At 49.7% G+C, this 115,343-nt stretch carries 116 protein-coding genes (1 of these 116 cut by a window edge); 59 read left to right on the top strand and 57 right to left on the bottom strand.

All coding sequences use genetic code 11. The features are described from left to right. From Undi14_RS04420 to Undi14_RS04385, 8 genes are all read right to left on the bottom strand, one after another. A protein-coding gene (locus Undi14_RS04420) for a 5-(carboxyamino)imidazole ribonucleotide synthase (protein WP_200178080.1) crosses the window boundary here: on the bottom strand, window positions 1-125 show its 5' portion. Its footprint begins 1,093 nt before the window's first position; only the first 125 of its 1,218 coding nucleotides appear in the window; it begins with the start codon at window positions 123-125; the stop codon falls past the left edge of the window. Window positions 126-488: 363 nt separating this feature from the next. Then, window positions 489-986, bottom strand: a complete 498-nt coding sequence (gene purE, locus Undi14_RS04415; protein WP_200178078.1) for a 5-(carboxyamino)imidazole ribonucleotide mutase — start codon at window positions 984-986, stop codon at window positions 489-491. 1 nt (window position 987) lies between these two features. Next, complete coding sequence (locus tag Undi14_RS04410; protein WP_200178077.1) at window positions 988-1,884, bottom strand: phosphoribosylaminoimidazolesuccinocarboxamide synthase; 897 nt, start codon at window positions 1,882-1,884, stop codon at window positions 988-990. An 88-nt stretch (window positions 1,885-1,972) separates the two neighbouring features. Continuing rightward, on the bottom strand, window positions 1,973-3,037 hold the full coding sequence (gene fba / locus Undi14_RS04405; RefSeq protein ID WP_186886169.1) for a class II fructose-bisphosphate aldolase: 1,065 nt from the start codon (window positions 3,035-3,037) through the stop codon (window positions 1,973-1,975). A 43-nt stretch (window positions 3,038-3,080) separates the two neighbouring features. Beyond that, the gene (gene pyk, locus Undi14_RS04400; protein WP_200178076.1) at window positions 3,081-4,514 is read right to left on the bottom strand and encodes a pyruvate kinase; all 1,434 of its coding nucleotides are present in this window, start codon (window positions 4,512-4,514) and stop codon (window positions 3,081-3,083) included. Window positions 4,515-4,581: 67 nt separating this feature from the next. After that, window positions 4,582-5,775: a phosphoglycerate kinase gene (locus Undi14_RS04395; RefSeq protein WP_186886167.1), complete on the bottom strand. Its 1,194-nt coding sequence runs from the start codon at window positions 5,773-5,775 to the stop codon at window positions 4,582-4,584. 191 nt (window positions 5,776-5,966) lie between these two features. Then, window positions 5,967-6,290, bottom strand: a complete 324-nt coding sequence (locus Undi14_RS04390; RefSeq protein WP_186896532.1) for an AzlD domain-containing protein — start codon at window positions 6,288-6,290, stop codon at window positions 5,967-5,969. After that, on the bottom strand, window positions 6,287-7,015 hold the full coding sequence (locus Undi14_RS04385) for an AzlC family ABC transporter permease (RefSeq protein WP_200178072.1): 729 nt from the start codon (window positions 7,013-7,015) through the stop codon (window positions 6,287-6,289). Before Undi14_RS04385 ends, Undi14_RS04390 begins: the two co-directional genes overlap by 4 nt. A gap of 126 nt (window positions 7,016-7,141) precedes the next feature. Between Undi14_RS04385 and Undi14_RS04380 the strand changes: the two genes are divergently transcribed. From Undi14_RS04380 to Undi14_RS04365, 4 genes are read left to right on the top strand one after another with little or no spacing between them, the layout of a single operon-like run. Next, window positions 7,142-7,342, top strand: coding sequence for a zinc-finger domain-containing protein (locus Undi14_RS04380; protein WP_186896530.1), 201 nt, complete (start codon window positions 7,142-7,144; stop codon window positions 7,340-7,342). Between the two features lie 15 nt (window positions 7,343-7,357). After that, a complete protein-coding gene (locus tag Undi14_RS04375; protein WP_186896529.1) occupies window positions 7,358-7,789 on the top strand; it encodes a nuclear transport factor 2 family protein in 432 nt (143 codons plus the stop codon). Between the two features lie 6 nt (window positions 7,790-7,795). Then, the gene (locus Undi14_RS04370) at window positions 7,796-8,758 is read left to right on the top strand and encodes a YheT family hydrolase (protein ID WP_186896616.1); all 963 of its coding nucleotides are present in this window, start codon (window positions 7,796-7,798) and stop codon (window positions 8,756-8,758) included. Beyond that, window positions 8,751-9,368, top strand: a complete 618-nt coding sequence (locus tag Undi14_RS04365; RefSeq protein WP_200178069.1) for a DUF2946 family protein — start codon at window positions 8,751-8,753, stop codon at window positions 9,366-9,368. The genes Undi14_RS04370 and Undi14_RS04365 overlap by 8 nt, the downstream gene beginning before the upstream one ends. 19 nt (window positions 9,369-9,387) lie before the next feature. Here the strand turns inward: Undi14_RS04365 and Undi14_RS04360 are convergent, their stop codons facing one another. Further along, complete coding sequence (locus Undi14_RS04360) at window positions 9,388-10,908, bottom strand: M48 family metalloprotease (RefSeq protein ID WP_200178067.1); 1,521 nt, start codon at window positions 10,906-10,908, stop codon at window positions 9,388-9,390. An 81-nt stretch (window positions 10,909-10,989) separates the two neighbouring features. Here Undi14_RS04360 and moaC point away from each other — a divergent pair, with 81 nt between their 5' ends. Beyond that, entirely contained in the window at window positions 10,990-11,499 is a 510-nt protein-coding gene (gene moaC, locus Undi14_RS04355; RefSeq protein WP_200178066.1) for a cyclic pyranopterin monophosphate synthase MoaC, read from the top strand. 12 nt (window positions 11,500-11,511) lie between these two features. Here moaC and Undi14_RS04350 read toward each other — a convergent pair whose 3' ends face one another. The 14 genes from Undi14_RS04350 to Undi14_RS04285 form a co-directional block, all read right to left on the bottom strand. Next, window positions 11,512-13,002 carry a PglL family O-oligosaccharyltransferase gene (locus tag Undi14_RS04350; protein ID WP_200178063.1) on the bottom strand — a complete coding sequence of 497 codons (1,491 nt, stop codon included), beginning with the start codon at window positions 13,000-13,002 and terminating at the stop codon, window positions 11,512-11,514. Between the two features lie 362 nt (window positions 13,003-13,364). Further along, on the bottom strand, window positions 13,365-14,153 hold the full coding sequence (gene tfpZ / locus Undi14_RS04345; protein WP_200178061.1) for a TfpX/TfpZ family type IV pilin accessory protein: 789 nt from the start codon (window positions 14,151-14,153) through the stop codon (window positions 13,365-13,367). Window positions 14,154-14,326: 173 nt separating this feature from the next. Beyond that, window positions 14,327-14,773 (bottom strand): prepilin-type N-terminal cleavage/methylation domain-containing protein, encoded by a 447-nt coding sequence (locus Undi14_RS04340; protein ID WP_200178059.1) that lies wholly within the window; start codon window positions 14,771-14,773, stop codon window positions 14,327-14,329. 77 nt (window positions 14,774-14,850) lie between these two features. After that, the gene (locus Undi14_RS04335; RefSeq protein ID WP_200178057.1) at window positions 14,851-15,312 is read right to left on the bottom strand and encodes a pilin; all 462 of its coding nucleotides are present in this window, start codon (window positions 15,310-15,312) and stop codon (window positions 14,851-14,853) included. A 68-nt stretch (window positions 15,313-15,380) separates the two neighbouring features. After that, window positions 15,381-15,842 carry a pilin gene (locus tag Undi14_RS18135; protein WP_200178056.1) on the bottom strand — a complete coding sequence of 154 codons (462 nt, stop codon included), beginning with the start codon at window positions 15,840-15,842 and terminating at the stop codon, window positions 15,381-15,383. 203 nt (window positions 15,843-16,045) lie between these two features. After that, window positions 16,046-16,645 carry an FHA domain-containing protein gene (locus Undi14_RS04325; RefSeq protein WP_200178055.1) on the bottom strand — a complete coding sequence of 200 codons (600 nt, stop codon included), beginning with the start codon at window positions 16,643-16,645 and terminating at the stop codon, window positions 16,046-16,048. Window positions 16,646-16,677: 32 nt separating this feature from the next. Then, complete coding sequence (locus tag Undi14_RS04320; protein ID WP_200178053.1) at window positions 16,678-17,484, bottom strand: Stp1/IreP family PP2C-type Ser/Thr phosphatase; 807 nt, start codon at window positions 17,482-17,484, stop codon at window positions 16,678-16,680. 189 nt (window positions 17,485-17,673) lie between these two features. Next, on the bottom strand, window positions 17,674-18,555 hold the full coding sequence (gene sucD / locus Undi14_RS04315; protein WP_110255493.1) for a succinate--CoA ligase subunit alpha: 882 nt from the start codon (window positions 18,553-18,555) through the stop codon (window positions 17,674-17,676). An 18-nt stretch (window positions 18,556-18,573) separates the two neighbouring features. Continuing rightward, window positions 18,574-19,755, bottom strand: a complete 1,182-nt coding sequence (gene sucC / locus Undi14_RS04310; RefSeq protein WP_255520362.1) for an ADP-forming succinate--CoA ligase subunit beta — start codon at window positions 19,753-19,755, stop codon at window positions 18,574-18,576. 30 nt (window positions 19,756-19,785) lie between these two features. Beyond that, a complete protein-coding gene (locus tag Undi14_RS04305) occupies window positions 19,786-20,367 on the bottom strand; it encodes a DUF2889 domain-containing protein (RefSeq protein WP_200178248.1) in 582 nt (193 codons plus the stop codon). A 178-nt stretch (window positions 20,368-20,545) separates the two neighbouring features. Beyond that, complete coding sequence (gene recX, locus Undi14_RS04300) at window positions 20,546-20,998, bottom strand: recombination regulator RecX (protein WP_234030391.1); 453 nt, start codon at window positions 20,996-20,998, stop codon at window positions 20,546-20,548. 83 nt (window positions 20,999-21,081) lie between these two features. After that, window positions 21,082-22,125: a recombinase RecA gene (gene recA / locus Undi14_RS04295; RefSeq protein WP_186886146.1), complete on the bottom strand. Its 1,044-nt coding sequence runs from the start codon at window positions 22,123-22,125 to the stop codon at window positions 21,082-21,084. A gap of 158 nt (window positions 22,126-22,283) precedes the next feature. Beyond that, a complete protein-coding gene (locus tag Undi14_RS04290) occupies window positions 22,284-23,924 on the bottom strand; it encodes a methyl-accepting chemotaxis protein (RefSeq protein ID WP_200178051.1) in 1,641 nt (546 codons plus the stop codon). Window positions 23,925-24,451: 527 nt separating this feature from the next. Continuing rightward, entirely contained in the window at window positions 24,452-24,922 is a 471-nt protein-coding gene (locus Undi14_RS04285) for a cache domain-containing protein (RefSeq protein WP_186884916.1), read from the bottom strand. A gap of 246 nt (window positions 24,923-25,168) precedes the next feature. On the opposite strand from Undi14_RS04285, the gene Undi14_RS04280 reads away from it, so the two are divergent. From Undi14_RS04280 to Undi14_RS04270, 3 genes are all read left to right on the top strand, one after another. Further along, window positions 25,169-25,804, top strand: a complete 636-nt coding sequence (locus Undi14_RS04280; RefSeq protein WP_200178050.1) for a nucleotidyltransferase family protein — start codon at window positions 25,169-25,171, stop codon at window positions 25,802-25,804. 171 nt (window positions 25,805-25,975) lie between these two features. Beyond that, window positions 25,976-26,551, top strand: a complete 576-nt coding sequence (locus Undi14_RS04275; protein WP_200178049.1) for a TMEM175 family protein — start codon at window positions 25,976-25,978, stop codon at window positions 26,549-26,551. Window positions 26,552-26,596: 45 nt separating this feature from the next. Beyond that, window positions 26,597-27,475, top strand: a complete 879-nt coding sequence (locus tag Undi14_RS04270; protein WP_200178047.1) for a pirin family protein — start codon at window positions 26,597-26,599, stop codon at window positions 27,473-27,475. A 52-nt stretch (window positions 27,476-27,527) separates the two neighbouring features. Here the strand turns inward: Undi14_RS04270 and Undi14_RS04265 are convergent, their stop codons facing one another. After that, on the bottom strand, window positions 27,528-28,103 hold the full coding sequence (locus Undi14_RS04265; protein WP_200178046.1) for a BON domain-containing protein: 576 nt from the start codon (window positions 28,101-28,103) through the stop codon (window positions 27,528-27,530). Between the two features lie 299 nt (window positions 28,104-28,402). On the opposite strand from Undi14_RS04265, the gene Undi14_RS04260 reads away from it, so the two are divergent. From Undi14_RS04260 to cls, 5 genes are all read left to right on the top strand, one after another. Continuing rightward, complete coding sequence (locus tag Undi14_RS04260) at window positions 28,403-28,894, top strand: glycine zipper 2TM domain-containing protein (protein ID WP_200178045.1); 492 nt, start codon at window positions 28,403-28,405, stop codon at window positions 28,892-28,894. 88 nt (window positions 28,895-28,982) lie between these two features. Beyond that, window positions 28,983-29,276, top strand: coding sequence for a hypothetical protein (locus Undi14_RS04255; RefSeq protein WP_200178042.1), 294 nt, complete (start codon window positions 28,983-28,985; stop codon window positions 29,274-29,276). A gap of 46 nt (window positions 29,277-29,322) precedes the next feature. Next, the gene (locus Undi14_RS04250) at window positions 29,323-29,475 is read left to right on the top strand and encodes a DUF3309 family protein (RefSeq protein ID WP_200178039.1); all 153 of its coding nucleotides are present in this window, start codon (window positions 29,323-29,325) and stop codon (window positions 29,473-29,475) included. A 211-nt stretch (window positions 29,476-29,686) separates the two neighbouring features. After that, the gene (locus Undi14_RS04245) at window positions 29,687-30,772 is read left to right on the top strand and encodes a glycine zipper 2TM domain-containing protein (RefSeq protein ID WP_200178037.1); all 1,086 of its coding nucleotides are present in this window, start codon (window positions 29,687-29,689) and stop codon (window positions 30,770-30,772) included. 82 nt (window positions 30,773-30,854) lie between these two features. After that, window positions 30,855-32,264, top strand: coding sequence for a cardiolipin synthase (gene cls / locus Undi14_RS04240; protein ID WP_234030390.1), 1,410 nt, complete (start codon window positions 30,855-30,857; stop codon window positions 32,262-32,264). 144 nt (window positions 32,265-32,408) lie between these two features. Here the strand turns inward: cls and Undi14_RS04235 are convergent, their stop codons facing one another. From Undi14_RS04235 to Undi14_RS04215, 5 genes are all read right to left on the bottom strand, one after another. Further along, the gene (locus Undi14_RS04235) at window positions 32,409-33,299 is read right to left on the bottom strand and encodes an OmpA family protein (protein ID WP_200178030.1); all 891 of its coding nucleotides are present in this window, start codon (window positions 33,297-33,299) and stop codon (window positions 32,409-32,411) included. A gap of 80 nt (window positions 33,300-33,379) precedes the next feature. Then, the gene (locus Undi14_RS04230) at window positions 33,380-33,763 is read right to left on the bottom strand and encodes a DUF4398 domain-containing protein (protein ID WP_200178242.1); all 384 of its coding nucleotides are present in this window, start codon (window positions 33,761-33,763) and stop codon (window positions 33,380-33,382) included. A 390-nt stretch (window positions 33,764-34,153) separates the two neighbouring features. Next, window positions 34,154-34,987 carry a response regulator gene (locus Undi14_RS04225; protein WP_200178028.1) on the bottom strand — a complete coding sequence of 278 codons (834 nt, stop codon included), beginning with the start codon at window positions 34,985-34,987 and terminating at the stop codon, window positions 34,154-34,156. A gap of 63 nt (window positions 34,988-35,050) precedes the next feature. Next, complete coding sequence (locus Undi14_RS04220) at window positions 35,051-37,771, bottom strand: PAS domain S-box protein (RefSeq protein WP_200178026.1); 2,721 nt, start codon at window positions 37,769-37,771, stop codon at window positions 35,051-35,053. A gap of 133 nt (window positions 37,772-37,904) precedes the next feature. Next, window positions 37,905-38,624: a Crp/Fnr family transcriptional regulator gene (locus tag Undi14_RS04215; RefSeq protein WP_200178024.1), complete on the bottom strand. Its 720-nt coding sequence runs from the start codon at window positions 38,622-38,624 to the stop codon at window positions 37,905-37,907. Window positions 38,625-38,977: 353 nt separating this feature from the next. On the opposite strand from Undi14_RS04215, the gene Undi14_RS04210 reads away from it, so the two are divergent. The 4 genes from Undi14_RS04210 to Undi14_RS04195 all read left to right on the top strand — a co-directional run bounded on the left by Undi14_RS04210 (window position 38,978) and on the right by Undi14_RS04195 (window position 40,686). Continuing rightward, complete coding sequence (locus tag Undi14_RS04210; protein ID WP_200178022.1) at window positions 38,978-39,289, top strand: BON domain-containing protein; 312 nt, start codon at window positions 38,978-38,980, stop codon at window positions 39,287-39,289. A 67-nt stretch (window positions 39,290-39,356) separates the two neighbouring features. Beyond that, a complete protein-coding gene (locus tag Undi14_RS04205) occupies window positions 39,357-39,587 on the top strand; it encodes a glycine zipper 2TM domain-containing protein (protein WP_200178020.1) in 231 nt (76 codons plus the stop codon). A gap of 262 nt (window positions 39,588-39,849) precedes the next feature. Further along, window positions 39,850-40,065 (top strand): CsbD family protein, encoded by a 216-nt coding sequence (locus Undi14_RS04200; protein ID WP_200178015.1) that lies wholly within the window; start codon window positions 39,850-39,852, stop codon window positions 40,063-40,065. A gap of 72 nt (window positions 40,066-40,137) precedes the next feature. Further along, window positions 40,138-40,686 carry a hypothetical protein gene (locus Undi14_RS04195; RefSeq protein WP_200178014.1) on the top strand — a complete coding sequence of 183 codons (549 nt, stop codon included), beginning with the start codon at window positions 40,138-40,140 and terminating at the stop codon, window positions 40,684-40,686. 396 nt (window positions 40,687-41,082) lie between these two features. On the opposite strand, the gene Undi14_RS04190 is transcribed toward Undi14_RS04195, so the two are convergent. The 4 genes from Undi14_RS04190 to Undi14_RS04175 all read right to left on the bottom strand — a co-directional run bounded on the left by Undi14_RS04190 (window position 41,083) and on the right by Undi14_RS04175 (window position 44,291). Continuing rightward, complete coding sequence (locus tag Undi14_RS04190; protein ID WP_200178013.1) at window positions 41,083-42,147, bottom strand: 5'-nucleotidase; 1,065 nt, start codon at window positions 42,145-42,147, stop codon at window positions 41,083-41,085. Window positions 42,148-42,215: 68 nt separating this feature from the next. Continuing rightward, the gene (locus Undi14_RS04185; RefSeq protein ID WP_200178012.1) at window positions 42,216-42,494 is read right to left on the bottom strand and encodes a hypothetical protein; all 279 of its coding nucleotides are present in this window, start codon (window positions 42,492-42,494) and stop codon (window positions 42,216-42,218) included. Window positions 42,495-42,785: 291 nt separating this feature from the next. Continuing rightward, window positions 42,786-43,226, bottom strand: coding sequence for a ProQ/FINO family protein (locus Undi14_RS04180; protein ID WP_200178011.1), 441 nt, complete (start codon window positions 43,224-43,226; stop codon window positions 42,786-42,788). A gap of 174 nt (window positions 43,227-43,400) precedes the next feature. Continuing rightward, entirely contained in the window at window positions 43,401-44,291 is an 891-nt protein-coding gene (locus Undi14_RS04175; RefSeq protein WP_200178010.1) for a LysR family transcriptional regulator, read from the bottom strand. A 91-nt stretch (window positions 44,292-44,382) separates the two neighbouring features. Between Undi14_RS04175 and Undi14_RS04170 the strand changes: the two genes are divergently transcribed. The 9 genes from Undi14_RS04170 (at window position 44,383) to Undi14_RS04130 (ending at window position 54,522) form a co-directional block, all read left to right on the top strand. Further along, window positions 44,383-45,348: a sodium-dependent bicarbonate transport family permease gene (locus Undi14_RS04170; protein WP_200178009.1), complete on the top strand. Its 966-nt coding sequence runs from the start codon at window positions 44,383-44,385 to the stop codon at window positions 45,346-45,348. A 351-nt stretch (window positions 45,349-45,699) separates the two neighbouring features. Further along, window positions 45,700-46,413, top strand: a complete 714-nt coding sequence (locus tag Undi14_RS04165) for a response regulator transcription factor (protein WP_186884909.1) — start codon at window positions 45,700-45,702, stop codon at window positions 46,411-46,413. Next, window positions 46,410-47,948 carry a sensor histidine kinase N-terminal domain-containing protein gene (locus tag Undi14_RS04160; protein WP_200178008.1) on the top strand — a complete coding sequence of 513 codons (1,539 nt, stop codon included), beginning with the start codon at window positions 46,410-46,412 and terminating at the stop codon, window positions 47,946-47,948. The genes Undi14_RS04165 and Undi14_RS04160 overlap by 4 nt, the downstream gene beginning before the upstream one ends. Before the next feature lies 1 nt (window position 47,949). Then, window positions 47,950-48,243 (top strand): DUF4212 domain-containing protein, encoded by a 294-nt coding sequence (locus Undi14_RS04155; RefSeq protein WP_200178007.1) that lies wholly within the window; start codon window positions 47,950-47,952, stop codon window positions 48,241-48,243. 4 nt (window positions 48,244-48,247) lie between these two features. Beyond that, window positions 48,248-50,287, top strand: coding sequence for a sodium:solute symporter family protein (locus Undi14_RS04150; RefSeq protein ID WP_200178006.1), 2,040 nt, complete (start codon window positions 48,248-48,250; stop codon window positions 50,285-50,287). A gap of 71 nt (window positions 50,288-50,358) precedes the next feature. Then, window positions 50,359-51,783: a circularly permuted type 2 ATP-grasp protein gene (locus tag Undi14_RS04145; RefSeq protein ID WP_200178005.1), complete on the top strand. Its 1,425-nt coding sequence runs from the start codon at window positions 50,359-50,361 to the stop codon at window positions 51,781-51,783. 1 nt (window position 51,784) lies between these two features. Continuing rightward, window positions 51,785-52,735, top strand: coding sequence for an alpha-E domain-containing protein (locus Undi14_RS04140; protein ID WP_200178004.1), 951 nt, complete (start codon window positions 51,785-51,787; stop codon window positions 52,733-52,735). Window positions 52,736-52,752: 17 nt separating this feature from the next. Next, window positions 52,753-53,559, top strand: coding sequence for a transglutaminase family protein (locus Undi14_RS04135; protein WP_200178003.1), 807 nt, complete (start codon window positions 52,753-52,755; stop codon window positions 53,557-53,559). Between the two features lie 72 nt (window positions 53,560-53,631). Further along, entirely contained in the window at window positions 53,632-54,522 is an 891-nt protein-coding gene (locus Undi14_RS04130; RefSeq protein ID WP_200178002.1) for a proteasome-type protease, read from the top strand. A gap of 34 nt (window positions 54,523-54,556) precedes the next feature. Here Undi14_RS04130 and Undi14_RS04125 read toward each other — a convergent pair whose 3' ends face one another. The 5 genes from Undi14_RS04125 to purM all read right to left on the bottom strand — a co-directional run bounded on the left by Undi14_RS04125 (window position 54,557) and on the right by purM (window position 60,377). Then, entirely contained in the window at window positions 54,557-55,129 is a 573-nt protein-coding gene (locus Undi14_RS04125) for a DNA-3-methyladenine glycosylase I (RefSeq protein WP_200178001.1), read from the bottom strand. A gap of 156 nt (window positions 55,130-55,285) precedes the next feature. Beyond that, the gene (locus Undi14_RS18445) at window positions 55,286-56,878 is read right to left on the bottom strand and encodes a methyl-accepting chemotaxis protein (RefSeq protein WP_200178000.1); all 1,593 of its coding nucleotides are present in this window, start codon (window positions 56,876-56,878) and stop codon (window positions 55,286-55,288) included. 373 nt (window positions 56,879-57,251) lie between these two features. Beyond that, window positions 57,252-57,623 carry a hypothetical protein gene (locus Undi14_RS04115; protein ID WP_200177999.1) on the bottom strand — a complete coding sequence of 124 codons (372 nt, stop codon included), beginning with the start codon at window positions 57,621-57,623 and terminating at the stop codon, window positions 57,252-57,254. Further along, a complete protein-coding gene (locus Undi14_RS04110) occupies window positions 57,623-59,053 on the bottom strand; it encodes a S41 family peptidase (protein WP_234030389.1) in 1,431 nt (476 codons plus the stop codon). The genes Undi14_RS04115 and Undi14_RS04110 overlap by 1 nt, the downstream gene beginning before the upstream one ends. A gap of 280 nt (window positions 59,054-59,333) precedes the next feature. Further along, on the bottom strand, window positions 59,334-60,377 hold the full coding sequence (gene purM / locus Undi14_RS04105) for a phosphoribosylformylglycinamidine cyclo-ligase (RefSeq protein ID WP_200177998.1): 1,044 nt from the start codon (window positions 60,375-60,377) through the stop codon (window positions 59,334-59,336). A 154-nt stretch (window positions 60,378-60,531) separates the two neighbouring features. Here purM and Undi14_RS04100 point away from each other — a divergent pair, with 154 nt between their 5' ends. The 9 genes from Undi14_RS04100 (at window position 60,532) to Undi14_RS04060 (ending at window position 67,505) form a co-directional block, all read left to right on the top strand. Further along, complete coding sequence (locus Undi14_RS04100; protein ID WP_200178238.1) at window positions 60,532-61,617, top strand: AI-2E family transporter; 1,086 nt, start codon at window positions 60,532-60,534, stop codon at window positions 61,615-61,617. Next, the gene (hda, locus tag Undi14_RS04095; protein ID WP_200177997.1) at window positions 61,614-62,288 is read left to right on the top strand and encodes a DnaA regulatory inactivator Hda; all 675 of its coding nucleotides are present in this window, start codon (window positions 61,614-61,616) and stop codon (window positions 62,286-62,288) included. Before Undi14_RS04100 ends, hda begins: the two co-directional genes overlap by 4 nt. A 17-nt stretch (window positions 62,289-62,305) precedes the next feature. After that, window positions 62,306-62,983: an HAD family phosphatase gene (locus tag Undi14_RS04090; RefSeq protein ID WP_200177996.1), complete on the top strand. Its 678-nt coding sequence runs from the start codon at window positions 62,306-62,308 to the stop codon at window positions 62,981-62,983. Then, window positions 62,980-64,347, top strand: coding sequence for a polynucleotide adenylyltransferase PcnB (pcnB, locus tag Undi14_RS04085; RefSeq protein WP_200177995.1), 1,368 nt, complete (start codon window positions 62,980-62,982; stop codon window positions 64,345-64,347). Before Undi14_RS04090 ends, pcnB begins: the two co-directional genes overlap by 4 nt. Then, entirely contained in the window at window positions 64,347-64,826 is a 480-nt protein-coding gene (folK, locus tag Undi14_RS04080; RefSeq protein WP_200178236.1) for a 2-amino-4-hydroxy-6-hydroxymethyldihydropteridine diphosphokinase, read from the top strand. Before pcnB ends, folK begins: the two co-directional genes overlap by 1 nt. Window positions 64,827-64,908: 82 nt before the next feature. Beyond that, on the top strand, window positions 64,909-65,256 hold the full coding sequence (locus tag Undi14_RS04075) for a DMT family protein (RefSeq protein ID WP_186884895.1): 348 nt from the start codon (window positions 64,909-64,911) through the stop codon (window positions 65,254-65,256). Between the two features lie 63 nt (window positions 65,257-65,319). Beyond that, window positions 65,320-66,132: a 3-methyl-2-oxobutanoate hydroxymethyltransferase gene (panB, locus tag Undi14_RS04070; protein WP_200177994.1), complete on the top strand. Its 813-nt coding sequence runs from the start codon at window positions 65,320-65,322 to the stop codon at window positions 66,130-66,132. A gap of 9 nt (window positions 66,133-66,141) precedes the next feature. Then, window positions 66,142-66,849, top strand: a complete 708-nt coding sequence (locus Undi14_RS04065) for an ABC transporter permease (protein ID WP_200177993.1) — start codon at window positions 66,142-66,144, stop codon at window positions 66,847-66,849. After that, window positions 66,846-67,505 (top strand): ATP-binding cassette domain-containing protein, encoded by a 660-nt coding sequence (locus tag Undi14_RS04060; RefSeq protein WP_200177992.1) that lies wholly within the window; start codon window positions 66,846-66,848, stop codon window positions 67,503-67,505. Before Undi14_RS04065 ends, Undi14_RS04060 begins: the two co-directional genes overlap by 4 nt. A 53-nt stretch (window positions 67,506-67,558) precedes the next feature. Here the strand turns inward: Undi14_RS04060 and Undi14_RS04055 are convergent, their stop codons facing one another. After that, a complete protein-coding gene (locus Undi14_RS04055) occupies window positions 67,559-68,290 on the bottom strand; it encodes an SDR family NAD(P)-dependent oxidoreductase (protein ID WP_200177991.1) in 732 nt (243 codons plus the stop codon). Then, window positions 68,287-68,529, bottom strand: coding sequence for a TIGR02450 family Trp-rich protein (locus tag Undi14_RS04050; protein WP_234030388.1), 243 nt, complete (start codon window positions 68,527-68,529; stop codon window positions 68,287-68,289). The genes Undi14_RS04055 and Undi14_RS04050 overlap by 4 nt, the downstream gene beginning before the upstream one ends. Before the next feature lie 238 nt (window positions 68,530-68,767). Between Undi14_RS04050 and Undi14_RS04045 the strand changes: the two genes are divergently transcribed. Beyond that, complete coding sequence (locus Undi14_RS04045; protein ID WP_255520360.1) at window positions 68,768-70,942, top strand: gluconolaconase; 2,175 nt, start codon at window positions 68,768-68,770, stop codon at window positions 70,940-70,942. A gap of 16 nt (window positions 70,943-70,958) precedes the next feature. Here the strand turns inward: Undi14_RS04045 and can are convergent, their stop codons facing one another. The 5 genes from can to grpE form a co-directional block, all read right to left on the bottom strand. Beyond that, window positions 70,959-71,627, bottom strand: coding sequence for a carbonate dehydratase (gene can / locus Undi14_RS04040; RefSeq protein WP_200177989.1), 669 nt, complete (start codon window positions 71,625-71,627; stop codon window positions 70,959-70,961). 117 nt (window positions 71,628-71,744) lie between these two features. Then, window positions 71,745-72,353, bottom strand: coding sequence for a chalcone isomerase family protein (locus Undi14_RS04035; RefSeq protein ID WP_186884889.1), 609 nt, complete (start codon window positions 72,351-72,353; stop codon window positions 71,745-71,747). A gap of 288 nt (window positions 72,354-72,641) precedes the next feature. Continuing rightward, window positions 72,642-73,763: a molecular chaperone DnaJ gene (gene dnaJ / locus Undi14_RS04030; RefSeq protein ID WP_200177988.1), complete on the bottom strand. Its 1,122-nt coding sequence runs from the start codon at window positions 73,761-73,763 to the stop codon at window positions 72,642-72,644. 97 nt (window positions 73,764-73,860) lie between these two features. Continuing rightward, entirely contained in the window at window positions 73,861-75,795 is a 1,935-nt protein-coding gene (dnaK, locus tag Undi14_RS04025) for a molecular chaperone DnaK (protein ID WP_200177987.1), read from the bottom strand. Between the two features lie 143 nt (window positions 75,796-75,938). Beyond that, window positions 75,939-76,502 (bottom strand): nucleotide exchange factor GrpE, encoded by a 564-nt coding sequence (gene grpE / locus Undi14_RS04020; RefSeq protein WP_200177986.1) that lies wholly within the window; start codon window positions 76,500-76,502, stop codon window positions 75,939-75,941. 359 nt (window positions 76,503-76,861) lie between these two features. On the opposite strand from grpE, the gene rfbB reads away from it, so the two are divergent. The 19 genes from rfbB (at window position 76,862) to Undi14_RS03925 (ending at window position 100,868) form a co-directional block, all read left to right on the top strand. Beyond that, a complete protein-coding gene (rfbB, locus tag Undi14_RS04015; RefSeq protein ID WP_200177985.1) occupies window positions 76,862-77,929 on the top strand; it encodes a dTDP-glucose 4,6-dehydratase in 1,068 nt (355 codons plus the stop codon). Further along, window positions 77,926-78,822, top strand: coding sequence for a glucose-1-phosphate thymidylyltransferase RfbA (rfbA, locus tag Undi14_RS04010; RefSeq protein ID WP_186884884.1), 897 nt, complete (start codon window positions 77,926-77,928; stop codon window positions 78,820-78,822). Before rfbB ends, rfbA begins: the two co-directional genes overlap by 4 nt. A gap of 3 nt (window positions 78,823-78,825) precedes the next feature. After that, on the top strand, window positions 78,826-79,371 hold the full coding sequence (gene rfbC / locus Undi14_RS04005; protein WP_200177984.1) for a dTDP-4-dehydrorhamnose 3,5-epimerase: 546 nt from the start codon (window positions 78,826-78,828) through the stop codon (window positions 79,369-79,371). Further along, on the top strand, window positions 79,368-80,273 hold the full coding sequence (rfbD, locus tag Undi14_RS04000; RefSeq protein WP_200177983.1) for a dTDP-4-dehydrorhamnose reductase: 906 nt from the start codon (window positions 79,368-79,370) through the stop codon (window positions 80,271-80,273). Before rfbC ends, rfbD begins: the two co-directional genes overlap by 4 nt. A 154-nt stretch (window positions 80,274-80,427) precedes the next feature. Beyond that, complete coding sequence (locus Undi14_RS03995) at window positions 80,428-81,213, top strand: glycosyltransferase (protein WP_200177982.1); 786 nt, start codon at window positions 80,428-80,430, stop codon at window positions 81,211-81,213. 1 nt (window position 81,214) lies between these two features. Beyond that, a complete protein-coding gene (locus Undi14_RS03990; protein WP_200177981.1) occupies window positions 81,215-82,165 on the top strand; it encodes an SDR family oxidoreductase in 951 nt (316 codons plus the stop codon). Window positions 82,166-82,172: 7 nt separating this feature from the next. Continuing rightward, on the top strand, window positions 82,173-82,733 hold the full coding sequence (locus tag Undi14_RS03985) for a sugar transferase (protein ID WP_186884972.1): 561 nt from the start codon (window positions 82,173-82,175) through the stop codon (window positions 82,731-82,733). 55 nt (window positions 82,734-82,788) lie between these two features. Beyond that, the gene (locus tag Undi14_RS03980) at window positions 82,789-84,675 is read left to right on the top strand and encodes a nucleoside-diphosphate sugar epimerase/dehydratase (RefSeq protein ID WP_304941611.1); all 1,887 of its coding nucleotides are present in this window, start codon (window positions 82,789-82,791) and stop codon (window positions 84,673-84,675) included. Window positions 84,676-84,726: 51 nt separating this feature from the next. Next, entirely contained in the window at window positions 84,727-86,103 is a 1,377-nt protein-coding gene (locus Undi14_RS03975) for a phosphomannomutase/phosphoglucomutase (RefSeq protein ID WP_200177979.1), read from the top strand. A 228-nt stretch (window positions 86,104-86,331) separates the two neighbouring features. Further along, window positions 86,332-87,303: a lipopolysaccharide heptosyltransferase I gene (waaC, locus tag Undi14_RS03970; RefSeq protein WP_200177978.1), complete on the top strand. Its 972-nt coding sequence runs from the start codon at window positions 86,332-86,334 to the stop codon at window positions 87,301-87,303. 55 nt (window positions 87,304-87,358) lie between these two features. Then, on the top strand, window positions 87,359-88,348 hold the full coding sequence (locus Undi14_RS03965; RefSeq protein WP_200177977.1) for a glycosyltransferase family 2 protein: 990 nt from the start codon (window positions 87,359-87,361) through the stop codon (window positions 88,346-88,348). A 49-nt stretch (window positions 88,349-88,397) separates the two neighbouring features. Further along, a complete protein-coding gene (locus Undi14_RS03960) occupies window positions 88,398-89,297 on the top strand; it encodes a DMT family transporter (protein ID WP_200177976.1) in 900 nt (299 codons plus the stop codon). A gap of 3 nt (window positions 89,298-89,300) precedes the next feature. Further along, entirely contained in the window at window positions 89,301-90,581 is a 1,281-nt protein-coding gene (waaA, locus tag Undi14_RS03955) for a lipid IV(A) 3-deoxy-D-manno-octulosonic acid transferase (RefSeq protein ID WP_200177975.1), read from the top strand. 234 nt (window positions 90,582-90,815) lie between these two features. Further along, window positions 90,816-93,320, top strand: coding sequence for an adenosylcobalamin-dependent ribonucleoside-diphosphate reductase (locus tag Undi14_RS03950; protein WP_200177974.1), 2,505 nt, complete (start codon window positions 90,816-90,818; stop codon window positions 93,318-93,320). A gap of 1,119 nt (window positions 93,321-94,439) precedes the next feature. Beyond that, window positions 94,440-97,559: an autotransporter domain-containing protein gene (locus tag Undi14_RS03945; RefSeq protein ID WP_200177973.1), complete on the top strand. Its 3,120-nt coding sequence runs from the start codon at window positions 94,440-94,442 to the stop codon at window positions 97,557-97,559. A 229-nt stretch (window positions 97,560-97,788) separates the two neighbouring features. After that, window positions 97,789-98,547: a molybdate ABC transporter substrate-binding protein gene (gene modA, locus Undi14_RS03940; RefSeq protein WP_370589880.1), complete on the top strand. Its 759-nt coding sequence runs from the start codon at window positions 97,789-97,791 to the stop codon at window positions 98,545-98,547. A 9-nt stretch (window positions 98,548-98,556) separates the two neighbouring features. Beyond that, window positions 98,557-99,234, top strand: coding sequence for a molybdate ABC transporter permease subunit (gene modB / locus Undi14_RS03935; RefSeq protein ID WP_186884871.1), 678 nt, complete (start codon window positions 98,557-98,559; stop codon window positions 99,232-99,234). An 11-nt stretch (window positions 99,235-99,245) separates the two neighbouring features. Continuing rightward, window positions 99,246-99,944 (top strand): sulfate/molybdate ABC transporter ATP-binding protein, encoded by a 699-nt coding sequence (locus Undi14_RS03930; RefSeq protein ID WP_200177972.1) that lies wholly within the window; start codon window positions 99,246-99,248, stop codon window positions 99,942-99,944. A 111-nt stretch (window positions 99,945-100,055) separates the two neighbouring features. Further along, window positions 100,056-100,868, top strand: a complete 813-nt coding sequence (locus tag Undi14_RS03925; RefSeq protein WP_200177971.1) for a TOBE domain-containing protein — start codon at window positions 100,056-100,058, stop codon at window positions 100,866-100,868. A gap of 17 nt (window positions 100,869-100,885) precedes the next feature. On the opposite strand, the gene Undi14_RS03920 is transcribed toward Undi14_RS03925, so the two are convergent. From Undi14_RS03920 to Undi14_RS03905, 4 genes are all read right to left on the bottom strand, one after another. Further along, window positions 100,886-101,326, bottom strand: coding sequence for a universal stress protein (locus Undi14_RS03920; protein ID WP_200177970.1), 441 nt, complete (start codon window positions 101,324-101,326; stop codon window positions 100,886-100,888). Window positions 101,327-101,416: 90 nt separating this feature from the next. Continuing rightward, complete coding sequence (locus tag Undi14_RS03915; protein ID WP_370589878.1) at window positions 101,417-102,991, bottom strand: DHA2 family efflux MFS transporter permease subunit; 1,575 nt, start codon at window positions 102,989-102,991, stop codon at window positions 101,417-101,419. A gap of 9 nt (window positions 102,992-103,000) precedes the next feature. Further along, complete coding sequence (locus tag Undi14_RS03910) at window positions 103,001-104,125, bottom strand: HlyD family secretion protein (protein WP_200177969.1); 1,125 nt, start codon at window positions 104,123-104,125, stop codon at window positions 103,001-103,003. Window positions 104,126-104,153: 28 nt separating this feature from the next. Then, window positions 104,154-105,617, bottom strand: a complete 1,464-nt coding sequence (locus Undi14_RS03905; protein ID WP_200177968.1) for an efflux transporter outer membrane subunit — start codon at window positions 105,615-105,617, stop codon at window positions 104,154-104,156. Between the two features lie 124 nt (window positions 105,618-105,741). On the opposite strand from Undi14_RS03905, the gene Undi14_RS03900 reads away from it, so the two are divergent. Continuing rightward, window positions 105,742-106,353: a TetR/AcrR family transcriptional regulator gene (locus Undi14_RS03900; protein ID WP_234030386.1), complete on the top strand. Its 612-nt coding sequence runs from the start codon at window positions 105,742-105,744 to the stop codon at window positions 106,351-106,353. 5 nt (window positions 106,354-106,358) lie between these two features. Further along, the gene (locus Undi14_RS03895) at window positions 106,359-106,730 is read left to right on the top strand and encodes a cytochrome c family protein (protein WP_200178227.1); all 372 of its coding nucleotides are present in this window, start codon (window positions 106,359-106,361) and stop codon (window positions 106,728-106,730) included. Between the two features lie 305 nt (window positions 106,731-107,035). Here the strand turns inward: Undi14_RS03895 and Undi14_RS03890 are convergent, their stop codons facing one another. Continuing rightward, window positions 107,036-107,542, bottom strand: coding sequence for a hypothetical protein (locus tag Undi14_RS03890; RefSeq protein WP_186896458.1), 507 nt, complete (start codon window positions 107,540-107,542; stop codon window positions 107,036-107,038). Window positions 107,543-107,758: 216 nt separating this feature from the next. Here Undi14_RS03890 and Undi14_RS03885 point away from each other — a divergent pair, with 216 nt between their 5' ends. After that, window positions 107,759-108,358, top strand: coding sequence for a hypothetical protein (locus tag Undi14_RS03885; RefSeq protein ID WP_200177966.1), 600 nt, complete (start codon window positions 107,759-107,761; stop codon window positions 108,356-108,358). A 76-nt stretch (window positions 108,359-108,434) separates the two neighbouring features. Next, window positions 108,435-108,746: a hypothetical protein gene (locus Undi14_RS03880; RefSeq protein ID WP_186884861.1), complete on the top strand. Its 312-nt coding sequence runs from the start codon at window positions 108,435-108,437 to the stop codon at window positions 108,744-108,746. Between the two features lie 51 nt (window positions 108,747-108,797). Here Undi14_RS03880 and Undi14_RS03875 read toward each other — a convergent pair whose 3' ends face one another. The 7 genes from Undi14_RS03875 to Undi14_RS03845 form a co-directional block, all read right to left on the bottom strand. Continuing rightward, a complete protein-coding gene (locus Undi14_RS03875) occupies window positions 108,798-109,499 on the bottom strand; it encodes an ABC transporter ATP-binding protein (protein ID WP_200177965.1) in 702 nt (233 codons plus the stop codon). Next, window positions 109,492-110,661 (bottom strand): FtsX-like permease family protein, encoded by a 1,170-nt coding sequence (locus Undi14_RS03870; RefSeq protein ID WP_222611392.1) that lies wholly within the window; start codon window positions 110,659-110,661, stop codon window positions 109,492-109,494. The genes Undi14_RS03875 and Undi14_RS03870 overlap by 8 nt, the downstream gene beginning before the upstream one ends. Window positions 110,662-110,717: 56 nt before the next feature. Next, window positions 110,718-111,938, bottom strand: a complete 1,221-nt coding sequence (locus Undi14_RS03865; protein WP_234030385.1) for an efflux RND transporter periplasmic adaptor subunit — start codon at window positions 111,936-111,938, stop codon at window positions 110,718-110,720. Between the two features lie 226 nt (window positions 111,939-112,164). After that, window positions 112,165-113,487, bottom strand: coding sequence for a TolC family outer membrane protein (locus tag Undi14_RS03860; RefSeq protein ID WP_186884857.1), 1,323 nt, complete (start codon window positions 113,485-113,487; stop codon window positions 112,165-112,167). A 23-nt stretch (window positions 113,488-113,510) separates the two neighbouring features. Next, window positions 113,511-113,834 (bottom strand): rhodanese-like domain-containing protein, encoded by a 324-nt coding sequence (locus Undi14_RS03855; RefSeq protein WP_186884856.1) that lies wholly within the window; start codon window positions 113,832-113,834, stop codon window positions 113,511-113,513. 24 nt (window positions 113,835-113,858) lie between these two features. Then, complete coding sequence (locus tag Undi14_RS03850; protein WP_200177963.1) at window positions 113,859-114,509, bottom strand: protein-L-isoaspartate O-methyltransferase; 651 nt, start codon at window positions 114,507-114,509, stop codon at window positions 113,859-113,861. Between the two features lie 192 nt (window positions 114,510-114,701). Continuing rightward, a complete protein-coding gene (locus Undi14_RS03845) occupies window positions 114,702-115,337 on the bottom strand; it encodes a TetR/AcrR family transcriptional regulator (protein ID WP_186884969.1) in 636 nt (211 codons plus the stop codon). Window positions 115,338-115,343: the final 6 nt, after the last annotated feature.

Genomic DNA, 115,343 nt, shown 5'->3' with positions numbered 1-115,343 from the left:
CCCATCGCCTGCGCGGCATGCGCGAACATGCGACCCAGCTGACCGCCGCCCATAATGCCGAGACAGCTTTTTTCTGTATTGGGTAACAGGGCTTGTCGAGGACGTACTTGTTTGTCGATATTCATGATGTCTGTCTGAAAGTGAAGCGATGACTGAGCATCGCCAACGATTACGAGAATAAGGCAGGAGAAATCATATACTCCCCCCTGAAAATGCAAAAAACCAGCTAATGTCGGCAAAAACAAAGGGGGTTTAAAAATACTCCCCCGGAGTATATAAAGCGACTAATACTGCTGACTAAGGTCAGTCTGATTAAATGGCCCGATTAGACTGAATAACCTGAGCGAAGCGACTTACTTCCATCAGCTATCCACAAATTAAGCAAAAAAAATAACTGGGTCAAAACGCTGCGCGAGAGAAATTATCTCTGACAAACTTTCCTTCGCCGCAGCTCTGATGATGAGCAATGGCTATGCTTGCCGCTATTTTCAGACGGGCAACACCATATCGCGTGCGACTTGCGTCTGTCTGACACGAAAATCGATCAGCTTTTGCGCTAATGCCTCGTCGGTTGTCGCCAGCATTGCGACTGCTGCCAGCGCCGCATTCGCCGCCCCGGCTTCACCGATCGCAAAGGTCGCCACCGGAATACCCTTAGGCATCTGCACGATCGACAGCAATGAATCTTCGCCACGCAGGTACTTGGATGGCACAGGCACGCCAAACACCGGCACGATGGTTTTTGCTGCGATCATGCCAGGCAAATGCGCCGCGCCGCCAGCGCCAGCGATAATGGCACGAATGCCGCGTTCGCGCGCTGTCTCGGCATAGCTGAACATTTCATCCGGCATGCGGTGTGCCGACACCACCTGCGCTTCAAATGGAATACCGAATTCCTTCAGAATCGCGACGGCGTTTTGCATCACGTCCCAATCGGAAGAAGATCCCATCACAACGCCAACCACTACTTTATTCGCTTGCGTCATGTTATGCCTTCAAAGTCTCGCCAGTCAGACGCTCCAGCGCTTCACGGTATTTTGCCGCGGTCTTCTGGATCACTTCTTCCGGTAATGCCGGTGCCGGCGCAGTTTTATTCCAGCTGGTGATTGTTTCCAGATAATCGCGTACAAATTGCTTATCAAACGATGGTGGCGAAATACCAGTCGCATACGAATCTGCAGGCCAGAAACGGGAGGAATCCGCTGTCAGCACTTCGTCCATCAGGTGCAGAACACCATTGTCATCCAGACCGAATTCAAACTTGGTATCGGCAATAATAATGCCACGCGTTGCTGCATAGTCTGCCGCTTCAGTGTAAAGCTGAATACTGATATCGCGGATTTTTGCCGCCAGTTCTTTACCGATCAGTTCTTCGGTTTTGGCAAAACTGATGTTCTCATCATGCTCGCCCATTTCCGCTTTCGCGGCTGGCGTGAAAATCGGTGCTGGCAGTTTTGCCGCCTGTGGTAAACCGGCAGGCAGGCTAATGCCGCAAATTGCGCCGGTTTCCTGATAATCCTTCCAGCCGGAACCAATGATATAACCACGTACCACGGCTTCCACCATGATTGGTTTCAGGCGTTTAGCGACGACCGAGCGACCGCGAACCTGTTCTACTTCATCGGCAGCCACCACACTCTCAGGTGCGATGCCGGTCAGATGATTCGGCACGATGTGACCGAGCTTTTCAAACCAGAAATTCGCCATCTGATTCAAGACGCGGCCTTTATCCGGAATCGGTTCGTTCATGATGACGTCGAATGCAGATAAGCGATCGCTGGTTACGATCAGTAATTTATCGTCACCAACAGCGTAGTTATCACGAACTTTGCCACGACCTAACAATGGCAGCGAATGAAGAGTGGAATTAATTTGGGTAGTCATGATTTTTTCAGCACCTCACGGCGCAACAATTTTGATTCAGCAAAAATGCGCAGGGCGCATACTCTGCGCCCTGAGATACGACATCAGCTTAGTTGACGATCTGCGACAACGCGCCTTTTTTGTATTGCTCGGCCACTTTTTCGAGCGCCATAGGTTTGATTTTCGCGGCCTGACCTTCGCAACCGAAAGACAGATAACGCGCCTTGCACACCAGTTTTGCAGCTTCGCGTGCAGGTTTCAGGTAATCACGTGGATCAAATTTGCCCGGATTTTCAAACATGTAGCGGCGAATCGCCCCTGTCATCGCCAGACGGATGTCGGTATCGATATTAATTTTACGCACGCCGTTCTGAATACCGATGACGATTTCTTCCACCGGCACGCCGTAAGTTTCTTTCATGTCGCCACCAAACTGACGAATTTCTTCGAGTAATTCTTGTGGTACGGAAGAAGAACCATGCATCACCAGATGGGTGTTAGGAATGCGTGCGTGGATTTCTTTGATGCGATCGATCGCCAGGATGTCGCCGGTTGGCTTACGGGAGAACTTATACGCACCGTGGGAAGTACCAATCGCAATCGCGAGCGCATCACATTGCGTTTGCTTGACGAAATCAGCGGCTTGCTGCACGTCAGTCAGCAATTGTTCGCGCGTCATTTTGCCGTCGGCACCGTGGCCATCTTCCTTGTCGCCCATCATGGTTTCGAGTGAACCGAGCACGCCGAGTTCGGCTTCGACTGTCACACCGATGGAATGAGAAAATTTAACCACTTCGCGCGACACTTCGACGTTGTATTCGTAGCTGGCAACCGATTTACCGTCTTCCATCAGCGAGCCATCCATCATCACGGAAGTGAAGCCAGATTTAATCGCAGCCATACAGACGGCAGGCGATTGTCCGTGATCCTGATGCATGACCACAGGAATATGCGGATACGCTTCAACCGCAGCTTCAATCAGATGGCGCAGAAATGCTTCACCGGCATACTTGCGGGCACCGGCAGAAGCTTGCATGATCACAGGAGCGCCAACTTCATTGGCGGCTTCCATAATCGCAGTAACTTGTTCCAGATTATTGACGTTGAACGCTGGCAGACCGTAGCCGTTTTCGGCGGCGTGGTCCAGCAATTGACGCATGGATACGAGAGGCATAATAAACTCCAGAAGTACTATTAAAAAATTTAACCTGGCAAACTCAGTTGTCGCCGACTTTCACTATTTTCATTGCGTTCGTGCCGCCGACCTGCCCCATAGGTTCGCCCCAGGTCACGACGATCTTATCGCCCTGACTGACAAATCCTTTCTTCAACAATACAGCTTCTGCCGCTTTCAACAAGGCATCGCGATCGGTCGAATACGGCGAATTGAAGGTACTGACATTACGGTACAGCGCGACTTTACGCTGGGTGACAATACTCGGTGTCAGCGCAAACAAAGGCACATTAATACTGTGGCGGCTCATCCATAAAGCCGTCGAGCCAGACTCTGTTAAAGCGACGATGGCTTTAACGCCCAGATGATGCGCGGTAAACAAAGCACCATACGCAATCGACTGATCAATACGGGTGAACGCCAGATTCATAAAATCGGAATCGAGCTTGGATTCCTGAAATTTCTCGGCATCAAGACAAATGGCCGACATGGCTTCCACTGTCTCGACCGGATATTTACCTGAAGCCGTTTCAGCCGATGCCATCACAGCATCAGTGCCATCCAGTACAGCATTGGCGACGTCGGATACTTCTGCACGCGTCGGCACCGCATTCACGATCATGGATTCCATCATCTGGGTCGCGGTAATCGCCAATTTATTTGACGCGCGCGCCATCTTGATCATACGTTTTTGCAACGCAGGCACAGCGGCGTTGCCGACTTCGACGGCCAAATCACCACGCGCCACCATGATGCCATCAGATGCATCGAGAATTTCCTGCAGCGCCGGGATCGCCTCTGAACGCTCAATCTTGGCAATCATCATCGGCTTGTGATTATAGGCTTCGCCAGCAATATTCGATAAATGCCGTGCCATTTCCATGTCCGTCGCATTTTTCGGAAAGGAAACGGCGACGTAATCAGCCTGAAAAGACATCGCTGTCTTGATGTCTTCCATGTCTTTGACCGTCAGCGCAGGTGCCGTCAGACCACCGCCCTGACGATTGATTCCCTTGTTGTTCGACAGCTCACCGCCAATCTTCACAACGGTATGAATCTCGTTGCCGATAATCCGTTCAACCTGCAACACGATCAAGCCGTCGTTGAGCAGCAAAATATCACCAGCACGTACATCGCGTGGCAAGGCTTTATAGTCCAGGCCGACACGCTCCTGGTTACCGACACTGCAATCGGCATCCAGAATGAATTTATCGCCGTCAGCAACCACAATGCGCGTATTTTCAAACTTGCCGATACGGATTTTAGGTCCCTGCAAGTCTGCCATGATGGCTACTTCACAACCACATTCAGCCGCGGCCTGACGCACCATCGCGGCACGGTCTATATGATCCTGCGCCTTACCATGAGAAAAATTCAGGCGCACAACATTCACGCCCGCCTTAATCATGCGTTTGAGGGTTGCCACATCGTTAGACGCGGGGCCTATGGTGGCGACGATCTTGGTTGCACGCAGCATCTGGTCTCCTGAATTATTTTTTATAAGATGAAGCTAAACGATGATCAAGCTTTGCAGCAAAGAACCCTTATTTTGCCGCGCGTTGCAACAGTATCTCAACCGCAGGCAAAGTCTTACCTTCCAAAAACTCGAGGAAAGCACCACCACCGGTGGAGATATAACCAACGCGATCAGCAATGTGGTACTTCGCAATCGCCGCCAGTGTATCGCCACCACCAGCAATCGAGAATCCCGCAGAATCTGCAATGGCCTGCGCCAATACCTTAGTACCGTTACCAAACTGATCGAATTCAAACACGCCGACCGGACCGTTCCAGACGATAGTGCCGGCTTTTTTGATTTGCTCTGCCAGCAGCGCTGCGGTCACCGGACCGATATCCAGAATCATGTCGTCATCAGCGACATCGGCAACGGCTTTTACCGTTGCCGCAGCTGTCGGGGAAAACTCTTTTGCACACACGACATCGGTAGGAATAGGCACGGAAGCACCACGTTTTGCCATCATGTCGATGATGGCTTTTGCTTCATCGACCAGATCAGCTTCTGCCAGCGATTTACCGATTTTCAGACCAGAAGCCAGCATAAAGGTATTCGCAATACCGCCGCCGACAATCAGGTTATCAACTTTATCTGCAAGCGATTTGAGGATAGTCAGCTTACTGGAGACTTTAGAGCCGGCGACGATTGCGACCAGCGGGCGCGCCGGATGGCCCAACGCCTTGCCCAATGCATCTAACTCTGCGGACAACAAAGGACCAGCACAGGCAATCGGCGCAAATTTTGCAATGCCGTGCGTTGTTGCTTCGGCACGATGTGCGGTACCAAACGCATCGTTCACATACACATCGCACAACGCTGCCATTTTCTGCGCCAGCGCATCGTCATTTTTCTTTTCGCCTTTGTTGACGCGGCAGTTTTCCAGTAATACCACCTGGCCAGGAGCGACATCAACGCCATCTACCCAGTTTTGCTTCAGCGTCACAGGCACACCCAGCAATTCGGACAAGCGCACAGCGACTGGCGCCAGCGTATCTTCAGGCTTGAATTCGCCTTCGGTCGGACGTCCGAGATGAGACGTCACCATCACTGCCGCCCCCGCTTGCAATGCTTGTGCGATCGCAGGCACAGAAGCGCGGATACGAGTATCTTCGGTGATATTACCGTTGTCATCTTGTGGCACATTGAGATCGGCACGGATAAAAACACGTTTGCCTTGAAGCTGATTAGCTGCGATCAGATCGCTGAGTCGGTTGAATTGCATCGTAGTCTATGGGGGCAAGGTTAAAAAGCAGTCTTCCGGCCAGCGCAGCCAACAGCAACCAGGTATTTCTTCACTGTTGCAGGTTTGAATCGATGCCGACGCGGATTAAACCGCTATTTTACCAAAGCCCCAGCGCCTGCCACAGCGTTTTCCGGTCTAATTGCATGCATACCAGTGACGCATGTTCAAATTCACAGATAAAGCCGTGCCAGCGTGAATACCAGCATGCCAAAAATGATGGTTTGCAGCATATCTTTGCGAATCAGAAAAAAGACGGTAGCGAGCACTCCGGCAATCAGCCGGGGATTATGCCAACTGACATCCAGTTGCGCGTTAGTCAGCAATAAATCCGGAACGATGATGGCAGCCAGCGCGCAGGCAGGCGCATAGCGCAGGGCTTCCTGTACGCGCTTGGGTAATTGAATCCGATTCCCCGCCAGCCAAAAACTGCTTCTGGCGATAAATGTTGCCAGAAACAGTAAAAAAATAACCATCCAAATATCAACGGCGCTCATCGTTTACCCTCTCTATCGTGTCGGTCGCGACGTGATTCGCGCCATTCATCGACCAACATCGCCGCCCCCATGCCAGCAATAACAGCAATTAACAACCCCAGCTTATATGGCATCGCAAATGCAAGTAGTGCCACAACACTGGCAACCGTTACCCCGACTATCGCGGCATGGTTCATCATCAACGGCAACATGATGCAGAGAATTGCCAGCGTGCCTGCGAATCCCAGCCCCCAACTCGCCGGCACCTGACTACCTAACAGAACACCAATCACGGAACCGAGTTGCCAGGATGCCCAGTTAGGGAAGATCAGGCCTTTCAGATAGGCAAGCTTCCCTTTTGCATCTGCGAACTCAGGAAAACGTTGAATAAACAAAGTGACAGAAAAATCGCCGGATAAATACCCGAGCCACGCGCGGGTGCGCCACGGCAGGTGGGAAAAATGCGGCGACAAGAGCGCTGAAAAAATCACAAACCGCAAATTCACCACCAAGGCAGTCACAAAAATCACCCATAACGGCGCATACGCCGCAATCAGTGGCAGCGACGATAATTGCGCCGATCCGGCGAAGACGATCAGCGTCATTCCCAAGGCTTGTGGCACACTCAGCCCCGCCTTAATCATGGCAACGCCGACCACCAGCCCCCATGCACCAACACCGAACCAGGTGGGTGCTCCCACTTTCAGCGCGGCTTTGGTAGCGGCTTGATCAGATTCAAATGACATGAGATTTTTTGCAATAGAAAAGTCCGCGATTTTACCGTCGAATCAAAAAGCACGCTGATCAGGCGACAGCAAGCGGCAGGAATCCGTTAAAATTCTCGTCTGGCGTTTTAACTTTATGGAATCATCATGACCACATCTAACTCCGCGAATAACGTTGTCGAGCTGCAAGCCAAAGATTTGCCTGCCTATTGCCCTAATCCTGCGATGCCGCTCTGGTCTTCACATCCACGCGTTTTCCTGGATCTGTCGCATGGCGGCTCAGCAACCTGCTCATACTGCGGTACGCAATATAAATTAGCGCCTGGTACTGTCCTCAAAGGGCATTGATCAGCACCACCAGCTATGTCAGCCAAAAAGCAATTTAACGGTAGTGCAGATGAAGCCGAGGCAGCATTTTATGCTGCCCTTGCCCGCGCCGATCTCGACGCACTGATGGCGCTATGGGCCGATGACGAAGAAATCGTCTGTATTCACCCCGGTGCTGCGCGCCTGATAGGGCATGCAGCAATACGCGCATCTTTTGAGGCTATCTTTGAAAGAGGCAGTGTACAGATTCATCCGACACAATTGCATGCTACGCATACGATGGCGACAGCTGTGCACAGCGTGATTGAACAAGTCGCGAAAACCAGCGACGCAATGCCGGAAGTTCACATATTGGCGACTAACGTTTATCTCAAAACACCGCATGGCTGGCGCATCACCATGCATCACGCCTCTGTTGCGGCGGGCAAAGCCCCCCTGGATTTATTTAAAGCCAGTGTTCTGCATTAAAACGTGATGAAATATCTGGCTCCTGCATGGCTACCCGGTGGTCATCTGCAAACAATTTATCCGGCCACATGCATCAGCAAGCCAGCGGTCAGCTTCCGCCGTGAACGGTGGGACACCCCCGACAATGATTTCATTGACGTTGATTTTATCGATGGCAACGCTGGGCAACCATTTGTTGTCCTGTTTCACGGTCTTGAAGGATCGAGTGACAGCCACTACGCACGTGCATTGATGGCGGCTGTTCAGGCGCGCGGCTGGTCTGGAGCGATTCCGCATTTCCGCGGATGCTCAGGAGAACTGAATCAGGCACCGCGTTTTTATCATTCTGGCGATGCCGAAGAAATTAACTGGATTATTCGTCGCCTGCATGCCCTGCATTCCAAAACCAACGCGGCTGCGCCCTTCTTTGCCGCTGGCGTCTCGCTCGGTGGAAATGCATTATTACGCTGGATCGGTGAATCGCAACAACAAGCGACTATTGTTCATGCTGCCTGCGCTGTTTCTGCACCGTTGGATCTGGCGCAAGGCGGTGCGTCCTTATCCAGCGGCATCAACATGCTTTACACCCGCATGTTTTTAAAAACCTTGAAGCCGAAATGTTTACGCAAGCTGGAGCAATTTCCGGGCTTATTCGACAGTAATCGCTTACTTGAAGCAAAAAATTTATACGAATTTGATAATGTCGTCACTGCGCCTTTACATGGCTATCTGGATACGGATGATTATTGGCACAGAGCCAGTGCAAAACACGTGCTGAACGACATCACTATTCCTACGTTGGTGCTGAACGCAAAAAATGATCCGTTTCTTCCTGGCCAGTATTTACCATTGAAGGCAGCGAAGTGCGTGCAACTCGACTACCCTGATCGTGGTGGGCATGTTGGTTTCGTCAGCGGAAAAATTCCAGGGCAACTGGATTGGTTACCACAAAAAATCCTTCACTTTTTTGACAAGGCGACACATGGATGACATCGTCAAAGCAGCAATGGCAAAGTGGCCCGATGTGCCTGATTGTTATGGCTGGCTGGCATTGGACGCGCGCGGCAACTGGCGTATGCGCGATGCACGATGCCAGGCGCTGAACCTGCCGGGCGACATCATCCGCCATCCAAGCTTGTTAAACTTTATCAATCGGAATTATCAGCACGACGACAAAGGCCAATGGTACTTTCAGAATGGCCCGCAGCGAGTGTATGTGGATCTGGAGGCGACACCGTATATCGCCCGCACTTCCGGTGCCGGATTTACTCTGCATACCGGGGAAATATTGCCACAGCCAGATGCAGTATTTTTTAACTCAGAAGGAAATCTGATACTGCAATCAAATAAGATATTGGCACAATTAGACGACCACGACCTCGCGGAGGTAAGCAGTCAGTTGTATGAAAACAATCAACTGCTGGATGACAACGATCTGATGGATTGGCTGAATCAGACAAATCAGGCTGATTGCAAACGACAACTGGTTTGGTGTTTTCACGGAAAAAGTGACTGTGCGATTCCCGTTGCAAAAAATGAACTCGCAGACTTAATGGCGACGCTGGGCTTTAAATCACATCCGGCGGCAGATCATCCATAATCAATATTGTCTTGCTTGCCTACTTACGTTTGCGCTCTTCGGCCAATTCTTCTTTGTGCAGCTCTTTCCATTCCCGCTCGCGCGCATCAATCACTGACTGCTCGTAGTATTGCGCATCCTTCTCATTCCTGGCGATGTCCAGCTGCTGTATGGCGGCTGGCCAGCTGCCCTGAATCGCGTAGGCTTCGGCTAAGGCAATGTGTTGCAGCGCTTGCTTACCCTGAGCGGCGTATACCTTTGCAAGTAAATTCTGCAGCCTTGCATCCTGCCGGTACATCACAAGCTGATCCCGCAGGTATGCACCGGCAACCTCATATTTCTTAGCAGATAACAAGGCCTCAACATATTGATATACCAGACCGCGCGACAATGGCAGTAGCTGCATTGCCTTTTCTGCACTCGCTGCAGCCAGTTCAAATTGCTTGCTTCCCAACTGAATATCGATTGCCAGACTGGCAAACATACTGCTGGTATTCAGTATGTTTTTATTTGCTTGCGATTTTTCGAGTCTAGTTTTCGCTTGTTCCAGCAAGACTCTGGCGTTAGCAAAGTCCAGCTGTTTAAAAGCAACAAATGCAAGACCATAAGTACCCGCAATTTTGTCCTCTTCTTTCTCTGATCTGATTTGCGTTTCGAAGAATACCTTCGCATCCATCAGACCTTGTATCGTCGAATCCTGCAACACCCGAATTCGTGCCTTGGCCAGGTAGAACTCCAGACTATCTGCCCGCTGCCGGTAGCGCTGATCCAACATTCTCGCCTGAATATCGGCAATACGTTCGCTGGTTAATGGATGGCTGCGCAAATAGGCAGGTGCGTTATCGGTGTAGTTACGCATAGATGCTTGTAAGCGACCAAAAAAGCTCACCATACCAGCAGTGTCAAAACCGCTGTCATTTAAAATCTGAAAACCAACCCGGTCAGCTTCACGTTCTGCTTCACGACTGAAATTGAGCTGGCGCTGTATTGCCAGTCCCTGCCCGCCCATCGCAACAGCCATTGCCGCGTCAGGGCTGGTACGGGCAGCAAGCACTGCCAGAGCTAACGCAGCTAAAGGAATAAAAGAATCAAATTTCTGGCTCGTCAGCATACGGGCAATATGACGTTGCGCGACATGTCCTATTTCATGCCCCATGACCGACGCAAGCTCGGACTCAGATTGTGCGGCCAGAATCAGACCGGAGTGAAATCCAATAAAACCACCAGGAAACGCAAACGCATTTAATACCGGGTCACGTACTGCGAAAAACTCGAAATCATAGGTCGTCTCGCCCCTCGCATCGGGGCGGGCTTCCAGCATTTTATTGCCCAGCCGGTTCAGATATTCAGAAATTGGCCCGTCATCCATGAAATCCGGATCACGCCGGACGCTGTTCATGATTTGCTCACCCAATTTACGTTCCATGAGTGGCGATAGCTCCTCACGGGAAGTGTCACCTAGGGTAGGTAAATTTTGCGCTTCCGCCGATGCAGACGAGAATGATGCAGGCAGTAAGGACGCGATGGCCAGCACGCCACAACAGAGCAGCTTTTTCTGCATGTGGTTATTTTTTGATTCCGCGGTGCTATCATGATCCGTTAACGGAAACACTCCGAATATCTTCAACTTTTCACCCTAAATATGACTACTGAAGCCCCGAATTCTGGCCTGACGCATTTTAACCAAACAGGTCAGGCACATATGGTCGATGTCGCAGAAAAAAAAGACACGCATCGTACTGCCATCGCAGCAGGAAATATACGAATGAAGCCAGAGACACTCGCCATTATTCAACAAGGTTCAGCAAAAAAAGGCGATGTCCTTGGCATTGCGCGCATTGCTGCAATTATGGCAGCAAAACGAACCAGCGACCTGATTCCTCTATGCCATCCACTGGCTCTTACCAGAGTCAATGTGGATTTTAACATTGCAGAAAAGACCTCTTCGGTTCAGTGCATTGTTCAGGTAGAAACCGTCGGGAAAACTGGCGTTGAAATGGAAGCACTCACCGCTACGCAGATAGGTTTACTCACCATTTATGATATGTGTAAAGCAGTTGATCGTGGTATGGTCATCAGTGATGTCCGGGTACTCGAAAAGCATGGCGGAAAATCCGGTGACTGGGTGAGTCTGGCAGATGAGGCTATTTAGCTATTTGTCAGATCAGGGCGCATCGCGCCTTGGCATATTCACAAAAACAGCGCGATAACGCGCGTCAATATTACCCTTTGCTTTCCAGTAGTCAAAATAATCTGAATAAAGATACGGATGCAGACGCTGCAACGTCTGCATCATGCGTTCTGCTTTTTCAGGGGCACCATTCAGAACATAAATCTCAGCCATCTTATTTAAGATATGCACAAAGCCAAAACGTGGAGTCCAATGTTCAACGTAGGCAATAGTCTCTTTAGACATACCTTCTGTCGGTTCTATTTTCATCAACTTAAAATACGCAAAAAATTGCGGAAAAAATGTGAATTCAGGCTGTTCAAGTAAACGCACATCGACTTTCGTGCCTGACTGTTCCCATCTCAGAACATTAAAACCTGTCACCACGCGCTGATAATCCCAGGTAATTGCTCCCATCAAAAAAAGTCCAAACACAACAACCGGAATAATCAGGGCTTTGCGAATCATGACGCCACCGCCTGACCAACGCATCTGATGTAACATTCCCATGAATATGACCGTCGGGAACAGCACATATCCATACCACAAAGGAAACTCAACCAGACTGTGAACAAATACTGCAATCAAACACAGAATGGCAAACTGTCTTGTGGAAGTTTTCACAGGCTGCATGCAAGCCCGATAAAACCAACAACCCAGACCTGTAAAAATCAACACCGTCAAAGGCCAGCCTAATTCAGCAGCGAAATTCAACACGATGTTATGTGCATGTTCGGCATAAGTGGACGATGGAAAATCAGCGGCAATTTGCACTTGCGCCGGGCCGAAAGCACCCCAGCCGGCACCAAACCATAGGTGATGAGCAGCAATTGACCAGGCTTGCGCCCATAAACCCATACGCTCAGATCTGCCACCAACGTGTTCGGCCACGGAGCCGCCGGAAAAACCGAAATGACCGATGATGTGAGACAAACCAAACACCATCAGAAAATAAGCCATCAGCAATAATATAAAAAATGCCGCGGGTGCACGTCGCTCATTTACATCAGTTTGGGTCTTCCAGATATAGAAACAAAACACGGGCAGAATAATCCAGCCGATTCTCGACTGAGTAAACACTAAACCGACGATCAACGTGACTGCGGCGACAATAGCAACAGTCTTGGTAATTTTTATTTTTCGATATAAGAACCAAGTTGACGCAAGAGCAAAACAGAGCATAAGCGCTAACTGATTTGGTTGCGCAACATTCGCGTATGGCCTGGGGAAAGAACCCACGTTAGGAATGAACATCACCAGTGAGCCCAAATGCAAACCGGAAATTTGCGCAATCTGCATAGCAACGGAGATCGCCCCTCCTAGAACGTAGGCATAAGCAAAAGCCAGACATAATTTTTCTTGCTGCTCGGGTTCGGTCGACAAGGATGCCCCAACAGAATAAGCAAAAGGAAGTAACAGCAAATACAGGCAAGGAATAAACAAATCTTCCAATGCTTGCGAATGTTCCAAAATGAATTGGAACAAAATACAACTCGCAAGCCCAATGCAAATCAAAGATAGTCCATTGAATCGTAGCTTCAATTGCCCATTCAAAGATAAGCTAAGGATAGCCAGCAACAAACCAAGAATAACAATTGCATCTTGATAAAACGTACGTAAAGGATGAACGTGAATTGGCAGCAGGTAAGAGAAAACGATACTCAGTCCGAGAATCGCAAAATTTATATTATTTTTATTTGACATTAGCTTACGTGGAAACAAGTTCCTATTCCATTCAGACATGACGCCATCACCACGCGGAGAACATCATCATTTAACAAAACCGACCTATGAAAAAAACGCTTCTGTTTAGAATGGCAAATTGACTACTTCTCAAACGTTGAGGATCAGAAAAATCCGTCCTTCTGGACAAAAAATAAAGGCTTAGCTGTGTTGGCATCAATAACTACAATCCAGTCGGAGCCTCGGCTTAATACTGGCAAAAACTTCACGTTGGCGACAGCGTAACCAACATTGTTCAGTTGATGCTCTATCTCAATTTTACTTTCCGGATATTTTTTAATCAGCACATCAGCCGGTCTGGCCACCTTCAGCACCTTCACCTGAGAATCGGCATAAGCTTGCCAAAAAGATGGTCTGGCACCAATGTCGTAACCAGAAAAAGCACGCAAAGCAGCATCGGATTTTTCGACAGCATCCTTATAATCGCGAACGCCCATTAAAATCGGCCCTGTCAGCGACAAGCTACGCATGTCTTCCCGTGCCAATGGCAGCTCATTTGTATCGACATCGTTAGCTGTCACGATACGAAACTGAGAACCCTCAAAAACCATCGCAACCGGTCGGGCGACATAGACTATGTGCGCCCCGTAGATCAAGCCAGAAATTTGTAAAATACCAATCACCGCGATATCACGCAACAACTCTGATTTTTTCTTCTTTTGGTTGAATGCGACAAATGTCAACAGCGGGCCAAGTACGATATCAACGGATATCACCAGCCATATCAACTGAATTCCTTTGCAAATGTCAGCATATTGGCCTGGATACCACAAAAATAAAATGGTACCCGCAACAATGCCGGCAATGATTGCAGATACTAGTAAATGTATCCCTGATGCACGCAAACGAAAAAAAAGTCCGGACATAATCAAGCTGCCAATAAAAAAAAGCATTCTTTAGGAATGCCTTAAGTTGAAACATGAAGAAAAATGATTGGTGACTATGATGTCACGGCAACAGCGTTTTCTTAGTCCTGAATTCTAAACTAATCCAACCATTTTATAGTGATACGCATCGACAAAAAATTCGTTCAGATGCAAAAAGACCAAGCACAATTTGCAAAGATTTATTTACATGCCTGAGGAAGCCACTTCAGTTCAATATCGGTGCCCGCATTCTTGCTGCAATCCCAGATTTTTCCACCATCAGGGGTTTTAAATACTAATTTCTTAGTTTCCGCCTGACCATAAGTCATCACCGAAGTGATGCTGCCTTCAGGATAAGTTCCTTGTACGGTACTATCAATTTTTGAATATTTACCCACCAGAGCGACATTAATTTGCGTTGCCGTGGGTGAAGTATCGACTAAACCCGGCCATTCCTTATTTTCATAACCATAAACGGCAAGTGGTCCCTTCACGCCCCCAAGCAACTCCACCGCTTCAGAAACTTGTGCACGAGTGGTGTAATCGAGGTATGAGGGTAATGCTATTGCGGCCAAAATACCAATAATCGCGACAACAATCATTAACTCTATCAGAGTAAATCCTCTTTGAAACAAGTGTTTATACATGGCAATCTCTCGGCAAGGAACAACTCAAAAAAAAAGGTGCCGAAAACAGCACCCTTTTTTACACAGCAAGGTATAAATTACTTACATGCTTGTGGCAACCACTTGATGTCAACTGTAGTAACGCCATTTGCTTTGGTGCAGTCCCAAGTTTGACCGCCATCAGCTGTTTTCAATCCTACGAGCAATGTTTTTGCCTGACCAGCACTCATCGTCGCCGCGATTGAACCAGTAGGAAAAGCTCCTGTAACTGCAGCATCAACGGTTGAATACTTACCTGTCAATGTTGCAACGATTTGTGTTGCCGTTGGATCTTTAGCGACCAAAGTCGGCCAAGCATTATTCTCGTAACCATAAGCAGCCAGAGGGCCTTTTAAACCGCCAAGCAATTCAACCGCTTCAGAAACCTGAGCGCGTGTTGTGTAATCGTTGTAAGCAGGCAGAGCCACTGCAGCCAAGATACCGATAATCGCAACAACGATCATCAATTCAATCAAAGTAAAACCTTGTTGTACTTTTTTAACCAATTTCATAGATTTCATATAATTCTCCGGATAATGATTCAAAAAAACGCTTCACGAGGAACATTGCCTCAGAAGCGCATATCAAATTACTTACATGCTTGTGGCAACCACTTGATGTCAACTGTAGTAACGCCATTTGCTTTGGTGCAGTCCCAAGTTTGACCGCCATCAGCTGTTTTCAATCCTACGAGCAATGTTTTTGCCTGACCAGCACTCATCGTCGCCGCGATTGAACCAGTAGGAAAAGCTCCTGTAACTGCGTTAGCAACAGTGGAATACTTACCCGTCAATGTTGCAACGATCTGTGTTGCCGTTGGATCTTTAGCAACCAAACCAGGCCAAGCATTATTCTCGTAACCATAAGCAGCCAGAGGACCTTTCAAACCACCAAGCAATTCAACCGCTTCAGAAACCTGAGCGCGTGTTGTGTAATCGTTATAAGCAGGCAATGCTACTGCAGCCAAAATACCGATAATCGCCACAACGATCATCAATTCGATCAAAGTAAAACCTTGTTGTACTTTTTTAACCAATTTCATAGATTTCATATAGTTCTCCGGATAACAATAAAAAGGATGACCCTGCTCACCTTACAGCAAACTGTGTGCCAGCTATTTAACGTTAAGCCACAAGATAAAAATAGCGTTAGTGTGGCTCATACACGTCAGAATGACATGACATTTCATGTCAGTAGTTGACATTGTTTGTCACACATTTGCATTCGAAGTCAAAATATTTATCTTGTCGATAGTTAAACACTAAATTGCATGTGAGTGCCACTGATATCAATCACATCACCATGCTGTAAGGTATGTGGCTGATCTGACAGCAGTTGCCCATTCACTTTCGGAAATTCTTTACCCTCTACATGGCGGACAATATATCTGTCCGTTTGCCTTGCAATCGCAATAACCTGCGTTCCGGGGCTACCCACTGTCGTCACCGCTTTTGTCAACACCAATTCCCTACCTGCATTAGCGCCATTGATCACTTTTATTTTTGCCGGAGCCTGAGTCGCCGCTACCCCTAAAGCAGAAGAGGAGACCGCCGTGACCTGCGCACTCTTCTCTACCTGAAAGCGTAATTTGTACTTGCCGATATCAATGACATCGTCGTGCTGGAGTAAATGCTTTTTGACTGGCTGATTGTTGACCAACGTGCCATTGGTACTACCTAAATCGAGAACGAAAGAACCGTTTGACGTAGTATCGATCGCCGCGTGTTGACCACTGACAGTCAGGTGGTCAATGACTATATCGTTCCCAATGCGCCGGCCTATCGTAATGCGGGACTTGTTAATACTAACCTCTTGCTGCACCAATCCATTAAAGGTGACGATTATTTTCGCCATAAATCATCTCTCACTCATTCAATTTTCAAAAATTACCGGAATAGCAATTTTTTCACCCACGACGGACCTGATACCGCCTTTAATTTAAACAAAACAACAGAAGTGTTATCAAAGCCCCCGGCCTCATTTGCGCAATCAATTAATGTCCTGCAACACGCCTGTAAATTACCTTCGTACTGCCGCAATATGTCCTGTATCTGATCGTCAGCAAGCAAGTCAGTCAATCCGTCAGAACAGAGCATATACACATCGGTCTCATCTGCCTGATGCACACTCAGGTCTACCTCAATATTCTCCTGGGTTCCTACCGCACGCGTAATCAAATTTTTGATCGTTGAAAACCGAGCCTGCGATTCTGAAATTAAGCCAGCGTTAATTTGTTCCTGGAGCACGGAATGATCTTCCGTCATTCTTACAAGCGCATGATTACGATAGCGATATGCCCTGGAATCGCCAACATGCGCAAATAAAATTTTATCTTGAGTACAACATGCTACAACCACTGTTGTTCCCATACCAAAACATTCCGGATTTTCCTGCGAAGTCTGCACGACCTGACGATTTGCTAAATGAATGGCATCTGAGATCCAGCGCGACAAATGAATCGATTGGAAACCCAATTTCGTATACCACGCTGAATCCAGTTTTGCGCAGAGATAATCAGCAACAATCTTTGCCGTCATCGCACTGGCAACTTCTCCTGCTTTATATCCTCCCATGCCATCCGCAAGCACAACACAGCCGTAATCAGCACAGACAACAATCGCATCTTCGTTATGATTCCTGACTCGTCCGATATCAGACAGTGCAGCAAATTCTAGTACATACTGATGTGACATCGATAAATAGCGCTCATTGATTACAGGCTCGGGCAGAAAACCAAGGAAGTTTAGTTTATTTAATATTGCCTATCGTTGCTAGCTTAACATTAAGGTATTGAGTTTGCACTTCATATACTCAAAAGCAAAGTGTGAGTACGAAAAAAAACCGCGAAAATCGCGGTTTTTTTATTTTGTATAAAAAGAAAATTACAGCATTGCTTTCAACAAACGCGCCATTTCAGATGGATTCTTCGTTGCTTTAATGCCGCACTCTTCCATAATGTCCAATTTTGCTTGCGCAGTATCAGCACCACCGGAAATCAACGCACCTGCATGCCCCATGCGTTTGCCTGGAGGCGCAGTCACACCAGCGATGAAACCAACGACTGGTTTCTTCATGTTGTCGCGTACCCAGTAAGATGCATTCGCTTCATCTGGACCACCGATTTCGCCAATCATAATCACAGCGTCAGTATCTGGATCATCATTGAACATCTTCATGATGTCGATATGTTTCAAACCGTTGATAGGATCGCCACCGATACCAACTGCAGAAGACTGACCCAGACCCAGTGCTGTCAATTGACCAACAGCTTCGTATGTCAACGTACCTGAACGGGAAACAACGCCGATACGACCTTTACGGTGAATATGACCTGGCATAATACCAATCTTGATTTCGTCTGGTGTGATCAGCCCTGGGCAGTTAGGGCCGAGCAATTTTGTTTTGCTGCCAGCTTTTGCCATGCGGTCTTTCAACATCATCATGTCGCGGACAGGGATACCTTCAGTGATACAGATCGCCAAATCGAGATCCGCTTCTACAGCTTCCCAGATCGCTGCTGCTGCACCTGCTGGTGGAACATAGATCACAGAAACAGTTGCGCCTGTTGCTGCCTTCGCTTCGGAAACATTCGCAAAAATTGGAATGCCTTCGAAATCTTCACCAGCTTTCTTAGGATTTACGCCCGCAACGAAACAGTTTTTACCGTTTGCGTAATCGCGGCACATACGTGTATGGAACTGGCCAGTTTTACCAGTAATACCTTGGGTAATAACTTTAGTGTCTTTATTAATCAGGATGGACATAGTGATTCCTTGCGATAATTAAGCTTGAGCAGCAGCGGCAACAACCTTCTGCGCTGCTTCTTCCATCGTGTCTGCAGAAATGATAGGCAGACCAGAGTCAGCCAACATCTTCTTACCGATATCTTCGTTTGTACCTTTCATGCGTACAACCAAAGGCACTTGCAATGACACTGCTTTAGACGCGGTAATCACGCCTTCTGCAATCACGTCACAACGCATAATGCCGCCGAAGATGTTGACCAGGATCGCTTTCAAACCTGGGTTTTTCAACATGATCTTGAAGGCTTCAGTGACTTTTTCTGCTGTCGCGCCACCACCTACGTCGAGGAAATTAGCTGGCTCACCGCCGAACAATTTGATGGTATCCATTGTTGCCATCGCCAGACCTGCACCGTTGACCAAGCAACCGATATTGCCGTCGAGTGAGATATAAGCCAAGTCAAATTTAGACGCTTCGATTTCCGCTGGATCTTCTTCATCCAGATCGCGGTAAGCAACGATTTCAGGTTGGCGGAACAAAGAGTTCGCGTCAAAGTTAAATTTCGCATCGAGAGCGATAACTTTGCCTGAGCCAGTCAGGATCAAAGGATTGATTTCAGCCAGGGAGCAATCAGTTTCCATGAAAGCTTTGTACAAGCCTTTTAACTGTACACGCGCGTCAGCGATAGAGCCTTCTGGCACGCCGATTTTGCGGGAGATGTCATCGGCTTCAGCATCTTGCAGACCGTTAGTTGGATCGATAGCGATAGAGTGAATCAACTCTGGATGTTTCTCTGCAACTTCTTCGATGTCCATACCGCCTTCAGACGATGCCATCAATACAACGCGTTGGCTGATACGGTCAGTCACCATACTGACGTACAGTTCTTTCGCGATATCGGCACCTTCTTCGATCAACAAGCGACGAACTTTTTGACCTTCAGGGCCAGTCTGATGTGTCACCAGTTGCATACCCATGATCGCATCAGCGTATTCACGCACTTGCTCCAGAGATTTTGCGACTTTCACGCCACCACCTTTACCGCGGCCACCCGCGTGGATTTGCGCCTTGACTACCCAGACTGGCCCGCCCAGAGTTTCAGCCGCTTTAACGGCTTCTTCAACAGACATGCATGGGATACCGCGTGGTACGGTCACTCCGAATTTACGGAGGATTTCTTTACCCTGATACTCATGAATTTTCATACGACTTCCCTTCAGACACTGAGGTATAAATAATTAAAAAACAAACTAGCTGGGTGATTTTGCGTTAGGCACAGATTTCGCCCAACGCGGGTAATACTGAACGACAGCCGGACCATCCAAACGCAAAGCGTGGCAACGGTCAAGCTGAAAAGGTTGTTGAGATTCGGTTGAGCTACTGGCGCCATCGCGAGTGTCAATAACATCGCCGGCAAAAGCCTGGATCGCAGCGGTTGGAAGTACTAAAGCAAGTTCCGTTAAATGAGAGCAGCCATTAACACCTGACAAGCGCTCTTTGACTCCCTGACGAAATTGCTGCATCAGATTGAGTCCAATAAGCTTTTTATAGTCAGCTTCTATCACTTCACAATAACCAGGATAAGGAACTGCCGCTGACAGCGCCTGCGCATTGACAATGGTCAATTGCAGGTCAATCGTTACACGTAATTGAAGATCGTGCAAAGCCATACCCTCCGGCCGGACGCCGGACGCAAGCGTAATATCACGGGTCTTATGATCAGTGATACGCGCGTCAAGATCCCATAATCCATCGTCCCGGGCGAACGCGGATATGCTGATCGCACGCGTATGCTTCAACGTGCGTTGTATATTGGGAGTAGATAAGGACATCATGCCTTTTAAGCGGCTTACTTTAAATTAGCCACAATTGCGTGTCGCTACCGCAGCTTCTACGGTAGCAGCCGCTCCTGCGGCGCTGCAAAAAACCTGCGGATTCTAGCACAGCTAATTAAGCAACTCGTATCTCGCATCATTTTTTTTTGCATGACGAAACCGTGATTTACTTTTGCTAATCATTGGCTGAACGTCCCGTCTTCAGGGCAAGTTGTATGGACTTACCGGAAAAACCTCTTTGTTGTAAAAACCTACTTTGCTTGAGGCGTTCATTTTGATTCAACGGCGGGTGGGGAAATTTGCGGAGCAATACCTCAACTGCTCTGGATGTCTCTGACTCTGCTAATTCGGATTTAATCCGATCCATTTCTATGGCATCTACGTTGTGACTTTGCAACTCCGCCAGAATACGATGATTCCCAAAACGCCCCGAACGTCTGTTGACCAACGAATCTGAAAATCTTTCTGTAGATAGAAAATTATTTTCTTCAAGCCAGTCAAGAATGGCATCGACATCATCCCCATCTTCTGCGTGTGAAGATAATTTTCTGAATAATTCGGCGCGACTGTGCTCACGCATAGATAAATACCTGAGTGCCCTGCCTTTAAGACTTAATTTTTGTTTCATCACGATTAAAAAAGCCGATAAACCCATTAAAAGAGGGCTTATCGGCTGTTGTTCTATCCTGAATCGATTACCGGTAAGTATCGTTAAACTGCGTCAGAGCTGATCGCAGGCAACAAAGGTACGCCAAGATGTTCACGTACCTTATTTTCGATCTCATGCGCAAGCTGCGGACGTTCTTTCAGGAAATTACGGGCATTATCTTTGCCTTGACCAATGCGCTCGCCATTGTAGCTGTACCACGCACCGGCTTTTTCAATGATTTTAGCATCCGCACCCAAATCAAGAATTTCTCCTTCACGAGACGTTCCTTCTCCATACAAAATATCAAAATGTGCTTCTTTGAATGGCGGCGCAACCTTATTTTTGACAACTTTGACTTTAGTTTCATTACCGATCACTTCATCGCCAGCCTTAATAGAACCGGTACGGCGGATATCCAGCCTTACGGAAGCGTAAAACTTCAAGGCATTGCCACCAGTCGTCGTTTCCGGGCTGCCAAACATAACGCCAATTTTCATACGAATCTGATTAATGAAAATCACCAGCGTATTCGTCCGTTTAATACTACCGGTAAGCTTACGTAAAGCTTGGGACATTAAACGAGCCTGCAAGCCTGGCAAAGAATCACCCATGTCGCCTTCGATTTCAGCACGTGGTGTCAATGCCGCAACTGAGTCAATTACGACCAGATCGACACTCCCAGAACGAACCAGCGCATCCGTGATTTCCAGCGCTTGCTCACCTGTGTCCGGCTGAGAAATCAGCAGATCATTTAAATTCACACCCAGTTTCTGAGCGTAACCTACGTCTAATGCATGCTCAGCATCAATAAATGCGCAAGTACCGCCAATCTTTTGCATCTCAGCGATCGCTTGCAGAGTCAAAGTGGTTTTACCTGAAGATTCCGGGCCATAAATTTCAACTACACGCCCGCGTGGCAGGCCACCAACACCTAAGGCGATATCCAGACCGAGCGAACCAGTGGAAACAACCTGCACTTCTTCCACCACAGCGCCATCAGCCATACGCATGACCGATCCCTTACCAAATTGCTTCTCGATTTGCGCCAATGCTGCGGCGAGCGCCTTGCTCTTTTCTGAGCTGTTTTCAGGTTTCTTATCGTCCATACATTCTTTCATTCAATAAGCAGCGGGTGGAAAGTCAAACCGCAATTAATATTAACTGCGCTTGACAGCACTGTATAAAAAAACAGTGATTTATGCAAGCGGGATTTTTATTTTATGTACATATCATTGACCAGCACCGATACCCGCTGTCCAATATGTCATTGCCCGCTCAGATATGTAGTATGCGGATGCGGATGCGGATGCGTGCCGGCAGCAGCATTTTTTGCAGCTCTTTTCATGGTTTGCTGATGATCTCCCTGATTTAGCCGGAAGACGCTGACTACGTTGGACAAATTCGCGGCCTGTTCTTGTAAGCTTTGCGCTGCAGCTGCGGCCTGCTCTACAAGTGCGGCATTTTGCTGCGTCGTGTTGTCCATTTGAATGATGGCTTGATTCACTTGCTGGATACCTGCCGATTGTTCTTTGCTGGCGTTGTTGATTTCACTCATGATGCCGGTAACATGCTTAACGCGGTCGACAATTTCTGTCATCATTGCTCCGGCCTGATCAACCAGTTTCGTTCCCTGATTCACTTTATCAACCGAGTCATCTATCAGTTGTTTGATTTCCTTCGCCGCGCTGGCGGAACGCTGCGCCAGATTACGGACTTCCGACGCTACTACAGCAAATCCTCGCCCTTGCTCACCCGCCCGCGCAGCCTCCACAGCCGCATTGAGTGCAAGGATATTCGTTTGAAAAGCAATGCCATCAATGACCGCAATAATATCGACAATTTTTTTCGATGATGTGCTGATATCGCCCATCGTGCCAACGACTTGCGAGACAACCGTACCCCCCTGAATCGCTGCATCTGCCGCTGCATGTACGAGTTGATTTGCGTCATGTGCGTTCTGCGAATTCTGCTGCATCGTGCTGGTCAGCTCCTCCATTGACGATGCGGTTTCCTCAAGTGATCCCGCCTGGGATTCTGTTCTGGAGGACAGATCCATATTCCCGCTGGCAATTTCGGTAGAAGCAGTGACGATGGTATCCGTGCTATCTCGAACCTCGGCCACAATTTTCCGCAAACCTTCGTTCATATCTTTTAATGCCATCACCAACTGACCTGTCTCATCGCTGGAATCAATACGAATATCACTCGTCAGATCACCATCTGCCACACGGCGTGCAAGCACTACTGCTGAATTTAATGGCCGGGTGATACCTATGGTCAGATACCATGCACAAAAACTACCTATCAGCAAAAACAAGACGATCAGAGTCGTAATAAGAATGCGGCTGCTAGCCGCAATGGCATCGACTTCCTTACTGAGATGATCCACCTCTTCCTTCTGAAAATTAAGATAATCGAGTAAGGCTTTTTGAAATGCGTCAGACATTGGTATGAATTTTTCAAACAGTTTATTCATCTCCTCTGTCTGGCCTTCTTTTTTGGCCTTTAAAATCTGGTCTCTGGTGATGACGTAGGACTTACGTACAACAACGATATTTTCCAGAAGTTGTTTTTCGTCAGGCGTATCGACGTTACTTTCCAGGTATTTTTGAATTTCATTATTTCGTGTGGTTGACGTCTTAACGTCCGCAGAAAAAAAATCGCCTAATGATTCATCAGAACTTTTAACAACCGCCAAAGTACGCTTTAAGCCCGCAACCGTCACCCTGTACCACTCCTCTGTTAAGCGCTCTTTTTTTAAAGGCTCCTGCATCATCGCCCTCGTACTACTCGCCACCTCGTTCAGTCGCCAAAGACCTATGCATGAAGATATGGTTGCCAATAAAAGTACTATCCCAAAACCAAAACCGAGTCGCGTACCGATAGGCAGATCTTTAATTTTCATCTTATCCTCACAAGTTAACTGAGCAGAGCGAAACTGGTTACAAAAGCTGATGACTGAGCAGATCACAACGGCAACAGGCATACTGTCATTGCTCATATTACGCCTTGATATCGCTATAAAAAACTAATACGTGCAAACATCAAACAAACGTCTGTTCTTCCTGTGTATTTTTACGACAAGCCATACGAAACAATGACACTTTTATTTCATACAACTAGCGTAACGGATAACGAGAAGTCAAAACTCACTCCATTGGGAAAAATCAAATTAACAATAAAGCTGTGTGAGGAAGTTCAGTTTCAGACTGAGAGTGAAATGCAAGGCTGCCAGTACCCGGCAACAGAAACAGCGCAGACTATTCAGAAGCGTTTCTGTTCCCAAAAGTAGCTAAACAATTTGGAAGTGTTGAAAAGAATTTGATGCATCAGACTGGCCGCGTTGATGCATCGCAAAATTGACGGCCAATCTGAAAAAAAAGAGGTACAAGCGCAGTATTACGAATTACAAAAAAAGAGAAAACCTCAGAATTATTTATAAATTCCACAGGCAAAGTACACGTCATCGACGCGCTCAACATAAGTACTTTTTTGTTCCAATGCTTTGGTCACAGGATTTGGCCATCTGTAATCAACCCAGCCCTTACCTTCTTTACTGGCGGCGACATCATTGATTTTTTTAACAAAGAAAACACCATCGCCATCACGCAATTCTCCCAGCGGCTTACCTAATAATTTAGGATTGCCGCCATGCGCCAAAGTCACGCCACCTGGTTTCACCGAGCCTGCAAAAACATAAAGATCTTTGTAGATGAACTGCCCCTTAGGATCGTTCACCGCAGCATAGGTTTTTTCAGGACCATTGGCTTTATAAAAAGCGATGACTTTTTTGATCATTTCTGTTGCTTCCTGTGCTGTCGCACGATCTGCGGCAACAGCCGCTCCGTGGGCAAGCAATGACAGGGAACAGGCGAAAAGAATACTTTTTAAAAATTGTCTCATGTTGACTCCGTTATATGTTTTTAAGTTTATGTGCTCAGACACGTCTGCTATGCAGCAATATGAATACTGCTGAAACGCCAGAAAATACCTCAGCGGATACCGGTCTGCTTTACAAAGTGCTCTGTCACGCAAAAAACAATAACAGATTTCTTTATGGCAATGTGAGTGAAATACTGATAGCACGATTAAAATTTATTTGTTCTCTTTCTCTTTGGACTTCGCGCAACAAAGAGCAAGGCAAGACAAATGAAACTCCGAGAAATTCCCGTTCACTTTTTGCCATTGGCATTACCGCCTGCTAATAGCATCAGCAATATGAATATCAATACAAAAATAAAAGACTGGATCAAGGACGATCCTATGCGTTGGCAAGCATTAGAAATTGCTGCTGCGCTAGAGCTGAAAGACTGGTGTCTGGCGGCGGGTTTTGTGCGCAACTTAGTCTGGGATAAACTGCATCATTATCCGCAACCAACACCTTTATCAGATATTGACCTGATTTACTTTGACCCATCGGATATCTCTCCCGAACGAGATGCATACTTTGAAACGTCATTACGCTCACGATCAGCACTGAACTGGTCAGTTAAAAATCAAGCCAGAATGCACTTACGGAATAATGATCATCCCTATCTGAATACTCTCGATGCAATGTCGTACTGGGTAGAAATTGAAACCGCAGTCGGTGTTCAGTTAAGCGTTACCGGTGAATTGCTGATACTTGCGCCATTCGGGCTGAACGGACTGAGTCAACTGACAATCACACTAAACGATACGCGTCCGAAGCCTGCAGATTTTCTCGCCAGAATCACCAAAAAAAGATGGCTGGAAACATGGCCGCAGTTAAAGCTTATCAACAACAGTTTGCTGACAGATATATAGATGCTCTCAGCGTGCCGATACAACAAGCTCCCGACAGTGAGTCACCGTAACTGAAACACAATGTCGCGTTTGCAGTAAGATAAGTCAGCATCGGCCTGATCAGGCGTGAAACGGTTCATCCGAACTGGCGTTTCATTCACAACAAATACTTGTTTTTTATCTGGAGAATCCGTGGGGAAAAATCGCCTGGAAGCATTCAGTGACGGCGTTATCGCCGTCATTATCACCATCATGGTATTGGAAATGAAAGCACCGCATGGCGAGAGCTTTGCTGCACTGATTCCCGTAATTCCTATATTCCTGAATTACGTATTGAGTTTTATTTACGTCGCGATATATTGGAATAATCACCATCATTTAATGCATGTGACACAGAAAGTGACTGGCGGCGTCCTTTGGGCAAATTTACACTTGCTATTCTGGTTGTCATTGTTCCCCTTCGCTACCGCATGGATGGGAGAAAATCATTTCGCCAGTGACCCCACCGCAATATATGGCGCGGTGTTATTTATGGCCGCGGTTGCCTATTTCATTCTTGAGCAAGTGATTATTGCCAACGAAGGTTCGGCATCACCTTTAAAAACAGTACTGGGTCGCGACCGCAAAGGAAAAGCCTCCGTGATTCTGTATGGAGCCGGTATTGCAGCGGCATTCTGGGTACACTGGATTGCGCAAGGACTCTACGTTTTGGTGGCATTGATGTGGCTCATTCCTGATCGCCGTATAGAACGCGCCAGCAATCACTGATCCTGTAAGCCATGAATTCCAAGAACAATATGGAGGAACAATACCATGAGTGATTTACTTCGCATTCCCGGCAGAGCCACGCATCTTGCCAATGAATTTCATGTTCGCCGTTTGTTGCCGGCAGCAGCCAGACGCTCGGTCGGCCCGTTTATTTTCTTCGATCACTTCGGCCCAGTCACACTGGCAGCAGAGAGCAATAGCGATCTTGGGGTTCATCCACATATCGGGATAGCGACTGTCACTTACTTATTTGAAGGTAGTCTGCTGCATCGCGATAGTCTGGGTACGGTGCAGACGATTACACCCGGTGCGATTAACTGGATGACGGCAGGCAGGGGAATTGCTCACAGTGAGCGCACAGTTGACACTGAACGTGGGAAAGAACGCCGTCAGCATGGTTTGCAACTATGGGTTGCGCTGCCACCGGATCAGGAAACTGTTGCCCCATCATTTCAGCACGTAGCCGCCGCCGATTTACCGCTGCTTGAGCTAGAAGGTGGCGTGCAGATCCGTGTTTTAGCCGGCAGCGCTTTCGATCGGGAAAGCCCGGTAAAGACGCTGTCTGCTACGCTTTATCTCGATGTTTATCTGCCACCCGGACATGAATTTACGCTACCGGTTCTGGCATCTGAAATGGCTCTATACAGTCCCGAACATGCCTTAGTGATTGACGGACAGGAGGTCGCAGGACAGCAACTGGTCGTGCTGCAACAAGCTCCGGTCATACTACGTGCGGGGCCATCTGGCGCGCGCCTGGTCATCATCGGCGGCGCCCCACTGGAAAAACCCGTCCGCATGTGGTGGAACTTTGTATCAACAGACCGCAGCCGGATTGCAGCAGCCGCGCGACGATGGAACAAAGGCCTGTTTGAGCAAATCAGAGACGATGCTGATGTGATAACAGCACCACAGTGGAAAGACTGAGTGACCGGCGTGAATTGTATTATTCACACAATTCAACGCTGTCACTACGTCACTACCTTTTCAAACTCATCTTATTAGTGACCTTTGTGACACCCTCTACCGAGCCGGCCAGTTCTGTCGCACGTGTGATTTGTGTTTCGCTATCGACAAACCCGCTCAACAACACGTCCCCTTTACTTGTGACTATGCTGATGTCGAGACTGTTAATAGTGGCATCATTGAGAATCGCCGATTTCAATTTTGCAGTAATGACTCCGTCATCCACTTTATTGCCTATCGTTCTCGAACCTGATTTGATCATCATTTCATTGGTCACATTCTGTACACCTTCTACTGCACGGGCAATGGCAATACTCTGATCTATCTGTGTCTGATCATCGACAAAGCCGCTCAGCATTACTTCTCCTTTACGAACTGACACTTTGATGTCGTAGGCTTTCACAGCGTTATTTCCGAGTAAAGCCGCGTTCACTTTCGTCGCAATGACTGCATCATCTATCGTTGCACCAACACTGATGGAGGGAGGATTTGCACCAGCTACATCCTGAGGCTTATTGCAGCCAGACAAATTGAGGAAAATCATTCCCGTGATACTGCAAAACAGCACTGTTTTTAAGGTAGACATCATTGTTCTTTCTGTAAATGAAGACATCAATTCATTGCAAGTAACGCGACGGTCCTCCGAATCAGCGAAAGCGCCTTCGTGAAACACATCGATCCGAAGTGACTTCCCTCTTCGAATACATGACATCTTCACTGTTTACTGTTTCTGACACTGTGCGCTGGCGAACAATCATTTGTGATCGATGACGTTGTTTCTGGCATGGAACAACATCATCAAACCTGAATTCCCGATGAGTGCGGTAACGCACAGATATTGCGACACAGTCACTCTATGCTGATTTTCTATTCAGTCAGGAGACGCACATGAAAACCAATACTTCGCGCAAAACAAGCCGTGTTACTTTCTGGCTTGCTTTGTTAAGCAGCACCACTTTGCTGGCCGCTTGTTCAACAAATGCTCCTTATGGCGCGCAGCAAAATCAGAATTCCTATCCTTCGTCATATCAAAACAATGCCAACAGTTATGGTTACATTGAAGCAATACAAATTATTCACGCCAATACCAATGCAAGCAGTGGTGGCGGCGCTATCGCTGGCGGCCTTGTCGGTGCACTGTTAGGAAATCAGATAGGTAGTGGCAGTGGCAGAACCGTTGCGACTGTCGCAGGTGCTGTCGGTGGTGCGATGGTCGGTAACAACGTCGAGAAGAACAGAAATACATCCGCGCCAGACCAGTACCAGATTCAGTTACGCATGGACAATGGCAGCGTCACCAGTGTGACTCAGAACAGCATAGGCGATCTCCGGGTAGGTAGCCGTATTCAACTGATCAATGGTCACGTTGATCGCTATTAATCCATTATCGCGATATCAGCGATAAGGTCAAAGCTAACGTTCTTGCCCGATCTCCGATACAGATTTACTCACCAAAAAAGGAAACATCATGTCTGACAAAAACACACGGGATTTATATATATCAAGAATGAAATTGCAACTGGACGAATTAAATCTGAACGTCAGAGAACTGGAATTAAAGGCGCAGGAAACAAGCAACAACATGCACGAGAAATATCTGGAAGAAATGACTAAGTTGCGACACCAGTCAGAATTGGCAAATGACAAGTTGACAGAGCTGAAAGAAGCCAGTGAAGACTCGTGGAAAAGTATCGTTGCCGGTGCAGAAAAAGTCCGCGATACGTTTATCAAAAATTTTCATGAGCTGAAAGCAAAAATCTGATCTGTATTTTGCTCAGATTCGCCAGTCACTTTTCAGGAGAAAAACCATGGGCACCATCTTACTCGTTGTCTTAATACTGATCTTAGTCGGCGCACTCCCCAACTGGCCGCATAGCCGTAACTGGGGATATGGCCCGAGTGGCGTCACAGGACTGATCGTCATCATACTGCTTGTGTTGTTACTCACCGGACGCTTATAGAAACGTCGGGACGACAGCATCTGAACTCCACCGCGGAACTGATCAGCGGTGGAGTTTTCAGCAGCAGTCAGGTTGAAGTCGAACGCTGAATTCGTACACTGATTTTTTTCTGAAAGATGAGTCATCCGGATAGCAATATGTCTTTGCACTGCAGCAGTACGTCATCTATTTTCATAACGTTTTTCAAAAAGTAAAACAAACAGGAAAAATCATGATCAATACAAAAATACTGGCCAGCAGTATCCTTCTGACGTTGTCACTACTGAGCTTCCAGATCCCATCTGCTATCGCCCAGACACAACACAATACAGCCCATTTGCAACCACAGATTGAAGGCTTCAATGTCGATGAAGTACGCCGTCTGGTGCCGGGTACAGAACTGAATTTCAGTCTGTACGGAACCCCTGGCGGTATTGCAAGTTTGCGTATTGCCGGTGCGACACGCACGCTGGCGCTGAGCGAGGTCGAAGGCGGCCAGTACGAAGGTAGTTACGTCATCAGCAGCCGCGATAAAATCGCCGCACGCAGTCTGGTCACAGCGAATCTGCGCATCGGTAATCAGGTCGCCAGTATGGTATTGAATGAGTCTTTACAGATCGGTGTCGGTATTCATGCGCCTAAATTTCAACCGGGAATCCAAATCAACATATCCCGCTTCGATCTTGTTCCCTTACCGGATCTGAGCCCGGGCACTGAAATGCTGTTCACTCTGATAGGAACACCGGGAGGAAGAGTCGATCTCACTATAACAGGTGTCAAAGCGAAAATATTATTACCGGAAATCAGAAATGGCGAATATAAAGGCTCCTACACAATTAAAAGCCGCGACCGTATTACACCGGACAGCAACATCATCGCCACGCTGCATCTGAATGAACGCGGCACCGAGCATGTCGCCAACATCCGCTATGACCGGCGCTTGCCTGTTTTGGCAATGCCTCACCCGGTCCAGACATCACCCGTTTGCTATACCTGTGGCACCGTAGAAGCGATTAATCTGGTGGAAGTCAAAGGTGAAGGAACTTATCTGGGTACGATCGGTGGTGGCGTCGTCGGCGCGCTACTGGGAAGCCAGATCGGCGGTGGTAGCGGTCGTACGGCAGCGGAAATAGCGGGTGCGCTCGGCGGCGCATATGTTGGCAGAAACATTGAGGGAAATTCCCGCAGAGTGAATCACTATGAAGTGATCGTCCGCTTTCAAAATGGTGCAACACAAACTGTTTCATACGAAAATGATCCGGGCTATCGTGTAGGCGACAAAGTTCAGGTTCGCAATGGTGTGATTATCCACAATTAAAATTGCGTTGAATGTTGAACATAGCTACATTTTTCGCCGCAAGCGGCGTGAACTGTGGCTATTTTTTAAGGCGATCCTGACAATGTCTGACTTATTTATGCACCCACCACCGAATAGCCGTCACGCGCTGATCAGCGTCATGATGCTGGGCTTATTCACCAGCGCCTGCACCAGCCTTCCTGAAGTCCGCTATTTAAACACCTCACTGACAGCCCCGGATTACCCCACCGTGACGAATGCTCAAGGCACGCTCAGCATCAGTAAAAATAAGACCTTGCTGAATAAGCGCTGGAATCACGCCTATGCAGATATGGCGACACTGGCAGCATTGGAAGAAGCTGCTACGGGACGTCCGCTGATCTCTGGCAATAAAGTGTCTTTGCTTTTTGACGGGCCGCAAACCATGGCGGCGATGATGGCGGCGATAACAACTGCCCAACACCATATTCACTTAGAGACCTACATTTTTGATCAGGATGCGATAGGCATTGCGTTCGCCGACTTGCTGATCGCAAGGCAGGCTGCCGGTGTACAAGTCAATATCATCTATGACAGCATTGGTACGATAGGGACGCCGCAGGCTTTTTTTGATCGTATGCGCGATGCCGGGATCAAGTTAGTCGCATTCAATCCCGTCAACCCATTGCAGACGACCGGTCAATGGGAACCGAATCATCGCGATCACAGGAAAATTCTGATCGTTGACGGCGTAGTTGCCTTTACAGGTGGTGTCAACATCAGTGCCTCGTATGCGAACAGTTCGCTGTTTCGTTCTAAAAATAAGCGACAGAAGCAAATAGGCTGGCGCGACACGCATATCAAAATTGAGGGTCCTGCAGTAGCGGCATTGCAGTGGGCATTTTTAGCGACCTGGGACACGCACACACCGACAGCATCCACAGCATTGACCGATACTGATTTTTTTCCTCCATTAAAAGAAGCTGGCAAGCAACTCGTTCGCGTCTTAGCCAGTGAACCAGGCGGCAGCGATGAAATTTACAAAGCCTATGTTCTGGCGATACAGCAGGCGGGAAAAACGATACATATCACCAGCGCTTATTTTGTGCCTGATGCCCAGATTTTACTCGCGCTCATTGAGGCACGTCAGCGTGGCGTGGATGTCAGAATCATCCTGCCAAGTGTCACAGACAGTGGCCTGGTGTTTCAGGCGGGACAATCGTTTTATGATGAAATGCTGGCCAATGGCATCAGAATTTACGAATTACAGATCGCTGTATTGCATGCAAAAACAGCGGTGATCGATGGTGTATGGTCAACGGTAGGATCAACGAATATTGATACGCGCAGCTTCCTGCATAACAACGAAATTAATATCGTCGTCTTTGATACTGAATTTGCGCAGACCATGGAAGCAACATTTGATGAAGACTTACGCTATTCAGTCGAAATGACCAAAGAAAAATGGGCTACCAGGCCGTTGAGCAAAAAGTTCAAAGAATGGGCAGCTCGCCGTTTCGAGTACTGGCTGTAAAGTCACTCAACATCCCTGGTCACCACACACACATAAAAAAACAGTCTGAATAATAAAGCTGCCATGCCGGTCACCTCAATATCAGGCGACGGGCATGGCAGAATATTCAAACCGCATTTCCAGGCAGCTTGGATCACAGATTAACTATCGCTGCGGTATTTTTCCGCTGGCATCAGACAGAATAATTTCTACGCGGCGGTTCAGTTGTCTATCCTGTGCTGTTGCATTGCCTGCGACCGGAAATGCTTCTCCATAGCCACGCATCGCAATCCGTTCAGCCGCTACATTCATTTGCAGCAGCGCCGTTTTCACTGCGGTGGCACGACGTTGTGACAACTGCTGATTGTGATCAGCACTACCCGTGCTGTCGGTAAAGCCTTCAATCAAGACCGTACGCTCCGGATTTTGCTGCAACACGTCCGCCAGCTTTCTCGCTGTCTGCATACCCATCGGGGTCAGTTGAGACATATCGGTACCAAACAACACGTCACCCAAAGTAATGACCATGCCGCGTTCCGTTTTCTTCGCGGCCAGTGCATTCAACTGCGCTTCAAGTTGCGCTGCATGCGCCTGGGCGTCTTGTGTCTGCTGTTGTGCTACCACCATATTACGTTGAGATCTTGCGGCATCATCCTGTGCTGACTGTGCTGCACGACTTGCCTGATTGGCTTCGTTGGTACGTTGATCAAGACGTACCTGATCACGTTCCTTCCCGGCGCTGGCAATATCGGCTTCAGCCGATTTCTGCTTTGCGACCTCCTGAGCCAACGCGATTTTCTGCCCGGCGATATACGCAAACTGGTCTATCTTCTGAGTATCATCGCGGTTTTGTGCCGCAGCGTTAGCGACACCCAGCGCCTCGGTCGCCTGTTTCATTTCCAGCGCAGCAAAGTTCGCAACCTTGGGATTGCTCTGTGCCACGGCATAATCATGACGGGTCTGTTCGAGCTGGCTCGTGGTTTTTGGCGTTGTACTGCATGCAGATACCATGACCATCATGGTCAACAGCGCTGGAGTAAAGTGGTTCTTTTTCATCTTAAGCCTTTTTATGTCTTATCGGAATCGGTGCGACTGGCAGCAGGTGGCAAGCAATCCAACCATCCTGTTACTGCGCTTTATTTATTGCTGTTACTACGCTGAAGCTCTTCACGCAAAACGCGAATATCGTCTTGTAATGCATCTGCTGCGGTTTGAGCCTTGGCGGAGTTAGCCTTACCTTGCGCGAGCTTGGCATCGGCTTGCGCTTGCGTTGCCAGTTCATTCGCCAGTTTGTAATCTTTGTCAGCCATCGCTTTATTCGCGCGCACCATTTTTTCCCGCGCCGCCGCCATTTCGACAGGGGCAAACTCGGCACCGCCCGCGCCCGAAGCATTCTCGACCGCTGCTTTGGTCACTGCGACATTGGCCGTCGCCGGGGTTTTCATACTGCTGCAAGCGGTTGCCAGCATCAGCAACGCACCACCTATGGCAAAGAAACTCAGGCCTGCTTTTTTATTCATCATTTTTCTCTCCGGTTAACTATTCATCGATCAGGGTTTACCATCGATACCGGAGTGTAGGGCGGGTGATCTGTGATAGTCGGTACGCTGACACACACAAGAAGCAGATAACTGGGGGAAATGCAAAAAACCAGCCACGAAATCAAGAAAGGAAAAGGATTAGTACGGAACGCAATACAATCGAAGAAATTAGGTCAAGAAGCTAGCAAAATACCAGGCGAAATAAGCATACTCCCCCTGACAAATCTTAAAAATGCTTCTGAACTCAATGATTAATAAGGAGAAATAAATATACTCCCCGGGAGTATATTTATATGGAATGTTGCATAAGAGGGTGCGTATGCAAATAGATGGCGCAGATGTGAAACGAAAATCAGGCGGATGTTGGGTTTATTTTTTGATTTTTTGCATGCGATGCGTCACATCCATACCGATGCCGCGATAGCCCGTAAAACGACTGAAGGAATCAAATATAGGCTCGCCGCTCACTTGCAGATACTGAACCTCGCCGTTATCACGGGTGCGAGTATAAACAAAATCCAGAAACGGCTTGCGCCCGGCAATATTGGCGTCTAATTCCGCCAGATCATTCATATTCCACCCACTCAGCGCAGTCGAATTGGTGCCTATCATATCGTTCGCATCTATCCCCAACATCTCAAACACGGGGCCAGAGATACTGGTGAAATTTCCCTGTGCATCCTGCTCCCAATACCAGTCAGACGACAGTTGCGTCAGACTTTTAAAGCGCGCTTCACTCTCACGTAACTGCGCAGTACGTTCCAGCACGGTCTGCTCCAGGCGTTTGTTATGCTCATCTAATTTACGGTACAACAGACGCACTTCGAGTAAATTATGTATCCGCGTCTGCACTTCAATCAGATCAAAAGGTTTGCTGACAAAATCTTTCGCTCCGGCTTGCAAAGCCCGTAGTTTATGGCCGGGCTGAGCGGTCACCACCAGAACCGGGAGATAGTCGTCGGGATCGACTTTTTTCAACTCTTCCAATACTTCAAAGCCATCCATACCGGGCATTTGCAGATCAAGCAAAATCAGGTCATAACGATGTTCTGCATGTTGTTGGCGCACAATACGCGGATCCATCGTAGAACTGATGTTGGTGTAACCGCAACCGATTAACATCTGCTCCAGCAACATGACATTCGCGTGCTGATCATCGACAATCAGTATGCGGGCGTTGAGGATATCGACAACATCTAACATGAAAATCTTCCAAAAAAATACGTCTCTTTTCTATTCAATTGATACCGGCCGGTATCACAAATATCACAAATCCCCTGCACCTTTATTGACGTGCTGATCAGCAGCATACGCTAGAGCGTCATGTAATGCTTGTGTGAATTCACTCACACTGATCGGTTTGGTCAGATAGAGAAAAAATCCTGCATCTAATCCCAATTTGATATCGCGCGGTAACGCGTTCGCAGATAGAGCCATTACAGGTATATCCTTCGTAATTCTGTCGCTGTGCAGAATTTTCAGTGCATCATAGCCGTTCAATCCCGGCAGATTAATATCCATCAGAATGACATCTGGTCGAAACGAGCGCGCCATCTGTATGCCGATATGCGCATCGGTTGCTGCTAATAATTTCAGATCATCGCGACGTGTAATTAATTGTCGTATCAGCTCCATATTGGTGGGATTATCTTCGACATAGAGCAGACTTTTTTGTGCGGTGGAAACGACCGGATCCGGCTCTTTCACCTTGATCACCGGATTTGTTTTTCCACTACCCATCTCACCGAATACAAGACTCGGCGCTTTCGATGCAATCAGTTCAAACCAGAAAGTGGAACCTACGTCTTCCATACTCTCAACACCGATGGTGCCGCCCATTAATTCGACCAGTTGCTTGGTGACGACCAGACCAATTCCCGTTCCCTCTTCCGGGCCAGATTCTTTTCCGAGTCGGTTAAACGGCTGAAACAATTTTCCCAACTGATTTTCAGCCAAGCCGGCACCAGTATCCCGGACACTGATGCGGATGCGGTTTTCACCATTCATCTGACATTGAACGATGACAGCGCCATCATCCCGGTTATATTTGATCGCGTTGGACAGCAGATTGATCAGCACCTGTTTGACCCGGGTACGATCGGCATACACATAAAATAAATTTTCTGTACCAGGAAACGTCATCTGTATTCTGCGTTTGCTGGCTTGTGGTTCCATCATGAGCTGACAATCCTGAAAGATATCGTTCAGACACATAGACTCCTGAGATATCGTGACTTTTCCCGATTCAATCATCGATAAATCAAGTATTTCATTGATCAATCGCAGCAAATACCAACCCGCCTGTAATATCTGTTCTATCGATAATTTCTGTGCTGGCGTCGGTGATGGTGTTTCAGACTCCATCAGTTGCGCAAACCCCAGTACGGCATTGAGCGGCGTACGCAATTCATGGCTCATACTGGATAAGAAATCTGATTTTGCTGAGTTTGCTTTTTCGGCATTCGCTTTGGCGGCAGCCAGTTCAATATTATTTTCTTGCAGCGCATGTTCAAACTTTTTCAATTCTGTCATATCACGTGCCGCTGCAACGACGCCCTGCAACTTGCGCTCTCTGTCGTAGAACGTCGTGGCGTTATAGGAAACGACCGTCTCTGTTCCATCTTTGGCGCGCGCCGTCAATTCGTAGTTTGTCACCTTACCTTCATGCAAGGCGCGGGTGATCGCGTCCTTTGCTCGCTCAGGATCAGTAAAACAATTTTTAAATAGCCTGCCTATCAGTTCTTCCCGCGTACAACCAGTCAGCGCCTCCGTCTGCTGATTGACATCACTGATGATGCCCTGCGGGTCGGTCGTCATGATGGCATCGATATTCGCTTCGATCAGAGAACGGGTATAAAACTGCTGGTCGCGCAAACGCTGATCCAGCAATGCCTGTTCAGCTTCCACCTGTTTTCGGATCGTGTTGTCTGTGCTGATCAGAAGATATCCGATCACCTTTGCCACTTCGTCACGTAGCGCAGTAACAGAAACAATCACGGGAAAACGGGTGCCGTCACTACGGATATAAGTCAACTCATAAATATCTTCGATGCCACGCGATGCCTTAAAGACTAAGGCATTAAAGCCGGGTGTGATCTTCGTATTTAATTCCAGACTCAGCGCATCGGCCCGGGCAATCAATTCATCTTCGTCAGAGATACCCGAAGGCATCATTTTATTGACGACATCAACTGCTTTATACCCCAGCATGTGTTCTGCACCTACGTTAAACACCTGGATGATGCCTTGCGCATCGGTGGCAATAAAAGAGAAATTCGGATTGTTAAATATGGCACTTTGCAACGCTTCTGCTTTCAACAAGGGTTGTCGCTGTTGCTCAACGTCATGTTCATGATTGACGAAGAAATGACGCATCAAATGCTGTATGTAGAGAGCCAGTAAAATCAATGTAGCAAGCAAAATAGCGATGCTACTCAGCAGTACTTTCTGACGAAATAATTCACGGCTGCGTTGCGCTGCCAGCATCTGATCTTCATCCTTGTTCGCCTCCCGCACGATCTGGCGTACCGCCAACGTAGCATCATGTCTGTGCTCAATCAGATAGAGCGGCAGAACAGCATCAGGTACATCGCGTACATTCAGGCGCGCTGCAAACAAGCGCTCATGTTGATCCAGAATTTCTTTTGCCTGCAACAAGCGCTGCTGCTGTATTGCATTGTCAGAGGTCAGCGTGATCAACTGCTGATAAAGGAGATTCAGTTGTTCTACTGCGGTGTCGTGATGCTGGAGACTCCTGTTTTCTTTGGTCAAAAAATATATCCATTGTGCATCCTCTGCCCGTTCAAGCTGATCTGTTAAGGAATCAAATCTGGTGGTGATTTCGCGATGGTGCTCGGAAACTGCTGAAGATGAAGGCGTTGTAGTAACGCGCCAGGCTAAGCCTGTCGTCAACAAAAGTGCGGCAAATGCGACGCCTGCACTCGCCAGCATCAGCGGCTTGATTGGTACCTTATTTATTGCGAACATAAATGCAACCTTGTTTTATTACGCGGAGCCGAAACCAGGCTCAAATAAGGTAACGGCGAAGCCGTAACGCGGATGAGGCGTTTAATCTTTATTACTGATTTTCTGATGCTTACTGATAGATATTCGCTGATATTCAGCGCTGACGCACATCAGATAACAACCGGGCAAACTCTTTCTTCACGACTTCATAACACTCACAGACCTTGCTTTCCAGACCTGTTCTGTCGAGCACCGTGATATGACCACGGCGGTAAGAAATATAGCCTGCCTGCTGCAACTTTCCAGCTGCCTCGGTAATGCCTTCTCTGCGCACACCCAGTGTGTTAGCGATCAATTCCTGTGTAATCGTCAATTCATTGGTCGGCATACGATCCAGTGTCAGCAACAGCCATCGGCATAATTGCTGCTCGACTGAGTGATGCCGGTTACATACCGCCGTTTGCGACATTTGTGTAATCAGTGCCTGTGTATACCGGAGCAACAAATGCAGCATAGCTCCACCACGATTAAATTCATCCGTCAGTATTTGCGCCTTCAAACGATAAGCATAGCCACCCGTCTGCACAACCGCACGGCTGGGCGTCGTATTTCCGCCCATGAAAAGAGCAATGCCGAGTAAGCCCTCGTTCCCCACACCAGCGATTTCTGACGAACCACCGCCTTCCAAAAGATAGTGTAAAGAAATGATCGACGTCGTCGGAAAATACGCATACTGCATTTTCTCTCCAGACTCATATAAGACATCACCTAGCCGCATCGGTACTAATTCCAGATGTGGCGATAAGCGATCGAATTCGGCATTCAGCAATGCCGCGAGCAAATGATTCTGACTGGGCGTGTGTACTATTGACATAGCAAAGTTCCGCCTTCCCAATGTGGTTGAGCCCGGTGGAAAAACATACCGGAGTTGCAATGTAACACACATAATTTTCTTTATATCAACAATATCCAGTTTCGTTTAAGCCGTCTGTCTCCTGGCGCACATACATCATTTCATTGCAGAGATTATTCAATTTTTCACATGCAAAATAATTGCAGGCAGCGTGTGTATCTGACTCAAAAAATATTTTTCATTATGTGTGTTGGCACACAGAACTTCGTTTATTTACAAAGTAGGCTGAACTGGTTACCTCACCTCACGACATCGCCTTCGCGTCGCAGTACAAGGTGCGCCAACTTGCACCAACTATCACTAAGGAACTCAAAATGAAAAATCTCACATTCACCTCAACCCTGGTCGCTGCGCTCTTTTTTACTACGCTAACTGGTTGTGCATCGACACAAAAACAAGAGAGCACAGGGCAATACGTTGACGACACTGTCATCACGACAGCAGTAAAAGCCGCCATTCTGAATGAGCCCAGTCTGAAGGTCAGTGAAATCAATGTGGAAACATTTAAAGGTACGGTTCAGCTGAGTGGCTTCGTACGTTCAGCAGACAACATTTCTACAGCGATTCGTTTAGCACGCGGAGTCAATGGCGTGACCGCAGTAAAAAACGACATGCGCCTGAAATAAGTCAGCGTTGACGCAGTCATCATCCGGCTATTTTCGGATGTAAATAACTAGAAAAGAAGGAATTACCATGAACAGAATACATTCATCCTCAATGGGTATCATGCGTCTCGCCGCTATTGCTGCCCTGTTGAGTCTGACGGCCTGCGCTGGCATGTCAACGCAAGATAAAAATACGGCAGTTGGTGCAGGCGCGGGTGCCGTGGTCGGTGCAGTGCTGACTGGTGGCAGTACTGCCGGTACGGTTGGTGGCGCTGCAGTTGGCGGTGTAATCGGTAATCAGGTCACACCCAAAAAATAGACACAGGTGGCAACATCAGTGTGGCAGGGCAATAATTGAAATACATCCTGATGGCTGACCAGATCCGCCCTAAGCAAAAAAAGACTCTCAAAAATGAGAGTCTTTTTTTTACTTCTCAGCTCGTTGTTTTCCGCTCCTACAATAAGCTGCTTAAAAGAAAGCCAGATAAAGGTACGCTAACGAACAGAAGCCGTCTGACTACCATCGTACAGTGAGTTCGTCGGATCAATGATTACCGTGAAAACACAACCAGGAGGTCAAGATGAATTGGGACGTAATAGAAGGAAACTGGCAGCAATATAAAGGCCGGGTCAAGGCTCAATGGGGCAAATTAACCGATGAACACATCACTGAAGTTGCCGGAAAGCGCGAGGAACTTCTGGGGAAAATTCAGGAGTCTTATGGCATCGGCCATGAAGAGGCAGAAAAACAAATGGCGGCATTTCAGAAGTTTCTGAAAGAAAGCCGCCCGACGTGATTTTTTGTTTTTTAAGCGAAATTCAGCGACATGAAGATTTAAAAACGATTTAAAAACTATCCGGAGGAATATATGAAAAAGATCATCATCACATTATTAATCAGCGCGGCAACACTGGGATTTGCCAGCGGTGTCATCGCCGCAACAAATGAAGCGAAAGCGACATATAAAGCGGCAAAAGAAAGTGCGGGTGCAGATTACAAAGTGGCACGTGAAGCTTGTAATGCGCTCGCAGGAAACCCGAAAGATGTCTGTGTCGCAGAAGCAGAATCTGTTGCTAAGCACACGAAAGCGGATGCCGAAGCAAAATACAAGAATACCGTCAGCGCCCGCACCAGCGCCCGTATTTCCATGGCAAATGCCGATTACGATGTAGCAAAAGCGAAATGCGGCAGTAAAAACGGTAATGAAAAAGACGTCTGTATCAAAGAAGCCAAAGCAGTTCTGGTGACAGCGAAAGCCGACGCCAATGCGCATGAAAAAGTCGTTGATGCACGTGTCGAAGCGCGCGACGAAAAAGTGGAAGCAGCGTATAAAGTCGCGATAGAAAAATGCGATGCACTGTCAGGTGCTACAAAAGACACCTGTGTCGCTTCTGCAAAAACACAGTTCAAAAAATAAACTGCCAGTACGATTCAGGGAAATGAATGCAATTGTCATGTAAGCGGAGTTTCCCTGAATAGATTCATATCCACGTAATAGACAAACCCGTAGTTATGATGTATCGCTTTTATCACAACAACTGATAACGTCTCTACAACTTTCCAAAAGACATCCAATCAACGTAAATCAATTGCAAAATATAGCTAGCGCCCCAGAATTGGCATTACGCTGGGATAGAAATAAAAGCGCTCACGCAAAAGACTTACCAAATCAGACTATGTCAATCTTCCATATTTTCATGGAACGCTATAAATTTCCGCCAGATGCAGGATAGACAATTACAGACATCTTATTAAACAAAGTCAGGAATGAGTTTCTTGAACTTTCAAGGGAATCTACACAAAGGAGTACGCATCAGCGCTTCCCACCTGAGGCAGACTTCTTAGCGGAAATTTTCTTTGCTGATAACTTTTTTGACATCCGTATTTTTGCAGGAATAGTGCTTGATGGCACAACTGCGAGCGCCAAATCGTTCAGCGGAGAATCTGATCTGTATGGCACTTTTCCAGACGGAATGTACTTAGCAGCAGGGTCGAGATGGAGATCCTGATCGTCAAAGAAAATGTGCGCTTTAAATGCCTTCACAACTTTCGTCTTTTCGACACCGCCGAGGAAGAAAATCTCATTAACATACACGCCCCAGTGTCGTAACGTTTTTATCACTCGCATTTCTGCAGGAGAGTTGCGTGCTGTGACAATTGAAATCCGAACAGGTGAAAACTCGACACCAAACGGTAGTCTTTGCTGAAGTCGCGACAGCTTTCGCAACAACTGAGCATATGGTCCGTCGGGCATCGGCTCATCTTGATTCTGATCTTCTTTACGGTGAAATGACTTCAGTCCCTCGGACTTATAGACCAGTTCACTACTATCATCAAACAGGACAGCATCACCATCGAAGGCAATACGAACCTGGTCTTCAGGCAATGGTGGTCGATCCTCAGGTGGCTTCTTAACAATGGCGGCGGCGCAGACCTTTTCGTCAATTACTTTTTGTGCATCCGTAACATTAGTGGTCAAAAACAAATCAACGTCAAACGCATCAAGGTAATCAACAACAGATTCACCTCCAGTGAACGCATGCCGACTTATTGATAGGGACCGCTGACGAATGTTGTTAAAGACCTGAATACCCGTTTCAGGGCTATTTCTGGACATTACAACTACTTCGACCAGAGGGCGTTTGTCGCCTTCGTTTTGAAATCGATTTAATCCTAGAAGTGACCGAACCAATGGCATCCCAGTACCATCCTTTAAAGGTTCATTCTCATGCTGGAGCATGTACTGCCGATATTCAGCTACTGCTGTTTCTCTATCTTCGGCATATTTTGCGCTAAAGACTGCATCCGAGTCAGTTAGGTCGAATAAGGCCGTAGCGGAGATGCCTACAACCAAGGTATCTGAGAGGTCAAGAGCCATGATTATTATGGTATCTAACTTTGAATTAAGCCGCGCAGTAAAGCGTGGCGTACGAATATTGCGTTTGACTATTTTGAGGATATGACACGAGGGTCTCCTTTGTATTGCATGACAGTGACAACACTAACAGGGTTTATGGATACGAAAGGAATAAGAGACTTGTCCCACTCTGCCCATTCTTTATATTCGCCGCGCTCCATATAAAGTAAGTCATCCAAACGGATATACTCACCACGCTGCAAGCTAGAAATAAGCTGTTCGTAATTAAGCAGAGATGAGCCATAGTAGTGGTAAGTACTCTCTTTTTCCTTACTTACTTCCACTTTATACCAAGTCTTTTCTGACACTGAAACCTCCTTGTGGACTAACGCAATTTAATTTTCATTAAACAAATATAACCTCCCATTTCAAAAAAAACAATTTCCAACTAATCTGACGCGATAGCGGACGTGATAAAACTCAGCGACCTCATCAAAGGATTGAAAGAGCGGGTTTACTGGATGTACTCACAGACGAGCATGATCGCTCAAACGTCCGGCCTCTCTGGTAGTCGATACGAATGCCTTGCTAGACATGAAAAAGGAGGCAAAGCTAACGCTATTGCCTCCTTTTGTCGTAGGTGTGCGAATCAGAAATAATTACTTAGCGAATTTCTGCGCCAGTTGGTTTATTTTCTCGGCTCTCTTCTGCAGTTTTTCTGCTTCCTCTGCAGCTGCTTGCTGTTCACGTTTAAGTTTTGCTTCAGCCTTCGCACGTTCAGCATTATTCTTTGCACGCTCTTTCAGCATTTCTTCTGCATGCGTTTTATGCGTCTCTTCTAACGGTTCTGCCGGATTGCCATCGAGATCAAAACGTGTCGTCGCTTTAATGGTCTTTTGCAGATAACGGGTCGATTTCGTATGATAAGCAAGCACCATCCGTAAAACTTTGCGCGGTGTCTCCGGCAATCTGGCAAGAATTTGCTTGTCGATGCCTATCGCCAACGGCTCATTATTGAGAAACACCGGAAATGTCTCTTTTAAGGTGCTCAACAGGGCTTGCGCATCAGAAACGGGAATGGACTTGCTTTTGGTATTCATGACTTTAGAGAACTTTATTACAAAGGAGCAAAGCATAACATAGTGGTTCAGCACTTACTCTCAATAGTCAACTCTGCCGCCATAGGAAAATAGCCGCTGTCGGAAGAAATGCTGAATGATGTGCGCAACTGACAACAAGCAAAACTGAAAAATAAGTTCGCGCAAGCAGCTATTTCAATCTTGCGCATGTGCTTGCAGATATTCAAGGAACGAGGTTGCGACTGGCGATAATCGCTTCCCTTTCAGATAAACAATATACCAACTGGAATGTACGGGAAAGCTGCTAACCTTCAATACTGTCAGCGATTGATCAACTAAATGTTCACCCAAAGCGTGTGCGGATAAAATCGCCAGTCCCATTTCTCCCGCGACCGCTTGCTTAATGGCCTCGTTACTGCCTAACTCCAGTCGCACGAGTGGGGTAAAGCCTTGTGCGGAAAAATGCTGATCGCAAGCAAGCCTGGTACCCGATCCTTTTTCACGCAAAATAAATCGCTCCTCGCTGAGGTTTTCCAGCGAAATCCGTTTACGTTTTGCCAAAGGATGCGACAAAGGCGCAATCACCACCAGCGGATTTGGTAAAAAGACCTGCTGTACAACGTCAATATCTTTTGGCGGGGCAGACATAATATATATGTCATCGCGGTTATCACGTAAGCGCTGCAAAACGCCATCACGGTTTTGCACTTCCAATGCAATATCAATTTCTGGAAAATCACGACAAAAAGCACCCAGTAACCGGGGAACAAAGTATTTCGCCGTGCTGACTACCGCCACCCGCAAACGTCCACGCTGATACCCTTTCAGACTATCGATACGTTGTCCAAAAGACGACCACTCGTCCGCTAACGTGCGCGCAGTTTTTGCGAGTTCTTCACCTGCCTGGGTAAGAAAAATTTTTTTGCCAATGACTTCATACAATGGCAAACCAATTTCCTCCGTCAGCTCACGCATCTGCATAGATACAGTTGGCTGCGTAACATGAAAGCTGCGTGCAACTCCACTGATACTGAGCTGTTCAGCCAGTTCCGCAAACAAACGTAATTGACGGAAAGTGACATTCATAGATTTTTACTGATGATCATAGCGATAAAAATTGATTTTACCTGATGATTTAGCCTGCGTAGTATGAGGCCTGAATTTTGAAGGGAAATTTATGTCCAGTTTGCGCGACCCTGCTATTTTATTTTTTATCTTCGGTATCTTTGCCGGCCTCATCCGCTCTAATCTGAGTATTCCTACACATATCTCCCGATTTTTATCGCTGTATCTGTTAATGGCGCTGGGTTTAAAAGGAGGATTTGCACTGAATCATTCCGGCTTAAATTTACAAATCATGAGCAGTCTGGGATGTGCTGTTTTTCTGTCGCTGCTGACACCAGCGCTTGGATATTTTTTACTGAAGCGGATTATTCCTGCGCTTGATGCCACCGCAATCGCCGCCACGTATGGTTCTGTCAGTGCAGTTACGTTTATAACCGCTGTTCAATACCTCGAAAGCAGACATATAGAATATGGCGGCCATATGGCAGCGGCGATGGCGTTAATGGAATCACCTGCCATTATTTTTGCCGTCATTTTGTCGAATACGATCCGGCGTAGGGAAACGTCGACGCAAATGGGAACGCTGTCCTCGGTCAAAGGTGTTTTGCATGAATCGCTGACAGATGGCGCGCAACTACTGCTGTTAGGCGCGATGCTGGTCGGTATCATCTCCGGCGATGCAGGAAAGACCGCCATGCAACCGTTTTCCGGTGATTTATTTAAAGGGATGCTTGCTTTTTTCCTGCTCGATATGGGGCTGATGACGGCGAAAAGCCTCGGTAACATCAAAGGCAATTCGCCCTTGGTGATCAGCTATGCCATTCTCGCCCCGCTCTGCCATGCAACTATTGCGTTAATGCTTGCTGTGTTGCTGCAAATTCCGTACGGCGATGCCGGATTGTTGATGGTACTGGCGGCAAGCGCCTCATATATCGCGGTTCCGGCTGTGCTGCGTTACGCCATACCAGAGGCATCACCATCGCTTTATCTCGGCATGTCTCTCGGCATTACCTTTCCACTGAATATTTTGCTAGGCATTCCCGTTTATATGAACGTTGCAAAATTTGTTCTGGGCTAGTCATGATCGTTTTCAGATCAGACTCAAGCAAACAAACTTACTTGAGTCTGATTTCCACATTGTCTGAACCTACCACATTCAGCGATGCGCTTGAGGGGATAGATGGAAATCCAGACATATTAAAAATTTATTGTGCCTTTAAATCTACGCAGACCTGAATTGGGCTAAAGTTGAGCTAATATTAATGGCTGGGAATGGCGATACAAAAAGCTGCCAAGATTGTTATCTGGAATCGCCTTTGCAAACCCGCGAGACCTTTCATTATCCAAAAAAAATCAGAAAAATCGGTCAGCGGCACGGATACTATTTATCCATTTCCCATCAGAATCAACTTGGTTTGGAATATTCATTATGCGTATTTTATTAGCAGAAGACGACAGCGTGCTGGCAGACGGACTGACCCGCTCACTGCGGCAATCAGGTTATGCGACTGACTGCGTCAGCAACGGGCAGGAAGCGGATTCTGCGTTATCGACTCAGGACTTCGATTTACTGATTCTGGATCTCGGCCTGCCAAAAATGAGCGGACTGGAAGTCCTGCGCCGTTTGCGCGCCCGCAACTCACATCTTCCGGTACTGATCCTGACTGCTGCTGACTCAGTAGAGCAAAGAGTAAAAGGGCTGGATTTAGGTGCTGATGATTACATGGCAAAACCGTTCGCTTTGTCCGAACTCGAAGCACGCGTCAGGGCTTTAACACGACGCGGTGCTGGCGGCGGCCCCACCGTTATTAAACACGGGCCGCTGAGTTACGATCAGGTCGGCAGAATTGCGTATATCCACGAACAGATGCTGGATTTATCAGCGCGCGAACTGGGTCTGCTGGAAGTGTTATTACAAAGAACCGGACGCCTGGTCTCGAAAGAGCAATTGGTCGACCACCTTTGTGAGTGGGGCGAGGAAGTCAGCAATAACGCGATCGAAGTGTATGTGCATCGTCTGCGTAAAAAAATTGAAGTTGATGGCGTCAGAATTGCGACAGTCAGAGGATTAGGTTACTGCCTTGAAAAATTCTTCGTCGCACCGTCAGCGAAACCAGCCAATCCAGATGCCGGACAACAATGAGTACAGACAGCAGCGTCGCTGATACTTCATCGAATTCTGCGCCCGCTGCGTCAGAAAATATATTGTTGCAGCAGCCAGAAGAAAAGATCCAGCGCTCGTTATTTGGCGAAATTCTTGACTGGATGCTGGCGCCGCTGTTACTGCTGTGGCCTATGAGTATTGCCATTACCTATCTGGTGGCAAAGTCGATTGCAAATCAGCCTTTCGACCGTGCACTGGAAGACAAGGTACTCGTGCTCGCACAACAGGTCAAAGAATTTGATGGTCAGGCGATTACCCAATTATCTAAACCGGCACGCGATATTTTGCGGGCCGATGATCTCGACAATATTCATTTCCAGATAAAAAATGCCAAGGGGGATCTGATTGATGGCGATCAGGATATTCCGGCGCCTACTGATGAAGAACGACCTGCGGCCGGTAATATTCAATTCAGAAATCTGAGTTTGCGGGGTATCGATTATCGCATCGCGTATAGTTATATCGATTTAACGCCACCGACCAAGAAAACGGTCAATCCTGAGTCGTCGCAGATCATGATACAGGTCGCGGAAACGCTGGAAAAACGCGCTGTTCTGGCGAATGAAATTATTAAAGGTGTGGTGCTGCCACAATTCATTATCTTGCCAATCGCGCTGGCACTGGTCTGGTTTGCACTGAGCCGGGGCTTATCGCCGCTGGCCGAATTGCAACAACGCATACGCGCCCGCCGCCCGGATGATCTTAGCCCTATCGATTCGCGTCAGGTGCCGGAAGAAATCACGCCGCTGGTTAATTCATTAAATGACATGCTGGCACGTCTGGCGCAAACCATAGACATTCAAAAACGCTTTATCGCGGATGCTGCGCACCAGATGAAAACACCGCTGGCGGGTATGCGTATGCAATCTGAACTTGCATTACGACAAACCGATCAGGAAGAAATACGGCGCTCACTATTGCAGTTATCGACCAGCTCAGAAGCAGCAACCCGCCTCATCAATCAATTGCTGACGCTGGCTCGCGCAGAAAACCTGACCCCGGCCACCCGGCCTCTGGAGCAGGTGAACTTAAATGAACTGGCGATGAATGTCGTTCGGGACTGGATACAGGCATCATTCGCAAAAAAAATTGATCTGGGTTTTGAACAGCCCGATTTTCCCATCACCATTTTCGCTAATCCATTGATGCTGCGGGAAATGCTGAGCAATCTGATCGACAATGCGATCCGCTATACCCCTGCAGAACACAGTATTACTGTCAAAGTCAGCATGAATGAACAGCAGGCGCTGGCCATCATCGAAGTAGAAGACAATGGTCCCGGCATTCCCGTCGCTGAACGTGAACATGTATTTGAACGTTTTTACCGCATCCTCGGCAGCAATGTACAAGGTAGTGGACTCGGCCTTGCCATCGTCAGGGAAATTGCACAACAACATGGGGCGCAAATAGAAATTCTCGATAATCCCCATCCGCAGGACCCGCAATTTCCCGGTACCGTTTTCCGCATTTCGTTCAGATTAAACCCCTTTGATGAATTCATCGGCGAAGCGTGAAATGAAGACGCCATCGACATCAACACCGGAAACAAAGTCTGCGCCACATCATTATTGGCGACGCACCAAACGGCTGACTACGGCGCTGTTGTTATGTTGGGGATTGCTCAGTTTTTTCAGTCTTTTTTTTGCGCGGGAACTATCCGAATGGCATTTCTTTAGCTGGCCACTGTCGTTTTATCTGGCAGCGCAAGGATTGACGCTGAGTTACGTTCTGATCCTCGCGATTTACTCGATAGGCATGCGCTGGATACAACGCCCCCGACAAGACGATAAAAACGATAAAGACGAATAAGCACATGTCGCCACAAAAACGATTTACACAGAGATTAACGTCCTACTATCTTTGGTATACCTTACTTTTTTTTATTTTTCTGATCGTCCTGACGATACTGGAAAAAGAAGGCGTTCCACGGGTCTGGATAGGCTATCTGTTTATGTTCGCCACCATCGTTATTTACGCTGGCATCGGCTTGGTCAGCCGAACCTCTGACATTGCGGAATACTATGTCGCCGGAAGACGGGTACCAGCAGTATTTAATGGCATGGCAACCGCGGCCGATTGGATGTCCGCCGCCAGTTTTCTGAGTCTTGCCGGCGGGCTGTATTTACAAGGCTTTGATGGACTGGCCTATATCATAGGCTGGACCGGTGGATTTTGTCTGGTTGCGATGCTGATCGCACCCTACATCAGAAAATTCGGCCAATACACGATTGCAGATTTTCTGGGTACGCGATTTTCAGGTAAACCACATACCAATATCGTGCGTATTCTGGCGGTACTGGCAACGGTGTTTATTTCTTTTATCTATGTCGTGGCGCAGATTTATGGCGTCGGGCTGATCACTTCGCGCTTTACCGGAGTCGATTTTTCTGTCGGAATTTTTCTGGGATTAGCGAGCATACTGGTTTGTTCATTTCTGGGCGGTATGCGTGCCGTCACATGGACGCAGGTATCGCAATACATCATCATCGTGATCGCATTCATGATTCCGGTCGCCTGGTTGTCGGCCAAACATACGGACAATCCATTTCCGCAAATATCCTATGGTGCATTTTTACCAGAGCTGGCAAAAAAAGAAGCCCAGTTTGATAAGAGCCCCAAGGAAAAAGAAGTCAGGGACATTTATAAATTACGTGCAGACGAATACGATAAAAAAATTCAGCAGTTGCCTGAATCATGGGAATCCGGGCGCGCCGAGCTGCAAAAAAATCTGGAAGAATTAAAAGCTGGGAATGGCTCATTAATTGCGATCAAAACCGCCAGTCGTGCACTGGCAAACTACCCAGCATCGCCAGCTGATGCAAGAAATAGCTGGGCGGAAGCGCGCAATTCCTATCTGTTGAAATCCAGGCCAGGCTTTGCACAATATACGCCTTATGCTGCCAAAGATAAGGCTGAATCCGATATCAAACGAAATAACTTCATGGCGCTGGTGTTGTGTCTGATGATGGGTACCGCAGCCCTGCCCCACGTGCTGACACGCTATTACACTACACCCTCAGTGACAGAAAGCAGAGACTCCGTATTCTGGTCTTTGTTTTTCATTATGCTGCTGTACATCACGATTCCATCGCTGGCGATACTCGTTAAGTACGATATCTATAACTCGCTGGTTGGCAGCGAATTCTCCAAGTTACCTTCGTGGGTCACGTATTGGGCAAACATTGACAAACTTAACCCGCTGGTCAGCATCACCGATATCAATAAAGACGGCATAGTGCAACTTGCAGAAATCGTACTTGATGGCGATATCATCGTTCTCGCCACGCCGGAAATTGCTGGCTTACCTTACGTTGTTTCCGGTCTGGTCGCTGCTGGCGGGCTGGCGGCGGCACTATCAACGGCAGACGGATTGCTGCTGACTATTTCAAACTCTTTGTCGCACGATATCTATTACAAGATTATTGACCCCACGGCATCCACACAAAAGCGGGTGACGATTTCAAAATTACTGCTGCTGGTGGTTGCGCTGATTGCGGCCTATGTGGCATCACTCAAACCAGCCGATATTTTGTCACTTGTTGGTGCGGCCTTTTCTGTCGGCGCATCGACACTGTTTCCCGCACTAATATTGGGCATATTCTGGAGGCGCGCGAATCGTCAAGGCGCTGTTGCGGGCATCATCACGGGCTTTTTTGTCTGTATTTTTTATATGGTATTCACCCACCCATTATTTGGCGGTAGTCCGGCCAATCAATGGTGGCATATTGCACCGATATCAGCCGGCGTATTCGGTGTTCCTGCCGGATTCATTGCCATGCTGATCGCCAGCCTGATGACACCAGCGCCCGATCAGCACACTACGGAACTGATTGACTATATCCGCGCTCCCTGATTTACACGACTGATTTTGCTTGGCACGCTTCTTGATATAGCTAAGTTGACTCAGTAATCGTGGAATGGGACATGGCAAAATTCTTTAATGAAATGACGGCCGAGACCATCGGCACAGCAGATTCGACGCGTGAGCATTATCGCGAATTCCATCACTGGTTAGCGAAGCAATCGCCGGAGCGCCTGCAACGCAAACGCGCCGAAGCCGATCTCAGCTTTCGTCGCGTCGGCATTACCTTCGCTGTCTATGGCGACGATGCGGGCACAGAACGCCTGATTCCTTTCGACATCATTCCCCGTATTATCCCCGCCAAGGAATGGGCGCTACTGGAAACCGGGCTGGTACAGCGAGTGAAGGCATTGAATATGTTTATTCACGATGTCTACCATGATCAAAACATCATTAAAGCCGGGATTATTCCACCTGAGCAGATTTATAAAAATGCGCAGTACCGGCCTGAGATGCAGGGTGTTTCTGTTGCATCAGATATCTATGCACATATCGCCGGCGTCGATATTGTGCGTGCAGGCCAGGGTGAATTTTACGTATTGGAAGATAATCTGCGCGTACCATCCGGCGTCTCCTATATGCTGGAAGACCGCAAAATGATGATGCGGCTGTTTCCTGAATTATTCGCCAAAAACAAGATTGCTCCTGTAGAGCATTACCCGGATATGTTGCTGGATAATCTGCGCTCAGTGGCGCCGATGGGAATCGACAATCCGACCATCGTCGTCATGACGCCAGGTATGTATAACTCAGCTTATTTCGAGCACGCATTTCTGGCGCAACAAATGGGGGTTGAGCTGGTCGAAGGTAAAGACCTGTTTGTTGACGATAATGCCGTGTATATGCGCACGACGCGAGGGCCAAAACGGGTGGATGTAATTTATCGCCGGGTCGATGATGATTTTCTTGATCCGCTCGCATTTCGCCCGGATTCATCGCTTGGCGTTCCCGGTCTGTTATCGGTCTATCGCGCTGGACGTGTGACCCTTGCCAATGCGATAGGTACGGGAGTTGCAGATGATAAGTCGATTTATCCTTATGTCACGGATATGATCAAATTTTATCTGTCTGAGCAACCGATACTGAATAATGTACCGACGTATCAGTGTCGCAAACCAGATGATCTTGCCTACACCCTCGCCCACCTTCCTGAATTGGTTGTCAAAGAAGTTCATGGTGCAGGTGGCTATGGCATGCTGGTTGGCCCGGCTTCAAGCAAACAACAAATTGAAGATTTCCGTCAGCGCCTGCTTGCCAAACCGGAAGGTTATATCGCGCAACCGACATTAGCCTTGTCGTCATGTCCGACTTTTGTCGACAGTGGCATTGCTCCGCGCCATATTGATTTGCGGCCATTTGTATTGTCTGGCAAGACGATATCGATGGCACCGGGCGGACTGACCCGGGTCGCGCTGGAAGAAGGTTCATTAGTCGTGAATTCGTCACAAGGTGGCGGCACCAAAGACACCTGGGTATTGGAGAACTGACATGCTGAGCAGAACTGCTGATCATCTATTCTGGATGGCGCGCTACACAGAACGCGCCGAAAACACCGCCCGCATGCTGGATGTGAATGTGCAGACATCCATGTTGCCACAATCTGCAGAACATGCAGAAAATGGCTGGCGTGCCATGTTGGGTATCTCGGAGTTGCAATCGTCGTTTGATTTCCACTACGGCATCCTGACAAAAAAAGATGTGCTCGATTTCATGGTGCGTGATCCTATGAACCCCTCATCCATCGCTTCCTGTTTAAAAGAGGCCAGAGAAAACGCACGTGCGGTGCGCGGCACACTGACAACCGAAGTATGGGAAACCCAGAATGCAACCTGGTTATCGATGCAGGAAAAACTCGCGAGCGGCATCGTCGAACAAGACCCCAGCCAGTTCTTTGAATGGGTGAAATACCGTTCACATTTATCGCGCGGTGTGACGCTGGGAACGATGTTAAAAGATGAAGCGGTTCACTTCATACGCCTCGGTACATTTCTGGAACGGGCGGACAATACCGCGCGTATTCTGGATGTGAAATTCCACGGCACGAAAGCTAAAGTACAGCCGAAGGAAAGCATACAAAAGGATTTTTATTACTGGGCAGCATTGCTGCATTCCGTTTCCGGATTCGAGATCTATCGCAAAGTGTATCGCGACGTCATTACACCGGAACGCGTGGCGGAGTTACTCATGTTACGCGGCAATATGCCACGCTCTTTACTCGCATGCATGGATGAAGTCGTTGCCAACCTCGCGGTGGTCAGCAATGATGTCTCAGCAGACACCGAACGTTTCGCCGGAAAGCTACATGCGGAATTAAAATTTGCCACCATTGAAGACATTCTGAACGCCGGACTACACAACACGCTGACGGAATTTCTGGAGCGCATTTTTGAATTAGGGAATCGCATCAGTCGTGATTTTTTAGTCCCTCTGGCTGCCTGAAAGCACCAACGTTCATTATGCAACTCCATATCCGGCATCAGACCAAATATATCTACTCCGCGCCATCGTCATACACGATACAGCAATTGCATCTGACGCCACGTACGGAGTTGCATCAGCATATAGCGCAGTGGAGCATAGTCGCTGCTGGACATCGACATGCATACACAGATGCCTATGGCAATCAATCTCATACACTGACCATTACTGAACCGCATGTGGAGGTCAATATACTGGCGTCGGGCATCGTCAATGTCAGAAGTCCGGATGCCGGACGTATTTCCGACGCCAAGCCATGGTCGCCACTAATATTCACCATTCCCACCCAGCTCACGGAAAGCAGTGCGGAAATTCAGGCGTTTGCGAAACGCTCTTTACCTCGGGAACAATCGGCCTCCAGCCGTGAGCTCCTTTATCTTGCAGAGCAGATAAGGAATGCGGTTGCCTATCAGACCGGCAGCACTGTCGTTACCACTACAGCCAACGATGCCTTGTTAATGGGACGAGGCGTGTGTCAGGATCATGCACATTTATTTCTTGCTTGCTGCCATGTCATGGGCATACCTGCCCGCTATGTCTCAGGATATATCGATCCGGAATCCAGCGATCACGCTGAAAGCCATGCCTGGGTAGATGTCTGGGCACAAGACCATGATTATCATGGCTGGATCAGCATCGATGTGACCCACGTCAGACTGATGACGGACTCTTATTGCCGCCTTGCTATCGGTCGTGATTACGATACAGCAGCACCGGTTCGCGGCATACGGCGCGGCGGCGGTATTGAAACATTAACAGTCAGCGTACAGGTGACGCCGCAATAGCGTGTTGCATGACAGTTCAATGATGGCCTGAGGTAAAATCCTGACTTATACATACTCTACTCACGATTTAATATGACTTACTGTGTAGGCATACGCCTCGATGCCGGGCTGGTTTTTCTCTCGGATTCCCGCACGAATGCCGGCGTGGATCAGGTCGGTACATTCAGAAAAATGTCCGTCTTTGAGAAAGCGGGCGAACGCATGATGGTGTTGATGACGGCAGGTAATCTGTCGATTTCACAGTCCATACGCGAATTACTTTCTGAGTATCAGGATGCGAATGGCAACACAATCTGGAACGTCCAGAGCATGTACGATGCTGCGCGTATTCTGGGCGAAGCCGTGCGTGTCATACATCAGCGCGATGCCAAAGCCTTATCCGAATTTGGTATCGACTTTAATGTCAGCCTGATGTTTGGCGGACAAATAAAAGGCGAACGTTGTCGCCTGTTTCAGATTTACTCAGCAGGTAATTTTATTGAGGCACATAACGAAAACACCTATTTTCAGATTGGCGAAGCCAAATACGGCAAACCTATTCTCGATCGCGTCATCAATACGGCAACCAGCCTTGACGATGCGGCAAAATGTGCGTTAATTTCTATGGATTCCACACTGCGTTCCAACATCTCCGTCGGTCTGCCCTTGGATCTGCTGGTCTATGAAAATAATCATCTGGCAGTATCACGCTTCGTCACCATCGATGAAAAAAATCAGTATTTTCAGATGATCAGAAATAGCTGGGGGCAACAATTAAAAACCGTCTTCGAAGGAATAGAAGCGCCGGTCTGGGATATCAATGCTTCCGCAAGCAATCTGACCGGGCATCAACCATCAGCTTCAGCGGCCAATACTCATAGCAAACCTGTGATGGTTGCGCATCCGGATAAAACCTCAGGCACATCCACAATGGGAAGCCTGCAATCCTTCGCGGAACAACGCAGCAACCCACGTCAGCACTGATATGCTTGTTTAATTTCAAACTGAAGGTAATTAATCAGACTGCGGACTGACGCCAGTCACAGTCTGCGGCATGATCGTGTACCATGCCGATGGCCTGCATATACGCATAGATTATCGTTGAGCCGACAAACTTAAATCCTCGTTGGCGCAGATCCTTGGAAATACGATCAGACAATGGCGTCGTTACTATGCGCTCACCATGATTCAGTATCGGTTTGCCGTCGACATATGCCCAAAGATAGGCGTCCAGACTACCGACCTCCTCGCATAGTTGCAGATACGCTTTGGCGTTACTGATGGTCGCTGCGACTTTCAAACGATTACGCACGATGCCGGGATTGGCCAGTAATTCCGCCACCTTATCGGCGTCGTACTGTGCAATTTTTTTTGCATCCCAGTCATCAAAAGCAATGCGGTAACTTGCTCGCTTATTCAAGACGGTTTCCCAGCTTAATCCAGCCTGCGCACCTTCCAGATTCAACATTTCAAACAAACGGTTTTCATCATGACATGGGCGCCCCCACTCGTTATCGTGATAATCGAGATACAAAGGATTGGCAGAATTTGCCCAGGCGCAGCGCTTTGTCTTTACTAACTTATTTTGCATAATCACATTCACCACACAACATGATAGACGAGATCAACGGCGCAGTATCAGCCGTTGATCCTCAATTCATTACTCCTGCCGTCGGCAGAAATAATCCGGCAGCATCAGCGATGCACTCACTCCATTCATCAATTCTACCGATTCAGATACTGTCGATCAGAATGCTTGTTGCGGCTGAACCATTGTCAGGTTTTGTCGGGAGCTGAGCTTAAACATGCCGACCAGGCGGCTCAGATTCTCCGCCTGCGTTTGCAATGCACCAGCCGCGGCGGCAGCTTCCTCCACTAAAGCAGCATTTTGCTGAGTCGTATGATCCATTTGCATAATAGCGGTATTAATCTGCTCTATACCCAGACTTTGCTCCTGCCCGGCCGCCGTAATTTCACTGATAATATCCGTAACCCGTTTGACGCTTGCAACAACCTCGTTCATCGTAATACCGGCCTGATCAACAAGTTTAGTTCCGTTGTTAACCTTCTCAACAGAGTCATTGATTAAATCTTTGATTTCTTTCGCAGCACTGGCCGAGCGATGCGCCAGATTTCTGACCTCGGAGGCCACCACTGCAAAACCCCTGCCTTGCTCACCCGCTCTGGCGGCCTCCACAGCCGCATTCAGCGCCAGTATATTCGTCTGGAATGCGATGCCGTCGATGACCGCGATAATATCCACTATTTTTTTGGATGAGTCGTTAATCGAACTCATCGTCTGTACAACCTGAGAAACCACGTCACCACCTTTTTCTGCAACCTGAGATGCCGACTTTGAAAGCTGATTGGCTTGTCGCGCGTTATCGCTGTTTTGTCTGACAGTCGATGTCATCTCTTCCATAGAAGATGCCGTCTCTTCAAGTGAGCTCGCTTGTGACTCTGTTCGTGAAGACAGGTCCATATTTCCCGTGGCAATCTGCTCTGACGCGGTTGCAATCAGATCAGTACCACTACGCACCTCACTGACAACCTTCAGCAATGCACTGTTCATGTCTTTCAGTGCCTGCAGTAACTGACCTGTTTCATCTTTCGTGGTGACTTCAATTTCACTCGTGAGGTCACCGGAGGCAACCGTCTTGGCGATATTCAGCGCGGCTTGCAAAGGGCGGGCAACAATACGGGCAATCCAGAATGCTAATGCCAACCCAACTCCAAGGCTGCCCGCAAGAACGGTAATAATCAACCAGCGTGACTGTCCGTATATCGATTCGCCCAACTGATAAGATGCGATGCCTCCATCCGTATTAATCTGCACTATTTTATCGGCACGACTCAGTATCTCAGCATTCAACCTAGATGATTCCCCTCGCAGCGTTGCCCTCGCTTCCGTCAGACTGCCGGCGCGCGCCTGGCTTGTGATTTTAGCTGCTTCGGCAGCATAAGACTCCCACAGTTTTTGATACTCTGAGAAAATTTTTTTCTCTTCAGGTTCAGATATAAGCTTTTCATAATCCGACTCATACTTTTTAAGCTCAACTACATAATCCTTCCAACGTTTTTCATATTTATCTAATGCTGTCTGGTCGCCGGCGGAGAGAACAATCTGCATTTCTTGCGTACGAAGCCTGGAAATTCTCTCTTTGATTCCCATCGCCGCATTGACACTAGGCATCCAGTTAGTGCCTAAATCGTAAGCGGTTGAATTGACCCTGGAAAGCTGTACTATCGAAAAAATGCCGAGCAACATTGTCAGCAAAAGTAAAGAGAGGAAACCTACAAACAACTTAGCAGTGATTCTCAAATCATAGAAGAATTTCATGATGCTTCCTTTCGATTTTTGACACGAGTTGAATTGTATGACGGGATTATTCTGGTGATGTACTTGTAAAAAGAGACGACATATTCTTTGTGACTGCCTACCCGGACAATACTGCCGAATATGGTGAGTTCATGCAGCCTTTTTCAACATGAACGTGTAAGCGATACAACACACGGGCCTGCACATGAAATATCGGCGGACACGTTCGGTGCGTATTGCATTGCCTGAGTGAATTATTATGATCCGGTAACGGTTAATGGCCCGCCATAAAAAACAAGAGAATTTTTCTAATGGAGGAGTCCCGCATAAATAAAAAACCTCTGGCGTGACCAGAGGTTTTCATCATGGGACTGAACGAGTGAAATTGCGATATTTACTTGACTCGACAACGCGCCTTATTTAAAAGATAGCGTTTTGACGAGTTCAGATGAACCAGCCAGCATTGCGTGCCGTTGGTCTCAAGCCTGAAGCGATGCGGTATTTCCAGATCACGCCCTTGTATCAGCTCACCATGCTGGTTCGTCTGATGTTTGCGCTCAATGATCACTTCACTGCTTTGCATGAAATCAGAAGCAGATAAAGTGACTTCAGAAAAGCCGCTCATACTGCTGATTGCAGCTCCTAACTCCTGCATCACTACATGATCGGACGCCAGCAACACTGCCGCTTTGTCAGGGGAAGCGGCAGTGAACTGACATGCCGACAGCATCAAAATACTGGCGGCAAAAGTAAGCTGATATCTCATCAGTGTGGCATCGCCGCGAGAATACGCATTTCCTGACTTGCCGGACGTATCAACTCATAGTCGGGCTCGGCACCAAGCACACTGGCACCAGCAGAATTAGCCGGGCACAAACCTGTCTGACGATAAGATAAAGCCGTTTTGAGCATTGTTTCATTTGCGTCGCCACGCAGATGAGTGACATCGTCAGACGCTTTGCAGGTCGGTGAAAAGCCATCAGCATAATCACCAAACCCTTTTTGATTCACACCTTTAAACTGAATCGCGAAATAGGTGTACGAGCAATTGTCCTGAGGAACGAAACCATAAGGCTTACCACGTGTCAGATCACCGATCAGATCAACCGCGACATCGACTCCGCGCAAACTGTTAATAATCGATTCGCTGGCAGAAGCGGTATTCCGTGTGACCAGCAGGGTGACACGTTTTAAACCCAGATATGGAAGCTGCTCATTCGTCGTCGTGACCGCATAGAACGGATATACCGTATTTTTTGCAGCGAGCTTGTCGTTGTAAGTCAGCTTTTCAAATATCTGTCCGTTTGTCGTAGTTGGTCCGGCAATCATATATGCCAGTTGACTCGCAACATACAACAGGCCACCGCCGTTGTAACGCAGATCGATGACCAGATCCGTGACATTCGCTGCTTTCAATTGCTTGATGGCGGCAATCAGCTCCGCTTCGGATTTCGCGATATGTGTATCAAACGTGAAATAGCCAACGGTACCGGATGCTGTTGGAATAGTCTTCACATTCAACACTGTTGACGTCGAATAGGTCGCAGGAGTCAGACTAATCTCTGCGGCGCCGTTGAATCCTAATTTATGCGCCATCACTTTGGTTGGCGAGAGGATTTCATTCAACGCAGCTACGCCGTCAGGAGTCGCCTCTGTGGCAACAACGCCATCAATCGAAGTAATGATATCGCCACGCTTGATCCCGGCCAATGCAGCAGGGGAACCCGGCGCGACATCAGCAGCGAGAAAAATGCGTGACGGTGCCGTACCTTTTGCCATCCATTTAATGCCGTAATCCTGAGCAATACCTGATGACGACGCATTCCAGGATGCGGTGGTCTGCGACCAGTGGAACTGATCAACACTTGCGCCAGAATTAGTCTTGGCGTTTGTTTTCAGCACATCAAAATAGAGTTGCGGCGTCGCATAATTTGCGGCCACGATATTGGAAGGGATATCGGCGTACCAGAGATAAGTTTCGTCGACAAAAGAACGCAAATAAGATTTTTCGTTCTCGACGGTACCCTGACGATCGCTAGTATTAGCGCGGGGATTGGCACAAAGATTTGCCAACGTGGAAGATGGCGGCAAACCTGAATTACCCGGCGGCGTAGTGGTGCTATCACCACTGTTACCGCCTCCACCACCACATGCGGCCAGAATACTCAACAAGCTCAGTGAAATTATTTTTCTCATTTTAATTAATTAACATTTAAGTGGTCTTTAACAAAATCCAGTTTCAGATTCTGCACCGAACAACAGCAAATAAAGTGTAAGTTAATTAATTGAAAATGAGCAAGTTGATTATCAAATTTATTAAATCGAGGTAAATCAGGGACTAAAACTATTTCCCTGATTTACCTTTTGTTTGATTCAAAACTGACGCAATTTGTTCCGGCAAGGGATAGCGGCGCAGACAGTGCCAATGTAGGGGCAGAAGCCGGGACGCCGCTTGGGCGTTGCATAAGTTCTATGCTTAAACAACGATAGTCGGATGTTCATTGCCTTCGCGGGCACGGATTTCACCGATACGATAAACCGATTCGCCAGCGGCGCTCAGTTGTGCCATCGCAGCATCTGCGTTTTCAGCAGACACAATCACCACCATGCCGATACCACAGTTGAATACACGATGCATTTCGGCATCTGCCACACCGCCGTGTTGTTGCAGCCACGTGAATAATGGCGGCAGAGTCCACGCATCTTTATGCAGCACTGCAGTCAGTTTGTCACCCAGCACGCGAGGCACATTCTCGACCAGACCACCGCCGGTAATGTGTGCCATGCCTTTCACTTCCAGTGACTCCATCAGCGCCAGCAAAGGTTTCACGTAAATACGTGTCGGTGCCATCAGTGCATCACCCAGGCTGCGTCCGTGGAAATCTGCACTCAGATCAGGTTTTGCCACTTCAATGATTTTGCGCACCAGAGAAAAACCGTTTGAGTGAATACCGGAGGAAGCCAGACCCAGAATCACGTCGCCCGGTTGAATTTTGCTGCCATCGATGATTTTAGATTTTTCAACCGCACCGACCGCAAAGCCGGCCAGATCGTATTCGCCATCCGGATACATGGAAGGCATTTCAGCAGTTTCACCACCGATCAGTGCGCAACCAGCTTGTTCGCAACCAAAAGCCACGCCTTTGATAACATCCGTAGCGGCCGCCACATCCAGTTTGCCGCAGGCGAAATAATCGAGGAAAAATAAAGGTTCCGCACCCTGCACCAGAATATCGTTGACACTCATCGCGACCAGATCGATGCCGACCGTGTCATGTTTGTTGAGGTGAAATGCCAGCTTCAGCTTAGTACCGACGCCATCGGTGCCGGAGACCAGCACAGGCTCTTTGAATTTTTTGCTGACTTCAAACATCGCGCCAAAACCACCGATACCGGCCATGACGCCTTCGCGCATCGTGCGTTTTGCAAAAGGCTTGATTGCATCGACCAACGCGTCGCCAGCAACCATATCGACACCGGCGTCGGCGTAAGAGAGAGAAACAGGGGTAGAAGTGCTCATGATATTCGTCAGTAGGGGGCTTGAGGCGGTAAAATAGGAAAATTGCCAGAAAACTCCGGCAAAACCGCTATTTTAACAAAATGACTGCGTATTGACCTATATTTGGGCGATACGTAACAAGCCGACAACTTATTTGCAAGCACACCATCTGAAAATGCCATTTTCTTTTTCGCCAGAACAAAAGCAATCCCTACTCTGGATCCTCGTCGGTGCAGCGTTCCTGCTATTGCTGTCGTTGCTGGGTCCGGTGTTAATGCCATTCATCGTCGCCGCGATACTCGCATACGTACTCAACCCCTGGGTCGATAAACTGTGTGCGCTGCGATACAAAAATCTGCGTCTGCCGCGCACAGTGGCAGCCACGCTGTTGATTATTTTCGTCATCGCTGCGGCGTTGGCGATGGTATTGATTATCGTGCCTATCCTGCAAAAAGAAGCGCCGCAGTTACAAGAACAGATACCGCGTTTTTTTGATAAATTCGATCAGGTGATTTCGCCGCTTCTGGCGCATTACGGATTCACGATACGCTTGGACAGTACCGGAATTAAAGCCTTGCTGACCGAGCAAATGGCTGGCAGCGGTGACGTCATCGGTAAGGCGGTTTTGTCATCGATACGCGTTGGCGGCACTGCCCTGCTCGGTCTGCTGGCGAATTTATTACTGATTCCGATTGTGCTGTTTTATCTGTTGCTCGACTGGCACGCGCTGATCCACAGAATCGCGCATTTCATCCCACGTCGCTGGGTGCATGGTGCGAATAATGCCGTGAATGAAGTCGATGACATCCTTGCCCAATATTTACGCGGACAAATTCTGGTGATGATCGTGCTCGCCGCATATTATGCAATCGCACTGAGCATCGCCCGTTTCGATCTGGCGCTGCCGGTCGGTATCATCACTGGTTTTCTGGTGTTTATCCCTTATCTCGGCTATGGCATAGGACTGGCGCTCGCCCTGATCGGCGCGGTCTTACAATTTAATGACCTGAGCGGATTAATTTACGTCGGCATTATTTATGGCTTCGGACAATTTTTAGAATCATTCATACTGACGCCACGTCTGGTCGGTGAACGCATCGGCCTGCATCCGCTGACCGTTATTTTTGCGCTGATGGCGTTTGGTCAGTTATTTGGTTTCATCGGTATTCTGGTTGCCTTACCGGCGTCGGCAATTATCTCGGTAGCCGTCAAACATATACGCAGCTCTTACCTGAACAGTCCTTTTTATCGCCAGCCATGAGGCAACTTTTACTCGATCTGGATGCGCAAAAGTTGCCATCCCTTGCTACCTTTGTGGTCGGACAAAATGCCGAACTGGCGCAATTGCTGGGTTTATTCTCGCAGCGCATTGCGAGTCAGTATGGTGAGCGCTCGGTCTATATCTGGGGTGAAGCCGGTGCAGGTAAAACCCATCTGCTGCACGCCCTCGCAGATCATCCGGATTCCCGCTACATCCCCGCCAATGCACCGGAAGAAGCATTTGATTTCAGCGATGAAGTCAGCCTGTACCTGCTTGACGACTGCGAACAATTATCGCCACTGAACCAGATTGCTGCTTTCAATCTGTTTAATGAAGCACGGGCGCACGGCGGTTTTCTGGTGGCGGCGGGTAATCACCCGCCGATGATATTGAATGTGCGCGATGATTTACGTACCCGCTTTGGCTGGGGCTTGATTTATCAGCTCCATGAACTCACCGACGAAGATAAGATAGACGCCTTGGAACGTGCTGCGCAAGCACGCGGCATCCAGTTATCGGCAGGCGTGTTACCCTATCTGATCACGCACTACCGGCGCGACATGAGTTCATTAACCGCGATGCTGGATCAGCTCGATCATTATTCGCTGGTCACCAAGCGCCCGATTACCTTGCCGCTCCTGCGTGAACTAATGCTGCAACAACAGCCCTGAATCCGGAATACAACAGCATGCCCAATATTGCTTTATTTGATCTCGACCACACCCTGATTCCTATCGATTCCGATTATGAATGGGGCCAATTTTTATGCCGCGTCGGCGCGGTCAATGCTGAAGCATTTGCCAAACGGAATGCCGATTTTTTTGCACAATATCAGGCAGGCACTCTGGATCCGGTGGAGTATCTGGAATTTGCACTCGGCACGCTGGCACAATTTCCACGCAAGAAAATTGACGAGCTGCATCAGCAGTTCATGCAGGAAGTCATACAGCCTGCCTTGTTACCGGCCGCATTTGATTTACTGAAAAAACATCAGGATCAGGAAGACCTGATCGCGATTATCACAGCGACCAATCGCTTTGTCACCGCCCCGATTGCACAGGCATTGGGAGTAGCGCATTTACTGGCTGCCGAGCCAGAACTCGATGCCGCCAACAATATCACTGGTAAACTGCTGGGCGTGCCGACTTCGGGCGCCGGCAAAGTCATCCATTTACAGGACTGGTTAGCAAAACAAGAAAAACAACTCAGCGATTTTGGCATCAGCCATTTTTACAGCGACTCCCATAACGATATCCCTTTACTCGAGGTCGTGACACATCCTGTCGCCACCAATCCGAACGCCAGATTAAGCGCACATGCGCTGGCAAAAGGATGGCCTCAAATCCAGCTGTTCGACAAACAATGATCAAGAAATTTATTCGCAAAATACTCGGCGTGAAAAGCGCCCCGGAAGCTACCGTAGCTGCCGTCAGCAATCGCAAGCCAACTGTGCTGAGCGCGAAAGAGCATGGCATCAATCCGCAACTGGTGTCGGCGAACGCGATTCGCGTGACGCAGACCTTGCAGGACAATGGTTTCAAAGCATTCATCGTTGGCGGTGCCGTGCGCGATCTGCTGACTGGTGTGAAACCGAAAGATTTTGACATCGCCACGAACGCCACGCCAGAACAAGTCAAACGCCTGTTCCGGCGCGCCTTTATCATTGGCCGCCGTTTCCAGATCGTGCACGTGATGTTCGGGCAGGATTTGCTCGAAGTCACCACCTTCCGCGGCCCATCCAACGATGCAGCACCCAAGGATGAACATGGTCGCGTGCTGCGTGACAATACCTTTGGCGAGCAGCACGAAGACGCGGCGCGACGTGATTTCACCATCAATTCGATGTACTACGATCCGGCCTCGCAAACGGTGCTCGATTACCACGGCGGCATCAAAGATATCCGTAAAAAAATCCTGCGCATTATCGGCGTACCGGAAGCACGTTACCGCGAAGACCCTGTACGTATGCTGCGTGTGGTGCGCTTTGCCGCAAAATTACAATTTACGATAGACCCAGCCACGCAGGCACCGATCGCGGTGATGGCACCGCTGATCAATAACGTGCCGGCAGCACGCGTGTTCGATGAAATGCTGAAACTACTGACCAGCGGCCATGCCATGGCGTGTCTGCAGGAACTGCGCAAAGAAGGCCTGCATCACGGTCTGATGCCTTTACTGGACGTGGTGCTGGAACAGCCTATGGGTGAGAAATTCATCACGCTGGCACTGGCCAATACCGATGAACGCATACAACAGGGCAAACGCGTTTCACCAAGTTTCCTGTTTGCCTCGCTGTTGTGGCATCAGGTGCTGGAAAAATGGGAAGCCTACAAGGCAGCCGGAGAATTTCCGATTCCGGCACTGCATCTGGCGGCCGATGATGTGCTGAATACGCAAACAGATGCACTCGCGATTCAACGCAAAATCGGTGCGGACATGCGCGATATCTGGGCGATGCAGCCGCGCTTCGAAAAGCGGGTTGGCAAAACGCCGTACAAAATGCTTGAACATCAGCGCATGCGGGCGGCCTATGATTTCCTGTTGCTGCGTTGCGCCTCGGGCGAGATCGATGCCGAGATCGGCGAATGGTGGACTGCCTTCATCAATGGCGATGCGGATGAACGTGAACGCCTGATTAACAGCAAACCCAAAGCCCCGGCGGGTGCCAGTGCAGCGAAAAAACGCAAGCCACGGCGCCGTGCGCCACGCAAGGCGGCAGCGCAGGAATGATGCTGGCTTACATCGGTATCGGTGCGAATCTGGGCGATGCACAGGATACGGTGCGGCAAGCCATCGCCCGCCTTGGCCAGATTCCGGCAACGCAGTTGCAACGCGCCTCGTCGCTGTACAGCAGCGCACCAATTGATTCCAGCGGTGACGATTACGTGAATGCCGTGGCGGCCATTACCACGAGCCTCAGCGCTAACGATTTATTACTGGCCTTGCAGGAAATCGAACTGGCATTTGGTCGTGAGCGTCCTTACCGTAACGCCCCGCGCACGCTGGATCTGGATTTGCTGTTATATGCGGATCAGCAAATCGCGACAGAGCAACTGTGCGTGCCGCATCCGCGCATGACGGAACGTGCATTTGTGCTGCTACCGTTGCTGGAAATCGCAGCGGAAATCGACATCCCCGGTCAGGGGCCGGCGCAGACGTTTGTTGCCGGGGTCGCACAGCAAGCGATTTTCAGGTTACCGGTGGGCTAAATCGGTTTAAATATACTCCCCCCAGTATATTTTAAGCCCCTTTAAAATCAAGGACATTAAGCCATTTTTACGGGATACTCCCATGCAAATACCAGTTATCGTACAAACTGCCGGCTTGTTAACGCTGTCAAACGTCTTCATGACCATCGCCTGGTACGGGCATCTGAAGAATTTATCCAGCAAAACCTGGTGGATCGCTGCGCTGATCAGCTGGAGCATTGCGCTGTTCGAATACCTGCTGCAAGTACCGGCGAATCGTATCGGTTACACTCAGTACAGTCTGGCGCAGCTCAAAATTTTGCAGGAAGCGCTGACGCTGATCGTATTCGTGCCGTTTGCGATGTTCTATATGGGACAACCATTCAAACTCGATTATGTCTGGGCAGGCTTATGTCTGGTCGGCGCGGTTTATTTTATTTTCAGGAATTAGGGCGCGAGCGCCTGATGACGCTGTCAGCGACAACTCCTGACAGCTTTACCTTTGGAGAAACACATGGCGGAATATTTGCAAGACCGTAAAGCAGTCAGCATTCCCGGCTTAATGTCTATGCGTGAGCAAGGCAACAAAATCACGATGCTGACTTGCTACGATGCCAGCTTTGCCTCATTGATGGATCGATGCGGCGTCGAAGTATTGCTGATCGGCGACTCGCTTGGCATGGTCTGTCAAGGACATCAATCCACGCTGCCAGTGACGATTGCCGACATTGCCTACCACACCGCTTCTGTTGCACGTGGCAATCAGAAAGCGCTGATCGTGGCCGACATGCCGTTCGGCAGCTATGCCACACCGGAAGCAGCGTACAACAATGCCGTGCCGCTGATACAGGCCGGCGCACAGATGGTGAAAATCGAAGGCGGAACCTGGTTGCTGCCAGTCATACAATTTTTAACTGAGCGCGCGATTCCGGTCTGCGCGCATCTGGGGCTGACGCCACAATCCGTGCATCAGCTCGGCGGTTATAAAGTCCAGGGTAAAACCACCGCCGCCGCCGATTTGCTTAAAGCAGAGTCACTCGCAGTGCAAGCCGCCGGCGCCACTCTGCTGGTACTCGAAGCGATTCCTGCCGCTCTCGGCAAAGAGGTCACCGACTCGTTGACGATTCCGACCATCGGTATCGGTGCCGGTGCGGATTGCTCAGGTCAGGTGCTGGTGATGCACGATTTGCTCGGCGTTTTCCCTGGCCGTAAAGCACGTTTTGTGAAAAATTTCATGGAAGGTCAGACCAGTATTGATGCGGCAGTAACAGCGTATGTCGCGGCAGTGAAAGATCAATCTTTCCCCGGACCAGAACACTGCTTCTGATTGGCATCGATGAATATCAGCATCGCGATTCAGGACGCGTTTATCCTCTTGTTCAGCGGCGATGAAACGCTGTGGAATATCGTCTGGGTATCGCTTAAAACTTCGCTGGTCGGTTTAGCCTTTGCAACGCCACCGGCGCTGCTGCTCGGCTATGCTATTGCGAGCCACGCGTTTCCGGGCCGGCGTATCGCGATCTGGCTGGTGCAGGCCGCCCTGTCGCTGCCGACGGTGCTGATTGGTTTATTGCTGTATCTGCTGTTAAGCCGTCAGGGCTTGCTCGGCTCATGGCATTGGTTGTTCAGCCAGACCGGCATCATCGCCGGTCAGGCCGTCATCGCATTTCCAGTCCTGACCGCATTCACCCTGAGCGCAGTGCAATCGTCTGACCCACGGCTGGCTGAAACCGCGATCACGCTGGGTGCGAATCGCCGCCAGATAATGTGGACGGTGCTGCATGAAGTGCGTTTCGGCGTGATGGCGGCGCTGATCAACGGATTCGGGCGGGTTTTATCTGAAGTCGGCTGCGCCATGATGGTCGGCGGCAATATCGCCGGTGAAACCCGCACCATCACAACGGCCATCGCTCTCGAAACCAGCAAAGGCGAATTTGCGCAGGGCATTGCGCTCGGCATGGTCTTGATTGCACTGGCCTTGGTCATGAATGCGGCGCTGATGCTGTTGCAAGGCGACACCCGGAATGCGGAGCAACTGCAATGAGCACACTCTTACAAGTACACGGTTTGCGCAAATCGTTCGGGCAGCGACGCCTGCTCGACATCGCCGAACTGAACATCGAACAATCGCGCGCTTACGTGCTGACGGGCATGAATGGCAGCGGTAAAAGTACGCTACTACGCATACTCTCAGGACTAGAGCAGGCGCAGATAGACGAAGTGAAATACCTCGATAACGCAACGACATTTGCACCATATCCGCGCCACTTACGTACCGACATCGTTTATGTTCATCAGCATCCTGTCATGTTTTCCGGCACGGTTGCCGAAAACATCGCCTACGGTTTGCGTTTAAGAAAAGCGGAGAATATTGAAAAGCAAGTCGCGCTCGCGATGTGCTGGGCAGGCATACTGCATCTCAGTGATCACGATGCGCGGCATTTATCCGGCGGTGAAAAACAAAGAGTGGCGCTGGCGCGTGCCAAAGTGCTGGAGCCACGTTTACTATTGCTGGACGAGCCGACCGCCAATCTGGACGGTGAAGCGCGTGAACAGGTCATCGCCCTGATCCCTACGCTGACACAGGCGGGCAGCAGCGTGGTGGTGGTCTGCCACGACCGCGAACTGATCGCCCTGCCCGACATGCACAGACTGAAATTACGCGATGGCAAACTGGAACTCCGCACTACGGGTGCATAGATTCGGCGTTCATCCTGTACTAATCCAAGCGTCATCCACGGTTCATGCGGTTGTTACCACGGTAATTTCTCGTCGCCGTAGGTATAAAACATGCCGGAATGCTCCGGCGTTTTCGTATTAATCACTTGCAACATATCACGCGCTGCATCCATGGCCGACCGCCCTGTCGTTGCGCCACGAAATGGCTTCGACAAAGATGAACTGACGGTACCCGGATGCAATGCCAGCAACACTGTATTCGGCTGCGTGCGCTTCAACTCGATCGCCGCCGTCTTGATCAGCATATTCAGTGCCGCCTTCGACGCGCGATAACTGTACCAACCACCCAAGCGATTATCTTCAATACTGCCAACCTTTGCCGACAACATCACCATCACACCACGCTGACGATCCAGCAAAGGCGTCAAGTAACGCAACAACAAGGCTGGGCCAAACGTATTGGCTTCAAATGTGGCACGCAGTTGTGCGTAATGCAAATCGTCGAGTTTTTTCTCAGGCATGAAATCCGACGTATGCAAGACACCGGCAGCATTGATGATCAGATGAAAAGGCGCATCCTGCTTCAATACCTGTGCCGCGCGGGCAATGCTGTTCTCATCAGCAAAATCTACCTTTGGTTCAGACTGCCGGTGCAAGCCTTCGATCTGCGCATCAGGGCGCAGTTGATGCAGCGTCTCAACCATGGCAGCACCGATACCGCCGCTGGCACCGACGACCAACACACGAAAGTGATCCGGAAAAGAATCGAGGTGAGGAGGCACGGCCGGAGTCAGCTCTCGTGTCATACCCAGCCCCGTTTCCACAGGCGCTCATCCTGTAACTCGCGCCAAGGAATCTGACGCACCTCTTTGCTGTACACCGCTTCGATTTCGATCAACTCTGGCGGGGCATCAGACAACGCGGCTGACTCAGGCTGAATCACTTTGCTGACAATGAAATGCTTTTGCTTCGCGACGACTTGTACGGCCGTCCATTTCGACAGTAAAAGCTTTTTCGGTTGCAGGCTGATTTTCATCGTTTTCATCTCATCTGGTCGCAATAAGGGATTAATTTCAAGCGTCCCATATAGCATGCGCCTGTTGGCGCGAAATGCCGCCAGTAGCCAATGCGGATGCTGATATTGGGTAGCGCTATTTACAAAATCAGACTGCATTCTGGCATGAATTTTCGTCTGCCGTCGCCAGCGCCGAATGGCTGGCGATCCGCAGGTAAATACGCTAAGCTGCGACACTCATATACCCATATTGGAATCTCAGGTGGCAATGCATTTCTCGAAACCGGCACTGATCACAACGCTGGTGATTACTCTGCTGCTTGGCAGCGCTGCTTACTTTTTCTCACCATTCTCAGGCAATCAACACAGTGACAGCCTGATGGCCAACATCGGCAAAAAACTGATAGGAAAGCCGCGACTCCAGCCTACCTCCTCTGACTGGCAGCCGCATGTGTTACGTTTCGCTGGCGATGGCACTGCGGGAAAACATGACGGTGCGGCATTGCAGGCGCGTTTTGCTGACCCTTTCGGCATGGTGCAGGATCAGGAAGGCAATCTGTATGTCACTGATGCCGCCGACAACAATGTTATACGCCGTATCGCTCCCGATGGTCAGATCAGCGTCTATGCCGGGGGCAAAGAAGGTTTCGCCGATGGCGAACGTATGCAGGCCGCATTCAATACACCTTCCGGCATCGCCATCGATAAACAGGGCAATCTGTATGTCGCCGATACCGGAAATCACGCGATACGCAAAATCTCTAACCAGGGACAAGTCACAACATTGGCTGGCAACGGCCAAGCTGGTGATCGTGATGGTGATGGCACTTCGGCGCAACTGAACGCACCTCTGGCCGTCGCTGTTGACACCGACGGCAACGTCTATGTAGCTGACACCTATAACGATAAAATTCGCCGCATATCGACCGACGGTAAAGTCAGCACCATCGCTGGCGGTAAGCAAAATGGCTTGCTGGATGGCGCTGCCAGCGATGCCTTATTCGATACGCCGTCTGGCATTGCAATCAACTCGCACAAGGATCTGATCATTGCCGATACGCGCAATAACGCGATTCGTAAACTAACGCAGACGGGTATGGTCAGCACGCTGCAGCAATCCGCCACCAATGATAAAAATGCGTTGATGCGCCGCCCTATCGGGCTGGCCATCACGCATGATGATCACGTTTATATCGGTGAAAGTGGCGAAGGCAGGATTTTACATCTGACGCCAGACGGCATACTCAGAGGCGTCACAGGCATCGACGTTGATTTTGTTGCCGGTGACGAGAAAGTCTTACGGCTGTCTTCACCAAGCGGTTTGCTGGTGACACCAACCGGTGAAGTCATGGTCGCAGATTCAGCCACCACATCGATATACCGACTGACATCAGAGCAGCCAGCCACGCCGGAGCAAAGCAGATTTCCGGCGCCCCACATTGACCTGCAAACGATGTTTACCGGTCAGACTATTCCGTGGCCCTTAAAGCCATTTCAAACAGCACACGAAGTGGTTGGCACAATGGGAGAGGTGCGTGGAAAAACGGATGGTGAAGCACGCGATCATTTTCATAGTGGGCTTGATATACAAGGCAATCTCGGCGCGACAGTGTATGCCGTTGCCGACGAAAAGGTGCGTCATCCTGTCACTGCCTGGGGATATGGGACGCTGAATGAAGGAATCAATATCGATCATTTTTCTTACATCCACATGAAAGCAGGACGCGACCGCGACAATCTGCTGATCGATGCCCAGCGCTTTCAGATCCTGAATGATATGCAGGGAAAACCAGCTGCAGTCAGAATTCCGCGCGGAACAAAATTTAAAACCGGAGATGCTTTAGGTAGTATCAACCGCATGTACCATGTCCATCTGAATTACAGCCTCGGCAGCGGCGAAATCAATCCCTTAGCCTTGCCGTTCCCCGGCTTTAAAGATGAAACAGAACCGGTGATTGAGTCGATACAAATCACCGACGATCAGGGACAACCGCTGAAACGGAAGCAGGATAATCGCCTCCTCATCCCACGCCAGAGCCCATCATTGAATCTGCTTGTCGATGCGTATGATCAGAGCGATGACAATCTGTCGCGCAGGCGACTGGGCTTATACAAGATAGGTTATCAGTTTTTGCATGCGAATGGCAAAGCTGTCGCCGGTTATGAGCAAGCATTGATGACGATAGAATTTAATCAGTTACCGCCTGATCGCTCGTCTGTCAAAGTCGCCTATGCAGATGGCAGTGGCATTACCGTGCATGGCAATGCGAAAACCCGCTTTTTGTATCAGGCCAGTAATGTCGTGCGTGACGGTTATGCCAGAAATGCTCACCTACCTGTAGAAAAACTGGCTGCCGGTGATTATATTCTGCGGATTTTTGCCGCAGATTATGCCGGCAACATGGCCAGATCTGGACGCGATCTGGCCATCAGAATTGAATGAAGCGAATATATGTTGTTCAGTCCTGATACCGGGTCAGACTCCCGGCAAACTGGGTGGCGAGCATTTCCGGCGAACTGACCGCCATTCCCAGTGGATTTAATAAGCCATCCTGAATGCCATAGACCCAGCCGTGCACAGTCAGTGTCTGGCCGCGTTCCCATGCATCCTGAATCACGGTGGTCTGGCACAGATTGACAACCTGTTCAATCACATTCAGTTCGCACAAGCGGTCTGCGCGCTGTTTTGTATTCAGTGTTTCACCAAGATAGCGCTCATGCTTCTGATGCACATCCTGTACGTGACGCAGCCAGTTATCGGCCAGACCGACACGCCGCCCGGTCATCGCAGCATGTACGCCTGAGCAACCATAATGACCGCAGATGATAATGTGTTTGACGCCCAGAATATCGACTGCAAACTGCAGCACAGAGAGGCAATTTAAATCTGAATGAACGACAACGTTGGCGATATTTCTGTGTACAAATAACTCACCAGGTAACAGCCCCAGCAATTCATTGGCAGGGACCCGGCTGTCAGAGCAGCCTATCCACAGATATTCAGGATTTTGCTGGGCTGCGAGTTTTTTAAAAAAATCAGCATCCCGGTTGGAGATTGCCTGCGCCCATTGACGATTATTTTCAAATAACTGTTCCGGAGTTAATTCGGCACGATTTTTCTCGGTCATCATCCTGTCCTGATATTGAAAACAGGCGTGATTCTAACCTTTATGCAGGTAAGCTGCATAAACAGAAAAAGCCATACCCGGGCAGGTACGGCTTTTTCTGTTTCAGATCAAGGTAAATTAACGATACATATTTCTGTCGTCAGGCTCTGCCAGCATCGCTTTCTTCAAGCCGCTGTCAACGGGTTTTTCACCTAACCAGATGCGCAGCAATGCGTTGTTAAATCCGATGTCAGGGTAAGGTTCACCCATTTTTTTTCCATTTAAATACACCACAGTACCAACGCCGGGAACCCAGTCGTTCACCATGACATCCCCTTTTTTCAATTCAGGAACGGACGCAAACAACTCGCCGAAACGAAGAAACTGCGAAGTGAATTTCACTTTTTCAGCTTTGTCTGTATTTTGTTGTATACCTTGCATAAAGCCGCGACCAAAATCTTCGTTACTGAGATCGCGCAGCATCACTATCGTGACCCGACGCGGGCCTTGCGAAGCAAGTACTTCAGGTACGGTATTTTTCTTGTCTTTGAGGTACAGACCCGCTGCGTACACTTTGAAAATAGCTTTGTAACGGATTCCGGCTCCATTCAGTTTCAGATCGGTGTTTGCAACATGAACCGTATCTTCAAATTTGGCACCCGCTATATCCACGGTACCGGCATTTGCTGTACTGAGCAGGGTCAGACCCAGCCCGGCTAACCAACATTTATATTGATTCCAACGCATTTTTGTCTCCTGTTGATATTTTATTGATTCCAGATTGATCTGGCTTGGCTGATAAGATGCTGTCGCTGATAAATCCGGGCACCGCTACTTATAATGTAGTTTTTATATTGGCTCTTTAGCTTAACCGATTCCTGGGCGTATCGTCAGTCCTGATTTTGGAGTCCGCTCTCTAATTTAGCAGCAAATTTATCCGCCTGATGCCTGCATCAAAATACCGATCTCCGACAACACGGGAAGTAAACGTTAAAAAGCCCCGTTCAACATCAACGGGGCTTTTTTTTAGCAAAATTATTCAAAGAATTTTTTTACTTTATCCATCCAGGTTTTACTTTGGGGGTTGTGCTTCGCCCCGCCTTCTACCGTCAACTGCTCAAAATCTTTCAACAGTTGCTTTTGCTTTTCAGTCAGCTTGACTGGCGTTTCTATCACAACGTGACAGAACAAGTCTCCGGCATAACCAGAACGTACACCCTTCACGCCTTTACTACGCAAACGGAAAGTTTTACCTGACTGCGTTCCTTCCGGTACAGTGAACGATGCTTTGCCACTCAGCGTAGGTACTTCAATCTCGCCGCCCAGAGCCGCTTTCACAAAGGAAATTGGAATTTCGCAATGCAGATCGTCGCCTTCGCGCTGGAACACCGGATGCTGCTTGATATGTATCTCTACATACAAATCACCCGGAGGCCCGCCGTTGACGCCAGGCTCACCGTTACCCGATGAACGGATACGCATGCCATCGTCTATCCCGGCTGGAATTTTAACTTCCAGTGTCTTATTGCGCTTGATACGACCAACACCTGAGCAAGCGGTACATGGATCAGGAATCATTTTCCCTGTGCCATGACACTTAGGACAGGCTTGCTGGATACTAAACAAACCTTGCTGCATGCGCACCTGACCGTGCCCGCCACAAGTGGTACATGTTACCGGTGACGTGCCTGGTTTTGCGCCAGAGCCGTGGCAAGTATCGCACTCGTCCCAGCTTGGAACACGTATCGTCGTATCAAATCCATTAGCGGCCTGTTCGAGTGTGATCTCGAGGTTATATCGCAAATCAGCACCGCGATAAACTTGTGGTCCTGCACTACGACGACCACCACCGAAAATATCACCGAAGATGTCGCCGAACGCATCCGCAAAGCCGCCAGCTCCTGCGCCACCGCCGCCACCGCCCATATTCGGATCAACACCAGCATGACCGTAACGGTCGTAGGCATCCCGTTTCTGGCTGTCAGAAAGCATCTCATAAGCCTCTTTGGCTTCTTTGAATTTTTCTTCAGCAGACTTGTTATCCGGATTGCGATCCGGATGGTACTTCATCGCCAGCTTGCGATAAGCCTTTTTAATTTCGTCTTCTGAAGCGTTTTTACCGACGCCGAGAATTTCATAAAAATCACGCTTCGCCATCTCTTGTTAACCTCTGTATTAAGCGCAAACGCCGGGCCAGCAACGCAAGCGCGAGCCACCCGGCGAGTGATGACGGGCAAGCCCGTCAGACTAGGGATTACTTATTGTCTTTGACTTCTTTGAAGTCTGCATCAACAACATCGTCATCTTTAGATTTTGCGTCAGCATCTGCCGCACCGCCCGCTGCACCAGCAGCAGCTTGCTGTGCCTGCATATCTGCATAGACCTTTTCGCCCAGCTTCTGCGATGCCGTCGACAAAGCACCAAGTTTAGTATCGATCTCAACTTTGTCGCCAGTTTTCAACACATCTTCCAACTCTTTGATCGCAGCTTCGATTTTTTCTTTCTCGCCTGCGTCCAGTTTGTCGCCATGTTCAGCCAGCGCTTTTTTGGTTGAGTGCACCAATGCATCCCCCTGATTGCGGGACTCAGCCAGTTCTTTAACCTTTTTGTCTTCTTCCGCGTTCAGTTCAGCATCTTTCACCATTTTCTGAATTTCTTCTTCAGTCAAACCGGAGTTTGCTTTAATAGTGATTTTGTTTTCTTTACCGGTTGCTTTGTCTTTTGCACCTACATGCAAAATACCATTCGCATCGATATCGAACGTGACTTCAATTTGTGGTGTGCCACGTGCTGCTGGTGGAATACCTTCCAGATTGAATTCGCCCAATCCTTTATTACCGACAGCGATTTCTCGCTCACCCTGGAACACTTTGATCGTTACTGCTGGCTGGTTATCATCAGCAGTCGAAAACACCTGACTGAATTTAGTTGGGATCGTCGTGTTTTTCTGTATCATCTTCGTCATCACGCCGCCCAGAGTTTCGATACCCAACGACAATGGTGTCACGTCCAGCAACAACAAATCTTTACGATCACCGGACAATACAGAACCCTGAATTGCTGCACCGACCGCTACTGCTTCGTCCGGATTCACGTCTTTACGTGGTTCTTTACCGAAGAACTCTTTAACCAGTTCCTGAACCTTAGGCATACGGGTCATACCACCAACCAGAATGATGTCGTCGATATCAGATACTTTAACGCCAGCATCTTTAATCGCCAGACGGCAAGGTTCTATAGTTTTCTTAACCAGCTCTTCGACCAGCGCTTCCAGTTTGGCACGCGTGATTTTCAAGTTCAGATGCACCGGTGCGCCATTCGCCATCGCGATATATGGCTCATTGATTTCTGTCTGCTGTGCGCTGGACAATTCAATCTTCGCACGTTCAGCCGAAGCCTTGATACGTTGCAAAGCGATAGGATCTTTGGACAAATCCAGACCGTTGATCGTTTTAAATTCAGTAATGATGTAATCAATGATACGTTGATCGAAATCTTCACCACCGAGGAAGGTATCGCCGTTAGTCGACAACACTTCAAACTGCATTTCGCCATCAACGTCTGCAATTTCAATAATGGAAACGTCGAAAGTACCGCCGCCAAGGTCATACACAGCAATCTTACGATCGCCTTTTTCTTTTTTATCCAGACCGAACGCCAATGCAGCAGCCGTTGGTTCGTTGATGATACGTTTCACATCCAGACCAGCGATACGGCCTGCATCTTTCGTCGCCTGACGTTGCGCATCATTGAAATAAGCAGGAACGGTAATAACCGCTTCTGTCACTTCTTCACCGAGGTAGTCTTCGGCGGTTTTTTTCATTTTGCGCAAAACTTCAGCAGAAATCTGTGGTGGCGCTAATTTCTTATCGCGTACAGAAACCCACGCATCACCATTGTCTGCTTTGGAAATCGTGTAAGGCATCAGGCTGATGTCTTTTTGCACTTCTTTTTCTTCAAATTTACGGCCGATCAAACGTTTGACCGCAAATAAAGTGTTTTTCGGATTTGTCACTGCCTGACGCTTTGCAGAGGCACCGACCAGAATCTCGCCGTCTTCCTGATACGCGATAATCGATGGTGTCGTGCGCGCACCTTCTGCATTTTCAATCACTTTCGGCTGGCCGCCTTCCATGATCGCAACGCAAGAGTTGGTTGTACCCAAATCAATACCAATCATTTTTCCCATGATATTTCCCTTAGAATGTAGATTTTATTTGTCAATGTTGGTGAGTCGGTCTGAATTTAGCAGCAAAACCAACTCGTCTGTTCCGGATATAAGGTAAAAAACCCGCTTTTCAAGCGTTTTATGCGGTTTTTTTTACGTTTTTCTTACTTTCCTTGCGCAACGGTCACTAAAGCCGGGCGCAAAAGACGATCAGCAATCGTGTAGCCTTTTTGCAGTACAGTCACGATAGTGTTGGCCTCTTGCTCTGCCGGAACCATAGAGACAGCCTGATGTTTAGTCGGATCAAGTTTTTCCGCCTGTGCTGGATTCACTTCCAGCAAACGATTTTTTTCAAATGCAGAATTCAATTGCTTCAGCGTAATTTCCACGCCTTCTTTTAAAGAATCAATGGATGGCGTTTCCACTTTCAAGGCCATTTCCAGACTGTCTTTGACCGGCACCATTGCTTCAGCAAAACCTTCTATCGCAAATTTATGTGCTTTCGCGATATCTTCCTGCGCACGGCGACGGATATTTTCACCATCAGCTTTGGCGCGCATAAAAGCATCCTGCAGCTCAGCAATCCGCGCTTCTAACTCAGCAATTTTTGCTGCTGCGTCATTCGCTGGATCATTTTGCTGCTCTACAACAGTCTCCGCTGCTGCAACTTCAGCGCTCTCAACTGTAGTAGCAGGGTTTTCAGCCTGATGATTTTCTTGTTCTTGCATCCTGTTTCTCCATTCAAATACACGTTACACCTATAAATAAGGCTGATTCTGATTATTTCAAGGGATACCTGATATCCCAAGTCAACGATGCGTATCGCGAATAGCGTATATGCATATGCAAACATGTATGCATCATTGGAAAATCAAAAAACAAAGCAAGCTGCTCAACGAAGTGAAAGCTAAAAATGCGGGCAGACATGAAAAAATACTCTTTCAGACATATTAAAACTACATCAACACAAATAATTGTTACTAATTTTACAGCGTTAAATCATCACAAAATAGAACGACTTCGGGCTTATCTCAAGTAAAATCGCGGGTTGGGTATTAAAAATAAGCGGTTCAGACAGGGGTTAGTTATGATTTTCGTCACAGGCGGCGCTGGATTTATCGGCGCTAATTTTGTATTAAGTTGGCTGGCACAATCTGATGAGACAGTGCTCAATTATGACAAACTGACTTATGCTGGCAATTTAAACAATCTTACAAGCTTACGTCACGATAACCGGCATATTTTTGTCCAGGGTGACATCTGCGACGGCGACAAACTGACAGCATTGTTTGCAGAACATAAGCCACGTGCGATCGTGCATTTTGCGGCAGAAAGCCATGTAGATCGCTCGATTCATGGTCCGGCAGCTTTCGTCACAACCAATGTTAATGGCACGTTCAGCCTGTTAGAGGCTGCGCGGGCTTACTGGAATACACTCGAAGCTCAGGAAAAAAAGGACTTTCGTTTTCTGCATGTATCAACCGATGAAGTGTATGGAACGCTGGGTCCGGAAGATCCGCCATTCAGCGAAACAACTGCTTACGCGCCGAACAGCCCGTATTCTGCATCGAAAGCTGCATCCGATCATCTGGTTCGCGCTTATCACCATACTTATGGCATGCCAGTCTTAACGACGAACTGTTCGAATAACTATGGTCCTTATCATTTCCCGGAAAAACTGATTCCGCTGATTATTACCAACGCCCGCGCAGGTAAAGACTTGCCAGTGTATGGCGATGGCCAGCAAGTGCGTGACTGGTTGTTTGTGACAGATCATTGTGCAGCAATCCGCCGCGTCCTTGAAGATGGGCGCCTGGGCGAAACCTACAACGTCGGCGGCTGGAACGAACAGACCAATCTCAGTGTCGTTCATACCATTTGCGATTTACTGGACGAATTACAACCTAAAGCACAAGGCAGTTACCGCGATCAGATCAAACACATCACCGACCGCCCGGGTCACGATCGCCGCTACGCTATTGATGCGCGCAAAATCGAACGCGAACTCGGCTGGAAACCGGCTGAAACGTTCACGACTGGCCTGCGCAAAACAGTGGAATGGTATCTCGCCAATGATGCGTGGGTCGCGCAGGTACAATCCGGCGATTACATGAAATGGGTTGATCTGCAATACAGTAACAAGGAACAAGCATGAGTTTTACATCAAGTACCCGCAAAGGCATTATTCTGGCCGGTGGTTCCGGCACGCGCCTCTACCCGGTCACACAGGCAATATCTAAACAATTGCTGCCGGTATACGACAAACCGATGATTTATTATCCGCTGACGTCGCTGATGCTGGCAGGTATTCGCGATATCCTGATTATCTCTACGCCACAAGATACGCCACGTTTTTCTGAGTTACTTGGCGACGGTTCGCAATGGGGCATCAACCTGCAATATGCAGTGCAACCATCGCCAGATGGTCTGGCGCAAGCGTTCATTATCGGTAAAGAATTTATCGGCAATTCTCCTTCTGCACTGATTCTGGGCGACAACATCTATTACGGCCACGATTTCGAACCGCAATTACGCAATGCCGATGCCAGAAATCAGGGCGCAACCGTGTTTGCTTACCACGTGCATGATCCTGAACGCTATGGCGTAGTTGATTTTGACGCTAACAAACAAGCACTGAGCATCGAGGAAAAACCAGCAAAACCTAAGTCGAATTACGCGGTGACAGGCTTGTATTTTTATGATCAGCAAGTATGCGATATCGCCGCCAATATCAAACCATCGCCACGCGGCGAACTTGAAATTACCGATGTCAATAACGTTTATCTGAAACAAGGTGAACTCAACGTCGAACTGATGGGACGTGGCATGGCATGGCTCGATACCGGCACCCACGAATCCTTGCTGGAAGCAGGTCAGTTCGTCGCGACGATAGAAAAGCGCCAGGGCTTGAAAGTCGCCTGTCCTGAAGAAATCGCCTTCCGCCGTAACTACATCAGCGCCGCGCAGCTCGAAACGCTGGCACAGCCGCTGAAGAAAAATGAATATGGCCGTTATTTGTTGAACCTCTTAGAGAAAAAGACGTTTTAAACCATGAAAGCTATTTCTACCAATCTGCCAGAAGTCATGATCATAGAACCGAAAGTATTCGGTGACGAACGTGGTTTTTTCTTTGAGAGCTTCAATGCGAAAAAGTTTGCTGAACTGACGAGTGTCGATGTTGAATTTGTTCAGGACAACCATTCACTCTCAGCAAAAAATATCCTGCGTGGCCTGCACTATCAGATCAAACAGGCGCAAGGAAAACTGGTGCGCGTAGTGACCGGCGAAGTGTTTGATGTGGCTGTTGATATCCGCAAAAGCTCACCACGCTTCGGCCAGTGGACCGGTGTCGTTCTGTCTGCAGAAAATCAGCGCCAGCTCTGGATCCCGCCTGGCTTTGCACATGGTTTTGTTGTGCTCAGCGATAAAGCGGAATTCCTCTATAAAACCACGGATTACTGGGCACCGGAATACGAACGCTCATTGCAATGGAATGATCCTGCAATTGGTATTGAATGGCCGATTCAGGGCGACCCGGTGATGTCTGCTAAAGATCAGCAAGGAAAACTGCTCGCTGATGCCGAGGTATTTGAATGAAGATTTTATTGACCGGCGTCACGGGACAGCTGGGCCATACTTTACAGCAGCAACTCAGTGCGCAGCATGAAGTGATCGCCCCTGATCGCAGCCAGCTTGATTTAAGCGATGCAGCTGCGATTACTGCGTATATTGATGCGATACAGCCAGATCTGATTATCAATCCGGCCGCCTATACCGCAGTCGATAAAGCAGAGTCAGAAACTGAATTAGCAGAAGCGATCAATGTGGCAGCGCCAGCGGCCTTTGCTGCGGCAGCAAAAAAGCACAATATTGGTCTGATTCACTATTCGACAGATTACGTCTTTGACGGCAGTTTGCGCGATGCCCAAGCCGGTTTAAAAAGTTATACAGAAACAGAAGCCACCCATCCGCTGAATGTCTATGGCGCAACGAAACTGGCAGGCGAGCAAGCTATTATCGCCAGTGGCTGCCGTCACCTGATTTTCCGCACCAGCTGGGTCTATTCACGCTTCGGTAAAAATTTCCTGCTGACGATGTTACGGCTGGCGAATGAGCGTGACGAACTGCGTATCGTCAACGATCAGTGGGGAGCACCCACATCGGCTAAAGCCATCAGCGACGCCACTTGTCAGATTCTGGCGCAACTGCTGGCCGCACCGGATAGCTCACAATGGTGGTCACAATATCAGGGTTTATATAATCTGACGACAACCGGACACACAAGCTGGTGTGGCTTTACCAAAGAAATTCTGCGTCAGGCGACTAGCCGTGGTTTCCTGAACAAGCCAGCACCCGTTGTGCATGGAATTCCTGCCAGCGAATACCCGACACCTGCAACAAGACCGGTCAATTCCTGTCTGAACACAGATAAAATCAGCCGCACTTTCGGATTGACGTTGCCATCGTGGCAAACGGCGTTGACGGATAGTCTGGCATAGATACTGGTAAGGAATAGTTCATCGCGGGCAAAGCGAATGCTGTTACTCTGTACGCCAACACAGCAATCGCATACGCCGCGTGCCGTGACAGCACAGTAAAGCAGATGCCAGCAAGCATGTACTCACACCCAAATATGAATGGAATCGTTCACTTATGATTCATGTTGCCATCATCAGTCATGGACATGAAGATCTGCTGATCTCAACCCGGCTGGGCGGATTACTTGGCCAGCATGACGATATCCATCTGTGGCTCAAAGATAATCTGCCATCCGCAAAATTAAAAGATTACTGCCACCAGCACGGTGTCTCTTATACCGATGCCTCTGCAGGACTGGGCTTCGGTGCGAACAATAATTTTCTGTTCCGGCAAATACAAAATAGTGTCGGCTTGCGCTCAGGCGACATATTCGTCGTCATGAATCCGGATATTTCCATCACCCCGGATACGCTCAGACAACTGGTTGAAGAAATGCAGCGTGATCAGTTTCCACTGGCAACCCTGAATCTGTTTAAAGATGAAAATCACCTCAGGACTGATGCGAATATCCGTTTGTTTCCGGATTTTCTTTCGCCATTGCGTATGGCCGTCGTACGCTCGCTGACGCAAGCCTACGATAAAGAAAAAATCACAGCGCCGTTTCATGCAGACTGGGCTTCGGGCGCGTTTTTAGCGTTCGATGCGCGCCACTACGAAGCGCTGCAGGGCTTCGATGATCGCTATTTTATGTATTTTGAAGATGTCGATCTTTGCTATCGCTCGTATCTGATGTTGGGAAAAGGTGTGCGTTATTACCCGCAACTGCAGGCGATACATTTTGCGGCACATAAAAACCGCAGTCTGTTGTCGCCGCATGCGAATTGGTTTATCCGCAGTTTCCTGAAATTTTTATCGCGTAAATATTTTGTCTATTCACGCCGTACAAGCGGCGCGCGCTGATATGGTCCAGCGTATCTTCATTACCGGTGCGAGTGGATTTGTCGGGCAGGCAGTCGCCAGATATTTTCTTGGGCAAAATCGCCCACTGATCTGCCCTAGCCGTCAGCCGCTCAGCTATCAATCCCCACTGATGGCAAACCCGCTGATTCCAGAACTTTCTCCTGATCTCGACTGGTCTGCTCATTTGCATGAGATTGACGCGGTGATTCATTGCGCGGCCCGTGTGCATGTGATGCAAGAGTCAGCGGCTGATCCGCTGGCCTTGTTCCGTCGTGTCAACGTCGACGCCACACTGGCGCTGGCCAGACAAGCGGCAGCGGCGGGAGTGCGCCAGTTTATTTTTATCAGTTCCGTCAAAGTCAACGGCGAGCTGACGCAACCGGGAAAACCGTTCAGCGAAAAAGATGTATCCCTCGCCGAAGACCCGTATGGCATATCGAAGTGTGAAGCAGAAATTGCCCTGTTGCAGCTGGGTGAGCAAACCGGTATGGCAGTAACGATCATCCGGCCACCGCTGATCTATGGGGCAGGCGTGAAAGCGAATTTTTTAAGCATGCTGCGCTGGGTTAAAAAAGGTATACCGCTGCCGCTGGCCAGCACCAGAAATAAGCGCAGCTTTGTCTATCTTGGTAATCTGATTAGTCTGATCGATACCTGCCTGCATCACCCGCATGCGGGGCAAGAAATTTTTCTGGTCTCAGATGGTCAGGATTTATCGACCGCTGAATTATTGCAGGCGTGCGCCAAAGCCTTGCAGGTGCCATCACGCTTGCTGCCGTGTCCACCATCTTTACTCACGCTGGCGGCGACGCTGGCCGGAAAAAAATCTGTTGCTGACCGCCTGTGTTTATCATTGCAAGTCGATATCACCAAGGCGAAAACATTACTAGGCTGGACTCCGCCCTATACTGTGGAACAGGGACTGGCCGCTACCGTGACACAATTACCATAACACTATGTTGAAACGTTGCTTTGACCTGCTGCTCGCTGTATGTGCCACACTCATATTGCTGTTGCCCATACTGATTACCGCCTTGTGCGTGAAGCTGACTTCGCGCGGCCCTGCCGTTTACTGGTCGGATCGTGTTGGCAAGAATAATGTCATCTTCAAGATGCCGAAATTCCGCAGCATGCGCATAGACACGCCCGCAGTTGCCACGCACTTGTTGAGTAACCCGGATCAGTATCTGACGCCGATAGGCTCGTTTCTCAGAAAATCAAGTCTGGATGAATTGCCGCAACTGTGGAGTATCCTGAACGGCGATATGAGTTTCGTTGGCCCGCGCCCGGCGCTGTACAATCAGCATGATCTGATTGCCTTACGTACTGAAAAAAACGTCCATACGATTCCGCCCGGTTTAACGGGCTGGGCGCAGGTTAATGGTCGTGATGAATTACCGATTCCGGTGAAAGTGGAACTGGATGCCTATTATCTGCAACATCAGTCATTTCTTCTGGATATGCGCATATTGCTGATGACCTTTTTCAAGGTTTTGCGTCGCGACGGCATTACGCATTAGGACAAACTTCATGCTGCAAACACTACTCCATCTCCCCCGCCTGCAGAAGCAAATCATGGCCGCTGCGCTTGATGCGCTGTGTCTGCCGCTGATCTTCATACTGGCAATCTGGTTGCGTTACGATGGTTTTAACGCCGAGTTATTCCGGCATTATTTCTGGCTGATCGTTTCTATCCCTGTTGTCTCTATCCCGATTTTTATCCGCATCGGTTTGTACCGTGCAGTGATTCGTTTTATCGATCAGAAAATTATCAGCGTGATCTTTATCGGTGCCAGCACATCAGTTCTGCTGCTGGCCTTCATCGGCGTGATGCTGCACATTATGCCGATTTCACGCGCGATCTTCGGCTTTTTCTGGGCCGGTTCTATTCTCTATCTCGGTGCCAGCCGTTTTCTCGCACGCAGCTGGTTTCTGCGCGCCGATATGGCAGACAACGTGATTCACGTCTGCATTTACGGCGCAGGAAAAGCTGGGGCGCAACTCGCTACGGCATTGCGGGCAGGCGGTGAACATATCTGCGTTGCGTTTATTGATGACAATGAAAAAAAACACCGCTCAACGATCGCTGGTATCCAGATTTACAGCCCGGCAGAAATTGATGCGCTGGTGGTGAAACTGGGGATCAAACAGATTCTGTTGGCGATACCCTCGGCCAGTAAAACCCGGCAAAAGCAGATACTGAATCAGCTCGAACATCTGAAGTTGAAAATTAAAGTCACGCCTTCCATACAAAGTCTGGTCAATGGCGAACTGCGTGTTCAGGATGTGCGCGATGTTGAAATTGAAGATTTGCTGGGCCGTGATCAGGTAGAGCCGGATGCCCGTTTACTGAGTACCTGCATCACTGGCAAACATGTGTTGGTCACCGGTGCGGGTGGCTCCATTGGTTCAGAACTGTGCCGCCAGATTCTGCGTCAGCGCCCCAAAAAACTGGTGTTACTGGAAATGTCCGAATACGCTTTATATGCAATCGAGCATGAATTGCTGTCGCTGCGCGCTCAGCTTCATCTTGATGTCGAGATACTGCCGTTTCTCGGCACGGTGCTTGATGCTGCCAAGCTCGACAGAATTTTTGCTGCCTGTAGCATAGACACGCTGTACCACGCCGCTGCCTACAAACATGTGCCGCTGGTCGAACACAATCCTGTCGAAGGCATACGCAATAATGTGTTCGGTACGCTGGCGGTGGCGCAAGCGGCGATCAAGGCGAAAGTAGCTAACTTCGTGCTGATTTCCACGGATAAAGCAGTGCGTCCTACGAATGTCATGGGTACCAGCAAACGGCTCGCAGAATTAATTTTGCAGGCGTTTTCGCATGGCCAGCACAGCACGCGTTTTTGTATGGTGCGCTTTGGTAATGTGCTGGGCTCGTCAGGCTCAGTCGTGCCGCTGTTTCGCAAACAGATCATGGCAGGTGGCCCGATTACTTTGACGCATCCTGAAATCACCCGCTATTTCATGACCATCCCTGAAGCAGCGCAACTGGTGTTGCAGGCAGGAGCCATGGGCGAAGGCGGCGATGTCTTTGTGCTTGATATGGGTGAACCGGTGCGCATTATCGATCTGGCGCGCCGCATGGTGCATCTGAGCGGGCTGGAAGTGAAATCAGAAACTACGCCGCAGGGAACGATAGAGATACAGCACGTCGGCCTGCGTCCCGGTGAAAAACTGTACGAAGAACTGCTGATCGGCGACAACGTTGAAGGCACCAGCCACCCGCTGATTATGCGGGCGCAGGAAAATGAAATTCCCTGGGAGCAATTAAGCCTGGCGCTGACCGCGCTTGAGCAAGCCTGCACCGTATTTGACTATGAACAAATACGTGCCCTGTTATTAAAAACAGTGGCAGAATACCAGCCGCAATGCGGCATCGAAGATCTGATCTGGCAGGCATCCCATGTCAACTCAGGCAGCACGACCGACATCAAAGTTCTGCATTAAATAGCTATTTACAATTCCCGTCATCATCTCATTTTGATCAGCAAGGTTGCTATGTCCCTACTTTCCCCCAGCATTTTCAAGGCTTATGATATTCGCGGCATTATCGGCAAAACGCTCGATGCTGATGTTGCTTACCTGATTGGTCAGGCCTTCGGCAGCGCCGCCGTTGCCAAAGGTGAAAAGACCGTCGTGATTGGCCGCGATGGTCGCTTGTCCGGCCCCGATCTGATCACCGCGCTCGCTAAAGGTTTGCAATCCACTGGTGTCGATGTGATCGATCTCGGCGTGGTTGTCACACCGATGGTGTATTTCGGTACCAATGTGCTGGGTGCGACGTCCGGCATCATGGTCACCGGCAGCCATAATCCACCGGATTACAACGGTTTCAAAATGGTGCTCGCCGGTGAAGCGATTTATGGCGACGCAATTCTGGCGCTGTATCAAACCATACTGAAAAAAGAATTTGCCCAGGGCAGCGGCAGCTATCGCAGCCACGATATCAAGGCAGCGTATCTCGAACGCATTATCGGCGACGTCAAACTGGCGCGCCCGATCAAGATCGCCGTCGATTGCGGTAACGGTGTGGCCGGTGCGTTTGCGGCAGATCTGTATCGCGGTATGGGTTGCGAAGTGATCGAATTATTCTGCGAAGTTGATGGTACTTTCCCGAATCACCATCCTGATCCGGCTCATGCTGAAAACCTGCAAGACTTAATCCGTTGCCTGCAAACCACCGATGCCGAAATCGGCTTGGCCTTTGATGGCGATGGCGACCGCCTCGGTGTTGTGACGAAAGACGGACAGATCATTTACCCTGATCGCCAGCTGATGCTGTTTGCCGAAGATGTGTTGACACGCAATCCTGGTGCGCAGATTCTGTATGACGTGAAATGCACGCGCCATATCGCACCGTGGGTCAAAGCACGCGGCGGTGTACCGCTGATGTGGAAAACCGGGCATTCGCTGGTGAAAGCGAAATTGCGTGAAACCGGGTCACCGCTCGGCGGCGAAATGAGCGGGCATATTTTCTTCAAAGACCGCTGGTATGGTTTTGATGATGGCTTGTACGCCGGTGCCCGTTTGCTGGAAATTCTGAGTCGCGTTACGGACATGACCGCGACTCTGAATGACTTGCCACAATCGGCCTCGACGCCGGAACTGCAACTGAAATTAGCGGAAGGCGAGAATTTCACACTCATCGCTGCGATGCAGGCGAATGCAAATTTCCCGGGTTCCGATGAAATCATCACGATTGACGGTCTGCGGGTTGAATATCCGGATGGCTTCGGTCTGGCACGCTCTTCGAATACGACACCAGTAATCGTGATGCGTTTTGAAGCAGAAACACCCGCCGCGCTGGCACGCATACAAGCGGCGATGAAACAGGCAGTGCTGGCGGTGAAACCGGATGCAGTGTTACCGTTTTAAGGTGCTGAAGTCTTTACGGGCCTGATAATGGCCAGTAAAGGCAAAAAAAACCCTTTAAAATGCCCTGAATATACTCCCCCCAGTATTTTCTACAGCCCAATGTTTATAAGGACATGAAGGCGAAAATACGAAAAATAAGGGGGAGTATATGAAAAAGGCACAAAATTTCGGCTTCTGGCTACTCTGTTCTTCGTTTAATCTGTCCTTACCTTTGTTGCTGACAATCTCGTGAAAATTCTGCTGGTCCGTGTTTCTTCCCTTGGCGACGTGCTGCATAACATGCCGGTTGTCGATGATCTGCTGCGCCATTTTCCAGGTGCGCAAATCGACTGGGTGGTCGAAGAAGCCTATGTGAATCTGGTGCGTCTGCATCCCGGTGTGCGGCATATCATCCCTTTCGCCTTACGGCGCTGGCGCAAGAGTTTGCGTTCCGCCACAACACGCGCAGAAATCGCCGGTTTTTACCGCCAGTTACGGCATGACGCCTACGATCTGATCCTCGACACGCAAGGGCTGCTGAAAACCGGCCTCATCATGGGCATGGCACGCAAAACGCCAAACGGGAAAAAAGTCGGTCTGGCGAATGGTACCGAGGGTTCTGGTTACGAAGGCGTTTCGCGACTATTTCATGATCTCAGCGTACCGGTCGATAAACACACCCATGCTGTCTTGCGCGGGCGTCTGGTCGCTGCCGCAGCGGCAGGCTATGTGGTCAACACACCGGCCAGTTTCGGCTTACGCGTTCCGACAGGCGATACCAGCTGGAAACCGGCGACACCTTACGTGGTCTTTTTCCACGGCACCGCTGGGGCGGCAAAAAAATGGGCGCGGGACAACTGGATAGCAATTGCCGCGTATCTGCGCCAATACGATTTACCGATTCTGCTGCCGTGGGGCAGCCCGGCCGAAAAAACCGAAGCAGTAGCGATGGCCGCCGCGATGCCGAATGCAACGGTGTTACCGGCGCTCTCCATGCAAGAAGCCACGATACTGGCGCAATCAGCCGCGCTGGCCATCGGTGTCGATACCGGCCTGACGCATATCGCGGCTGCTTATGAAACACCGACCATAGAAATTTACTGCGCCTCACCGAAATGGAAAACCGAAGGAAACTGGTCACCGAAGATCATCAACCTCGGTGATAATGGCGTACCGCCCGGCGTTACTGAAGTCGAACAGGCAATACAGCAGTTACTATAACAACGCAGCCGCTGTCAGCACCTCCGGCAATTTGAACTGAAAAGAATATCACCGCATGCAAGCCGCTCCCTCATCGCCTACTCCCAAAGTCAGCGTCGTCATCGTCAACTGGAATGGCGGCGACTTGCTGCAACGCTGCGTCACCGATCTGTGCGCGCAAACCTATCAGCCGCATGAAATCATCGTAGTGGACAATGCCAGCAGCGACGGCTCCGGTCATGCGATAGAACAGGCGTTTCCACAGGTCAAAGTGATTCATGCGGGCAGCAATCTGGGGTTTGCGGCGGGAAATAATCTCGCCGTCAAACTGGCAGCGCCCGACAGCGAGTGGATCGCTTTGCTGAATCCGGATGCGTTTCCTGAACCGGACTGGCTCAAAGCCTTAGTGGATGCTGCCGTTGCACAGCCGGAATTCGCGATCTTCGGCAGCCGCCTGATGGATGCCAACACACGTACCCTGCTCGATGGCGTCGGTGACGCGTATCACGTCAGCGGACTGGTCTGGCGCGAGGCGCACGGGCAGCCATTGCAGCCATCATTTTTAGAACGCCGGGAAATTTTTTCGACCTGCGCCGCTGCTGGTTTGTACCGGCGCGATGTGTTCGATGCGATTGGTGGTTTTGATGAAGATTATTTTTGCTATGTCGAGGACATTGATCTCGGCTTTCGCTACCAGTTGCTCGGCCACCGCTGTTTGTACGTGCCGGAGTCGGTTGCGAATCATGTAGGCTCGGCATTAACCGGAAAACGCAGCGATTTTTCTGTGTATTACGGCCACCGCAATCTGGTCTGGACTTTCGTTAAAAACATGCCCGGCATCTTGTTCTGGCTTTGCCTGCCTTTGCATTTATTACTGAATCTGATCACGGTTGCCTACTTCATCAAAGTTGGTCAGGGCAAGGTCATTCTGCGCGCCAAGCGTGACGCCTTGTACGGCTTGCCGGACACCTGGCGCAAACGCCGCACGATACAGTCGCAACGGGTCGCCAGCATCAGCCATATCTGGCGCTTGCTGAACAAGAAACTCAGCCGCCGTGCGACTTAGGGTATAGTCCTGCTTCTTCAGATTTCTGCATTATTTTCTTTTTTACCACATGACTATCCGCAAGAGCCTCGACGGCAACGCCATCGGCCTGATGTTACTGCTTTGCCTGTGCTGGGGTTTGCAACAAGTGGCGGTCAAAATGGCCACGCATGCCATCAGTTCCACATTACAACTCGGCTTACGCTCTGGCATTGCCGCCATGTTAGTGCTCGCTTTAATTTCGCTCAGAAAAATTCCGTTCACGCTGACGGGGCCGCATCTGCGCCCGGGTTTGCTGGCGGGTCTGCTGTTCGCAGGCGAATTTCTGGCGGTCTCGTACGGACTCAATTTCACCACGGCATCGCACATGTCGGTGTTCTTATACACAGCTCCCATCTTCACGGTGCTTGCACTGCACTGGCTGATTCCAGCAGAACGTCTGCAGGCACGGCAATGGCTGGGCATATTGATGGCCTTTGGTGGCGTCGCCATTGCGTTTTCCGGCGCGTTTGGCAATAACCCGCGCGCCATGCATGACATGCTGATCGGTGACAGTTTCGGTATTCTGGCGGCACTGCTGTGGGCGTCGACAACGGTGGTGATACGTAAATCGAGCTTATCTGAAGCAGAGCCAACGACCACGCTGTTTTATCAGCTCGCTGGTGCAGCTGTCGCATTGACTGCGATTGCCTATGCGCAGGGCGACAATGTGTTTGCAGCGTGGGATCAAGCCGCCTGGATCAGCATGTTGTTTCAAAGTGTGGTGGTGGCTTTTGCCAGTTATCTGGCGTGGTTCTGGCTGATGCGCCGCTATCTGGCGTCGCGCCTGTCTGCGTTTTCGTTTCTGACGCCGCTGTTCGGTGTCGCGGCCGGTGTCGTGCTGATGAATGATGTCGTCAGCCCGCGCTTTGCGGTTGGCGCCGTGATGGTACTCAGTGGTATCGTGCTGGTGAATTTCAGAAAAAACTAATCCATGCGCCTTCTTTATTCTTTCGTCTGGGGTTTATCGCTACCGTTCGCTGTCTTCCGTCTCTGGTGGCGAGGTCGCCGTGAGCCGGGTTACCGCCAGCATATCGCCGAACGTCTGGGATTTTTCCCTGCTTATCAAAAACAGGCGACGATCTGGGTGCATGCGGTATCGGCTGGTGAAACACGCGCCGCCGAGCCTTTGATACGGGCATTACTCGATGCGTATCCGCAGCATCATCTGTTGCTGACGCACATGACCGCGACCGGACGTGAAACCGGCGGCAAGCTGTTTGCCGATGTATCGTCACGGCTGACGCAGGCATTTTTGCCGTATGACATTAACTGGATGATGCGCCGTTTTCTGCGGCATTATTCTCCGGAATTGTGCGTGCTGATAGAAACGGAAGTCTGGCCGAATCTGATTGCCCAATGCAAAGAATTGCAGGTGCCAGTCACGCTGGTGAATGCACGACTGTCAGCAAAATCGCTGAACAAAGCACGTCGTTTGTCCGCCCTGATGCTGCCAGCGGCACACGCGATCAGCGCGGTTGCAGCGCAGTCGAATCCGGATGCGGAACGCTTGCGTGAACTGGGCATCAGCGAACCACAAGTCACAGGAAATATGAAGTTTGATGTTACGCCGCCAGCACTGATGGCGGAACGCGGCATTGCCTTACGCCGTAGTTTTGGCGAGCGTCAGGTCATCTTGTGCGCCAGTACCCGGGACGGTGAAGAAGAACTGATCCTCGCTGCGTTTCAGGAACAATTTCCGTTGCTGCATGAGAAACCCTTGCTGATCATCACACCGCGCCATCCGCAACGTTTTGATCAGGTGGCAGGCATGCTGGAAACGCGTGGCATCGCGTATGTCCGCCGCTCAAGCATCGATCATGCAACGATCGCGCCAATTGCCAGCGACGTACAGGTATTGCTGGGCGACACCATGGGTGAAATGTATATGTACTATGCCGCTGCTGATGTCGCCTTCGTCGGCGGCAGTCTGGTGCCGCTGGGCGGACATAATCTGATCGAAGCCTGCGCGATGGGCAAAGCCGTGCTGACGGGGCTGCATACCTTTAATTTTTCCGAAATCACCGATCAGGCTATTGCAGCCGGTGCTGCTTTGCGGGTTGACGGCGCGCGGAGTATGCTACGCGAAGCGCTTGCCTTACTTGGCGACGATAAAAAACGCCAAACTATGGGACAACATGCACATGCGTTTTTTTTACAGCATCAGGGCGCAACCGCCCGCACCATGGCAATTCTGGCACCATACCTGAGCTGAGTCATAGAATCAGGGTCTTTTCAACATAGCAATTACTTACTGGCGAAATTACTGCATCAGTAAGAATTGAAACAAGAAATGATGAACAGGCAGGGATTTTGTCTGCCTTGATACCCATCAAGGCAAATCAGCCCCTGCCCCATATACTGAAGCGCTGCCCATCATAGTGGCGCTGGCTTTAAGACAATAATCGATACGATAATCTGTAATCCTCACTGAGAAATTAATCCGATAATGAATGCGAACGTACAACTCCCGGGAATCACTGACATGGCGCCACAGGAAATCTCTCTCGATGTTTTATTAGAAAAATACGCGAAGGGCGAAGAAGCCACTATTCATGATGTGCAGGCACGCGTCGCCAAGGCTCTCGCCAGCGTTGAACAAGCGGACGTGCAGGCCTATTACGAAGAAAAATTCTTATGGGCGCAAAAGAACGGTTTTGTTCCTGCAGGACGGATTAATTCCGCAGCCGGTATGGATTTACATGCGACGCTGATCAACTGTTTCGTACAACCGGTCGGCGACTCTGTATCCAGCCCAACGGATGGCAAACCCGGCATTTACGCGGCACTGGCAGACGCCGCTGAAACCATGCGGCGCGGCGGCGGTGTCGGCTACGATTTTTCCAGCATTCGTCCTAAGGATGCGCTGGTGCGCGGTACACGTTCACGCGCCTCCGGCCCGGTATCCTTCATGCAGGTGTTCAATGCCTCATGCTCGACGGTTGAATCTGCAGGTGCGCGACGCGGTGCGCAAATGGGTGTGCTGCGCGGCGATCATCCCGATATTCTGGAATTTATCCGCTCCAAAGACGAAGGCGGCCTGACCAACTTTAATATCTCCATCGGCGTCACCGATGAGTTCATGCAAGCGGTCGCTGCCGATACGGATTTCTGCCTCGTACACAAAGCAGAACCGAGTGAAGACCGCAAAGCCGCAGGCGCCTACCAGCGTGAAGATGGTCTGTGGGTCTACGAAACACTGCGCGCCCGCGACCTGTGGGAAGTCGTCATGAAATCGACTTACGACCATGCAGAGCCAGGCATTCTGTTCCTGTCACGTATGAATACAGAAAACAATCTGTATTACTGCGAAAAAATCGAAGCGACTAATCCTTGCGCCGAACAGCCTTTGCCGGATTATGGCTGCTGCTGCCTCGGCTCTATTAATCTGACACGTTTCGTCAAGAATCCCTTCTCGCTCGGCACCAGCTTTGATTTTGATGCATTTAAATCCGTCATCACAGTGGCGACCCGCATGCTCGACAATGTGCTCGATGCCACCGCATGGCCACTCGATCTGCAAAAAGCCGAAGCAATGTCAAAGCGCCGCGTCGGCCTTGGCTTTCTCGGTATCGGCAGCACTCTGGTGATGCTGGGCATACGCTACGATTCCGACGAAGGGCGCGAATTCGCCCGTCAGGTATCTGAAGTTCTGCGCGATACGGCGTATCTCGCCTCCGCCGAACTGGCAAAAGAAAAAGGCGCATTCCCCTTGTTCGACAGCCAGAAATATTTATCCGGTCAGTTCGCACAACGTCTGCCAAAAGCAGTTCGTAAAGCCATAGAAAAAAATGGTCTGCGCAATTCTCACCTGTTATCGATTGCACCAACCGGCACCATCACACTGGCTTTTGCTGACAACGCGTCGAACGGTATCGAACCAGCGTTTTCATGGGTCTATAACCGTAAAAAACGCATGGCCGTTGGCGATGCGCGTATTTATGAAGTTGCCGATCACGCCTGGCGTTTATACCGAGCGATGGGACATGACGTGTCCGACGACAACAAATTGCCGCATCAGTTTGTCACCGCGCTGAATATGTCTGCCAGCGACCACATGAAAATGCTGCAGGTCGTACAGCCTTATATTGACTCTGCGATCTCGAAAACAGTCAACGTACCGGCCGATTATCCATACGAAGACTTCCAGAATTTGTATATGGACGCATGGCGCGCCGGACTCAAAGGTCTGGCAACCTACCGGCCAAACAGCATACTCGGCAGCGTCTTATCGGTCGCCAGCACAACACCGGAACCGGAAGCAGCCACGGCAGTCACGCATCAGCAGCATGATGAAGATTTGCTGCGTAAACAGTTTGAGGGACGTCCTTTCGGCGATCTGGAATCAATCACCTCAAAAGTGCAGTACACCACCTATGAAGGTAAAAAAACGGTGTACCTGACCGTCAGCTTCATACACGTACAAGGTATGGTCGGTGGCGAACTGATTACGATAGAACGTCCGTTTGAATTCTTCATGCCAGCCGGTCAGAAAAACGATGGACAGCAATGGATTTCCGCCAGCATGCGTCTGCTGTCAATGGCGGCGCGCTCTGGTGGCTCCATCGCAAAAGCCTTGGCCGATATGCGTGAAGTCGTGTGGGATAAGGGCACAGTACGCTGCGGCATGCTGACCAAAGACGACGGCTCACAAGCGCCGCTGTTCCACGAATCCGAAGTGGCTGCCATCGGCTACGCATTGCAACGCATCCTGATGAAACGCGGCTTTCTGGACGCCTCCGGTAATCAGATTCCGGTGCATGTGCTGGCCGAGAAATTTAAATCCCGCCTGCAACAATATGGCGTCAACGATCTGACTTACGTCGCCGAAACCGCGCCGGTATCGTATATCCCCAGCGGAAAAAAATGCCCGGATTGCGGCGCGTATGCATTGCAAAAGATAGATGGCTGCAGCCGTTGTGTTTCCTGCGGCTACGTCGGCGCTTGCGGCTGAACACACACTAGCCGGATATATTCAGAAGCCTTCACCTGCTCGCTTGAGCGGGTGAAGGTAAAAAAACAGTTCCCGTTGTATTTCATTGAGACTAACGAAAAATTGCCCCGACAAGGCATAGTAAAGACGGCACCCAACCTACACGCCAACCAGATGCACACATGACGTCATCTCACGGTATGTTCAAATACCCTCAGCAAATTGCCTTGAACGTATCTTCGTGCATAACCATCCCCTGATACTGTCAGCAGTCTCGTATTAGTCACATACTCATGCGTCTGTTTAAAAAAAAACAACACTGTCGGGACTTCGGTGGTAATTTTCATTGTTGCAAAAATAAAAACTGTACAATGGAATCCTCATCTGTGCTTTACCGCTCACTTTTCCGCAGTCAATGCTCGCATTGAGCTCTGATAGTGCATCAATGCGCTGGCGTTGCAGACACATTCTTTCCCCGTTCCGCTCTATTTATTTGAAAGTCGCGCCATGCTACAACGCATCTTTTCGATAAGATGGCTGGCTTTTGCCAGCCTCTTCATCACCATACTCAGCGCGGCGCTTCCAGTGCATGCTGACCCGATTAGTTTCAATCCAGCCCAGGGTAGCAACTATACTTGCACAGTAAACACCTATTGCACCATCAGCCTCACATACGGTTTCGCAGGAACGATTAATAATTCTTCTGCGCGTTTACCCGCTTCACTAGCAAATGGGTACTCCGGGCAGTTGAATGGGATAACGAATACTGTTTCTTTTAGTTTCACTGCTTTAAATGCTGGAACGTACCAAATAGACATTATTTTATTTGATACCAACTCCGTTCAATATCCAGTGACCTACAACCTTGTTGTGAATCCACAGCAGCCCCTGAGTTTCAATCCCCCCCAGGGTAGCAGCTACACCTGCGCAGTCAACACCGATTGCACCGTCAGCTACACATACGATTCCACAGCAAGGATTGTCTCAGTTGATCCGACGAATGCTCCCCCGTCAACACAAGGAAGCACTTGGCAGTTTAATCCGACAGCTAAAACTGGTTCTATTTATATCGTTCCTTCAACTACGGGTACATACCAAATAGGATTAAATTTGGTTGCGGCCGACTCTGTTCGATATCCGGTGACCTACAACCTTGTAGTCACTCCATCGCAGATTCTGAGTTTCAATCAACCTAGCCCGCCCCCAATCACTGTCGGCAATGGTCTGACAAATCCAGCAACATCAACGCTCAGCGGTGGCAGTTATGGTGCGATCAGCTACAGCAGCAGTAATCCCGCCGTTGCCACGGTGAACGCCAGCGGTACCGTCACTACACTGAATGCGGGAACGGTCACCATTACCGCAACACAGGCAGCTGTCACAGGAATAAACGCACTGTCGACAAAGACTTACAGCCTCACCGTCAATCCCGTGCCTGTCCCCGTTTTAAATTTCAATCAGACTGGTCCACTCGCAATAACCGTCGGCAACAGCCTGACAAATACTGTGACGTCGACATTGACTGGCGGCAGTTATGGCACGATCAGCTACAGCAGTAGTGATCCCACCATTGCCACGGTTAACGCCAGCGGCGCCGTCACGACGCTAAATACGGGAACGGTCACAATTACCGCAACACAGGCAGCTGTCACAGGAATAAACGCGCAGGTGGTCAAGACTTACAGCCTCACCGTCAACCCTGTGCCTGTCCCCGTTTTAAATTTCAATCAGCCGGGGCCGCTCGCAATAACCGTCGGTAACAGCCTGACAAATACTGTGACGTCGACATTGACTGGCGGCAGTTACGGCACGATCAGTTACAGCAGCAGCGATCCCACTATCGCCACGGTCAGCGCCAGCGGCGCCGTCACGACGCTAAATACGGGAACGGTCACAATTACCGCAACACAGGCAGCTGTCACAAGAGTGAACGGACTATCGACAAAGACATACAGCCTGAGTGTTATTGATGTACCTGTGCTGCGTTTCAGCCAAGCGGGGCCGTTACAAGTCACATTAGGTAATAGCCTGACGAATATCGCGACCTCCACGCTCAGCGGCGGCAATTATGGTGCGATCAGCTACAGCAGCAGTACTCCCGTCATCGCCACGGTCAATTCAAGCGGCACCGTCACTACATTGAATGCAGGGGCAGTGACAATTACGGCGACGCAAACAGCGGTAAACGGAGTGAACGAACAGGCTATACAAACCTACGCCTTAACGGTCACGGCATTACCATTGCCAGTGCTGAGCTTCAGCCAACCGGGTCCGTTGCAAATCACTATCGGTAACAACCTGACGAATGTCGCGGCCTCCACGCTCAGCGGTGGGAATTTTGGTGCGATCAGCTATAGCAGCAGTAACCCCGCCATCGTGAGTGTCGACAGCGTTGGTAAAGTCTCTGCACTGGCATCCGGTAGCGTGATCATCACGGCAACACAGGCAGCAGTCAAAGGTATCAATGCACAGACATTGGCGACATATAGTCTGAGTGTTGGTAAGAATGTGCAGACCGCATTGGTGTTGAACGCCGATAAACGCGCCATCTATAAATCGACAGGCAAAGCAATCATGACAGTCTCTGGCGGTTCCGGCAGCGGCGCGGTCAGTTTTGCCATCACATCTGGTGCTTGCAGGTTGTCTGGCAATATCCTGTCAGCTGGTAGTACCGCTGGCACATGTGTTGTTACCGCGACCAAAGACGGCGAAAGTAATTTCAATCCGGCAACGGCCAGCATCAGCATTGAAATTCAGAACCTCGCTGCTTCTGCTGTAACGATAGGCACATCCCAATCACAGGTGTTGGATGGCGTGGCTGTGACGTTGACTGCAGCAGTGAGCCCGGCAACATCGACGGGGTCAGTCATCTTTATGGACGGACAGATAAATCTGGGAAGCGTGCCATTGGCAAATGGTTCCGCTGCGTTAATGACGAAAAATCTGTCGGTTGGTGCTCATTTAATTACTGCGCTCTACTCTGGCGACGCGATAACTGCTGGTGCGAATAGCACAGTGTTGAATGTCGTCGTCGGCAAACGCCCTGATCCTGTGAACAATGCTGTAGTGAAAGCTACGGCAGTTGCTGCGGCTAATATCAGTCAGCGCTTCACTGAGACGCAGATCACGAACGTGTATAGCCACCTTCAGATTCTGCATAGCGACTTTTCGATTAAAAACCGCTTTGGTGTCGCACTCAACGCCCCTGGACTGGATATGTTCAGAATGGCCGTCAATAAAATTTCTGACAATCTGACTGCAAGCAAGGACACCTTCGGTAACGATTCGTACCGTCTGAGTCCGAAGGATTCCCAGGAATACACAATGGCAAAAGCGCCATTTGCCAAAGGTGAAGCCTTCCATGCAGATGGTGGTAACAGAGAAGAAGAACCAGCAAAAAATAATGAATTGCTGCAGATTGCGGGTAAGCCAATCGGCATCTGGACCGCGGGTAATATCGACGTCGGTGGTATTGATGCTCAGAATGGTAACCGGACAAAGTTCTCCAGCAGCGGCCTGACTATCGGTATGGATATGATGTGGAATCCCAAGCTGATCATTGGTGCATCGATTGGCTATGCACGTGACACAGCAACCATGGATACACTGGGGAGCGAAAGCAAATCCAGACAATGGTCTGGCATGTTGTACGGCACGTACAAGCCTGAGAAACAATGGTTTGTGGATGGTGTCGTAGGTATGGGCAAGCTCAATTTCGATAATCGTCGCTGGGATGATGTCAATAATCAGCTGCTGGCGGGCGAGCGTTCAGGTCAGGTCAGCTTTGCATCGACGGTGCTGACACGCGATATCGCGATGGGCAATGATTTACATATTCAGCCATTCGGACGTCTCGATGTATTGCATGCCAGACTGGATGCCTACAACGAGCGCGGCAGCGTTTTAGCTCTGTCTCTGAATAATGCACACAGCACTACCACTGCATTAACCGGAGGCCTGACGATTGCAAAAGACCTGTACTACGAGTTTGCTCAGGTTTCACCATCGTTGAAGCTGCAATTGCGTCACCGCACCAGCGGTAATATGGATCAGTCTATGTATTACACAGATCTGGGTGCAGGCAGCACTAATTACAGTGTCGTCGTCGTTGGCTTACCGGAAGATATCCAGTCTGTTGGTCTGGGTCTGAATGTCAGATCGCGTCGTGGTTTAACAACCAACTTTAGCTGGCTAGGTTCTATGGGTGCGAATACCTATCGTGCTAACAGTTTCAGGGTCGATTTCCGGCTTGGATTCTGATCAGTCTCTTATCTTAGAAAACACCAGCTTACGAGCTGGTGTTTTTTTTGCGAAAAAGCACGACCAGCCCTGCACTGATATTGAGACAACGATCAGGTGGTTCCCCCCCCTTATGCTCCCGGTTTTTCTTTCTAAACTGACCTGAGTCAAGATTATCCGGACTCGGTCTTTGATAGCGTTATATATAAGTGTATATTACGACTTCTGTTCAACTCACCGAAGCTGTCACGTGCAAACGAAAACCTTGAAACGCCTGATGTTGGCAACTTTACTGGTCGGGGTTTCAAATCTTGCCTGTGCGGCAGAAATCACGGTTTCGGCAGCCGCCAGTCTGACCAACGCGTTCAAAGAAATCGCACAGAATTATCAGGCGCAATATCCGGATGCGAAAGTCTCCTTGAACTTTGCAGCGTCAGGTGCCTTGTTGCAGCAAATCGCCAAAGGCGCACCGGTAGATGTGTTCGCCTCGGCAGACCAGGAAACCATGGATGCCGCAGAAAAACAGGGCTTAGTAATGGCGAGTGACCGTCATGATTTTGTGCGGAATGCGCTCGTTCTGATCGAACCAGCCGACAGCAAAATCGCAATCAAACGACTCGACGATCTGAATCAGGCAAATATCAAACGCATCGCGATTGGCAATCCGGCCAGCGTGCCTGTGGGGCGCTATACCATACAAGCGCTGGAAACGGCAAAACTGTGGCCCGCACTGGAAAACAAAACCATCAGCACGCAAAACGTGCGGCAATCACTCGATTACGTCGCCCGCGGCGAGGTTGACGCCGGCTTCGTTTATGCCACCGATGCCGCGATCATGAAAGACAAAGTCAAAGTCGTGCTGGAAATACCGACTGCCACGGTGATCAGTTATCCGGTTGCCCGCATCAAAAATAGTGCTAATGCTGAAGAAGCGAAGCGCTTCATCAACTATCTGCTGTCCGCACCGGGGCAGACTGTGTTGACGAAATACGGATTTAAGAAAGGCTGATCGTCTGGTATGGATGTCGCATGGAACGCGTTGCTGTTGTCGCTGAAAGTTGCCGGTTGGGCGACCGCATTGAATCTGGTTGCGGGTATCGCTGTCGGCTATCTGCTGGCGCGCGTTCGCTTTCCCGGGCGCGATCTGCTCGACACCTTGCTGACCTTACCAATGGTGATGCCGCCAACGGTGCTTGGATATTACCTGCTGGTCTTGCTGGGACGCCGTAGCTGGCTCGGTGCATGGCTGCAGGATCATCTTGGCATCAATCTGATCTTTACCTGGCAAGGCGCAGTGATTGCCGCAGCCGTCGTCGCGTTTCCATTGGTCTTTAAACCGGCACGAGCCGCCTTTGAAGCAATCGACGGACAACTGGAACAAGCTGCGCGCGTACTGGGTATTTCAGAAATAGGTATTTTCTTTCGTGTGACCCTGCCACTCGCATGGCGCGGGATTCTGGCCGGGGTGTTGCTGGCATTCGCCCGGGCATTAGGCGAATTCGGTGCGACCCTGATGATCGCCGGCAGCATCCCCGGTAAGACGCAAACCTTGTCTATCGCTGTGTACGAAGCCGTACAAGCCGGGCAGGATGATGTCGCCAACACGCTGGTGTTACTGACCTCAGTCGTCTGCATCAGCGTGTTACTGCTGGCAGGAAAACTGGCGCCGGGGCGTATCGCCCATCGCTCTTCATAATGGAATGGCCTATGCAGTTTGATCTCCACATTCAGAAAACGCTGATCTCAGGCACACGTCGGTTTGAGCTCGATATTCAGTTCGCCAGCAATCAGCAGCGCATTGTCATCCTCGGCGATTCCGGCGCGGGCAAGAGCCTGACCCTGAAAGCGATTGCCGGATTACTGACGCCAGATCGCGGCCATATCCGTCTCGGCGAGACAACTTTATTTGATCATCTGCAGCGCATTCATCTGGCACCACAAAAGCGGAATATTGCCTACCTGTTTCAGGAATACGCTTTATTTCCGCACCTGAACGTGCGCCAGAATATCGGTTTCGGACTGACGCAGGGCTGGCGTAATCCGGACCGGCAACGCAGCAATGAAAAGGTCAATCATTGGTTAGCTGCGCTGGATTTACAAACAGTCGCCGATCAGCTTCCACATGAACTTTCGGGCGGACAAAAACAGCGTACGGCACTGGCACGGGCACTGGTTGCAGAACCCCGGGCATTATTGCTGGATGAGCCATTCGCTGCGCTTGATCCATCTTTGCGTATTCTGATGCGCAAGGAACTCGATACTTTGCAACGTACATTGCAAGTACCGATGATATTGATCACGCATGATCCGGAAGACGCCCATGTCTTTGGCGATCACGTTGTGCATTTGCGTGATGGGAAAATTCGTCATGATGATGCACCGGTCGTACTCAGCCAATGCGTATGAACAATGACGTTCTCAGAACGGACGAAGAAAAGGGCCACGTGACTTCAGCGCAGCGGCTGATACTTCCGACACTGCCAGCTTCTGGCAGATGTTTTTAAGACGGGTGTTTGTATGACGAGCAAAGAGAAAACGATAGCCTTACATGGCTCGGTCTGGATGACCGTTGATGGAGAAAATTTCGGCGGCAAAGGCAGGATTGCCCTGCTGGCGCAAATCGCCGCTTGCGGCTCTATCACACAAGCGGCCAAAGCCATGAAGATGAGCTACAAAGCTGCCTGGGATGCGATTGACAGCATGAACAATCTGGCGGGCGAACCGCTGGTTGAACGACTGACCGGCGGCAAAGGCGGCGGCGGTACAAGGCTCACGCAACGCGGTCAGCAACTGGTCGACAACTTCCACATTATCGAACAGGAACATCGTGATTTTATCCGGCAACTCAGTCAGCAAGCGGATGGCATCGCCGACGATTTTTTACTCATCAAAAAAATGAATATGAAAACCAGCGCCCGCAATCATTACCTGGGCAAAGTCACGCACATCAAACTGGGCGCGGTGAATGATGAAATAGAACTGACGATTGCAGGCGGGCAAAAAATTGTCGCCGTCATTACCCATGAAAGCACGGAAGAGTTGGGTTTACAGCCGGGTTCAGAAGCATTTGCGCTGATCAAATCTTCGTCCATCATCGTCATGACAGAAAATCAGAATACCCGCTTATCGGCACGCAATCAGTTAAGCGGCATCGTCACACGCATACAACCGGGCGCCGTGAATACCGAAGTCATTATCACGATGGAAGGCGGCAGTACACTGGCTGCCATCATCACCAATGACAGCTGCACCGCATTGGCATTACAAACAGGTGCACCTGCCACCGGTATATTCAAAGCCTCCAGCGTAATACTGGGTGTGCCGGCGTGACAGGGGCGACCATTAAATCAACGATAAACCAATACCGGTATATTCGAATGTGTGAGTACCTTCTGGGTTTCGCTGCCAAGTAACAAGGCATCCAGCCCACGCCTGCCGTGGGATGCCATGAAAATTAAATCACAGCCATGCAGCACCGCTGTCTCGATAATCGCGGCATAAGGCTGCTCTGCAATCTGCGACAGCGTTGTACACGGAACACCATGCATCTGCGCCTGCTTTTCTGCCGCAGCAAGAATTTCCTCACTGATGTTATTCGCGATATCGCGCAGAGTTGCGGGTGTCTGCGCAGAAAAAATTCCACCCAACCCGTCATACATGGCAGCGGCCTGCGCGGCACAAAAAAAACTGATGCGCGCACCAGACTCTTTCGCAAACAACACTGCTTTTTCTATGGCCGCCTGTGATAGTGCGGAACCATCGGTGGGAACAAGAATATGTTTGAACATGCAAATTCTCCTGTCATCAGTGAGAAGTTAAAATGAAAGGACTGACCGGCATCAAATATGCCGGTCAGTCGGCGGACGAACGGGTGTCGTCTAGTGTCCGCCTGCTCCCGGCTCGACCACTCTGGTCGGTTTCGGTGCCAGCCAGATCACCGACGCAGCAACCAGAAATGCGACAGCGATACCCATCATTAACTGGTTGGTCGCCAGCATCACGCTTTGACTGGTGATCAGAGAATCGATGGTTCCCCGAACCGCATCAATCGCCATTCCTGAGCTTTCCAGCATTTTCTGTACACTCAGATCGGTATCGGTGAGCCCGACCAGTTCGGCATGATTACGGGATATCTGATTATCCCAGACGGTTGTCACCATTGAGGTCGCGAACGCACCGGATAAAGTCCGTAAAAAATTCATCAGACCCGCGGCAGAATCCATTTCACGTTCCTCGACACTGGCCATCGCCAGCCCGGTTGTCGGGATGAAGAAAAATGGCAAACCTAAACCCATGAACATCAACGGCATGGCAATGTCCCAGTAGCCCATATCTGTCGTGGCAAAGGTGCGCCACAAAGTCATCAGTCCCAGCCAGGCAACGCCGCCAAACACCAACCGACGCGGATCTGTTTTCGACGACAAGCCAGCCGCAAGAGGTGCAACAAAGACAGCAAAAATGCCTGTCCATGCCGTTACCATGCCAGCCTTGGTTGAGGTGTATCCCATGAATGCCTGCAACCATTGTGGCGTCAACACATTCGCAGCAAAAAAGGCAGCAAATGCGACACTGATCGTGAGTACGCTGACGGAAAACCCGCGATGCCGGAACACCCGTAAATCGACAATCGGATGCTTTTCATGAAACTCCCAGATCAGAAAGACGATGAAGCCCACCGCAGCCACCAGACTGAGCAAAACAATTTCCGTCGAGGCAAACCAGTCGAGTTCTTTTCCTTCATCCAGCACCAGTTGCAAAGCACCTACCCAGATCACCAGCAATGCCAGCCCGACTTTATCTATCGGATTGAGCACCGGCGCTTTTTCATAGCGTTTGAGTAATTGCCACGCCATCGCCGCACATAAAACGGCAATCGGAAGATTGATATAAAAAATCCACGGCCAGGAAAAATCATCACACAGATAACCGCCAAGAATCGGGCCCAGCACCGGAGCGATCAGAGTCGTCATTGACCATAAACCTATCGCTGCCGGTGCTTTTTCTTTCGGAAAAATCCGCAGCAATAAAGTTTGCGACAATGGCATCAACGGGCCACCCGCAAAACCCTGACAGATACGCGCAAATACCAGCATACCGAGAGAATTGGCAAGGCCGCAAAGGCCGGAGAAAATACCGAACATCGCCATCGCTATCGTGAATACACGAACAGCGCCAAAACGCGCTGCCAGCCAGCCTGTCAGCGGCACAGTGATGGCCTCTGCCACGGCATACGAGGTAATCACCCAGGTGCCCTGACTGCTGGTCGCGCCCATTGCGCCAGCGATGGTCGGTACAGATACATTCGCAATCGTCATATCCAGCACGGCAATAAAATTGGCAGCGGCCAGAATAATGGCGGCGAACCAGAGCATACCGCCGGACAGCGGCGCATCTTCCGTTGCGCTCCCCGCTGGCGTACCGGGTGCTCCGCTCTGCAAAGCATTGGTTTTCATGTTGCCTCCTTAGCGTTGCTGCTCGCGGGTATCAATGCGGGCGCTCATGGAAAGGCCGACTTTCAACGGATGGGCTTGCAGCTCTTTGGAGTCGAGCTTGATACGTACCGGTAAACGCTGCACGACTTTGATCCAGTTACCGGTTGCGTTCTGTGCCGGAATCGCGGCGAACGCAGCACCCGATCCACCCGAAAAGCCTTCTACTATGCCGTGATAAGTCACGCTGCTACCGTGGATATCCGCCTGCAATGCGACAGGCTGACCCGCACGAACGTTTTCCAGCTGCACTTCTTTGAAGTTCGCATCAACGTGCATGTCTTGCACCGGAACGACAGATAACAATGGCACGCCGGACGACACGCGCTGACCAAGCTGAGCCTGGCGTTTAGCAACAATTCCGTCAACCGGTGCGCGCACGACAGTGCGTTCCAGATCAAGCGCAGCCTGATCGCGGCGGGCGCGGGCAAGAGCAACTTCCGGATTGTTTTCTTCACTGACATTGGCGATCAATACGGCATTTGCTTCACGTGAGCCAAGCGCCATAGTTTGATTTGCCTGCGCCTGCGCAGCAGCCGCACGAGTGGCTTCCAGATTCGCTTTCGCAGTTGTAAAAGCATTCTGTACCCGAGTCAGTTCATCACCGGAAACCGAGCCTGATGCGGCCAATGCTTCGCGGCGTTGCAGATCAATTTTTGCCCGCTCGAAATCGGCCTCAGCCGCACGCAACTGCGCGGCTGCTTTTTTCTCATCGGCTTCGCGGGCAGTGATCTGTGCTTTCAGACTGGCATCATTGGCGACAAATCCTTTGACCCGGCGTACAGCACGATTCAGATCAGCCTCGGCCTGAGCCAGTGCCAGACGAGCATCCGCAGGGTCGATCCTGACCAGGATCTGGCCTTTTTTCACCGCTTGGGTATCCGTGACTAATACTTCGTTAATCGTGCCTCCGACGGCCGATGTCACCTGCGCCACTTCGACTGCAGCGTAGGCGTTATCGGTAGAGACAAAATGTGAGCCATACGTGAACCAGTACACACCTGCGGCGATCGCGGATAAAGCCACGACACCTGCGACGCCGCCCAGTAATTTATTACGTCTTTGCACTTTGTTTGCGTTCAGATTCGTTTCAGACATGGTAAAAATCCTTCAGATAATTTTTAAATTAAGTATTTGCAGTTGACTGATAGCCGCCGCCGAGCGCGCGCTTCATCGCGACATCGAGAGTGAAGGCACGCGCCTCCAGCGTGGTCAGTGCGCGCAGGTTGATCAGCAGACTATCTTCCGCGGATAAAACTTCGAGATACGTTGCCAGACCACCCTGATAGCGATTTTTTGCAACGCTGTAAGCATCCGTTGCCGCCGCAACACCTTGTTTGCTTTTCATCAGTTGCGCACTTAATGCCTGCTGGCTCAGACCGGCACTGGCCACTTCTTGCAAGGCCTGACTGATAGCCCGGTGATAGTTCGCCACAGCCTCGTTATAGCTGGCGGTGCTGCTGCGTAACTCACCCTGTAAGCGACCTGCGGTGAAGATCGGTAAAGAAATCGCCGGGCCGATACTGCCGGTGGAGGAACCACTTTTACTCAGCATATTCAGATCCAGCGATTGCACGCCTATGAATGCCGACAGATTGATATTCGGATAAAACTCTGCTTTTTTCTGATCTATGTTGTGCGCGCTGGCTTCGGCTTGCAGGCGGGCCGCCACGATGTCCGGGCGGCGTCCCAACAGATTTGTTGCCAGTTCCGCAGGAAGACCGTTCGGCATCTGCAAATTCACTGTAGGACGTGAAATCGCCAGCGCACGGTCAGGCCCGGCACCCAGCAACGCGGCAATCCGATAGCGCTGCAGACCGATTTGCTCTTCGTTTGCCAACAACTCCGCTTCGGCACTGATCAGTCGCACTTTCGCTTCACTCAGCCCGCCTTTGGTTTCCATGCCATATGCAAATCGGTCGGCAAACATCTGGACGGTTTTCTGACGTATCTCTACCGAGCGTTGCAGCGTATCGCGCAGTACGAATAATTGCGCCAGATCGGCGTACTGACTGGCGATGGCCGCGGCAAGAGTCAGACGCGCCTGTGCGTATTCGGCGCGGCTGGCTTGCTCCTGTGAAGTCGCCGCTGCCAGTGCAGCGCGATTTCTGCCCCAGAAATCCAGCTCCCAGCTAACATCTAAAGTCGCGCGCCCGTAATCATTCCAGCCATTCGGCGTCATCGACTTTGGCGTCAGATAGTTGTAACTCATCTTTTGCTCTGTAATCGATGCATTGGCATTGACCTGCGGCTTTGTTGCCGCATTTTTTACCTGACTGAAGGCTTCTGCTCTTGCCAGTCGTGCGGCAGCGGCGCTCATGTCCGGCGCATCACGCAAGGCTTCGTCTATCAGCGCATTCAGTTGCTCGTCCTGATATGCCTGCCACCAACGTTCATCGGGCCAGATGCTGGTAGCGGAGGTAGTCGTTGCGAACGCGTTTGTAGCCGGAAAATCAGCGCCAGTCTTCATTGATAAAGTTGGTTCTGACTGCGGCAACTGGGCGCAGCCTCCTAGCGCCAAAGTCAGCGCCAGCAGCAATCTGCTGAGCTTAATCTGAGGTAAAAACCCGGGTGAAGATATAGAAGACATAAGAAGTTCTCTCTTTCATTCATTACTGTACCGTACAGTACGTTTTACGAATTATAGCAACCGCATGCTAAAATGAACAGGTCGGTACAGTTATTTATTTTTGAGAGATGCTATTGACATGAAAATGAAAACCGAAGCAAAACGGCAGGCCATACTGAGCGTGGCGGCACAGGCTTTTCAAGAATTGGGATTTGAACGGACGTCGATGTCGGAAATCTGTGCCCGGCTGGGAGGCTCGAAAGCAACGCTGTATAACTACTTCGCGTCAAAGGAAGAGTTATTTTTTGAAATCATGTACAAGTCTGCCGAGACCAAGCGCCAGGCAATGTTCGATGCATTCGACCAGACCAACACAGACATCACCGATGCCTTGCGTTACTTTGGCGAGCATCTGCTGTCATTTCTGTATTCGCCAGAAATCATGGCGCAACGACATATGGCAATTACAGCACCGGGGCAACTTGGCAAACTGCTCTATGAACGCGGCATTCTGAGCAGCCAGAGCATTATCACGAACTTTCTGCAAGACGCCATGACGCAAGGAAAACTACGCCAAGGAAATGCGGCAGTCGCCACTCTGCAATTACATGGTTTGCTGGAAGCGGAATTAATTAATCCATTTCTGTTCAAGCTGCTGGAGCATGTCAGTGAAGCAGAAATCAAAGCAATCACGGCCAGAGCAATCGATGTCTTTATGGCGGCCTATGCACCGCAAAAACCGGCGCAGACGACATGAGCCTGATGAGGCAACGCCGCCTGCTTCTGCTAGTCATGGCAATGGTTTCGCCGTTTGCGATCGCCGCAGGAAATGTCGAGGCGGGCAAATTGGTGTTTACATCGCGCTGCGCGTCCTGCCATCAGATCGGTGCTTCCGCACACGGCGGCTTTGCGCCACAACTGAACGGCGTGATCGGCAGAACAGCCGGTTCGACCACTGATTTTAAATATTCACCCGCGATGAAAAATGCAAAGCTGATCTGGACAGAAAAAAATCTGCGCGCTTTTTTACACGCGCCGGAAGATGTCGTACCCGGCACGAAAATGCGCTTTTATGGCATGAGCGATGACAAAAAAATCGCCGATCTTCTGGCCTACTTGCGCAGCTTTCAGTAAGTCAATCTCAGCGAGCGCCGCTGCTTCTGCAACATAATGCAATCAACCAGTATGGTTGCGGCAAACCTGGTTATCAGCAACGATGCAATTGCGCGGCAAGACCCGTCTGTACCGCTGCACAATACCCCTTTTTTTTCTTAAAACAGGGGAGTATCTGCCAAAACATGCCAGATGTCCTTATAAACAAAGGCGGTCTGAATATACCCCCGGGAGTATATTCAGACCGCCTGAAGTCATTCCGGAATGCCCGGGCACAATGCCTGCGCTAAAACCGCGACAGACATCGTTCGCCAGCCACTGGCAGATTAATCGTTATGCTGCCCTCTGCCGTGCCCATTATCGTGACCACGCCCATTTCCCTGACCACGGTCATTATCTTTACCGCGACCGTGTTCGCGATTATCTCTGTCATCGCGGCCATCGTAACCACGGTTTGGTCCGTTGTTATAGTCGCGGTGTGGTTCACGATATTGACCGTCACGATAGCGAGGCACCACCTGGGTGTTATACCAATTCTCGGTCACAAAATAAACCGGCCGGCCACAAGCGTCATAACGTGAACAATGCTTATCCCAATGTTTGCGATGACCGGGAGGCACAACCAGATACAGCGGCGGCAATGGCGCGGGGCTGCGATAAACGATGCGGGGTTCGCGATAAATTAATTGCGGCTGCGGAAAATTACCGACATCCAGTTGCCCGTAAAAACCTGGCTGACCAAATTGCACCGATAAATTAACATTCTGCGCTGATGCCGACTCAACACTCAGCAATGAGGACGCAAGCGCAGCGAATAAAATGATTTTTTTCATATAAGCTCTTAAATTGTCTGCTGCTGTCAGCGAAATGAATGGCAACCAGACGAGCATCATCATGCTATTTCGATGCGGTTTAGTTGAAAATGCCTGCACTCCTTATAACGCGCTGCTGAGAAAAAGGTTTACAGCATTTTGTTGATTTGCGACATGGCAGCCGATAAGGATACGCAATACCTTACACCCTTTCCCCTTGAATCCGACTCTCCTCCTATGAAGACCATTGTTCTGTTTCCTACTCAAACCGAAGCCAGCCTGTTTCAACGTGATGACGTGATCAGTATTGTTTCCGGCGTCGGCCTGACGGCAACCACGTATGCAACTGTCAAAGCGATACATGAGCACCGCCCTGACATGCTGATTTTGTCCGGCATTGCTGGCGTATTCCCTCATTCACGTTTCAAAATCGGTGATGTTGTGCTGGTAGAAAGTGAAGTGGAAGCCGATCTCGGATTTTTCACGCCGACAGGTTTTGTCCACATGGCGCATCTGCCGATAGAGATGGAATTTGAACGCCGCCACACCTTGCACTGCGAACATATCCCCGCCGGACAACCCTTTCCGCTGGCGCATGGTATTTCCGTCAATGCAGCAATGGCGCCGTTTATCGACAACAGCAAATGTGATATCGAGAATATGGAAGGTGCCGCTTTTTTCCATATCTGCCAACTGGAAAAGCAGAAATTTCTGGAACTCCGGTCAGTCTCAAATTACGTTAAAATCGGCGACGATCAATGGGATATGCTCGGTTCAGTGCAAGCAATGACGGCGGGCTTACATCAATTGATCAATCATTTGCAGACAAACGAATAAAGCACTCCCCTGGCAAGGCAGTTCAGGCCGGGGAGAGCTAGTTCTCCGGCACACTTACGCAGAAGGAAATCATCCGATGAGGTCATTACCTGTCATGGAATTTGCTCACAGAATCATGGTGTCGGCACTCTCTGCGTGGATTGCCTGGAGCGCCATTATTGCGATCGCTGCACCATACCGCCCCGAAGGTTTTTTATTGATACTGTTCATGTGCTCGCTGGTGCTGGTCTACCTGACGTGCGTATGGGCGGTCACACCATTGATTTCCCGTCAGTTATGGTTACTCTGGAAAGTCATTGCGCAGGCCTGCGTTGCGCTGGTGCCATTCATGCTCATCGTCGTCTTCGGACATTTCATCGGTCTCAATGTCAGGAACTGGTTCAGCTGAGCCCTATCTGAACCAGCCGAATCAGCAAAATCAACAGAGCCGGTCTTACGTTTAAGTAATGGCAGAAGTCGACGGAGCGATTCTTCCGTCGACCAACTCTATCGTGCGATCACAACGTTCTGCCAACTCCATATTGTGCGTCACCATCAGAAACGTGGTGTGTTGATCGGCATTCACTTTACGCATCAACTCAAAAATAGCGTCAGTGGATTTGGTGTCGAGATTACCGGTCGGCTCATCTGCGAGTATCAACGGCGGATTCAGTGCCAGCGCCCGCGCGATCGCCACCCTTTGTTGCTGACCACCCGACATATTTCCCACCAGACTATCCTGCCATTGCCTCAAGCCCACTTCAGCTAACAAATGCTGTGCCCGCTCGCGCATACGATCATCCGGACGACCATTCTGCATCAGCATAGGCATCATCACGTTTTCTGTTGCGCTGAAAGCAGTGAGCAAATAATGCGACTGAAAAACAAAGCCGATAGCCTGCCCGCGTAACTGCGTCAGCCGCGCCTCATCAAGATTGCCGGTATCCTGCCCGGTCATAATCAATTGCCCGCCACTGGGACGATCCAGTAATCCTATGATATTGAGCAAAGTGCTTTTACCGGAACCTGAAGGTCCGATCAGTGCGGCAAACTCGCCCTGTTGCAGGTGTAAATCGATATCAAACAACACCTGCGTTTCTGCCGGTGTGCCGACAGCATACGATTTACAGACTTGCTTAAGTAGGAGGACAGTATCAGCCACGGATCGCCACCACAGGATCAAGTCGCGCGGCACGCACCGCCGGGGTCGCCGCAGCAAGCACACCGGCCAGCATCGCCAGCAATGCGCTCCAGACAAAGAACTGCCAATCGACGTTAATCACAAACATGGGCGTGCCATCTGGATTTCTGGCAACGATTTTCCACATCGCCAGTAAGCCAACCGCCATCATAGAGCCGATCACAGATCCCGCTAAACCAACCAGCGCACCTTGTATCAGGAATATCCGCCGCACCTGCCCGCGGCTGCCGCCCATCGCCCGCAGGATGCCTATGTCTTTTTGCCGCTGCACAACCGACACCACCAGCACACTGGCGATCCCCGCTGCCACCGACAGCGCAACGAAAACACGGATCAATAAACTGGAATAGGTCTGCGCCCGCATCGCCAGGAAAAACTGGCTGTTGGTGGTAATCCAGCTCAGCGCGTTAAGCCCTGTACTGTTGGCAATAGATTGCGCAATATCCTCTGCGCTGTAGGGATCATGCACCGTTAATTCTATGCTCGACACGCCACCAACCATATTCAATAAATTCTGTGCGGTCGACAACAGCACATACACGTTACGCTGATTGGCAGCTCGGCTACCCAGATCAAAAATGCCGACGATATTCAAGATCAGACTGGTGCCTGCTGCTGAATTGAGGCGTAATTTATCACCGAGCCCAACGCCCATGTCTTCCGCCAGTTGCGTGCCTATCATGACGTCGGTGTTCGTCAGGCGAAAAACGCCGGCGGTTATTTTTTCGGAGAGCGGCACGATCTTGTTGTATTGCTCGGGCAAAATGCCGATCACTGACACCGATTGCGTGGCGCTGCCGCGCACCACGAGCGCAGGCCCAGTTGTGGTTGGTGAGACGGTCACAACGTCGTTGCGAGCCTCGACCTGATCGCGGATTTTTTGCCACTGGTCAATAGTATTCACGCGCTGCGATGGTTTTTGTATTGTCGTCACTATCTGCTGTCCCGGTGCAGCAAGCAATACCGGCGTTGCCTGCTGCTTCGGCCTTTCGAGCGTGATATGCGGCTGCGAACTCAGCACGCGGCGAAACAAATTGGCCTGCAAGCCAGCCAATAAGGCCGACATAAACACAATCACGCCGACACCAATAGCAACCCCGAGAATAATAAACAGAGATTGCATGCGCCCCTCCCGCAAAAAACGGGTGGCGACTATCCACTCAAAAGGAAGCCAGCTATTCATGACTGCGGATTTTTCGTGACGACAGGACGTACCCGCTGCCCCGCCTCTATCGTCATATTTGTCGCTGGCAATACGACGTCATGCTGATTCAGCCCGGAAGTAATTTCCACGCTTTTATCGCCGCGTATGCCTATTGTCACCGGACGCCGGACTGCGCGGCCATCCACCACAGCCATCACCCACGGATGCAGCGTACTCGCATCGCGGATCGCTTCCACATTCAGCGATAAAGCATTCTGACTTCTGGCGACTTCTATCTCCACCGATACCGTCATATCCTGCGTCAGAAACAGCGGTGGTTTTAATACGTTCAATTTGACATTCACTGAGCCCCTCTGCGCGTCAACGCCGGGGTTAATATACGCGACTTGTACCGGAAATTTCTGTCCGGGATAGGCATCAGTCACGCCGAAGGCAGACTGCCCCATACGGATGTAACGCAGATTCTTTTCATCTATCTGCACCACTAACTGGCTGATTCCTGCGGGCGATAACACCATCAGGATTTTGCCCGGCTGCACGATATCGCCACGTTCTACGTCTCTGGCAATCAGGACGCCATCCACCACCGCCGTGATTCTGGTGTGCTCAAGTTTGGCCTGCGCTGCCGCCAGATTCGCTTTCGCCTGCTGTAATCCGGCAACAGCGAGTTGATAATCGCTGCCGTCGGGCTTACTCGATTGCAGCTGGAATTGCGCACTCTTTAACTGACTTCGCGCAACATCGAGCGCACGCTGCGCCTCATCGAGCTGCGCCTTACCGACAAAACCCTGCGCAACCAGCTCGCGGGTGCGCTGATATTGTTTCTCGACGTTGATCAGATTAGCCTGCGCCTGTATCACCGCTTGTTCTGCCGTCGGCTGTGCGAGTTGTTGCAACTGCCTGAGTCTGACCTCGGCTTGCCGGACATTCGCCTGCGCCAGCTCCAGTGCTGCTTTTTCGTCGGCAGCAGCCAGCTCTATCAACAGATCCCCTGCTCGCACAGTCTGCCCTTCTTTGACGGGAACAGCAGCAACGCGCCCGGTGATTTGTGTACCGACATCCACTCTTGCAGGTGTCGCCACCCTGCCACTGGCAACCACTGTTTGTACTAATTCACCGCGCTGCAAAGTAAAGACCTCCAACCGGGGACCAAACAGCGAGGAGGAAAAAATCAAGCCTGAGAGCAAGATCAATCCGGCCAGAACAAAGACTGGTAGCAGCCAACGCTTATTCAAAAACCCGGACAACGCCATAAATGACTTTCATAAGTAAATCGGTAGCCAGGCTGGACGACAACATCTGTGTACCAGCGATCAGCACCTATGATACGTCAGTGTTCACCCTGCGCTAAAGTACAAATTGATATGCAACAAACTGGCATGATCAAAATCAAAAAAGCCCGCATTCAGCGGGCTTTTTTGTTGTCGGACTGCTGTCCTGGAATCGACTTGCTTTTTGTTTTTAGCGCTGCAACAAAGTATTCACTTCAGATAAATCTTCTTCTTTCAATGTACCCGCTGCCGACTTCAGACGCAGACCATTCATGATGGTGTCATAACGTGCTTTCGCCAGATTCTGACGAGTGGTGTACAACTGTTGTTGCGCATTCAGCACATCGATATTGATGCGGACACCAACCTGATAACCGAGTTTATTTGAATCCAACGCAGACTGACTGGAAATTTCTGCTGCCTCATATGCTTTAACCTGTGCCAGACCGCTGGTCACGCCGGTATAAGCCTGACGCGCGCCTTGCGCTGCGCTGCGACGATTTGTCTCCAGATCGTTGCGGGCTTTTTCTTGTAAAGCAACGGCTTCTTTGACTTTGCTGTCAACCGCAAAACCAGCAAATAATGGAATGCTCCATTGCACACCGATCGTCGTCGGTTTCACAACGCCGGTGCCGGTCGAAGAAGCTCCACCTGTTGCAGTACGGCCGGTACTCGCCACCAGATCCAGCGTAGGATAATGTCCGGCGCGGTTTCTTTCAATTTCACGTTTCGCGACTTCAACAGCAACTTCGGAGGCAACCACATTGAAGTTTTGTTTTTCAGCGGAGCTGACCCACTCATTCACCGCTGCTGGCTGAGGTGAATTCAATTTAACACCGGCTTTCAATGTCGCCAGTTCACCCGCTTCCTTACCAATGATTTGCTGTAAGGCTGAACGCTTAACCTGCAGATCACTTTGCGCAGCGAATTCCTGTGCCGTTGCCAGATCGTAACGCGCCTGTGCTTCATGTGTATCGGTGATCGTTGACGTACCTACTTCAAAGTTGCGTTTCGCTGATGCCAGTTGTTCTGAGATCGCCACTTTTTGCGCCTGCAATGTTGCCAGCGTATCTTGCGCGGCGAGCACATCGAAATAGGCCTGACCGACACGTACGATCAAATCCTGTTTTGCCTGAGCAAACTGCGCTTCGCTGATCACGACAGACAATTTACCTTGTTCGTATTGTTGCCAGTTCGCCCAGCGGAACAAAGGCTGCGACAAGGCAAGCGACCAGGTATTCGAGAAGGTCGTAAAATTGCGATCCGCATTCGCAATATCTGGTTGTGATTCGACGCGTGAACGGGTATCACTTCCGTTCAGACCTATCGTTGGCAGCAAACCAGCACGTCCCTGAACTGACTTTTCCTGACCAGCCGTCAGCGAGGAACGGGCGCTCGCATATTGTGGGTCATTCGCCAGAGCATCCTGATAAATTTGCAGCAAATCAGTAGCATTCGCACTCAGCGACAGGAAAGCACTTGCAAGCAGTGCAGCAACAACTGGATTACGCATGAAACACTCCGAATAAAAGTTAGTTAATAGGTCGGCATAGCCGGATCGACTTGCTGTGCCCACGCATGCACACCACCAGTCAGGTTAATCACTTTGCTGTATCCCCGGTGTTCGAGGAAATGAGCGACTTGCATACTGCGACCACCGTGATGACAAATACAAACAATCGTCGCATCCTCATCCAGCTCATTCAAGCGCGCAGGAACTGTCTGCATAGGCATCAGTTGTGCGCCCTCAATATGACAAGTTTCATACTCGCCGGGTTCCCGGACATCGAGTAAAAGCGGAGATTTTTTACTGCTATCAGTCAGCCATTGCGCTAGTTCTTGTGCGGTGATGTGTTGCATACGTTTTCTATTTTGACTAACAGATCAGAATTTGAATTGTGAGGAAGGTACGGCGCCCGGTGCTGCCGCAACCACCGTATCAAACACACTGCGAGTATCGTATGCGGCATCAGCAGAGCGGGTGATCAGTTCTGCGTGCATGACCGGCAAGCGACCAACAATTGCCAGCAAACGACCGCCGATATTCAATTGCTTTTTCAGTGTGTCAGGAACCGCTTCCACGGCGCCGGCAACCACGATCACATCATACGAACCTGTATGCTGACCGGACAATCCGTCTGCCAGTAAAACGCTGACATTCCTTACGCCATCGGCCGCCAGATTTTTTTCAGCAAGCTCCTTCAGCACCAACGATGTTTCCAGCACGGTGACATGACTGGACATAGAAGACAGCAAAGCCGCCAGATACCCGGATGCAGCGCCGATCAGCAGCACGGACTCCTGTTTTTTAAGGCCCAGTTCCTGAACAATGCGCGCCTCCAGTTTAGGACTCATTGCTTTAGAACCGTCCGGCAATGGCAACTCTGTGTCAAAGAAAGCCAGTGTTTTCTGGTCTTGCGGAAAATAGTTTTCCCGCTTCACCACAATCAACATATCCAAAATATCCTTATCCAACACGTTCCAAGGACGTATTTGTTGTTCAATCATGTTGAAACGGGCTTTTTCGATATTCATTTGTTCACTCGATTGCATAAATTAAAGGAACCCGCATTTTATCAAAGCACTGCTCTGTATGCCGGTTTGATTCCGGTATTCAGCGATATTTAATGTCTTTTCAGTACGCCGTTTTCTGTTTCAGCAGACACCGGAATCATTCAACAGGTATAAATCACCAAAGCCACCATTGGCGCGTCAGCCAAGCCACATTTATCCCTGCCGTATCAATAAACTATTCCAGGCCATCTGGATGTAATGCTCCAGATAGACGTTGAGTTTTTCTGGCTCGATCTGGCACACACATGATGAGTGCTTCCACATCATCATCATGATCACCGGCGCAATCAACAATCTGGTATCGATTTCCAGGTCGATATTCCGGATTTCACCACGTTGCATTCCCCTCGCCAGCACCGTTGCCAACAATGCCTCACCGCGGGCAATCACTTCATCCTGATAAAACCGTGCAAGCTCGGGGAAATTTCCGGCTTCCCCCATCATCAGTTTTGGCAAACCGGATAACTTAGTTTCTCCGGCATTGCGCCACCAACTCAGCGTCAACTCCCGGAACAGACTTTCTGTATTACCTTCAAAAGCCGTGATCATTCCCTCAGCTTCACCCAGCAACGGCACGATGTTTTCGCGCACGACTGCTTTAAACAAATCTTCCTTGCTTGAAAAATACAAATACAAGGTTCCCTTGGAGACGCCTGCGGCTTTCGCAACATCATCCAGACGGGTCGCAGCGAAACCGCGCTCAACAAACAGATTTAACGCAGCAGCAAGCAATTCCTGAGGACGAGCTTCTTTGCGGCGCTCCCATTTCGGTTTAAACGGACATGACATCATAAC

It is taken from the genome of Undibacterium sp. 14-3-2 (assembly GCF_016595265.1).
Classification (GTDB): domain Bacteria; phylum Pseudomonadota; class Gammaproteobacteria; order Burkholderiales; family Burkholderiaceae_D; genus Undibacterium; species Undibacterium aquatile.
The sequence above is the reverse complement of the archived record's forward strand: the minus strand, read 5'-3'. Positions and strand labels throughout refer to the sequence as shown.

Coding starts and splice junctions, on each gene's coding strand:
- purE (WP_200178078.1), bottom strand. CDS start 986: ATGACGCAAGCGAATAAAGTAGTGGTTGGCGTTGTGATGGGATCTTCT.
- Undi14_RS04410 (WP_200178077.1), bottom strand. CDS start 1,884: ATGACTACCCAAATTAATTCCACTCTTCATTCGCTGCCATTGTTAGGT.
- fba (WP_186886169.1), bottom strand. CDS start 3,037: ATGCCTCTCGTATCCATGCGTCAATTGCTGGACCACGCCGCCGAAAAC.
- pyk (WP_200178076.1), bottom strand. CDS start 4,514: ATGCTGCGTGCAACCAAGATCGTCGCCACCATAGGCCCCGCGTCTAAC.
- Undi14_RS04395 (WP_186886167.1), bottom strand. CDS start 5,775: ATGCAATTCAACCGACTCAGCGATCTGATCGCAGCTAATCAGCTTCAA.
- Undi14_RS04390 (WP_186896532.1), bottom strand. CDS start 6,290: ATGAGCGCCGTTGATATTTGGATGGTTATTTTTTTACTGTTTCTGGCA.
- Undi14_RS04385 (WP_200178072.1), bottom strand. CDS start 7,015: ATGTCATTTGAATCTGATCAAGCCGCTACCAAAGCCGCGCTGAAAGTG.
- Undi14_RS04380 (WP_186896530.1), top strand. CDS start 7,142: ATGACCACATCTAACTCCGCGAATAACGTTGTCGAGCTGCAAGCCAAA.
- Undi14_RS04375 (WP_186896529.1), top strand. CDS start 7,358: ATGTCAGCCAAAAAGCAATTTAACGGTAGTGCAGATGAAGCCGAGGCA.
- Undi14_RS04370 (WP_186896616.1), top strand. CDS start 7,796: ATGAAATATCTGGCTCCTGCATGGCTACCCGGTGGTCATCTGCAAACA.
- Undi14_RS04365 (WP_200178069.1), top strand. CDS start 8,751: ATGGATGACATCGTCAAAGCAGCAATGGCAAAGTGGCCCGATGTGCCT.
- Undi14_RS04360 (WP_200178067.1), bottom strand. CDS start 10,908: ATGCAGAAAAAGCTGCTCTGTTGTGGCGTGCTGGCCATCGCGTCCTTA.
- moaC (WP_200178066.1), top strand. CDS start 10,990: ATGACTACTGAAGCCCCGAATTCTGGCCTGACGCATTTTAACCAAACA.
- tfpZ (WP_200178061.1), bottom strand. CDS start 14,153: ATGCTTTTTTTTATTGGCAGCTTGATTATGTCCGGACTTTTTTTTCGT.
- Undi14_RS04340 (WP_200178059.1), bottom strand. CDS start 14,773: ATGTATAAACACTTGTTTCAAAGAGGATTTACTCTGATAGAGTTAATG.
- Undi14_RS04335 (WP_200178057.1), bottom strand. CDS start 15,312: ATGAAATCTATGAAATTGGTTAAAAAAGTACAACAAGGTTTTACTTTG.
- Undi14_RS18135 (WP_200178056.1), bottom strand. CDS start 15,842: ATGAAATCTATGAAATTGGTTAAAAAAGTACAACAAGGTTTTACTTTG.
- Undi14_RS04325 (WP_200178055.1), bottom strand. CDS start 16,645: ATGGCGAAAATAATCGTCACCTTTAATGGATTGGTGCAGCAAGAGGTT.
- Undi14_RS04320 (WP_200178053.1), bottom strand. CDS start 17,484: ATGTCACATCAGTATGTACTAGAATTTGCTGCACTGTCTGATATCGGA.
- sucD (WP_110255493.1), bottom strand. CDS start 18,555: ATGTCCATCCTGATTAATAAAGACACTAAAGTTATTACCCAAGGTATT.
- Undi14_RS04305 (WP_200178248.1), bottom strand. CDS start 20,367: ATGTCCTTATCTACTCCCAATATACAACGCACGTTGAAGCATACGCGT.
- recX (WP_234030391.1), bottom strand. CDS start 20,998: ATGAAACAAAAATTAAGTCTTAAAGGCAGGGCACTCAGGTATTTATCT.
- recA (WP_186886146.1), bottom strand. CDS start 22,125: ATGGACGATAAGAAACCTGAAAACAGCTCAGAAAAGAGCAAGGCGCTC.
- Undi14_RS04290 (WP_200178051.1), bottom strand. CDS start 23,924: ATGAAAATTAAAGATCTGCCTATCGGTACGCGACTCGGTTTTGGTTTT.
- Undi14_RS04285 (WP_186884916.1), bottom strand. CDS start 24,922: ATGAGACAATTTTTAAAAAGTATTCTTTTCGCCTGTTCCCTGTCATTG.
- Undi14_RS04280 (WP_200178050.1), top strand. CDS start 25,169: ATGAAACTCCGAGAAATTCCCGTTCACTTTTTGCCATTGGCATTACCG.
- Undi14_RS04270 (WP_200178047.1), top strand. CDS start 26,597: ATGAGTGATTTACTTCGCATTCCCGGCAGAGCCACGCATCTTGCCAAT.
- Undi14_RS04265 (WP_200178046.1), bottom strand. CDS start 28,103: ATGATGTCTACCTTAAAAACAGTGCTGTTTTGCAGTATCACGGGAATG.
- Undi14_RS04260 (WP_200178045.1), top strand. CDS start 28,403: ATGAAAACCAATACTTCGCGCAAAACAAGCCGTGTTACTTTCTGGCTT.
- Undi14_RS04255 (WP_200178042.1), top strand. CDS start 28,983: ATGTCTGACAAAAACACACGGGATTTATATATATCAAGAATGAAATTG.
- Undi14_RS04250 (WP_200178039.1), top strand. CDS start 29,323: ATGGGCACCATCTTACTCGTTGTCTTAATACTGATCTTAGTCGGCGCA.
- Undi14_RS04245 (WP_200178037.1), top strand. CDS start 29,687: ATGATCAATACAAAAATACTGGCCAGCAGTATCCTTCTGACGTTGTCA.
- cls (WP_234030390.1), top strand. CDS start 30,855: ATGTCTGACTTATTTATGCACCCACCACCGAATAGCCGTCACGCGCTG.
- Undi14_RS04235 (WP_200178030.1), bottom strand. CDS start 33,299: ATGAAAAAGAACCACTTTACTCCAGCGCTGTTGACCATGATGGTCATG.
- Undi14_RS04230 (WP_200178242.1), bottom strand. CDS start 33,763: ATGAATAAAAAAGCAGGCCTGAGTTTCTTTGCCATAGGTGGTGCGTTG.
- Undi14_RS04225 (WP_200178028.1), bottom strand. CDS start 34,987: ATGTTAGATGTTGTCGATATCCTCAACGCCCGCATACTGATTGTCGAT.
- Undi14_RS04220 (WP_200178026.1), bottom strand. CDS start 37,771: ATGTTCGCAATAAATAAGGTACCAATCAAGCCGCTGATGCTGGCGAGT.
- Undi14_RS04215 (WP_200178024.1), bottom strand. CDS start 38,624: ATGTCAATAGTACACACGCCCAGTCAGAATCATTTGCTCGCGGCATTG.
- Undi14_RS04210 (WP_200178022.1), top strand. CDS start 38,978: ATGAAAAATCTCACATTCACCTCAACCCTGGTCGCTGCGCTCTTTTTT.
- Undi14_RS04205 (WP_200178020.1), top strand. CDS start 39,357: ATGAACAGAATACATTCATCCTCAATGGGTATCATGCGTCTCGCCGCT.
- Undi14_RS04200 (WP_200178015.1), top strand. CDS start 39,850: ATGAATTGGGACGTAATAGAAGGAAACTGGCAGCAATATAAAGGCCGG.
- Undi14_RS04195 (WP_200178014.1), top strand. CDS start 40,138: ATGAAAAAGATCATCATCACATTATTAATCAGCGCGGCAACACTGGGA.
- Undi14_RS04190 (WP_200178013.1), bottom strand. CDS start 42,147: ATGGCTCTTGACCTCTCAGATACCTTGGTTGTAGGCATCTCCGCTACG.
- Undi14_RS04180 (WP_200178011.1), bottom strand. CDS start 43,226: ATGAATACCAAAAGCAAGTCCATTCCCGTTTCTGATGCGCAAGCCCTG.
- Undi14_RS04175 (WP_200178010.1), bottom strand. CDS start 44,291: ATGAATGTCACTTTCCGTCAATTACGTTTGTTTGCGGAACTGGCTGAA.
- Undi14_RS04170 (WP_200178009.1), top strand. CDS start 44,383: ATGTCCAGTTTGCGCGACCCTGCTATTTTATTTTTTATCTTCGGTATC.
- Undi14_RS04165 (WP_186884909.1), top strand. CDS start 45,700: ATGCGTATTTTATTAGCAGAAGACGACAGCGTGCTGGCAGACGGACTG.
- Undi14_RS04160 (WP_200178008.1), top strand. CDS start 46,410: ATGAGTACAGACAGCAGCGTCGCTGATACTTCATCGAATTCTGCGCCC.
- Undi14_RS04155 (WP_200178007.1), top strand. CDS start 47,950: ATGAAGACGCCATCGACATCAACACCGGAAACAAAGTCTGCGCCACAT.
- Undi14_RS04150 (WP_200178006.1), top strand. CDS start 48,248: ATGTCGCCACAAAAACGATTTACACAGAGATTAACGTCCTACTATCTT.
- Undi14_RS04145 (WP_200178005.1), top strand. CDS start 50,359: ATGGCAAAATTCTTTAATGAAATGACGGCCGAGACCATCGGCACAGCA.
- Undi14_RS04140 (WP_200178004.1), top strand. CDS start 51,785: ATGCTGAGCAGAACTGCTGATCATCTATTCTGGATGGCGCGCTACACA.
- Undi14_RS04135 (WP_200178003.1), top strand. CDS start 52,753: ATGCAACTCCATATCCGGCATCAGACCAAATATATCTACTCCGCGCCA.
- Undi14_RS04130 (WP_200178002.1), top strand. CDS start 53,632: ATGACTTACTGTGTAGGCATACGCCTCGATGCCGGGCTGGTTTTTCTC.
- Undi14_RS04125 (WP_200178001.1), bottom strand. CDS start 55,129: ATGCAAAATAAGTTAGTAAAGACAAAGCGCTGCGCCTGGGCAAATTCT.
- Undi14_RS18445 (WP_200178000.1), bottom strand. CDS start 56,878: ATGAAATTCTTCTATGATTTGAGAATCACTGCTAAGTTGTTTGTAGGT.
- Undi14_RS04115 (WP_200177999.1), bottom strand. CDS start 57,623: ATGAGATATCAGCTTACTTTTGCCGCCAGTATTTTGATGCTGTCGGCA.
- Undi14_RS04110 (WP_234030389.1), bottom strand. CDS start 59,053: ATGAGAAAAATAATTTCACTGAGCTTGTTGAGTATTCTGGCCGCATGT.
- purM (WP_200177998.1), bottom strand. CDS start 60,377: ATGAGCACTTCTACCCCTGTTTCTCTCTCTTACGCCGACGCCGGTGTC.
- Undi14_RS04100 (WP_200178238.1), top strand. CDS start 60,532: ATGCCATTTTCTTTTTCGCCAGAACAAAAGCAATCCCTACTCTGGATC.
- hda (WP_200177997.1), top strand. CDS start 61,614: ATGAGGCAACTTTTACTCGATCTGGATGCGCAAAAGTTGCCATCCCTT.
- Undi14_RS04090 (WP_200177996.1), top strand. CDS start 62,306: ATGCCCAATATTGCTTTATTTGATCTCGACCACACCCTGATTCCTATC.
- pcnB (WP_200177995.1), top strand. CDS start 62,980: ATGATCAAGAAATTTATTCGCAAAATACTCGGCGTGAAAAGCGCCCCG.
- folK (WP_200178236.1), top strand. CDS start 64,347: ATGCTGGCTTACATCGGTATCGGTGCGAATCTGGGCGATGCACAGGAT.
- Undi14_RS04075 (WP_186884895.1), top strand. CDS start 64,909: ATGCAAATACCAGTTATCGTACAAACTGCCGGCTTGTTAACGCTGTCA.
- panB (WP_200177994.1), top strand. CDS start 65,320: ATGGCGGAATATTTGCAAGACCGTAAAGCAGTCAGCATTCCCGGCTTA.
- Undi14_RS04065 (WP_200177993.1), top strand. CDS start 66,142: ATGAATATCAGCATCGCGATTCAGGACGCGTTTATCCTCTTGTTCAGC.
- Undi14_RS04060 (WP_200177992.1), top strand. CDS start 66,846: ATGAGCACACTCTTACAAGTACACGGTTTGCGCAAATCGTTCGGGCAG.
- Undi14_RS04055 (WP_200177991.1), bottom strand. CDS start 68,290: ATGACACGAGAGCTGACTCCGGCCGTGCCTCCTCACCTCGATTCTTTT.
- Undi14_RS04050 (WP_234030388.1), bottom strand. CDS start 68,529: ATGAAAACGATGAAAATCAGCCTGCAACCGAAAAAGCTTTTACTGTCG.
- Undi14_RS04045 (WP_255520360.1), top strand. CDS start 68,768: ATGCATTTCTCGAAACCGGCACTGATCACAACGCTGGTGATTACTCTG.
- can (WP_200177989.1), bottom strand. CDS start 71,627: ATGACCGAGAAAAATCGTGCCGAATTAACTCCGGAACAGTTATTTGAA.
- Undi14_RS04035 (WP_186884889.1), bottom strand. CDS start 72,353: ATGCGTTGGAATCAATATAAATGTTGGTTAGCCGGGCTGGGTCTGACC.
- dnaJ (WP_200177988.1), bottom strand. CDS start 73,763: ATGGCGAAGCGTGATTTTTATGAAATTCTCGGCGTCGGTAAAAACGCT.
- dnaK (WP_200177987.1), bottom strand. CDS start 75,795: ATGGGAAAAATGATTGGTATTGATTTGGGTACAACCAACTCTTGCGTT.
- grpE (WP_200177986.1), bottom strand. CDS start 76,502: ATGCAAGAACAAGAAAATCATCAGGCTGAAAACCCTGCTACTACAGTT.
- rfbB (WP_200177985.1), top strand. CDS start 76,862: ATGATTTTCGTCACAGGCGGCGCTGGATTTATCGGCGCTAATTTTGTA.
- rfbA (WP_186884884.1), top strand. CDS start 77,926: ATGAGTTTTACATCAAGTACCCGCAAAGGCATTATTCTGGCCGGTGGT.
- rfbC (WP_200177984.1), top strand. CDS start 78,826: ATGAAAGCTATTTCTACCAATCTGCCAGAAGTCATGATCATAGAACCG.
- rfbD (WP_200177983.1), top strand. CDS start 79,368: ATGAAGATTTTATTGACCGGCGTCACGGGACAGCTGGGCCATACTTTA.
- Undi14_RS03995 (WP_200177982.1), top strand. CDS start 80,428: ATGATTCATGTTGCCATCATCAGTCATGGACATGAAGATCTGCTGATC.
- Undi14_RS03990 (WP_200177981.1), top strand. CDS start 81,215: ATGGTCCAGCGTATCTTCATTACCGGTGCGAGTGGATTTGTCGGGCAG.
- Undi14_RS03980 (WP_304941611.1), top strand. CDS start 82,789: ATGGCCGCTGCGCTTGATGCGCTGTGTCTGCCGCTGATCTTCATACTG.
- Undi14_RS03975 (WP_200177979.1), top strand. CDS start 84,727: ATGTCCCTACTTTCCCCCAGCATTTTCAAGGCTTATGATATTCGCGGC.
- Undi14_RS03965 (WP_200177977.1), top strand. CDS start 87,359: ATGCAAGCCGCTCCCTCATCGCCTACTCCCAAAGTCAGCGTCGTCATC.
- Undi14_RS03960 (WP_200177976.1), top strand. CDS start 88,398: ATGACTATCCGCAAGAGCCTCGACGGCAACGCCATCGGCCTGATGTTA.
- waaA (WP_200177975.1), top strand. CDS start 89,301: ATGCGCCTTCTTTATTCTTTCGTCTGGGGTTTATCGCTACCGTTCGCT.
- Undi14_RS03950 (WP_200177974.1), top strand. CDS start 90,816: ATGAATGCGAACGTACAACTCCCGGGAATCACTGACATGGCGCCACAG.
- modB (WP_186884871.1), top strand. CDS start 98,557: ATGGATGTCGCATGGAACGCGTTGCTGTTGTCGCTGAAAGTTGCCGGT.
- Undi14_RS03930 (WP_200177972.1), top strand. CDS start 99,246: ATGCAGTTTGATCTCCACATTCAGAAAACGCTGATCTCAGGCACACGT.
- Undi14_RS03925 (WP_200177971.1), top strand. CDS start 100,056: ATGACGAGCAAAGAGAAAACGATAGCCTTACATGGCTCGGTCTGGATG.
- Undi14_RS03920 (WP_200177970.1), bottom strand. CDS start 101,326: ATGTTCAAACATATTCTTGTTCCCACCGATGGTTCCGCACTATCACAG.
- Undi14_RS03915 (WP_370589878.1), bottom strand. CDS start 102,991: ATGAAAACCAATGCTTTGCAGAGCGGAGCACCCGGTACGCCAGCGGGG.
- Undi14_RS03910 (WP_200177969.1), bottom strand. CDS start 104,125: ATGTCTGAAACGAATCTGAACGCAAACAAAGTGCAAAGACGTAATAAA.
- Undi14_RS03905 (WP_200177968.1), bottom strand. CDS start 105,617: ATGTCTTCTATATCTTCACCCGGGTTTTTACCTCAGATTAAGCTCAGC.
- Undi14_RS03900 (WP_234030386.1), top strand. CDS start 105,742: ATGAAAACCGAAGCAAAACGGCAGGCCATACTGAGCGTGGCGGCACAG.
- Undi14_RS03895 (WP_200178227.1), top strand. CDS start 106,359: ATGAGGCAACGCCGCCTGCTTCTGCTAGTCATGGCAATGGTTTCGCCG.
- Undi14_RS03890 (WP_186896458.1), bottom strand. CDS start 107,542: ATGAAAAAAATCATTTTATTCGCTGCGCTTGCGTCCTCATTGCTGAGT.
- Undi14_RS03885 (WP_200177966.1), top strand. CDS start 107,759: ATGAAGACCATTGTTCTGTTTCCTACTCAAACCGAAGCCAGCCTGTTT.
- Undi14_RS03880 (WP_186884861.1), top strand. CDS start 108,435: ATGAGGTCATTACCTGTCATGGAATTTGCTCACAGAATCATGGTGTCG.
- Undi14_RS03870 (WP_222611392.1), bottom strand. CDS start 110,661: ATGCAATCTCTGTTTATTATTCTCGGGGTTGCTATTGGTGTCGGCGTG.
- Undi14_RS03860 (WP_186884857.1), bottom strand. CDS start 113,487: ATGCGTAATCCAGTTGTTGCTGCACTGCTTGCAAGTGCTTTCCTGTCG.
- Undi14_RS03855 (WP_186884856.1), bottom strand. CDS start 113,834: ATGCAACACATCACCGCACAAGAACTAGCGCAATGGCTGACTGATAGC.
- Undi14_RS03850 (WP_200177963.1), bottom strand. CDS start 114,509: ATGAATATCGAAAAAGCCCGTTTCAACATGATTGAACAACAAATACGT.
- Undi14_RS03845 (WP_186884969.1), bottom strand. CDS start 115,337: ATGTCATGTCCGTTTAAACCGAAATGGGAGCGCCGCAAAGAAGCTCGT.